Source organism: Microbulbifer sp. HZ11 (assembly GCF_000708675.1).
Taxonomy (GTDB): domain Bacteria; phylum Pseudomonadota; class Gammaproteobacteria; order Pseudomonadales; family Cellvibrionaceae; genus Microbulbifer.
Genome location: NZ_JELR01000002.1, coordinates 748,573 through 863,915, shown reverse-complemented (window position 1 = coordinate 863,915; position 115,343 = coordinate 748,573). Strand labels below are relative to the sequence as shown.

Below are 115,343 nucleotides of genomic sequence, written 5' to 3'. Positions count from 1 at the left end.
TACGCTTCCAGCCACGAGTGGGCGCGCCTGGAAGAAGATGGCACTGTTACCGTAGGCATCAGCGATCACGCCCAGGATGCACTGGGTGATGTGGTTTACGTTGAAACTCCGGAAGTGGGCCAGACGGTGTCTGCCGGTGAAGAGGCGGGTGTGGTTGAGTCGGTGAAGGCGGCAAGCGATATCTACGCGCCGATTTCCGGTGAGGTGATTGCGATCAACGAAGCACTGGAAGACGAGCCGGAAACCGTGAACTCCAGCCCGTACGACGACGGTTGGTTCTTCAAGATCAAACCGAGCGATGAGAGCGAGCTGGAAAAGCTGCTGGACGCGGACGCGTACAAGGCAGAGAACGACGACTGATCCTTGTTGTCGACTCTGATGCAAAAACGCCGGGCAATGCCCGGCGTTTTTGTTTATAGATAAGTGGTAAATGGTGGATGCGCTGCGCTTATCCACCAGAAAACAGGCTCAGGAATCCGAACTCGCCTCCGCCTTCTGCGGCTGCAGCAGCCCACCAATCCCCAGGTCCTGTAAATACCCGTGCAGGCGTTCTTCAATCTGCTCCGGACACTCCATGGTCAACACCTGTTGGAGCAAGCGGTCAATGTCTGACTTGTTCACTTCCCGCAGCGCGGCCTTGACCCGCGGCAGGTTGGTGGCGTTCATGGAGAGGACGTCGTAGCCCATGGCCACCAGTAGCAGTGCGCCGCCCGGGTCTCCCGCCAGTTCACCACAAATACCCACCTTGGTGCTGGTCTCGTGACAGGCGGTGACTACCTGCAGCAGTGCCTGCAGTACCGAGGGGTGGAAGCTGTGGTAGATACTGGCCACGCGGCTGTTGTTGCGGTCGACGGCGAGCAGGTACTGGGTGAGGTCGTTGCTGCCCACGGACATGAAGTCGACGCGCTTGGCCAGTTCGCGGGCCTGGTACACCGCGGAGGGGACTTCGATCATGATGCCCAGCGGCGGGCGTTTGATGGCGTAGCCTTCGTCGATCAGTTCGTCGTAGGCGCGGTTGACCAGTTTGCGCGCGGCTTCCACTTCGCTGACGCCGGTGATCATCGGCAGCATGATGCGCAGGTTGTCGAGCCCGAGGCTCGCTTTCATCATGGCGCGCACTTGTCCCAAAAAAATTTCGGGGTGGTCGAGGGTGACACGGATGCCGCGCCAGCCGAGGAAGGGGTTGGTTTCCTCGATGGGGAAGTAGGTAAGGGCTTTGTCGCCGCCGATATCCAGGGTGCGCATGGTCACCGGGCGCGGGGCGAAGGCCTGTAACTGTTCACGGTAAATCTCCCGCTGCTCCTCTTCCGAGGGGAAGCGGTCGCGCAGCAGGAAGGGGACTTCGGTGCGATAGAGGCCGACACCTTCGGCGCCGCGCTCCAGGGAGCGCACGACATCAGCCATCAGGCCGGTGTTGACCCACAGACGCACCCGGTGGCCGTCGGCGGTTTCCCCGGGCAGCTTGGCGAGGTGGTCGAGGTTGCGCGCCAGTTCGCGCTCTTCGGCGACAATGGCTTCATAGTGGCGGCGGAGCTCGGGGCCCGGTTGCAGGTGCAGGTCGCCGCGGTAACCGTCGACGATCATGTCGACCCCATCGACCTGCTCCCAGGGCAGTTCCTGTGCGCCCATTACCGCGGGCACACCCATGGCGCGGGCGAGGATGGCGACGTGGCTGTTGGACGAGCCCTTTACCGAGACCAGGCCGGCGAGCTTTTCCCGCGGCACGTCGGCAAGTACCGATGCGGTCAGCTCCTCGCCAATAAGGATGGTGTTGGCGGGGTAATCCCGCTGGCTCTGTTCCTGCTGGCGCAGGTGCATCAGAACCCGCGCACCCAGGTCGCGCACATCGGCGGCGCGATCGCGGAAGTAGGAGTCGGACATGGCTTCGAAACGGCGCACATGTTCCAGCATGACCTCGGCCCAGGCGCGGCTGGCGGTGAGCTTCTGGCGGATGCGCTCGCACACCTCGACGGCGATGGAGCTGTCGTCGAGCATGCTGATATAGGCGTCGAAGAGGGCGCGCTCTTCTTTGTTCAGGTCGTTCTTGAGGCGCTCGCCCACTTCGCGGATTTCGCTGCGCGCTGCGGCCAGGGCCTGCTGGAACAGGGCCAGTTCCGCATCCACATCCATCGAACAGGCGAAGGGCACTGTGGCGAGGTTGGCTGGCGGCGCGACGATATGTGCACGGCCGATGGCAATGCCCGGGGAGGCGGCGAGACCGCTGAACTTGGCTTCATTGCGCTGCTGCCCCATGGTGGCCAGGGCGCCGGTGGCTTCGGCGTGGGCGATGACTCCGGCAAGCTGGGCCGACAGGGTGACCAGAAAGGCTTCTTCACCCTCGTCGAAACGGCGGCGCTCGGCCTGCTGTACCACGAGTACACCCAGGACATTGCGGTGGTGGATGATGGGGGTGCCGAGAAACGCGGAAAACCGTTCCTCCCCAGTGGCGGGAAAGTACTGATACGCGGGGTGGGCCTCGGCGTGTTCCAGGTTGATCGGCTCTTCGCGGGTGGCCACATTGCCCACCAGGCCTTCCCCGGGGGCCATATGTACCTGGCCCACGGAGTCCTGGTTGAGGCCCTCGGTGGCCATCAATACATAATTGCCGGAGTGCTTGTCGCGCAGATATACCGAGCAGACCTTGGTCTGCATAACGTCGCGCACCCGCCGGACAATAATATCCAGCGCCGAGGGCAGGTCCCGTGCGGTGTTAACTTCCTGAACAATACTGCGCAGTGATCCGAGCAAAATGGCTTTCCTCGCCGAAATCCGTGCCGGCCCGATGCCGGCGTCGTCGCTGCTGGGCGCGTTCCCGGGCGGGCCTGGCGTTCATCGCGGCACCGCCTGTGCGGGTTACTGGTCGCGTTTCAGCCAGCGTCTCTCCAATTGTATTTGCGTGGGCGCCAGCTCTGTAAGGGCGCGCCGGTAAACCTCCCGCTTGAAGGTCACCACTTTGGTCAGAGGGTGCCAGTAACTCACCCACCGCCAGTGATCAAATTCCGGTTTGTAACCGTTATTGAAACTGATGTTGCTTTCCTCGGCATTCAGCTGTAACAGAAACCATTTCTGCTTCTGGCCGATGCACAGAGGCTCCGAGCGGCGTCGCACCAGTCGGTGCGGCAGCCGGTAGCGCAGCCAGCCGCGGGTGCTGCCGAGCAGGGTCACCTGACTTCTGGTCAGCCCTACTTCTTCGTAGAGTTCCCGGTACAACGCCTGCTCCGGGGATTCGCCGGGGTTGATGCCCCCCTGCGGGAATTGCCACGCGTCCTTTCCGCCTACCCGGCGCGCCCAGAGAGCCTGGCCGCGCTCATTCAGAACAATGATACCGACGTTGGGACGGAAGCCCTCGCTGTCGATGTTGCTGTCGTTGCCCGAAGTTGTACCAGAGGTTTCCGCCGCGGCCTTGCGTTGGGGTTTACCGCCGTTGGGGCGGTCATTGCGCGCGGAAGATCTGGCGGGTCTGCGGCGGTGCTTTCGCCCGGCGGGTGTCTGCTTGCCGTCGCCCAAAATACCGTCCTCAATTTTGCCGGTGCGCAAATCGTCGAGGGGGAGTAACCCCAGCGCACCATAATGTCCTGCATTGTTCCACAGGGACTGGTTTACGGCAATTCAGTGAGGTGGTCGATGTAACGTATTGGCCAGCAAGGTAAAATCTCACGCCCTGAAAAAGGGACAGCAACCAACGGAAGTGGTACCTCCGTCCGCACCCGGGTGTGAGCGGGTCTGAATTCGGCGCAAAAAATTTCCCGGCAGGGCAACCTGTGCGCCACCGGTGCCCTATAGTCAACTAAGGAGATTTCTGTGCAGCTGGCGATTTTTGACCTGGACAACACGCTGATTGGTGGCGATAGCGACCACGCCTGGGGTGAATTCCTGGTAGCGCGTGATTGTGTGGATGGGGAGCGGTTCCGCAGCGAGAACGACCGCTTCTATCGGGACTACCAGCAGGGTTCCCTGGATATTTTTGCGTACCTCTCGTTCGCGCTGGAGCCGCTGGCCCAGTTATCCCGTGGCCAGCTGCAGAATTTGCAGCAGGAATTCATGCGGGAAGTGATCGGGGAAATCTGGCTGCCGCACGCGGAAACCCTGATCCAGAAGCACCGTGACGCTGGCCACCACATCATGATCATTACCGCCACTAACCGCTTTGTAGTGGAGCCGATCGTTGCACGCCTGGGGGTGGATACCCTGTTGGCGACGGAGCCGGAAGAGGTTGACGGCAAGTTCACTGGCCAGGTAGCGGGCGAGCCCTGCTTCCAGGAGGGCAAGGTGGTGCGTTTGCGCCAATGGCTCGAGGCGCACCCTCAGTACGCTGAGGGCGAAAAGTGGTTCTACAGTGACTCCATTAACGATCTGGCGTTATTGCAGCAGGTCGAGTATCCCATTGCGGTGGATCCGGATAACCGTCTGCGCGCGGAGGCGCAGGCTCGCGGGTGGAAAGTGATCAGCCTGCGTGGCGATGTGGAAGATTTTGCCAGCGCGCTGGAATGGTAGGCCGGGGCCGGCTATTCCGGACGTTACTTTAAATTGCAGTGTAAACACAGGGTCTTAGGGTTTGTTTGAACAGCGAAAAAACGCAGTATCCCGCAGCATGTCTCTGGTGCTCATGCTCAGCGGTTTTCTGGTGCTGGGTAGCGGGTGTGAGCGCAAGCCCACGCCCACCAGTGAAGAGGTGGAAACGGTGCCCGTACCTGCCCAGGCAGTGAATGAGGCGGCGGCCGAAGCTTATTCTGCCGAGTACTGGCAGGCGGGTCAGGCGCAGATTATCGATGCCCAGGCCGCGGCTCAGGCCCTGGAGCGGGCGGTGGCGCAGCTTTTGATGGCTCCCACCGAGGATCATCTGGAGTCTGCCAAGCTGGCCTGGCTGGATGCGCATCGGGAGTTTTCCGCGTCGATGCCATTTATCGAGGTGGCCTTTGCGCCGACGGAGTTGCAGCAGCAGGGCAAGGATCTGTTGCTCGCCTTGAACAGCTGGCCGGTGCAGGCTGGATATCTGGATACGGTACCGGGTTACTCCACCAGCGGCATTGTCAACGATACGGCCATCGAACTGACCCTGACCAATCTGCGCAAGCAGCACCGGCTTACCGCCCACGAGGAGGCGAGTACCGGCTTTCACGCCCTGGAAATTATGCTATGGGGCCCTACCAGTGAACGCTCCGCGGAGCAGTTCAGCGAGTCTAGCGGCGGTGAAGAGCCGAAGGCTCAGGCTTCCAACCGGCGTCGGGAACTGACGCGCCTTATTACCCAGGGGATCAGCGAAGACATGGCGCAGCTGGCCAATCGCTGGCCCGTGACCGCCAATGATCTGTCGCAGTCCTACCTGGCGCGAGACCCGGTGGCGCGGCTGCAGCGAATCCGCGCGGCACATATCGATCTGCTGCGCAATCAGGTGCTGCCGCGGATTCCCGAGAGCTCCGAGAGTGATGTGGAGAGCGGGTTGGCGGCAAATTCCAAACAGGCACTGCTGGCAATGTTGCGCAATGTGCAGGTGGCATGGTTGCCCGGCGAGGGCAGTGGGCTGGCGGATTTGCTGCTGGATCGCCATCAGACTGCGGCTCTAGCGGAAACCTTCGGTCTACTGGAAGAGCGTCTGTTGAAGATGGAGGACCCCATCGAACTGGCAGCGCCGGCCGAGCTGCAACGCAGCCGGCAGCAGGTCGAAAAGCTGCTGGGACTGATCTCCGGTGACACCAAAGTGCCCGCCCGGGAAGAGGAGATGACACCGGTGAGCGTAACCATTCCAGCGGCGGAATAAACTACTCCGCGGATACAGAAAACCCAGGCATTGCCTGGGTTTTCTGGTTTATGGCCAACCTGTTTACCGGTCGGGATCGCTGCGGATTACCAGCGGCGTACCGGGCCAGTGTCCACGTGTACGAAGTTACTCTTCGGATAGTAACCCACACCACCGGCCTTCAGATTGATGGCCGCCTGGCGCAGCTTGGACAGTGATACACCCGGCATGCGGATGTCCAGTGCCATACCACGGGTGTGGTAGCTGCGGCGTGCCACACCGCGACCCGCGGCGCGGAGCTTGGCGTTGGTCTTGGGCGAGCGGTATCCGGAGATAATCTCGATCTCGCCGTTGTAGTTCAGTTTTTCCTTGAGTTTGTACACGATGTCGAACAGTTTCGGGTCCATGCGTGTTACCTCATTGGCGCGGTGGTCGCGCAGCAGTCGGTTGAACTGCTTGAGGCCGCTGCTATCGTAGTCGCCATCCGCCCAGTAGGCGGTGTTCAGGCGTTCACCGGTGTGCAGGTTACGCATTTTCAGATTGCGCGACTTGCCCACTTTTGCCATAGCGGGGCCGGCCGAAACCGCCGCCGCGGTAGCTGCAGAAACTGCTAAAAACCTGCGTCTGGAAAGTTCTTTCATACCCTGTTACCGCCTTTGGTGTCTGAGTGAGTTGTGCCCTTAGGGGGCCTCTAGTCTTCGAGTTGCTTCCGGTGCCTCTCGCGATGTCTGCACTGTATAAAAAATAATCTTTGGTTACAAACCGATCAGCTCTGATAACAAATTGATCAAAAAATAACCTGGATATTTTTTTCTAATGCTCTAGGCCGCTCGAATTTATTTTGCCTACAGGGTCCAGTTATGTTCCGAAAATGTGGTGACAGCGTTGTCATAAGTGGGAAATTATTTTTCTGTGACTCGGTGGTTTCGGGTACAGGGTTTTCCGTTGGCAGAAGAACGCCTATCCGACGCCGCGCGTCGAAAGTCAGCAGTCAGGGTGATATCGGGGCGGGAAACGGGGTTTTCACCACCCGTTCCTGACGCGGGCCGGGTGACTACCAAAAGGCCTATAGCGCGGCGGGGAGGCACATTGGCCTCCCCGCAAACGCTGACTGACTGAGAGTTTCGGGTGCTGGTGTGGTTCAGTGATCCCGGTGATAGATGTCCGGGCGAAACTGGATCTGTCCCAGGGTATCGACCCAGGCGGTGAGATAGGCGATGAACAGCCGTGGCGGCTTGTCCACCTTAATGGTGACGGATTCGTCACCGGTGGTTGCCTGGGCAACCCGGGTCCGGTCCCAGCCCTGTTGGCCGAGCAGTGCATAGGCGAGTTCTTCCGGTTGCTGCAGGCGGATGCAGCCGTGGCTGAAGGCTCTGTGGCGCAGCTCAAACAGACTCTGGGCCTGGGTGTCGTGCAGGAAGATCGCCTGTTTGTTGGGGATCACGAACTTCACCCGCCCGAGGGTATTGCCGGGGCCGGCGATCTGGCGCAGGGTGGCCTTGCCGCGGGCGGCGCTCTCCAGGCTTTTCTCATTGATGGGGGTGGTGGTATTGGTGCCGTACTTCACCACCCGGTAGCCGCGCTTGTGCATGGCCTCGGGGAAGTTGCGTGCTTTCGGCAGCAGGTCCGTGAGCAGGATACTGCGGGGCACCGTCCAGGTGGGGTTGAACACCACGGAGACCACTTTGGTGGTCAGGTCCGGGGTGCGTTTACTGCTCTTGCCCACCACCGTTTTCATCGACAGTACCACGCGCTTCTGGTCGATCAGCTGTAGCTGGTAGTCGGGCACATTCACCAGGATGTAGCGGTCGCCGGGGTTCGCTGGCAGCTTCTCCCAGCGCTCCGCATTGATTTCCAGTTTGTCGGCCAGCTCACGGGGGGAGCGTGCGAGCGCATTCATCGTGGCGGTATCCACGCGGCCTGTGGCCTCCATACCGTGACGTCGCTGGTAGGACTCCACCGCTCGCTGAAGCCCGGCGTCATAGCGATCCGACACATCACTCTCCACAATGACCGGTCCGAGCGCGCCGCGATAGTCGCCGTACTGGCTCAGAATCTTGCGCAGTTGGGCAACCCTTGGGCCCTGGTCGCCCGGTCGCAGCGGGGCACCCTCGTCGATCGGTTGCCACTGGTCAGCAAGCTGGCGGTAGCGGGCGGCCTGCTCGCGCAGGGCAGCAGCCGTCGCGGTGAAGTCTATGGCTCTCTGTGCATCGTCGTGCCCGCGATCGGCTCTCTGTTGCGGTGCGAGAGTATGATCGCCACTTGCGTCACTCTCTGCGTGATTACTTGTGTCGCTACCTGCCCCCGCAGTCGAAGGTGTGTTTTGTGCGGGTTGCTGTTCGGTACTTAATCCCTGAATGGGCAGAATGGGTGCCGACTCTTCTTCGCTCTGCGCGGCGGCATAGAGGGGCAGTAGGGCGCAAAAGCCCACTACCGCCAGGGTGTGGCGAGGTGGTGCTGCGCAGCGTCGCTGCGCACTTTTCGGTTTTGTGTGGTCGATGTATTTGTCTTTACGCATGGCTACCCCCGGGTGTCATTCGGCCGCTTGTTGGTCGCGCTGGTATATATCGGGCCGGAAATTCAGCTCTCCCTCCTCGTCGACCCAAGCGGTCCAGTACACGATGTGCACTGGAATAGGCTGGTCCAGGGCGACGGAACGGGTACGGCTACCGGTGGTGTAACGGGCCAGGCGGTCGTGGTCCCATTTTCCGGGGCGGCCTTGCTGAGCGAGAACAATGCGTGCCAGCTCATCGGGTTTTTCCAGGCGTACGCAACCGTGGCTGAAGGCGCGCTGGCTGCGTCCGAACAGATTTTTTTTCTGCGTATCGTGGAGAAAGATGGCCTGTTGATTGGGGATCACAAACTTGAATCGGCCCAGAGCATTCCCCGCTCCACCACGCTGCTGTAGTGCCACACTGCCGAGGCGCAGGGCACGCAGGTTGGCGCCACTGAAGGGCACCGATTTGCCGCGGTTATTGACCAGCCGATAGCCGCCGGCGGACAGGTTGCCTGAGCCTTTCGGCAACAACTCGCGTACAGCGATATTGCGCGGCACTGTCCAGGTTGGATTGAACACCACCCGGGTCAGGCGTGTGCTCAGTTGAGGCGTCTGGGCATCGGTTTTTCCGACCACTACGCGCATGCGATATTGCTCTTTCTCCCCGTCCACCAGCCGCAGGGTGTACTCGGGAATATTGACCAGAAGATAACGGGGGCCCAGGTCTTTGGGCATCTGTTGCCAGCGCGCCAGGTTGGCCTGCAGAGTGGTCAGGCGCTTGGCGGGTGGGGTATTGAGTGCATTGCGGGTATGGGTGTTGACGATGCCGTCGGCGCGCAGGCCGTGACGACGCTGAAAGCGCTCCACAGCCTTGCGAACCTGTTGATCGTAGAGGTCGGCCGGATTCTTGCTTGCGGGTATCTTGTCGCCTCCGTTAGCGGGCGCGCCCTGGAGGCTGGCTTTGGCCATATCATCCACCAGTGCCAGGTCTCCATACTGCATCAGCAGGCTGCGCAGCACTCTGACCCGCTCGTCGCGCATACCCGGCGCCAGGGCCTGACCTGCGGGCAGTGGTTGCCAGTCATCCCCCTGGCTTAGTACCTGGTAGCGCGCGAGCTCTTCGCGCATCAGGGCATACTGCCGCCCATAGGGGGTGTAGGGGCTATAGGATGCCAAGGTGGTTGTGGCGTCACTTTTCGCGGGTGGCTGCTTCCCCTGATCGGTTTCGATTTGCGGTGACCCCGCGGGCTGTTCCTGTGCCGTATTTTTCTCATCATTCATTGCCAGTGTGTCGAGGGAGAGTGACAGAACCATCGCCGCTCCAAGACTGACTGGAAATCCCAACTTGCTACCCATCGCTGACCCCTGTCGCTATCGGGGCAAAGCACTCAGCCCCGTAAACCACTCAATCATCCGCACGCACCAGTGTGCGCAGTGTCTTAATTGGTAATTTGTGACTGGATTGGCGCCAAATACGATTGGGGTATGCGCTTGCGGGTTGTCGGGTTGATTCGGAATATGCCCTGTCTGCGGGGGCTGGGGACCGGAAATGGGGGTGGGGTAAAGAGTGCCGGGTGGAGGACCACCCGGCGAAGCCGTGGGCAGTGAGAGAAGTTCGGGGGAGGGCGGTGCCGGTTGTGGCACCGCCCGCGGCTGGCTGTGGAGCTAGAACTGGTTGGCGGCGAGGCCGTCTTTACCGTAGATATCCGGGCGGAAGTTCATGCGTCCTTCGCCGTCGACCCAGGCTGTCCAGTAAGTCAGGTATACCTTGACGTTTTTGCTCATGCGCACCTCGGTGGTGTCGTCTCCCGTGGTGAGCTGCTCTATGCGATAGCGGCTCCAGTCACCGGGCTCGTCCCGCAGCAGTACTTCGGCCAGCTGGCGGGGCTTCTCCAGGCGCACACAGCCGTGGCTGTAGTCCCTGTCGGTGAGGCTGAACAGACTCTTGGCCCGGGTGTCGTGCAGATAGATCTCATCCGAGTTGGGGATTTCGAACTTCACCCGCCCGAGGATGTTCTGCTCGCCGCCTTTCTGGCGCATCAGGAAGCCACCGGCCGCCGCGCGCTTCAGGTTCTGGCTGTTCAGGGGCAGATACTCGCCGCTGCCGTTGACCACCCGGTAACCCAGATTTTCCATGCCGTGGGGGTTGGCGCGGGCCTTGGGCAGAATCTCGTTTACCAGAATGCTGCGAGGTACTGTCCAGGTGGGATTGAACACCACGCGGGCCACCCGGGTATTGATCTCGGGGGTCTGGTGAACCTTTTTGCCCACCACCACGTTCATGGAAAGCTTGATGCGATCGTGTTCCACATAGTTGAGGCTATATCCGGGAATATTCACCTGAATGAAGCGGTCCCCCAGGTTGGCCGGCAGTTTTTCCCGACGGCGGATATTGGTCTCGATAATATGCGCACGTGCGGATGGGGAGATGTTCATGCGCTGACGGGTTTGCTTGCCGACGATGCCATCGGGTTTTAATCCGTGGCGTCGCTGGAAGCGCACTACCGCATCGTGCAGGCGCTGGTCAAAGCGGTTGCTGTTGGCCTCACCGCCGTAGCTGTAGTAGTCACCATAGACCGTCAGCAGGTTGCGCAGATGCGCCACATTGGGGTGCTTGGCTCCCAGCGTCATGGCGGGCCCTGCGGGCAGTGGGCGCCACTGGCCGGAAGCGGCCATGTTGCGATAGCGGACCAGCTGCTCGCGCAGGGCCTGGGCATCGCTGCCGAAGGGCGTGTTCTCCTCAATGTACATGCCCTCGCCATGAGACGGAGTCAGACCTGATCCCTCCTCGGACAGGTTGCGAAAGCGCGGCATGACGCGGGGGTAGGACTGTGGATAGCTGCGGGTCGAGTAGCGCGCGCTGTGGCTGGTGCCATAGCGGGAACCGCTACTGTACACCCGGCCCTGCTGGCCTTGAGAGGAGCGCTGGGTATAGTAGCGAGAGCGGTCTACGGACTGGGAGCCGCGATTGTAGCCGCGGAAATACTGGCGACCGCTGGTGCCGCTGTAATCATTGGCTGCAAGCTGCAGGCCTTCGAAGAGCTCGGCAGTATCGCCGAAGTCATCGGAGATCCGTGCACTGGCCATCTGAAACCCGCCCTCGGTCAGGTTCACCGGGGTGATGTCTTTCTTGCGCATACGCAGGCGCGGCTGTTGTCTGGGGGCCTGGGGGCGCAGCTTATCCAGCTGGGTGTCCTGGGCGTAGGAGATAAATGCATCGGTCAGCAACACGTCGAGTACCGCTGCCATCTGCAGGCGTTGCGGAGTGTCGCGCAGTGTGCGGTCGAAGTACCCGAGGTGGTAGCGGTAGTCCACCATGCTGCTCGGATTTCCGGAGCTCGACGCGGTGAGCTGCTTGAGCAGATCGTTCGCGGTGTCGCTCAGACTGTAGTTATCGAACCACAGCAACCGGTAGTCCGTGCGGCGATAGATACGGCGCACCGCCACCGGGTTGAAGATGGGGTCCTGAGCGGGCCAGGCGTCAGGGTTGTCCTCCAGCCAGTTCACCAGGTGTGGGCGCACGGCATTCTCCGGCAGAACCGGGACCGTTTTCTGATTGGCAGTGAAAGCGTAATAGAGGGCGAACACGCACAGACTGCCGAGAAAGATCAGCGGCAGCGGTGATTTGCGTTTGCGACGCTCTGGAATGAAATATGACATGGTACCTCAGCGATACTGCAGGGCGCCGGTTTACAGTGCGGAAGCCGGGGCCCGATCGTTCATACCTTCCCAACCATCGGCGCACCTATCCACATCAATCGCCGGAAAAAAATTCCAGCGACGGCGCACCTTAGCCGAGCATCCCGCGCGACCTTCCTTTTATAAAAGCGGGCACTGAGCACGTCGCCTTGCGCGTATCTCAACATCCGCCTGCCTGTGAATTTAAGTATGGCAACAAATGCGAAATTTGCTTGGCGCTGGAATCATTTAACTCTAGGAAGTTGGCGCATCTGGCCTTTGCGCCCGGCGGGTGGTTCAGAACGCAGGGGGATGGGCGCCAGTGTGGCGTGTTGAGCAACTGACGACCGGCGCTAAGGGAGTAGCGCTCAGCCGGCGGGCAGCTGGAAATACTGCGGCGGACCGCTGACCAGTCCGTCCGTGTAGCCCTGTTCCCAGAATTGCGCGCCGCCATCAGCATCGACCGCCACCAGTGAGCTTAGCCGGGTGCCGTAGCCTGCAGAAAGTGGGCTGTCGGGCATCGCATCGTCCGCAGTGATACGCACGAATATAGGGGACAGCGCGCTTTCCAGCGCCTCGCCCACACCGGTATCGGGCAGCTGTTCCGTGGCTGCCCGTCTGTGATCGGCGAGCAGCTTCAGGGCTGGAGTGACGAAATTATCCTGTCCGAGTGAGTCGGGCAGAGTTGCGGCTAACTCGGCCAGTGCCCGGCATCCGTGGGTGACCTTGGGCCAGGGGGCATCCGGCGCTCCGTTTGAGATACCGTGCACCCCCGCTGTAATGGCGAATGGCTGATGGCGATTGCCGGCGCAGACCAGTGATGCTGCCGCCCCACCGGCGAGGAGTCGGGCATCAAACAAGAGCGCATTGAAGCCGCGATAACGCTGACCGGCCAGCCCCTTTGCGAACGCCGCGGGAGACTCCTCTCCTTCGAGAAAACGCACCGGAATCTCGCCGCGAGACAGCGCGCCCTCAGGTTCCGGTACCTGTGGCTCGCGGATATTGGTGACCGCGGCCACCCGCCCGCCCGGGGTAATCCCCAGCCAGGTGCCTCCAGCCTGAAGGTCCCGCCCCGCGGTAATCGGACTGTTCGCCCATGGGTGGGCAGGCTCCGTGGGGCGCGCGTAAAACTCATCCCGATTCGCCAGAAGCAGCAGTGGAAACTTGGGGTGTTGCCGGTAGGCAATCAACAGCAGGCACATGTCAGCTCGCAATCGTCATTTTGTCAGTGCCATAATAACGCCCAATTTTACCAACCGCGGTTTCAGTATGCTGACGTACCCCGAGATCGATCCCGTTGCGGTGGCCATTGGGCCGCTCAAGATTCACTGGTATGGCCTGATGTACCTGGCCGGATTTGCCGCCGCCTGGTGGCTGGCGATGCGGCGCGCGCAGAAGCCCTGGTCGCCGGTGATCAAGTCGGAAGTCGAGGACCTGATCCTGTTCTGTGCCATCGGCGTGGTGGTGGGCGGTCGCCTCGGGTATATGTTCTTTTATAACTTCAGTGAATTGCTGGCCCATCCGCTGAGCCTGTTCAAGGTGTGGGAAGGGGGCATGAGTTTTCATGGCGGTCTGATCGGCGTGATGCTGGCGGCCACCATCTACGCGCGCAAGATCGGCACAACTTTCCCCGCTCTGATCGACTTTGTCGCACCCCTCGTTCCCATTGGCCTCGGTCTGGGTCGTATCGGTAACTTTATCGGCCAGGAGCTGTGGGGTCGCGAGACCGACGGTCCATGGGGCATGGTATTCCCCCGCGACCCGGAGCTTCTGGTGCGTCACCCATCCCAGCTCTATCAAGCCTTCCTCGAGGGTCTGGTACTGTTTGTGGTGCTGTGGATCTACTCCAGCAAGCCGCGCCCGCGTCTAGCGGTCGGTGGCCTGTTTGTTCTTTTATACGGTATCTTCCGCTTCCTGGTGGAGTTCGTCCGCCAGCCGGATGTAGGCGTCGAAGTCATGTTTGGATGGATGACCCGTGGCCAGTTGCTGTGCCTGCCGATGATCGTCGGTGGCATCCTGCTCCTGATCTGGAGCTACCGTACCCAACCCTTGCCGGAGGGGCGCAGTCAGGGTGAAGACCCTGAGCCCGAGGCGAAACCCAAAGCCAGCAAAAGCACCGGCAAACTGAAAAAGAGCGCGGCCAAGTAACGGCCCGCGCGCCCCCGAATTCAAGACGGTTTATACCTGCGTTCAAGACTGTATATAGATGAAGCAATACCTCGATTTGATGCGCCACGTGCGCGACAACGGCACTTTGAAAAGCGACCGTACCGGTACCGGCACCCGCAGTGTGTTCGGCTACCAGATGCGTTTTGACCTTGCCGAAGGCTTCCCGCTGATTACCACCAAGAAGTGCCATCTGCGCTCCATCATCCACGAGCTGCTGTGGTTCCTGCAGGGCGACACCAATATCGCCTATCTGAAGGAAAACGGTGTACGCATCTGGGACGAATGGGCAACAGAAGAGGGTGACCTTGGGCCTGTCTACGGTTATCAATGGCGCTCCTGGCCTACCGCCGATGGCCGTCATATTGACCAGATCAAAGAGCTGGTTCACCAGCTCAAGACCCGTCCGGATTCCCGCCGTCTGATTGTCAGCGCCTGGAATCCCTCGGACCTGCCGGATGAAGGCGTGTCACCCAGTGAGAATGCGCGGGCGGGCAAAATGGCTCTGGCACCGTGCCATGCGCTGTTTCAGTTTTACGTGGCGGACGGCAAATTGTCCTGCCAGCTGTATCAGCGCAGCGCGGATATCTTTCTGGGGGTGCCCTTCAATATCGCCTCGTACAGTCTGCTGACCCTGATGCTGGCGCAGGTCTGCGGTCTCAAGCCCGGCGACTTTGTGCATACCTTTGGTGATGCGCACCTCTATTCCAATCATGCCGAGCAGGTGGAAGAGCAGTTATCCCGCGAGCCGCTGCCCTTGCCGCAAATGGTGCTCAACCCAGAGATCAAGGATCTGTTCGATTTCCGGTTTGAGGACTTCGAGCTCCGCGGTTACGAAGCGCATCCACATATTCCGGCTCCGGTGGCCGTGTGATGACGGCCACCCACACACCCGTCGCCATGATTGTGGCGATGGCCCGCAATCGCGCAATCGGTCGCGGTAATGCCTTGCCGTGGAAGATTTCCGGCGACCTCCAGTTCTTCAAGCGCACCACCCTCGGCAAGCCCGTGATCATGGGGCGCAAAACCTTCGAATCCATCGGGCGCCCACTGCCCGGGCGTGTGAATATCGTTGTCACCCGCAATCCGGACTGGCAGGCGGAGGGTGTCGAAGTGGTGCCATCTCTGGAAGCTGCGCTGGAATTGGCGGACCGCCGCGCGCAGGCGGAAAGGATGGATGAGTTGATGGTGATCGGTGGTGCCGAGATTTATCGACAGGCGCTACCGCTGGCCACCCGCCTGTACATCACTGAAGTGGATGCTGAAGTGGAAGGTGACGCCTTCTTCCCGAAATTCGCCGAAGACTGGAAAGAGGTGGCCCGGGACTGTTACCCGGCCTCGGAGCGGGATGAATACAACTACTGCTTAGTCCAGTACGACAGGTTTATTTAAAAACAATTTGACCAAAAAATGCCCTTTCGGGTAGGGTTGGTCAAATGTTGCACAGTGTAGATCGCCGCAATTGTGTGCATGAACCCCGCAGGTGTTACCTCGGTGTTACCGTGCTACACAGGCGGGGCGGCGCAGTCAATCCGCATTTGAATAATCAAATCGGCTGTTTACAATGTGCGGCTCTTAGCTGTCTTCAAACCAAAAACTACCGCGTTGTGGCAGCTAATCCATCGCGACCATGTTGTGAAATATTGAACCCACTGGGGGGTCTAATGAAAACCAAGCGATTCATGGCTGTGGCGCTGACCACTGCGCTGTCTGCCGGCGCACTGTACGGTAGCGTAGCCACTGCGGACACACTCGACACCGTACTCAAGGTTGGTGAGCAGAAAACTGCTGCTGCCACTGCATCTCAAAAGCGCATCGACAAGATCGCTCAGGAAACCTCTGACCTGCTTCAGCAGTTCAAGGTAGTGAACAAAGAGATCGACGGTCTGCGTGTATACAACCGTCAGCTCGAAAAGCAGCTGGCTAACCAGCTGTCCGTGATCAAGGATCTCGACGAGTCCATCGATCAGGTGACCGTTATCGAGCGTCAGATCCAGCCGCTGATCCTGCGTATGCTGGATGGTCTGGAACAGTTCATCGAACTGGACGCCCCCTTCAAGCTGGCCGAGCGTAAGGCCAACCTGGAAGGTGTGAAGAACAATATGGACCGTTCCGATATCACAGTAGCGGAAAAATTCCGTCAGGTGCTGGAACTGTACAACTTCGAAGCTGAATACGCCCGTAAGATCGATACCTACGGCGACACCCTGAACGTAAACGGTCAGGATCGCGAAGTAAGCGTTCTGCAAATTGGTCGTATCGCGCTGGTTGCTCAGACCACCGACTCCAAAATCTCCCTGGCCTATGACAAAGAGCAGAAAGCCTGGGTTGAGATCGACTCCGGCGAATTCCGCCGCGCCATCATGCAGGGCCTGAAAATCGCCAAGAAACAGGCTACTACCGACATCATGACTATGCCGATCCCGGCTCCGGAGGCTGCGCAATGAAATCCTCTATCGCCAAAAGCGTTCTGGCCGTAGCGGCTGCTGGTCTGATCAGCGTTTCTGCTGTTGCCCAGGACAAAGCATCTTCCCTGGACCAGCTGCTGAAGATGGTTCAGAGCTCCAAAATCTCCGAGTCCGCCGAGCACAAAAAGCGCGAAGCTGACTTCCGTCGTCAAAAAGCCAACCAGGCTTCTCTGCTGAGTCAGGCAGAAAACACCCGTACCTCTGAAGAAGCCCGTTCCGCCGCCCTGGAGAAGAAGTACGAAGAGCAGGAACTGCTGGTTCAACAGAAGCGTCAGCAGCTGGACGAGCGCCTCGGCTCTCTGAAAGAACTGTTCGGCCACCTGACCTCCACCGCTGGTGACCTGCGCGCGAACCTCCAGACCTCTCTGGTTTCCGCTCAGTACCCGGGCCGCGCCGAGTTCCTCGATCAGCTGATCGACAAAATGAACTCTGCTACCAAACTGCCGACCATCCAGGAAATCGAGCGTCTGTGGTACGAGCTGCAGCGTGAGACTGTGGAATCCGGTAAGGTTGTGAAGTTCAACACCACTGTAATTCTGCCGGACGGTGAACAGGCTGAGCAGGAAGTTGTACGTGTTGGTAACTTCAACATCGTTTCCGATGGCAAGTACCTGGAAATGAACGACAACCAGAAGCTGGCCGAGCTTATTCGTCAGCCGGATGGCAAGTACCTGAGCATGGCTGCCGATCTGCAGTCTGCTACCAGCGGCTTCTCTCCGTTTGGTGTTGACCCCACTGGCCCGAGCGGTGGTTCTTACCTGAAAGCCATGATCGCGAGCCCGAGCATCGTTGAGCGCTGGCATCAGGGTGGCATCGTGGGCTACATCATCACCGGTGTTGGTGTGGTTGCGGTTCTGCTGGCCATCTGGCGTCTGCTGGTTCTGTCTGGTGTTAACGCCAAAGTGAACTCTCAGCTGCGTTCCTCTACTCCGAACACCAACAACCCGCTGGGTCGTGTTCTGGCAGTAGCCGAAGAGAACAAGGGTGTCGACGGCGAGACTCTGGAACTGAAGATGGAAGAAGCGGTGCTGAAAGAGCGTCCGGCCATCGAATCCGGTCTGAACCTGCTGAAGATCATCGCCATGGTAGCCCCGCTGCTGGGCCTGCTGGGTACCGTTACCGGTATGATCATCACCTTCCAGGCGATCACCATCTTCGGCGCGGGCGATCCTAAAGCAATGGCTGGCGGTATCTCCTCTGCACTGGTTACCACCGTTCTGGGTCTGTGTGTGGCTATCCCGACTGTACTGCTGCACACCATCGTGAACGGCCGTGCCAAGCGCATCCTGCACATCCTGGACGAACAGAGTGCCGGTATCGTTGCAGAAAACGCTGAGCGTAAATAAGAGGAGGCGGCAACATGCACGCATTAAATGACGCATGGGCCGCCGTCAACGCCTTTATGGCGTCGGGCGGGCCAGTACTACTCCTGATCGCCGGCCTGACCTTCTTTATGTGGACGCTGATTTTCGAGCGGTTCTTTTACTTCAAAGGTGGCCTGAAGAGTGATGTTCAGGGCGCTGTGGACACCTGGGAAGCGCGCCCCGAGCGCAAATCCTGGGGTGCCCACCAGATCCGCTACGCGCTGATTTCCCGGGTATCCGAGAAAATCGACAGCAACTTGGACATGATTCAGACCTGTGTAGCCCTGGCGCCGTTGTTCGGCCTGCTGGGTACCGTTTGGGGCATGATCAACGTGTTTGAGGTTCTCGCGATCACCGGTGGTGGTGATGCCAAGCAAATGGCCAGTGGTGTATCCATGGCGACCATCCCGACAATGGCGGGCATGGTAACCGCACTGTCTGGTGTATTTGCCAACACCTACATCACCCGTACCGCTCAGCGTGAGACCCAGCTGCTGGAAGACCATCTGACGATGGATCACTAAGGCACCACAAGTGTGCGTTGCCGGCGCAATCGACAGAGAGCGGCGGTAACCGAGAAGGTTTAGCCAACACGGAAGCTTCCACTCATCACCGCGTGTGGCGGTGGGGGCTTCAGGGCCAAATCTCGCTATTAGCATTTCGCTAGAGAGAGTTGCAATGAGCAGAAAACAGAATACGGCGGAAGAAGAAGGGCAAGCGATTGACCTCACGCCCATGCTGGACGTGGTGTTCATCATGCTGATCTTCTTCATCGTCACCGCGACCTTTATCAAGGAGCCGGGTGTCGATGTTCTGAAGCCGGAAGCGACTACCGCTGATCTCAAAGCCGCCTCTATTCTGGTAGCGATTAACGACAACAACGAAATCTGGATTGCCAAAGAGCAGGTAGATGACCGCCTGGTGAAAAACACCCTGGAGCGTCTCTACGCGGAAAACCCCAAGGGGTGGTTGGTTATTCAGCCCGATAAAAAGGCGAGTATCGAGAAGGTTGCCCTGATCGCAGACGCGGCCAGGAAGATCGGTATCGAGAAAGTGTCGGTCGCTACAGAGAAGAGTTAACAGCTATGAACCCGGTAAGACTAGTAGGGGCGGGTGCGCTGGCGGTAGCCACGACTTTTGCCCTGATCTTCACCATGCATGCGCTGATCGAGGCGAACCTGGGCGCTCCTGAAGAGGAGGAGCCAATCAAGGTTGCCGACATCGTAATGCCGGAACAGAAGATCGAAACGCAATACGATACCAGCAAACCGGATAAGCCCGATGAACCCGAGCAGCCGCCACCCGATATGCCGGAGCCGGAGTTTGACCAGCCGGACGTAGACAATGCCCTGAACATGTCTGCACCGACGGCCAACGCCGACCTGAATGTGGGTGGTATTGGTGGTTTTGCTTCCGAAGGTGACTACCTGCCTATCGTGAAGGTTCAGCCTCAGTACCCGCGCCGCGCATTGCAGCGGGGTATCGAGGGCTGGGTTGTTGTGGAATACACGGTAACCAAGAACGGTTCTGTACGTGATCCGCGTGTTGTGGAAGCCTTTACCAAAGATGGCAACCCCACCACCATCTTCAACCGCGCTGCTGTGAAGTCCGCGTTGAAGTACAAGTACAAGCCGCGGGTTGTTGACGGTGAACCGATTGAAGTACCTGGTGTAAAAACCAAGATCAGCTTCAATATGGCGCAATAAGATAGGGGACGCATATGAATATGACGACCGTGACGAAAGGCCTCTCCAGGCTCGTCCTGCGCACGTCCGTAGCGCTGCCCCTGGTCCTGGCGCCGGCAGTGAGTGTAACCGTGCTGGAGGCTGTGGGTGTTTCCACTTCTTTCGCTCAGGCGGAAGCCCAGAGCGAGCAGAAGACCCGCAAAACGCCTTCCATGCGCGAGAGTGCATTCAAGCACCTGGGTAAAGCCCAGGAAGCTGCCGATGCCCAGAACTGGCCGGCGGCCTTGGCGGCCCTGCGGGAAATGGAAGCGGGTAAAGACAAGCTGAACGGTTACGAAACCGCGCAGATGTACTACTTCTACGGCTTCGTTTACTACAGCATGGAGAAGTATCCGCAGGCGATTACCTACTACAAGAAGGTACTGGATCAGGGGGAACAGAACCTGCCGGTGGCTCTGGAGGTGGGTACGCTGTTGACCGTAGCCCAATTGTACTTCGTAACCGAAGACTACAAGCAGGCGGTCAACTACCTGAACCGCTGGTTCAAGGTGGCCGACAATATCAACGCGGACTCCTACGCCCTGCGCGCCCAGGCTTACTACCAGCTGGGTGACAACAACAAGGCACTGGCCGATATCAATCAGGCCGTGTCCATGTACGAAAAAGAAGGCAAGACCCCCAAGGAAAACTGGTTGGGCCTGCAGCGTTTCCTCTACTACGAGAAAAACGACTACAAGCAGGTGGCCAATATCCTGGAGAAGCTGGTCAAGTACTATCCGAAAGGTGAGTACTACAAGCAGCTGGCGGGTATGTACGGTGAGCTGAAGCGTGAAGACGATATGCTTCACATGATGGAAGCTGCCTACATTGCCGGTGCCCTGCAAAAAGAGAAAGAGCTGTTGAACATGGCTTATCTCTTTATGGGTGCGGAAATGCCGTACAAGGGCGCCAAGGTAATCGACAAGGGCATGAGTGAGAAGAAGATTGCCCGCAACTCCAAGAATCTGGAAACCCTGGCTCAGGCCTACCAGATGGCCCAGGAGCTGCAAAAGTCGATTCCCGAACTGGAAGCTGCTGCAAGCATGTCCGACAAGGGTGATCTTTACTCTCGTCTGGCCGGTATCTACCTGGACCTGGACAAGAACAAAGAAGCTCTGGATATGGGAAGCAAGGCACTGAAGAAGGGCGATATCAAACGCCCGGATCAGCTCTACATCGTGCTGGGTATGGCCAACGCCAATCTGAAGAAGTACGACGCTTCACTCAAGAACTTCAAGAAAGCCCTGGAAGACAAACGTTCCGAGAAGTTTGCCAAACAGTGGATCACTTTCGTAGAGGGTGAGCAGGAGCGAGAGAAACAACTGGCGATGTAATGCTTATACCGATCAGATGTTTTTCCAGAAAGAGACCGCACAATGTGCGGTCTTTTTTTTGCCTGTGAATGGTATGTGGCGTAATTTTGATCGATTAATGGGAATTATTTGCAATCTCGTTGAATTCAACTAGAACTGTAAGTAGCTGATCAGCTTTTTCCATCGCACCGATTCACCCTGTGCGTCAGTGCGTTTCAAACAACACCCAAAAATAAAAAGGAGAGGTGTTATGGAACTGGCTTATCCTCCCAATTCCTTATCAGCTTCATCGATCTTAAATTCTTCACCTTCCGGTCGGCCATCGACCGCCGTGGGAAGCCTGGCGATGGCCCTGGGGGTTACCGGCCTGCTGCTATTTGGTATGTCGCAGCTGATCGCCACCGACTTTGAAGCACCACTCGTGGAGCCTCCTCCAAAAGTTGCACCGATTCATATGCCGGATGTAAAGCCTACGGTGCACCGGCAGGAGACCGTTAGTAAGCCAAAGGAGTTACCGCCCCCGGTGGCACCGACTACAGTTGAGCGCACCGTGGAGCCTGGTTCTATTCCACTGGATATTCGCCCACCGGCGTCAACCCGGACCAAAGTGAATACCGCAATCATCAGCGCGGATCCACTACCCATTTACAAGCCGGCACCCCGCTACCCACGGCGTGCGATGGCCAGGGGAATAGAGGGCTACGTAGTGGTTGAATTCACCATCAGCAAGAACGGCAGTGTGAAGAATCCGCGGGTTGTGGGTGGTTACGATACCGCCGGGGCGCCGACGGATGTGTTTGATCACTCCGCGTTAAAGGCCGTTGAGCGCTTCAAGTACCGACCAACGGTGGTGGATGGTGAACCGGTTGAAAAGCACGGTGTACGCAACCGGATCTCTTACAAGCTGGCAGAGTAACGACTTCGTCAGTGCACTCCATTAATGGATAAAAAAATAGCGGGCAGTGCCCGCTATTTTTCTTACCGCTGGGTGACCCCAGGATCAGTCGATTTCTCGCACCGCGCCTTTATCGGCACTGGTTGCAAGCAATGCGTAGGCTTTCAGTGCGCGGCTTACCTTGCGCGGCCGAACCTTCGCCGGCTTCCAGCCTTCTTCACCTTTCGCGTTCATTGCGTCGCGGCGGCGTTGCAGTTCCTCTTCCGGAATATCGATTTCGATCAGACGCTTGGGAATGTCGATACGGACCAGGTCGCCATTTTGTACCAGAGCGATATTGCCGCCGCCGGCCGCTTCCGGTGATACGTGGCCGATTGAAAGGCCTGAAGTTCCACCTGAGAAGCGGCCGTCGGTAATCAGCGCGCAGGATTTACCCAGGCCTTTGGATTTCAGGTAACTGGTGGGGTAGAGCATTTCCTGCATGCCCGGGCCGCCTTTGGGGCCCTCATAGCGCACGATGACCGCCTCACCTTCCTTCACCTTGCCTTCAAGAATATGCGCAACGGCGTCTTCCTGGCTTTCGACGATGTGAGCGGGGCCTTCAAAGTGCCACAGCTCTTCTTCCACCCCGGACGTTTTTACGACACAGCCGTTGGGAGCCAGGTTGCCAAACAGCACCGCAAGGCCGCCCTCGGAGGAATAGGCGTGCTCGACGGAGCGGATACAGCCCTGTTCGCGGTCGCCGTCCAGGTTGTTCCAGCGGCAGTCCTGGCTGAACGCGGTCTGTGTTGGAATGCCGGCTGGGCCCGCACGGAAAAACTTATGCACGTCGGGGTTGTCGGTACGACGAATATCCCACTCTTCCAGCGCTTCTTTAAAAGAGCTGCTATATACCGTCGGCAGACTCGCATCCAACAGGCCTCCGGCTTCCAGTTCGCCGAGGATGGCCATGACACCGCCGGCACGGTGCACATCTTCGATATGGTATTTCTGGGTATTGGGAGCCACTTTGCACAGCTGCGGAATTTTGCGCGACAGGCGGTCGATATCGGACAGGTCGAAGTCGATCTCGCCTTCCTGGGCCGCCGCCAGCAGGTGCAGAATGGTATTGGTGGAGCCGCCCATGGCGATATCCAGGGCCATCGCATTGCTGAACGCGGCGCGGTTGGCGATAGAGCGCGGCAATGCGGAAAGGTCGTCTTCTTCGTAGTAGCGCTTGGCCAGTGCCACGATTTCGCGGCCCGCGCGCAGGAACAGCTGCTCGCGGTCGGCGTGGGTAGCGAGCATGGTACCGTTACCGGGCAGCGACAGGCCCAGTGCCTCGGTCAGGCAGTTCATGGAGTTGGCGGTGAACATACCGGAGCAGGAGCCACAGGTGGGGCAGGCGGAGCGCTCGTACTCGGCTACCTTCTCGTCGCTGGCATCGTCGGTAGCGGCGATCACCATCGCGTCCACCAGGTCGAGCTTGTGGTCGGCAAGCTTGGTTTTGCCCGCTTCCATGGGCCCGCCGGAAACGAAGATGACCGGAATATTCAGGCGCAGGGCCGCCATCAGCATTCCGGGGGTTATCTTGTCGCAGTTGGAGATACACACCAGTGCGTCGGCACAGTGGGCGTTCACCATATATTCCACGGAGTCGGCGATGATCTCACGGCTGGGCAGGCTGTAGAGCATGCCGTCGTGGCCCATGGCGATACCGTCGTCCACGGCAATGGTATTGAACTCTTTGGCTACGCCGCCGGCTTTCTCGATTTCTCGTGCCACCAGTTGGCCCATATCCTTCAGGTGTACGTGCCCGGGCACGAACTGGGTGAAGGAGTTGGCCACGGCAATAATCGGCTTGTGGAAATCTTCATCCTTCATGCCGGTGGCGCGCCACAGGGCGCGGGCGCCGGCCATATTGCGGCCGGCGGTGGAAGTGCGAGAGCGGTACTGAGGCATAGCGGTACTTACTAAACGTGTAAACGTGGATCAGAATTTGGTGGTTTGCCCGAAGTTTGGGCGGGGCAGCAATGTACCCCGGGGACGCGACAGATTAGCAAAATGGAAGCGCTATTGCGCGGTTGCCAAAAGTAGGGGAATCCTGCGCAAGACCTGTCCGTCTCGGGCAGAGTTTCATGCAAGTCTATTGCGCTTTCAGCGGCTTGCGTAAAACGCGGGAATTTCGCTGAATGTTGTATAGAGACTTACGGCTGGTGGGCAGATCCGCGACATCCACCTGGGTAAAGCCGCGCTCAATAAACCAGTGTTCGGTCTGGGTGGTCAGTACATAGATGTCCGCCAGATCCAGCGCCCGTGCCTGGCGCTCCAGGTGATGCAGCAGCTTGGCGCCGCGGCCGCCGCCGCGAAACTCCGGATGAATGGCCACGCAGGCAATTTCTGCGGCGATAGTGTCGCCCTGATCGTCTAGGATCGGATACAGCGCCGCACAGGCCACCGGGGTGCCATCCACTTCCACCAGGGTAAAGTGGTCGATCTCCGACTCGAGCTTTTCCCGGGAGCGGCGTACCAGAATGCCCTGTTTCTCCAGTGGCCGGATCAGCCCGAGAATCCCGCCCACGTCGTTGATCCGCGCCCGCCGGATCACCTCGTAGCTATCCCGGTAGATCATGGTGCCGGCGCCCTCACGGCTGAGCAATTCCTGCAGCAGGGCGCCGTTGTCCGCGTAACTGAGCAGGTGCACTCGTTGCGTACCCGCATTACAGGCTTTGATGGCACAACTCAGTGTTTCGCTATCGAGGTGGTCGGCAACGTCTTCTGCCTGATGGATACTGAGGTCGTAAATCGTCTCGCCGTTTACTTCCAGTTGTGGCTGGTCGCGAAACAGGATCAGCTTTTCTGCCTGCAGTGCCTGAGCCGCCTCGGCGGCGAGATCCAGATAATTGAGATTGAACAGCTCGCCGGTCAGCGATGTGCCAAAGGGCGATAGCAGCACCAGCGAGTTTTCGTCCAGTGCACGGCCAATCGCCTGCACCTCCATCCGCCGCACCTGTCCGGTCCAGCGCATATCCACGCCATCGATAATGCCCACCGGACGTGCGGTGACAAAGTTACCAGACACCACCTTCAAGGCCGAGCGCGCCATGGGGGAATCCGGTAACCCTTGGGAAAATGCCGCTTCAATTTCAAAACGCAGCTTGCCCACGGCGGCCTTGATTACCTCCAGGGTTTCACGGTCGGTAATTCGGGTATTGCCCTGGAAGCGGCTTTCAATACCGGCGCTTTCCAAGGCGCGGTTTACCTGTGCACGGGCGCCGTGCACCAGCACCAGCTTTACGCCCAGGCTGATAAACAGGGTGAGGTCGTGTACCAGGTTGCGAAAGTTCTCGTGCTCAAACCCTTCCCCCGGAATCGCAACCACCAGGGTTCGCCCGCGCAGATCATTGATATAGGGCGCGGCGTTTCTGAACCAGTTGAGGGTGGTGGTTTCTGTATTCACGAGCTTTGATATTCTGCAGATTAATCGTAAGTCGGCTCAATATACCGTATTTTCTGCGGCAGCAGTGGTTAATGTTAAAGCGGGGATTTGTTCGGGCTGGATGGCGGTGCCGCTACCGGGTGCACTTTTGCGAAACACGTCGTGAACCCATCCATGGGGACTCTTCCGCGAGGTCCCTCTCGCGGAAGGTCTCGCAAAAGTGCACCCGGTATCGCCACCTTCTCTCGGACTTCTAAACGCTGTCAGAGGCAAAACTTCCCGATCATCCCTTTCAGCACGTCGATCATCGGATCGATCCGTTCAAGGCCGAGGTATTCATCCGGCTGGTGCGCCTGATCAATATCCCCGGGGCCGAGAACGATTGTCTGCATGCCGAGCTTTTGCAGGAAGGGCGCCTCGGTGGCGAAGGCCACGCTTTCGGCACTGTGCCCGGTCAGCTGTTCGGCTACCTGCACCAGCTCCGATTGCGCCGGCTCTTCGAAAGCCTCCACGCCGCCGATCAGGGATTCCATTTCCAGCTGGATCTTCTCGCCGCCTATTACGTTTTTCAGGCGCTGGTGCAGTTCCCCACGCAATTCGTCCATCGGCATGCCCGGCAATGGTCGCAGGTCAAATTGCAGTTCCGTGTGCCCGCAGATGCGGTTTGGATTATCGCCCCCGTGAATACAGCCGAGATTGAGTGTCGGCACCTGAACGGCGAACCCGGGATTGGTGTAGCGTTCCTGCCACTCTCCGCGCAGTTTCAGAATTTCTCCCATCGCGGTATGCATCGCCTCCAGCGCGCTGGCGCCATACGCGGGGTTGGAGGAGTGGCCGGCCTGGCCGGTGATGCGCAGCCGTTCCATCATCATGCCCTTGTGCATACGGATGGGCTTCAAGCCGGTGGGTTCGCCGATGATAGCGTAACGGGCCTTGGGCAAGCCGGCCTTTACCAGTGCGCGCGCCCCGGACATGGAGGTTTCCTCATCCGCGGTGGCAAGGATGATCAGTGGCTGCTGCAACGGCTTGTCGGCAAAGGCTTTCGCGGCTTCGATCGCCAGCGGAAAAAAACCTTTCATATCCGTGCTGCCGAGGCCGAAAAAACGGTTGTCGCGCTCGCTCAGTTTGAAAGGATCGGATTTCCAGCGGTTGTCGTCGTAGGGCACGGTATCGGTGTGCCCGGCAAGTACCAGCCCGCCATCGCCCCGGCCAAGGGTGGCGATCAGGTTGGCTTTATGGGGCTGGTCTTCCATGGGCATGATTTCAATCTTGAAGCCCAGGGTTTCCAACCAGGCGGCAAGCAGGTCGATAACGCCGCGATTACCCATATCCAGTTTGGGGTTGGTGGCGCTGACGCTGGGGCTGGCGACCAGCTGCTGCAGCTGTTGCTGAACTCCCGGCAGGTTGCGAGCGCTCATGGTGTACGTCCTTTTGTGGTTTTCGACTTATCTGTTCTTCAGCGATTTAATCAATTATTCGGCGCACTTTCGTCCGTGTCGTGTTCGGCGCGCCAACGGGCGGGGGACATCCCAAACTGGCTGGAAAACCAGCGAGTGAAAGAGCTTGCCACCGAGTAGCCGAGCATATCCGCAATTCTGCCAAGAGAATAGTTGGGGTTAGTCATGTAGTGCACCACCAGGTTGCGGCGCACTTCATTAATCAGGTCGGAAAAGGTTTCCCCACTTTCTTCCAGCTTGCGCTGCAGGGTGCGCACGTTTACCCCGAGGGCATGGGAGATCTGTTCTATATTGGCGCGCCCCATGGGCAGGAACAGATAAATCGCCTGGCGAACCTCGTACGAAAATGGCTGCTGTTTGGAGCCAGGCAGCGAGGCAATATAGGTTTCCGCATATTTCGCCATGGCTGGATCGGCGGATGGATTTGGACTGTCGAGATCCGCTGCCGGACAGACCATGCCGTTAAAGTCGGAGCCAAACTCGATTTTGCAATTAAAAATACGCTTGTGTACCTGCAGATCCGGCGGCGCACTGTGTGTGAAATTGACGCTGATCGGGTGCCATTGGCCGCTCAGTAGTGCGCCGCACAAACGAAACAGTACACCGATGGCGAGCTCGGTTGCCTGACGGGACGGGCGTGCGGAACTGGTTACAACTTCCTCGCGCACAATCACCACGTTACCGGCATCTTCCAGGTGCATGACCAGGGCATCGTTCATCAGATGCCGATATTTGATGGTGGTATTTAACGCATCGCGCAGAGTGCGCAGATGTGGCAGCAAAAGACTGATAGCACCGAAATCCGACAGTTGGCGAAATTCCGCCAGACGCAACCCGAACGTCGGGCACTGACTTTCTTCCGCGGAAAGTTCCAGCAGATTAACCACCGCATCTACCGGGATACGTGTATCCGCCTGCCCCAACACCGTCGGACGCAACCCGACATCGTGCATCAGACGCTGGTAGTTCAGACCCAGTTGCTGGGCCAGCTCGGCATAGTCATTCAGCGCCGCAGCGCGAATCTGACTCGTCATTTATCCATCCTCGGACGGTTTTTCTTTCATTTTAGTGTGTCATGAAAAGAAAAGTATATGTCGCTGGAAGTGAAGATGCGGAGAGGGGGAACCCATAGAGTAGATACCAGAAGTGAATATCAACCGAAAACGCGAAAGCACTACAGGAGGCCTGGGAATGGTCAAGGCTGTTCGATTTTATGAAACCGGGGGCCCCGAAGTCCTGCGTATCGAAAATGTCGACGTGGGTAAACCCGGACCCGGCGAAGTGCGTCTGCGCCACGTGGCGGTAGGTCTGAATTATGCGGATACCTATTTTCGCAATGGCACTTATCCCATCCCCATGCCCAATGGTATCGGTGTGGAAGCTGCCGGTGTGGTGATGGAAGTGGGTGCCGGTGTGACCAATGTCACCACAGGTGACCGTGTCACCTACACCGGTTTCCTCAACACCCTCGGTGCCTATTCGAGCGAGCGACTGATTCCCGCGGCGCCACTGATCAAACTGCCGGAAACCATTGCCTACGAAACCGCGGCGGCCATGACCATGCGTGGCCTGACGTCCGCCTATCTGATGCGCCGTATCCACGATTTCAAAGCAGGGGACACCATTTTGCTGCACGCCGCCGCCGGTGGTGTTGGCCTGATTGTTTCCCAATGGGCGAAGCTGCTCGGTCTGAATGTCATTGGCACAGTATCGTCGGAAGCCAAGGCAGAAGTGGCGCGGGCACATGGTTGCGATCACGTGATCAATTACAGCTGTGACGATGTGGTTACCAGCGTACGCGACCTGACCAGCGGCGTTGGCGTGGATGTGGTGTTTGACAGTGTTGGCAAGGACACCTTTATGGCGTCTCTCGATTCGCTGAAACGTCGCGGACTGATGGTTTGCGTCGGTACCGCATCGGGCACCATACCGCCTTTTGATCCACAGCTGCTGGCGATGAAAGGGTCGCTGTATATGACGCGCCCGGCACTTGCCGACTACATTGCGGACCCCGCAGAAAAAGAAGCACTGGCCGGCGAGCTGTTCGATCTGGTGGGTAGCGGCCGGTTGAAGATCGGTATCAATCAGCATTACGCACTGGAAGATGCAGTGCAGGCGCACCGGGATCTGGAAGCGCGCAAAACCACCGGCTCATCGATTTTCATTATCTGAGGTGTCGACCATGCGCATTGAACCGCTGACCTGCAGTATCGGCGCCGAACTGTCCGGGATCAATCTCGCCGACGCCGTTCACGACGATGGACTGTTCGAAACCATTCGACAGCTTCTCATCGAGCACAAGGCACTTTTTCTGCGCGACCAGAATTTTTCCCGCGCGGAGCATGTGGCGTTTGCCGAGCGATTTGGCGAGCTGGAGGATCATCCGGTTGCCGGGTCTGACCCTGAGTACCCGGGTCTGGTGCGGATTTATAAAAGTCCGGATCAGCCCGCAGACCGCTACGAAAATGCCTGGCATACCGATGCCACATGGCGCGAGGCGCCGCCGTTTGGTTGTGTGCTGCGCTGTATCGAATGTCCGCCGGTGGGCGGCGACACCATGTGGGTCAATATGGTGAAGGCCTATGAAATGCTGCCCGAGCATGTGAAAAAACAGATCGAAGGTTTGCGTGCACGCCATTCCATCGAGGCTTCTTTTGGCGCCGCCATGCCTATCGAAAAACGCCTTGCGCTGAAAGAACAGTTTCCCGATGCGGAACACCCAGTGGTACGCACACACCCGGACACCGGAGAAAAAATCCTGTTTGTGAATGCGTTCACCACGCACTTTACCAACTTCCATACCCCGGAGAATGTGCGCTTCGGTCAGGACGCGAACCCGGGTGGTGCAGACCTTCTGCGCTACCTGATTAGCCAGGCAACGATTCCCGAGTACCAGGTACGCTGGCGCTGGCAACCGCACAGCGTCGCCATCTGGGACAACCGCAGTACTCAACATTATGCCGTGATGGACTATCCGGCCTGCCACCGCAAGATGGAGCGCGCCGGCATCGTGGGCGACAAGCCTTACTAAATCACTATTCGAAAAAAAATAAATTGCGAAGGATGAGGAGTGAAGAATGCAGTTCCTAGATGATTCCCTGCACCCGCAGAACCAGGACAAAGTAGTCATTACCGTAGCGCCTTACGGACCTGAGTGGATGCCGGAAGATTTTCCGGAAGATATTCCGGTCACCATGGAGGAGCAGATTCAGAAAGCCGTCGACTGCTATGAGGCCGGCGCCACCGTATTGCACCTGCACGTACGAGAACTGGATGGCAAAGGCTCAAAGCGCTTATCCAAATTCAATGAACTGATTGCCGGTGTGCGCGAGGCGGTACCCGACATGATCATCCAGGTGGGTGGTTCCATTTCTTTTGCCCCGGAAGAAGGGCAGGAAGCCAAATGGTTGTCTGACGACACCCGCCATATGCTCGCGGAACTGACGCCGAAACCGGATCAGGTAACCGTGGCCATCAATACCGTGCAGATGAACATCACCGAGTTGATGCATGAAGAAGACGTTGCCGGTACCAGCATCTGCGACCCGGCCTATTGGGAAGCGTATCGCGAAATGACCGTGCCCGCAGGACCGGGCTGGGTGGAGGAGCACCTGAAGCGTTTACAGGCGGCCGAAATTCAGCCGCACTTCCAGCTGACCGGTATGCACTCGCTGGAAACTCTGGAGCGCCTGGTGCGGCGTGGTATTTACCGCGGTCCGCTGAACCTGACCTGGGTGGGTATTGCCGGTGGTTTCGACGGTCCCAACCCCTACAATTTTATGGAGTTTATCCGCCGCGCGCCGGACGGTGCCTGTCTCACTCTCGAATCTCTGATGAAAAATGTGTTGCCGATCAACACCATCGCCATGGCGCTGGGCCTGCATCCACGCTGTGGTATTGAAGACACCTTGATCGACCAACACGGCAATCGCATGACCTCGGTGGCGCAGATCCAGCAACTGGTGCGTCTGTCACACGAACTGGGGCGCGAAGTCGCCAACGGACAGGAAGCGCGAGAAATCTACCGCATTGGCACCTGGTATAAAGACGCCAATGAAACTCTGGCGGCCCATGGTATGGCGCCCAATCGCAAGCTCGGACAGAAAAATGTTCCGCTGCGCGGGTATTGATCCAGCAATCCCGATACGCAGCTGTTGAGCCTCGCACTGGCGGCCCTGTGCCACCAGTGACGATGCGACCGTGCACCTTCTGTACGCCGGCTTTCTGCGAGGAACCGCCATGGCCCACTATGCCGACAGCGATATCCCGGTCGTCTCCGTATCGCGCCGTTACGCCTGGATTATTTTCGCCCTTACCTTTGGCCTGCTGATTTCCGACTATATGTCGCGGCAGGTTCTCAACGCCGTATTTCCGCTGCTCAAACTCGAGTGGCAATTGAGTGACGCCCAGCTGGGTTCCCTTTCGGGTATTGTTGCCCTGATGGTCGGCCTGCTCACTATACCGCTCTCCCTTCTTGCCGACCGCTGGGGCAGAGTGAAAAGCCTGACCCTGATGGCGCTGCTGTGGAGTCTCGCCACCCTGATGTGCGCACTGTCCGACAGTTACGCGGAAATGTTTGCGGCGCGTTTTCTGGTGGGAATCGGTGAAGCTGCCTACGGCAGTGTCGGTATCGCACTGGTGATCTCTGTATTTCCACCGAGCCTGCGCGCGACTCTGGCGGGTGCCTTTATGGCCGGCGGTATGTTGGGGTCCGTGCTCGGTATGGCGCTGGGCGGGGTACTCGCGGAGCACCTCGGCTGGCGCTGGGCATTCGCCGGCATGGCCATTTTCGGCATCGTCCTTGCGCTGATCTATCCCGTCATCATTCGCGAACAACGCGTGACGCCGGCTACCTCTGTGGCTAGCGCGCAGCGCCCATCCCTGCGAGGCCTGGTCAACAACCCATCTGTGCTGTGTGCCTACATCGCCAGCGGCCTGCAACTGTTTGTCGCGGCGTCGCTGATGGCCTGGATTCCCAGCTTTATGAACCGCTATTACGATCTCGGAACCGACAAGGCCGGTATGGCCGCAGCGGTATTTGTTCTGATCAGCGGTGCCGGCATGGTGGTGTGCGGCAATCTGTGTGACCGGCTGTGCCGGAATCGCGCGGAGCGTAAAATTTCGCTCGCCATCATTTACTGCCTGTTGTGCTGCCTGTTTCTGGGCGTCGGGTTTCGCCTGGAGTCTGGGGTAGTGCAGCTGGTGCTGATCGGCCTCGGCATGTTCCTGGTAGCGGGGACCACCGGACCTGCCGGCGCCATGGTTGCAAATCTTACGCACGCCGCAATTCACGGAACCGCTTTTGCAACTCTGACGCTGGTTAACAATCTGCTTGGTCTGGCGCCGGGGCCGTTTGTTACCGGCATGTTGGCGGATGGGGTTGGACTCTCTCAGGCTCTGGCACTGGTGCCAATCATGAGCCTCGCATCGGCACTGGTTTTCTACTGCGCGAAGCGCCATTACCGGCGGGATATTGCCAGTGTGCGCGATCTATCCACACAGGGAGCGGTAGTCGCGGCATGAGTAATCTGAAAATTGAAGTTGCGTTTGATTTTATCTGCCACTGGTGTTTTATCGGCAAACGCAATCTGGAAATTGCCACGGCTTTGCTGCGTGAAAACCTGCCGGAATTGCATGTCGACGTATTCTGGGTGGGAGTGCAATTACTACCGGGGCTTCCTGTCGCTGGTGTTCCGTTCAAGGAGTTCTATCGCCAACGGTTGGGAAGCGATGAGGCGGTGCGTATTCGTCAGGAACAGGTCAGTCGCGCTGCGTTGAACGCCGGCATCTCCTTGCGCTTGCAAAATATTCCGATCATGCCGAATACGAAACTGGTTCATCGGATTTTTAATCGAGCGCAGCGGCTAGGCACTACTGCGCAGGCGGACGAGTTTCTCGAATGCCTGTTTCACGCGTACTTTATTCACGGGCGCGATATCGGCGATGCGGAAACCCTGCTCGACATTGCCGAGGCCTGTGCACTGGATAGCCGCATGCTGGCGGACGGTGCGGCTGTGGCTCCGAAGTCTTTTCACTCGGCTTCCGCGGTGGAGGGGGTGCCGAGTTATACCTTCAATCACCGAATGCGCCTGCACGGTGCGCAGCCGCCGGAACAATTATATGCCGCGCTTTGCCAGGCGCTTGACGAATTGTCTGTGTAGGGACGCGAACAGCGAGAGGTTGTCTCATGATTGCTGCTACCTGGGTTTCTGTGCGCTCGCGATCGCAGGTTCTGTTACCCGGAATGATTGCCAGTACCGTAGTGGCCGCTGCGGCGAGTTTTCTTTCCGAACATTACTCCGCGCCGGTGATGCTGTTTGCCCTGTTACTGGGAATGGCGATGAATTTCCTCGCAGCGGATGGACCCTGCAGGGAAGGTATTGAATTTACCGCGCGTACGATATTGCGTATCGGTGTCGCCCTGTTGGGTATGCGGATCACCTTTGACCAGGTCGCCTCCCTGGGGTGGGGGCCGATCATCCTGGTAATTGGCATCGTCACCGCGACCATTTGTGTTTCCGTGGTGCTCGCCCGGGCACTTGGTTTTCAGTCGCTGTTTGGCGTATTGACCGGCGGCGCCACCGCGATCTGCGGCGCTTCCGCGGCGATGGCGCTGTCCGCCGCCATGCCCGCACACCCGGCCAAGGAGCGCGCAACTCTGTTTACCGTGGTGGGGGTTTCCGCACTGTCGACCATGGCCATGATTGCCTATCCGATGGTGGTGCAGTGGTTTGGGCTGGGTGATGTGGAGGCGGGTATTTTTCTCGGCGGCACCATCCATGATGTGGCTCAGGTGGTCGGTGCCGGCTACAGTATTTCCCATGAAGCCGGTGACACCGCCACTATCGTCAAACTGATGCGCATTGCCATGTTGTTGCCGGTGATTCTGTGTGTCGTCATGATCGCCCGCGCCCGGGGTGCGCAGGATGGTGGCAAACGCCCACCGCTACTGCCGCTGTTTGCGGTGGTTTTTGTCTTGCTCGCCGCGGTCAACAGCACCGGCTGGGTACCACCGACGGTGCAGCAGTTTGGCAGCGACCTGTCGCGCTGGTGCCTGGTTATCGCGATCAGTGCGCTGGGCATGAAAACCCAGTTAAAAGAACTGGCCAAGGTCGGGTTCAAACCGATACTGCTGATGCTGATCGAAACCACGGTGCTCGCGGCGATGGTCCTGGCGGTTCTCTACTTCAGCTGACCGATCATATCTCTTTCCTGCTCTGCTTAATACCGCTGCATGCGGTGTGAGACCCTGCAAAAGTCGGTGTACTTTTGCGGGTTTTTTCTTTTTCTCGGACGTGCAAAAAACATGCAAAAAAGTTGCCGAGTGTCGTCAAATGAAAACTGCCTGTCGCCTCAAGAAAAGTCCAGATTATCGCCCTCTTTTAGAGTGACTCCGTGGCCGAGCGTTCCGGGCCACCCCACATGCTGACCGATGGCGATGTTTTATTTCGGTCAGTCACGCTTCAGTGCTGAGCATTGAAGTATTCTGAGGAGACAATAATGAAATTGATACGCACCAATCCTGATAAAGATAATTCCACTGGACTGGTACAGCCATCGCTGTTGGCCCTTGCTATTGGCCTGGCGATTCATCCGTTAAACGGGTTGGCTGAAACTGGCGATACGAGAGAATTGAAAATTGACGAAGTCACTGTCACCGCACAGAAGCGCAGCGAAAGCTTGCAGGATGTGCCCGTCGCAGTGGACGCCCTGACCGGGGATCAATTGGCCAAAGCGGGATTCCGCGATGTCGACGATGTCGCTGCACAGATTCCGTCACTGATCGTGACCAGTAACCTTTCCCCACTGAATGCCACCTTCCGCATTCGCCGTATCGGCAATGAGGGCAATATCCCCACCTTTGAACCGGATACCGCATTAATCATCGATGGTGCCTTCCGCTCCCGTTCCGGGGTGGGCCTGGGTGAACTCGTCGATGTGCAGTCGGTGGAGGTGCTTAAGGGACCCCAGAGCACGCTGTACGGAAAAAATGCCAGCGCCGGTGTCATCATCGTCAACACCGAAGCTCCGACCCCAGACTTTGCCGGTATGGCCGAATACGGTTTTGGCTCCGAGGGCTTGAGCCAGTTCAAGGGCTCCGTCAACGGCGCGATCGGTGACGGTGTCAACGGCCGTGTCAGCGTTTCCAGCACCCGCCGTGATCAGATGATCGAGAACACCCTCGGAGAAGGCGGTGACAGCCAGGACGGACAGGCGCTGCGCGTGCAGCTGAGCGCCGATCTCTCCGACCGGCTGACGTCCCGACTGATTCTGAGCCGTATGGAGCGGCACATGAACACCATGCTGGGGGATACCTGGTACAGCCCCACGGTCGTAACAGTGGCTGGCGCCATGTCCCAGTTTGGCGCCGGCAGTGCGGTGACCAATAACGATCCGTCGGATCGCATTATCGAGCAGGTCGGTACCAACGATTTCGACCAGCAGGTGACCGACGGCGTACTGCAGTTTGAGTTTTCCGGTGACGGATACCTGTTTAATGCCATTACCGGATTTGAGGATTACACGTCCAGCAACATCATGTACGGCGTGGAGCAGATGCCTTCGGATCTGCTGGTATTCAATGACATGCAGGAAGGACGCTCTTTCTCCCAGGAACTGCGCCTGATGTCGGATAACAGTGACAGCCTCGAATGGCTGCTGGGTGGCTTCTACTACAACAATGCCTTTACCCGCGGTGACAGCGATGGTGCGGAGTTTGAACTGCAGTCGGATATTGCAATGCTCGGCAATGTGGTCGGCTCGGTCCTCGGTGTACCCGAGCAATTTCGCCCGGCGCTGTTTGGCAGCGATGGCGATACCGGCGATGTTTTTGCCGAGCAGGACACCCGGAGCTATGGCATTTTCGGCACCCTCGGTTATCACTTCAATGAGAGCCTGAAACTGGACACCGGTTTGCGCTACTCAATGGATGCGAAAGACGGAAAAGTCGAGCAGCACACCACCACCGCGCTCGGGTGCGTGCTCAATAATCTTGCCTGTTCTCTCACGCCGGATGCCAGCGATTTCGAAGACAGCGACAGCTGGTCTGCGGTTACCGGCAATGTCACTTTGAGCTGGTTTGCCAATGAGGACACCATGCTGTACGGCACCTACTCCCGGGGCTTCAAGGCGGGTGGCTATAGCCTGCAGTGGGGAGACTTCAGTGAAGAAGCGCGGCCGTTCGACGAAGAGGATATTGATAACTTCGAGCTTGGCTGGAAAACCGAAACCTGGGGAAATCGCGCGCGCATCAATGGCAGCGTATTCCATACCGAGTACACCAATTTCCAGAATGCCACCTTTATCGGTCTCGCGTTTGCGGTCAACAACGCAGAGAAGGTTGTAGTTGATGGCATTGAACTGGACTCCACCTGGCTGCTCAGTGAAAACCTGACCGGGGTAGCAAACCTTGCCTATATCCAGGCCAGGTACGATACCTATACCGGTGGCCAGTGTTACTACGGACGCGCACCGGAAAATGCTCTGGGGCAGTGTGACCTGAGTGGGGAGACTCTACCGTTTGCACCGGAACTGACCGGCAACCTGGCGCTGGAGTGGGAGCAGCCCCTGGCCGGCGGGGACTTCTATTCCCGCGTGGATTATCGTTATACCGGACAAGCCAATTACAGTTCTGAGCGCGATCCCCGTCATCAGGAAGATGCCTACTGGGTGGGTAATCTGCGCGCGGGTTGGCGCAACGATACCTGGGATATTTCCACCTGGGTTCGCAACCTGCACGACGAGGTGTATTTCATCCAGAAAACCGCCTCGCCAATTGCATCAAAGCTGGATGGTGGCGCTTCCTATCAGGCGTATACCGGGACGCCGCGCATCTTCGGTTTGACTGCGCGTATGCATTTCTGAGGAATTTCCCGATATTTGGTTCAGTGGAAATTCACTGTTGGGGTGGATCAGTTATCTGTTCACGCCCCTTTTTTATAAGGTGAACAATGGAAACACAAGCGACTGTTTTGATCGTGCCCGGACTGCGGGATCACGTCGAAGAGCACTGGCAAACTCATCTGGAAAAAAGGCTACGGCGCGTGTGCAGCGTGCCACCGCTTACGGAACAAAAGCTCGATTGCAATGCTCGAATAGAAAACATTCAGAAGCAGGTTGAACGTATCCAGGGTGACATCATTCTGGTGGCGCACAGTGCCGGCTGCCTGATGGTGGCGCACTGGGCGGCGCGCTACACCCGTGAGATCAAGGGGGCGCTGTTGGTTGCACCGCCGGATTTGAATATCGACTGGCCGCCGCAATACCCGACACCGGATACCCTGCGCGAGCACGGTTGGGATCAGCCTGCGGCACAGCCGCTACCGTTTCCCAGCATTCTTGCGGCCAGTACCAATGACTACCTGGCTTCATTCGCCACGGCGGAAAAAATGGCGGCCGCCTGGGGTAGCAAACTGGTCAACCTCGGCGACGTTGGCCACCTCAATCCGGCGTCTGGCTTCGGGCCCTGGCCGATGGCGGAAGCCTTTATTGAAGAGCTGGACAACTGCCTGACTCCCTGCGCTCTGTAAACGCAAATTTTGACGAGAGGAAATTCTATGTACGGCCAGATGATGAACCTGCCGCTCACCATTACCAATATCATGCGATTTGCCGACAAGGTTTACGGTAGCAGCGAAATTGTGTCGGTGACTTCCGATAACCCATACCACCGCTATACCTACGGGGAAGCATTTGCCCGCGCACGCAAACTGGCCAATGCACTTAATCGGTTGGGCATCCAGCGCGGCGAATGTATCGGTACCCTGGCGTTAAACGATTACCGTCACCTCGAGTTGTACTACGGGATTTCCTGTTCGGGCATGGTGTGCCACACCATCAATCCACGTCTTTTCCCGGAACAGCTGGAGTACATCATCAACCACGCCGATGACCAGTATCTGTTTGTGGATGTGCTGTTTGTACCGGTACTGGAAAAGCTGGTGGAAAAGTTACCGCGGGTAAAAGGGTTTGTGGTACTGACCGATGAAGCGAATATGCCGGAACAATCTTGTCTGCCCAACCTGATCTGCTACGAGATACTGATTGCCGGAGAAAGTGACGAATTCGACTGGCCGGAGTTGGAGGAGAACACTGCAAGTTCCCTGTGTTACACCTCCGGTACCACCGGCAATCCTAAAGGCGTTCTCTACTCCCACCGCTCCACGGTTCTGCACTGCTACGGTTCAGCACTGCCGGATTCGTTCGGACTCTCCGGCCGGGATGTGGTGATGCCCATTGTGCCCATGTTCCATGTCAATGGCTGGGGGCTGGTGTACAGCGGTCCTATGGTGGGCGCCAAGCTGGTGATGCCGGGGCCCAAAATGGGAGACGGCGAAACCCTGTGCACACTGATCAATGAAGAAAAGGTGACCGCATCGGCTGGCGTACCGACGGTATGGCTGGCGCTGCTGGACTATCTGGAAAAATCCGGCCAGAAGGTGCCGAGTCTGCAGCGGCTCACCACTGGCGGTGCCGCCTGTCCGCAACCGATCTTTGACAAGTTCCGTGAACATTACGATGTGGAAGTTCAGCAAGCCTGGGGCATGACGGAAATGAGCCCACTGGGTACTTACAATACCCAGAAGCCACACATGGATCACTGGAGCGAAGAAGAGAAAACCCGGATTCGGCTCAAACAGGGGCGCCCCGTCTATGGCGTGGATATGAAAATCGTCGACGAGAATGATGCGGCCTTACCCTGGGATGGCAAGGCGTCCGGTGCGGTGAAAGTGCGCGGTTCCTGGGTGATCCAGCGCTACTTCAAGGCGGACACCGATGCCTGCGACGCAGATGGCTGGTTTGAAACCGGGGACGTGGCCACCATTGATGCCGATGGGTATATGCAGATTACCGACCGCACCAAAGACGTGATCAAGTCCGGCGGTGAGTGGATCTCTTCCATCGAGCTGGAGAACTGTGCCATGACCCATCCGCAGGTGGCGGAAGCGGCGGTGATCGGGGTGTACCACGAAAAGTGGACCGAGCGCCCGTTACTGGTGGTCGTTCCCAAAGAGGGCGAGTCACCGGACCCGGCAGAGTTGCTGGCGCACTTTACCGGTAAAGTGGCGCGCTGGTGGATTCCGGAAGCTTGCGAATTTGTCGCGGATATTCCACACACCGCAACCGGCAAGGTCAGCAAAAAGGATTTGCGGGTGCAGTTTGAAGGCTATCAATGGCCAAATGAAAAAGCACTATTGGCAGAGTAACTAAGGGGCCTGCACTCTTATCGCCGCGGAGGCAGGTCTTTCCGCTGACTTGGATTGACCTGCTCTCGAATAACGGTGGTAAACGCCCTGGCCAGGGCGGCGGTGGAAACGCCGATCATCAGGGCACCGTTAATGGCTTCCAGTGGACCGAGCAAGCGATGTTCGTTGGACATGACAACATCGCCGTAACCGAGGGTGGCGAAATTCACCGCCGAGTGATACAGCGCGGCCTCAAAATTATCGAATTCACCGAGGATCAAAAAAACGAGCGCCCAGATGCTCATCTGCGCCAGGCTACCGAGAATCAGAATGATCACCAGCCCGATAACGACTTTCTCTGCGTGCAAAAACGTTACCCGGAGCATGGATTCCCTATGGGAATAGTAGCGCAGGGCGGCGACCAGAGCGAGAGTCTGCAATACGAGGCACAGGGACGTCGTGGCGGTTCCAAGCAGCAGATCGCGCAGCATCACGTTGCCATCTGGTCAGGAATCACAAAGTAGGTAAGGGCCAGGATCAGATAAACCGTGAGTAATTGAACGCCCTTCAGCCAGTCAGATCGTCCATCGCCGGCGATCTGCCCGGTAATCAATACTGCCAGCAGCATGCTCAACACCAGCCCACCGGAAAATGCCAGGTCCATGGGGTGGGGGCCAATCACCAGACTCAGCAAAACCAGTAGCGGGGCGACAAACAGCGCAACCTGTACGCCGGAGCCGATGGCGATGGCGAGCGACAGATCCATGCGATTTTTCATTGCCACCGTAATTGCCGAGGCATGCTCGGCCGCATTGCCGAGAATCGCGACAATAAACACACCCACAAAAATATTGCTAAGGCCCAGTTCCTCGGCGGCGGGCTCCACCGCGCCCACCAGAATTTCACTCATCCAGGCGATAAATACCGTGGCAACGGTGAGTACGGCCAGCGCCTTGCCGACAGACCATGGGTTCTTATGGTCGCCAGCCTCGGACACAGCGGCTGAACCTGTAAACAGTGCGCGATGGGTAATCAGGGAATAGACGAGAAACAGCACATAGACTGCCAGCAGCACTACGGAAATGGTGATACTGATAAATCCGAGCCCCCGTGGTACCTGCTCGGCGATCGAGAAGGAATAGGCCGCGGGCAATATCAGGCCGATCGTGGCAAGGGTGAGCATGGTGGCCTGGGAGCGCGCGCCTTCGGAACTGTATTGTTGCTGGTGGTGCTTCAGCCCCCCGGCAAGCATGGACGCGCCGAGCACCAGCAGAATATTGCCGATAATCGAGCCCGCGATGGAGGCCTTGACCACATCGTGCAACCCCGCCTTGAGTGCCACCAGCGCGATGATCAGTTCCGCGGCGTTGCCAAAAGTGGCGTTCAGCAGTCCGCCCACACCTTCACCGGCGTGTTCGGCGAGATTTTCTGTGGCGTGTCCGAGCCAGCCCGCCAGTGGCAAGATCGCCAGTGCCGAGGCGATAAAGATCAGCAGGTGCTGGTCCGCTGCAAGGTGCTCCAGGGCAACGGCGACAGGAATAAAAATCAGCAGCAGATTCAACAAGACGGCAACCTCGCACAAGTCTCCTTCAAGAATAGACGCGGAGTATTTTTCTCCGCGGCAACGGGTGCTAGGCACGGATCAAGCCTGCGCTTAAATCCTTTTGCAGAGGCCTCTTGATGAGACCACCGGGGCGAGCTGCCTTCAACAAAGTAATGGCGCACGGTCAGCGGCGGCCTCGCCACCACTCGAGCAGCTGCATGGCGACCAGGGCGTACACCGCCACCAGTAAAAATAGTGACATCCGCACCATAAATGCCTGATAGACATCCTTGCCGGCGGCGCTGTCCTGCACTGCCGCACCGAGCAGTATCAACATGTTCATCAGCGCGTTGCTCCAGAAACCGGGACTGAAGCGATTGCGGAAAACCTGGTAGCAGCCCGCCGCCACAAACAGGCTCACCAGCAGGATCCAGGCGCTGAAAAACCACAGCTCCACCGCGAAGCCAAGGCACCACCACACCGCAATGGCCAGCAAGCCGCCAGCCAGTGTGGAGCCCACCAGCTCCCGGCCTGCATGCCGCAACTGCAGTTCGCTGGCTTCCCGTCCCAACAGAATGCTTTTCACCAGAAAGGGTAAATTGGTGGTGGGGTTGGTCAGGGTAAACCCGAGCGCGGGCAGAACGATCAGGGTTGCGCGCAGCGACAGCCAGTGATCATCGACGGTTGTGGTTGACTGTGCCGGGGGCGCCGGCGCCGTATCTTCCGGAAAAAAAGGATATACAAGCCACAGACTGAAAATGGCGAGGGCCAGTCCCAATACCAGTGCTTCCACCAATGCGGAGGCGAGAGCCGAGCTCGCGACATCCGCCACGGGAATGACGGTAAAACCCAGGGCCAGCAAGGTACCGGGCAGCGCCTTGCCCCCGCTGATGGCGAGGCGGTTACTGAAATAGGTGCCGGCGGCGATGATCAGCAGTGCGGTGAACGGTGCCTGCTGCAGTAACGGGCCAATCAGAATGCCCACGGTAAGTGCGGCGGCCATAAACAGCAGCAGCCCGAACGCTCCGCGGACATCCGGTGGCGGCGTTGGCGCTGCTGCCACCAGCACAGCAAATACCGGCGCGACAAACGGAATACCAATATTGAGGCCATAGCACAGCGCCAGTGCAAGTGCGGTGGTAAAGGCGAGCCGGTAGCAGCGGCGGGCCGCCAGCGGTAATCGAGAGGAGGTTGAGGATGTGCGGTTGCGGGCAATCATAGAAATGCCCGGCGCTATTCCACTGCGTGGAGTGCGCGCATTTTGGGATAGGTTTCACGCATGAACAGCGCGATCAGCAAGGCAATCACAATGGCCAGTAGCAGTGGCCGCGCGGCAAATTGTGCGAGTTCGGCGGAGGCGGGCACCAGTCCCTCGGCCTGGCCAAGACCGATGCGCATACCCGGGCGGCTGATCATGATGCCGCCAACAATAAACATGACGCCGTTGACGATGGCCGCCGAGGTGCCGATGTTCTCCGGCTCCACCACATCGGAGGCCGCGCTGAATGCCAGCATATGTGCGGAGTTGCCAAAGCCGAATGCGAAACAGAGACACATGTCTGCCGCTGCTCCCATGGGCGGAGCAAATAAAATCAGCGTGAGCGCGAACAGCTGGATCACAATACCCACGATGGTGGGCAGCTTGCGCCGTTGCAGACAATCCGACAGCCACGGAGTGATAAAACAACCGGCGGCAAGTCCCAGCCACAAAAAGGACGCGGCAAGATTGGCTGTTGCCGGCTCAAGCCCGCGCACCATCATCAGCTTCGGCCCCCACACCACACCGAGGGCGAGCATTACTCCGAAGCAGAGTGCGCCGAATGCCGATGCCACCCACACCATGGGGACAGCCCCCACCTTCCTGAGCGCGCGGATGACACTGCGTAGAAACGGCCGTACACCGCGTGCGCCGGCAATCTCGACGGGCACGGGATCCCGCAAGCGTAAAACGGCAATAATAAGCAGGGCCAAGCCAAAACCGGCGGCCATGGTAAACAGCTCCCGCCACGGCCAGGATTCCAGTGCGCGGGTGAGCAGGTTCTGATTGAACGCGGAGAAAAGGGAAGCCGAAAACTGCACCAGACCGAACATCAGGCTGAACTTGGCCCAGCCAAACCAGGTGCCGCCAATATACCCTGCGCCCACAAACCCGGTGCAGGCGCCGAGCGCGATAAACACCTGGGAGAGCAACAGCATGGAAAAACTCTGCGCACGGGCAAACAGGAAGATACCGATGGTGACCAGAATAATCGCCGGCAACAGGACCTTGCGCGCTCCCAGTCGATCCAGCAGTGGGCCGGCGAGAAACTGAAAGATGGCGAACACCCAGGTGTAGAGCGCGGCGATAAAGCCTACCTGCGCGACACTCAGTCCCACATCTTCCTGCACCCGTGCGTTGACGATGGAATAGCCGGTCTGGAAACTGAAGTAGTACACCACAAAGGCGACCCCAATCAGCCACGCCCCCCAGGCGCGCCAGCCACCGAGAGGGGGTCTCTGCCCCGCGCCGGTACCCACGTCAGCTACTCCTCAGCCATGTCCCTGCTGTGGATAAGTTTCCCGCATAAACAGCGCGATCAGCAGAGCCAGCACGCCGGCAATAATCAGCGGAATACTGGCGTACTGCGCCAGTGCCAGTGACTCCGGTTGTATGCCCTTTTCCACGCCGACGCCGATACGGAACCCCGGGCGGCTGATCAGGATGCCGCCGAGGATAAACATGATGCCATTGACGATGGCCGCGGAAGTGCCGATCTGGTGCGGCTGCACAACATCGGCGGCGGTACTGAACGCGAGCATATGGGAGGCGTTGGCAAAACCGAGAATAAAGCACAGTGTCAGGGCCAGGCCGCTGCCAAGACCGGGAATAAACAGCAGCCCGAGCAGCGCCGCCAATTGAATGGCGCAGCCCACAACCATGGTGCGCTTACGGCGTTTGATGACGTCGGACCAGTGGGGGACCACCGCGCTGCCGGCGGCCAGCCCGAGCCACAGAAGCGAAGAACCGAGCGCTGCGGAAGAGGGGCTGAGTCCATGTACCATCAGGATTTTTGGCATCCACACCACCCCCAAAGCCAGTAGCATGCCAAATGACAGCGCGCCTACCAGTGCCGCCACCCACACGTGGCCAATCTTGGCGACGCTTGCCAGGCTTTTCAGGACGCCGACAAAAAAATTGTCCCCACTGCTGTCGGCCTCATGCACCACCGGTGTCGGATTGCGGATAAAGATCAGGCCCAGTACAAACAGCACCACACCGAAAATCGCGGTGGCATTAAACAGGGTGCGCCAGGTGGTTGTCTCCAGTGCCATGCTGATCAGGTTCACCGAGAAGGCGGACGTCAGCGCGGCCATGACCTGTACCAGGCCAAACATGAAACTGAACTTGGCCATACCGAACCACTGGCCGCCGATATAGCCTGCGCCGACAAACCCCACACAGGAGCCAACCGCCACCACTATCTGGGAGAGCAGCAGCATGGTGTAGCTCTCGGCATTGGCAAACAGGAAAATGCCGAGGGCAACCAGGGCAATGGCGATGGGCAATACCTTGCGCGAACCGAGCCGGTCCAACAGCGCACCGCCAAAAAATTGCGAGATGGCGAATGCCCAGGTGTATACCGCGGCGATACCGCCCACCTGCTTGATGGTCAGCCCCACGTCTTGCTGCACACTGGGGTTTACGATGGAGTAGCCGGTCTGGAAACTGAACAGATACACCACAAACATAACGGCGAGTGTCCACACCCACCAGGCCATGGCACCGCCAAGTTTGGGCGCACCGGCCGAGGTGTTTTCAACAGGATTGGCAGACATTACTGTCCTCCTTTAGTGAGTAAATCCCTGCGGAATTAGCGGCTGGTTGCCTGCTTGTACTGTAGTTTTCCGGCGACATAAGTCGCCTGTACCGCGCGGTCATCGCCGAGGGTCATCTGGATAAACAGCGCCTCATGAATGTCTTCCGCAAACTGCATGCGGTAGTCGATGATTGGTGTGGACTTCATATCGAGTACCACCAGATCCGCCTCCATACCCGGCGCAATACTGCCCACCTTGTCCTCGATATACATGGCGCGCGCGGTTCCTCGCGTTGCCAGGTAATAGGCATGGCCAGCGGTGAGAGCCTTCTTGTTCAGTTGCGCCGCCTTGTAGGCCTCGTTGAGGGTGGCGAGGATCGAAAACGAGGTGCCGGCACCGAGATCGGTGCCCAGCCCCACCCGTACCGGACGTTTAGCGTCAGTGACCTTGAATACATCCAGATAGCCACTGCCGAGGAAGAAATTGGACGTGGGGCAGTGGGAAATGGCGCAGCCGGTGTGGTGCATACACGACAGTTCATCGTCGGTCAGGTGAATGCCGTGGCCAAACACCGCGCGCGGGCGGCACAGGCCGCTGTGATCGTACACATCCAGATAGCCTTTGCGATCCGGGAATAATTCCTTGACCCAGGCCACTTCGTCCAGGTTTTCAGACACGTGGGTCTGCATATAGCAGTCCGGGAATTCGTCCCACAGTGCGCCGGCGGAATCCAGCTGATCCGCGCTGCTTGTGGGGGCAAAGCGCGGGGTGATGGCATACATCAGACGGCCGCGGTTGTGCCACTTGTTGATCAGTGCCTTGGAGTCGTCGTAACCACTCTGGGTGGTATCCAGCAGGTAGTCCGGTGCATTGCGGTTCATCAGTACCTTGCCGGCGGCCATGCGCATGCCGAGTCGCTCGGCTTCCTCGAATAGCGCATCGACGGATTGCGGAAACACCGTGCAGTAGACGCAGCTGGTGGTGATACCGTTTTTCAGGTTTTCTTCGAGAAAAACCTTGGCGACCGAGGCGGCGAAGGCCTTGTCCGCGTATTTTTTTTCCGTGGGGAAGGTGTATTTGTTCAGCCAGTCGAGCAGCTGCTCGCCAAATGCGGCAATCATGGGGGTTTGCGGAAAGTGCACATGGCTGTCGAGGAAGCCAGCGGAAATCAGCGCGTCGGGACCGTAGTTTTCGATCTCGATACCTTCGGGCAGTTGCGACTGTATCTGGTCGGCAGGGCCGAAATGGGTAATCACGCCACCGCCGAAAGCCACGATGGCATCGGGCTCGTACACCATGGTGTCCTCGACACCGGAGGCGAAGGGGTCGCCCGTAAACGTGAGTGCGGGACCGCGGATTGCTTTATCGGGTGCAGGGATTTTGGAAGTCATTGCCAATGTCCTGTTGTCGATACCGAGTCATCGAATAAGCGTGATTGATCAGAAAAGGTGATATTTGATTAGCAGGCTGATGGCTTGCTGATTGGTATCGAACCCGGAGGAGTTCGGGATCTGGTATTTGTTCCACCAGAGGTCGAGCTCGACACCAATAAATAATTTCTTGGGTTTGTCGTAGGCGGCGCCCAGATCCATGGTGATCTGTGGGTTGAGGTGGTAGCTCCACTCTTCATCACCGAGACCCAGCACCCAGTCGAAGTAGCCGTCGATCAGGAATTTGCTGGCGCCGATCTGTAGCGGGTAGCTGGCATTCATGGAGAGCTGGGCGTCATTGATCCCGCTCTCGGTGCCCTCGGTCAGTTCGGCGCGGCCGTAGAGGTTCAGTTGCACGTAGTTGAATTTATCGAGCCGGCCAAGGAGCCCGGCTTTGTGAATGTCGAGGTCAAAGCCGACGCCGATCAGTGCCGCTTCCGACAGGTCCGGATCCTCCCCGCGCTCGTACTGGGTAGCGAGGAGGACATCCTTGATTTCAAACAGGCTGCGCTCGAACAGAGTGCAGGAAATTTCCTTGTTGAATAGCTTGCCGAAACTCAGGCGAGGACCAATTTCGCCGTAAAAGGTGGCGGTATCCGCACCCTCGGGCTCACCGTGGTAATCGACGGCATCGATAAACATGAACAGGTCGCCGATTTTGGATTCGTGGGCGTGCTCCAAGGTAAAGGCGGATTGTTCCTTCGGATCGATTTCGAATCCGGTGCCATAGGGCAGGAGCGATAGGCTGGTATCGGTCCAGAGAAAAAAACCGGAATCTTCTTTTGGCGGTGAAGCCTGTTGGGCGCTCGCGGTGGTGCAATACAGTAGTGGTGCCAGATAGAGAGCCACAAGTGATAGGGCCAAGACCCGTGCGGATGACCAGAATCGCGGGCCGGTTCCTTTAATACCGATTGTGGTGTTCGAGCGATGCATACATCGGGATGACATGAAGGACGTCCAGAAATACTGAAGGAGCTACTCTAGTAGTTAAGCATCAATTTCCTTTTGTCGAGCTGAATTGAGGCGATATTGCTTTCGCTTTGGCGAAATATCAGTAATTTCTGGGTGTGTCTGCGGAGTCTATGAATGACCAAGTCCACGATGTCGTTTCTACGTGCGGAGCTGGCGGAAACACCGACCAATGCGCAGCGGTTGTTTCTGCTTTATTACAACGGTGTCCTGGTGGACCTGGTGGTGCTCAATCTGTTTGCGGAGTTTTCCAAGAACGTCGAAATTAAATCGTTCAGCATTTCCCTGCTGGCGGCGATACTGCTGCAGCTGCTGCTGAAACTGACCATTGCCGTGGAGCACCGGGTCGCAGAGTTTTTTAAACACTACTCCAGTGGCTTTGCCCGCTTTCTTCGGTACTTTTGCGCCTGGCTGGTGTTGTTTGGTTCGAAGTTTGTGATTCTGGAAGCGATCACTCTGGTATTCGATCAGGACGTGCGCTTTCACGGAATGTGGCACGGCGTGGTTACCCTGATTGTGGTGGTCGTGGTGATGCTGGTGGCGGAAGAGCTGGTGGTGCGTTTGTTTCGCCGGCTGCGCTTGCGCGATCAGGGCGTGGAAGCGAAGAAGAAATGAAACAATAAAAATAACAGAAGCTGCGGCCCTGGTGTCGCGCTGTGTAAATTTGTCCAACAGGGCGTGATCAGTAGGCGTAGGACAGATAGCTCATGACGCGGATATAGAGCTTCCCCAGCTGGCGCAGGATAAGGTGTTCGTCGCTGTAGGCGATCACCGAGGCCTGGCCACCTATGCGCAGTTGTGCGAGTACCTCTGGCGGCGGCGCTTCATCAAAGGTTACCCGCACCGGGAATCGCTGAGCCTGGCGCAGCCAGTCGCGATTGTTCTGAATTTCCGGCAGTGCGCCGGGGGTTGGGGTTCTGCCCGCATTTACCCCCGCGCCGATATCCAGTATTCGTCCCTTCAGTACTTTGCCCGGCAGGGCGTCCAGCAGGATTTCCACCGGCGTACCTTGTTGCAGGTGCCCCAGGTTGTTCTCGGTATAGTCCGCGGCGATCCAGAAATCCTCCCGGGAAATCAGCGTCAGTACCGCATTGCCGGTGCCCGCATAGCGCCCGACCTCGGCGCGCAGGTCGGTGATGATGCCATCCTTCTGGGCGATGACCGTCGTATTGTCCAGGTCGAGCTGCGCCTCGTTGACCGCCGCGCGGGCGACGTTCAACAGCGAATTATTGTGCTCGGAATCACCACCTTTCTGCTCGATGGCCTGTTGAATGGCCGCTTCTGCCGCGACGACCTTGGCGCGCGCCTGCTCGAGATTGGCGCGGGAGATTTCCAGGCGACGGACGGAGATGGTACCGGGGTCGCTGTCGCGCAGGTGTCGCATACGCGTGTAGTCCTGCTCTGCCTCAAGGCGCGCGGCAATGGCGGCGCGCAGGTTGGCGCGGGCCTGTTGCACCACCGCGTCTCCGGCCGCCACCTGCTGCCAGGCATTGTCCAGGTTCGCGCGGGCGGTTTGCAGCGCCAGCTCATACTGGGTGGCATCGATGGCGAACAGCCTGTCGCCCTGTTTGACGCGCTGGTTGTTCTCCACCCACACCTCGGTGATCACCCCGGCTACTTTGGGGGCAACCCCGACCACATAGCCCTGCACCCGCGCCTGCGAGGTATAGGGGGTGAAGCGGTCGGCGAGGAGGTAGAGGCACAGTGTGACGAAGATCAGCGCCAGCAGGATCTTTACACCCCGCCCGACGGCCTTTGCGGGTGTTTCTGTAGCTTCGGGTTCCGGGGATACCGTATCTGCCCCTGTTGCAGCGCGGTCGCCGGACGGCGTGGGTGGAGGTGCAGCTGGAGAGACGGGCGCGGACGATTCCCCACCGGCCGATTGTGCCGCGGCGATCTCGTCCAGGGTTTGCGGCCCCGGTTGTCTGTTACTGGCCTGTTCGCGTGGGTCCATTACGGGGTTGTGCCCGCGTCAGCGTCGGGCAGCGGCTCCTCAAGCAGATCTCCCCAATTGGTGCGCTCCAGCATCTGGTAGCGGGTGTCGCTGGGGATCAGGTCATCGACGGTGGCATCGCGCCAGCCGCCGCCGAGGGATCGGTACAGTTCAATAATGGCAGCTACATGGTCACCGCGGTTGATTACCACCAGGTCCGACTGGGCAAATACCGCGGCCTGGGCGTCCAGCACCCGCTGAAAATCGGAGTAACCTTCCTGGTAGCGGCGGCTGGCAATGTCCAGGGAGCGCTGCGCGGCCACCAGGGACTCATCGAGAATGCGCTGGCGTGCATCGGTCTGGGCGATACGGCTGGCGGCGTCGTCAATTTCCCGCGCGGCCTCGAGGACCGTGGCGCGGAACAGTTCCAGCAGCTGCTGCAGGCGCGCGTCCTGTACCCGCACGTTATTTTTCAACCGGCCGTAATTGAAAATATTCCAGCTGAGCGCCGGGCCCACCGCCAGTGTGGAGACATCCGGTAGCCCACTGAGACTGGTAGCCGCCCAGCCGAGGGTGCCGAACAGGGAGATGGCCGGGTAGAGGTCGCTCATGGCCACGCCGATCTGCGCCGACTGTGCCGCGGCATCCCAGGCGGCGGCACGCACATCCGGGCGACGCAGCAGCAGGTTCACCGGAGTCTGCCGAAGGGGAATCTGTTCGATATGGGGCAGTTGATCTGTCGCGCCGGCGAGTTCCGGCAGATCTCCCGGCGCCCGCCCCAGCAGCGCACTGAGGGCATTGCGTTGCAGTGTCTGTGTCAGTCGCAGGGTGGGGATGGTGGCGAGACTGGCGAGGTACTGGGTGCGCGCCTGCTGCAGGTCCAGTTCCGACTGCTGGCCGCTGGTAAACAGCTGACGGGTAATGTCCACATTGCGTTGCTGCAGTGCGATATTGCGCTGGGCGATATCGATGCGCTGCAGGGTGGTTTTGTAGCCGTAGTACAGCCTGGCCACTTCCGCGGCCAGCAGTACCTGGCCGTCGCGCTGGTTGGCGATGGAGGCAAAAAAGGCGGCATCTGCGGATTCTATGCCGCGGCGGAAGCGTCCCCAGAAGTCCATTTCCCACTGCAGGTTAAAGGCGATGTCGCCGGTGCGGTAGTCGCGGTGGTCGTCGTCCGGCCCACCGTGCAGGTACTCGGACACATAGGCGCCACTGCCGTCGATTCGCTGTACCTGTGGATATTTCAGACCAACGGCAATGCCCAGTGCCGCACGGCTTTCGAGAATGCGCAGCCCGGCAATCTGCAGGCTCGGGTTTTCACGGCGGGCAAGGGCAATCAGGTCGTTCAGGATGGGGTCGCCCAGGCGGTGCCACCACTGGCTGATATCCGTGGCAGCGGGATCCTGATAGGTCTGGCCGTAGAGATTCGGCTGCCAGGCGGACAGCCAGGTCACGTCCGGCTCGCGGAAATTGGGCCCGAGCGGGGCACAGGCAACCAGCCCCGTCAGAATGGCGACGAGTAACAGGTGATTGCAGCGTGGCCACAGGCGGGATGGTTCACTCGGTGGCATTGCTGCGAGGGCTTTCCGCTGCGTCCATCATTCACAATTCCTTGTGCGCGGTGAATGCGAAGAAATCCGGCGCTATCCCGCGCCCCGCATCCGGCAGCAATTATAGCAGCCGCCACTCCCGCTCAATGGGGCGCCCGGCTGCGCCATTCGCTGAGTGTCACCGCGGCGACGATGATGGCACCGCCGAGCGCCAGCCGTGGCAGATCCGCATCCCGGTTCCAGATCAGCAGGTTGACCAGCAGCCCGGCGGGAATCAGGGCGTTGTTCATGGCCGCGAGGGTGCCGGGAGATACCAGGGTGGCGCCCTTGTTCCACAGGAAGTAGCCAAGGCCCGAGGCCACTGCTCCCAACCACAGTAATATGCCCCATTGCACACCGCTGCTCGGGTACTGCGGCTGGCCGAGTATCAGCCAGGCGAGGGCGGCAACGATACTGGCACCGATAAAAAACCAGCCGAAGGTCTGCCGGGGTGGCAGTGTGTTCCCGCGGCTTTGCTGAGATTGCATAAACTGCTTGTAGGCCACCTGGCCGCTGGCAAAACAGAGATTGGCACCCTGGACCACAAGAAAGCCCGTCCAGTAGTCACCGCTGAGATTATTCCAGCGGATGATGGCGGCGCCGAATACTGCGATAGCGGCGATCAGCAGGTTCAAGGGAGAAAACCTTCGTGCCATCAGGTCGTAGATCAGTGAGATGTATACCGGGGTGAAGATGGTAAACAGCAGCACTTCGGGCACGCTGAGCAGCAGGAAGGACTGGTAGTAAAACAGGTACATCAATCCCAGCTGCACGGCGCCGATGGCCATTAGGGTGAGAGCGATACGTGGTGGAGTGCGCCAGTTGAGAAATGGCAGAAATACCAGGGCCGCCAGCAGTACCCGGGTGAGTACGGAAAAGTAGCTGTCCACCTGGCCGGCGAGGTAGACGCCGATCAGGCTGAAAGAGAAAGCCCACAGGAGGGTGATGAGGATCAACAGAATCATGAATAGGTGCGGTGTCCGGTGAATGCAGTGGTGGATTACAAAGCTTTGTCGAGGCTGGCGCAATTGGTTGAGCGGTTAAAGAAGGTGCGTGCGTTCAGTTTTAATGCCAGCAATGGACCCGGGTCGCAAACCAATTGGCGTGGGCACGGGCGCGGCGAGGTGGCGGTGACGGGTTTCGGTGCGCACATTCTGTTTGCGGAGCGGGCTGAGTTTACCGATGGCGACGGCCACAAGATCGATCTGCAGAACACTTACCGCTGGACGCGCTGTGTTGATTTTGTGCGCCTTGAGCATTTGCGGCGGGAAGAGCCCGTATTGTTATTCAATCTTGTTCCGGTGACGGAGCATGGGTTTCGTCATCAGTCTCCGCATTTATGTGGTGAAGATACCTATACCGCCGACTTGATTCTGCATCCGGATGAGATTGAGTTGATTTGGCAGATTGATGGGCCGCGGAAGAATGAGCGGCTGCATTATCACTATTGGTAGTGAAGCACTAGGAGCCCGCAGATTACGAATTGCTCGAACTAGCTAGAACTACTGCGGTTTGATGTAAAGGTGGCGATGCCGGGGGCAAACTTGTGAGACGTTGATTCGGGCTAAAGCCCTCACCCTGCGGGCGCCGCCGGCGTCCAAAGCTCACGCTTTGTCCGCGAGAGGGACCTCGCGGAAGAGCCCCCAGGGATGGGTTACCGGGGGGGCGCCTAGCTCGTGTCTCGCAAAAGCTTACCCGGTAGCGCCACCGCCACCGGGCCAAAGCAGAAAGGAACCACCGTAATTTTAAAGAGAGATCTGTCCACGCAAATAAGTTACCGCCTTGCCCTGCATAATCACCCGATCACCTTTCAATTCACAATCCAGCTCACCGCCACGGGGTGAAATCTGCTTTGCCTTGAGTGCAGTCTTGTCCAGCTTCTCCGCCCAGAAAGGAGTCATGTAAGTGTGGGCTGAGCCGGTTACCGGGTCTTCATCGATGCCGATGGCCGGGGCGAAAAAGCGGCTGACGAAGTCACAGTCAAAACCATCGCCCGGCGCGGTACAGATCAGCCCCTTGTAGGGCAGGTTGGCGACGGCGCGCATATCGGGATCGAGGGCGGCAATGACCTCTGAAGACGCAAACTCCACCAGCAGCTGGTCATTGGATCCGGCGACTTCCATGGCCGACAGCGGCTCGGCGCCGAGTGCATCGGAATATTCCTTGCCGAGTCCGACTGGCTGGATGTTCTGCGCAGGGAAATCCAGGGCCAGTAGTTCGCCGTCACGGCGCACGATCAGCTCGCCGCTGCGGGTAAAGAAGTGAATCTCGTCGTCGGTAAATCCCAGCTCGGTCCACAGCAGGTGCGCGGTGACCAGGGTGGCGTGGCCGCACAGGGGGACTTCTTCGCCAGGGGTGAACCAGCGCAGTTCAAAGCCGTTGCCGGCGGGGACGGTGTAGGCGGTTTCGGCGAGGTTGTTCTCGGCGGCGATCTGTTGCAGCAGTGCGTCGTCGAGCCAGCGGGTCAGCGGTACGTAAGCGGCGGGATTGCCTTTGAAGAGTTCCGAGGTGAAGGCGTCAGCCTGATAGATGGGCAGTTGCATGGAGGGATCCTTCTCACATTGCCAGTGCAGATTAAACACAAAAAAGGGAGAGCCAAATAGCTCTCCCTTTTTATCAAGTGCGCCAGGTAATTGCTATTACCGTTCCAGTATTACCAACCAAAGACGCCCTTGAAGAAGAAGAAGAACAGAATCGCCAGGCCGGCGCCTGCGGGCAGGGTGACGATCCAGGAGGCGGCGATGGTGGTGATCATGCGCAGGTTGAGTGCGCCGATACCGCGCGCCAGGCCAACCCCCAGGACCGCGCCCACCAGGGTGTGGGTGGTGGAGATGGGCAGGCCGGTGCCGGAGGCGAGTACCACGGTGGAGGCGGCGCCCAGTTCGGCGGCGAAGCCGCGGCTCGGGGTCAGCTCGGTAATCTTGCGGCCGATGGTGGCCATCACCTTGAAGCCGTAGGTGGCGAGGCCGACCACGATACCGGCACCACCCAGCAGCAGGATCCACGGCGGCATTACCGCCTTGGCGGTGACTGCGCCCTGTTGCACGGTGTTGACCACCGCGGCCAGCGGACCCACGGCGTTGGCCACGTCGTTGGAGCCGTGGGCAAAGGCCATGGCACAGGCGGTGAAGATCATCAGGATGGCGAAGACGCGCTCTACGTTGGCAAAACGGTTGTCCTTTTCCATGGCCGGGTCACGCTTGATGCGCTTCAGCAGCACGATGCCGATACCCATCACGACCAGGCCGATCACGCCGGCGATCAGCGCGTCCTGCCAGAAGGTCAGGGTGACACCGGCGTCCTTGAAGACGTGCTTCAGGCCCTTGGTGAGGGTCACCATGGCGATCATCCAGCCCACCGCGAACATGTAAATTGGGATGTAGCGTTTGGCGTTGGTGAACGGGTCTTCGGTGTTGAGGATCAGCCGTTGCACACTGCGGAACAGCAGGAAGGATATGGTGCCGGCGAGGACCGGGGAGACCACCCAGCTGGCGACAATGCTGGCCACCTTGCCCCAGGCCACCGCATCCACCGAGATGCCCACCGCAGAGAAGCCGACAATGGCTCCTACAATAGAGTGGGTGGTGGATACCGGCCAGCCGAGAATACTGGCGATCATCAGCCAGGTACCTGCGGCCAGCAGGGCGGAGAGCATGCCGTAGACCAGCAGTTCCGGGCTATCGTTGAACAGATCCGGGGCGATGATGCCCTTGCGGATGGTGGAGGTGACTTCGCCGCCGGCTAAATAGGCGCCGGCAAACTCGAAGATCATGGCGATAATGATCGCCTGTTTGATGGTCAGTGCGCGGGAGCCAACGGACGTGCCCATGGCGTTGGCTACGTCGTTGGCGCCCACCCCCCAGGCCATAAAGAATCCAAATACACAGGCCAGTATCAGAAAGATATGGCCGTACTGAGCAATGATATCCACGATTTCTCTCCCCGTTATCGCGCCAGCAACAGCTGCAATCGGTTGCCCACGCCGTGGGCCTCATCTGCCAGGTCACCGACCCACTCGATAATGCGGTAGAGGAAAATCACGTCTACCGGTGGCAGGTCTTTTTCTAATTTGAACAGTGCGGCGCGCACTTCCACTTCCAGCTCGTCGGACTTGCGCTCGAGGTCGTCCAGCTCTTCGGTCATACGGCGGGCAATATCCACTTCGCGCCCGGCAAAGCCGGATTCCAGCAGCTCGTCCAGCTCATTGATGGCAGTCAGGGCCTGGGCGGATGTGGCGACGGCGCTTTCCACGAAGGTGGCCATCATGGCGTGCATGCTTGCGGGGATCTGCATCTGGCGGCCGATCGCCAGGCCGGCGATGTCCTGAGCGGTGTTGGCTACCTTGTCCTGCACGTGCAGCAGTTCCAGCAGGTCGGTGCGGGAGACCGGCATAAACAGGCTGTCCGGCAGGTGCAGGCGCAGGTCTTTCTTTATGTCGTCGGCGCGGTTCTCACTGGCGGAGATGCGCTGCTGTACGGTTTTGGCAGTGCTGAAGTCGCCCTTCATAAGGGCTTCAAAGAAGGGCACCAGATCCGCTGACGCCTCGTGGGCAGTCGCCATGTGCTCCTTGATCGGCTTGATCGGCGAGCGGCCGAACAGGTTGGCGATATTGGACAGGGGCATGGTCTGTTCCTTTTTCCGGTCCTGACAGTTAACGAAAAGACCGCCTGGTGACGTGAGCAGCGGCCAAATTTGGCGGCATGGTACCCCAACCTGTGCGCAGGGCACAGTGACGTGACGGTTTCGTTACCAATGGGGGCAACCGGCGCACTGTTGCGGCTCGCCATAAGAGCTACAATGCGCCTTCACAATAAAGCGTAGACGGGTGACAGGGTATGGCTGTAAGCACTGGGACAAGAGGGGCGGACCGGGTTCTCGATCTGCCCGGATTGCTGGAAGACCTGGTGGGCCAGGGGTATGTGGCGCGTATGGACGCCAATCGCCTGATCGGCACCCCGCGCACCGCCGAGCAGGCGCAGATGCACCCGCTCACCTATATCGCCAGCTGTGAGCTGCCCAATCAGAAAAAGCCCGGTAAGACGCTCGACGCGGCCACACTTACCCAGTGGCTGGCGGATACTTCTTCCCACGGCCTTTACCATATCGACCCGCTCAAGGTGAATGTGGCGGAAGTGACCGAGGTGATGAGTTTCCAGTTCGCCAAGCGCCACCAGATCCTGTGCGTGGAAGCCTCAAAGGAAATGCTGCTGGTGGCCACCGCTCAGCCCTACACCTCGGGCTGGGAGGAGCAGCTGGAACACACCAGTGGCCGCACCGTACAGCGGGTGGTGGCGGACCCCGCCGACATCAAGCGCTACGGCACCGAGTTCTATTCCCTGGCCAATTCCATTTCCGGGGCCAGTGGTCTCAAGGGCAGCTCGGGTGCGGGGAACTTCGAGCAGCTGCTGGAGCTTGGTAACCTCAAGGACCCGGAAGCCAACGACCAGCACATCGTCAATATTGTGGACTGGCTGCTGCAGCACGCCTTTGACCAGCGCGCCAGTGACATTCATATCGAGCCAAGAAGGAACATCGGCCGCATCCGCTTTCGCATCGACGGGGTACTGCACCCGATCCACGAGCTGCCGGATCAGGTCAACGCTGCGGTCACCAGCCGCCTGAAGATCCTCGGCCGCATGAACGTGGCGGAGAAGCGTAAACCCCAGGACGGTCGTATCAAGACCAAGCGCCCGGACGGCAGCGAGGTGGAGTTGCGCCTTTCCACCCTACCCACCGCCTTTGGCGAAAAACTGGTGATGCGGATCTTCGATCCGGAAGTGCTGGCGCGCTCCTATACCGACCTCGGCCTCGCCGGCGATGATCTGGCACGCTGGCAGACCATGTTATCCCGCCCCAACGGAATCGTACTGGTCACCGGCCCTACCGGCTCCGGTAAAACCACCACCCTGTACACCGCGCTCAAGCAGCTCGCCTCCAGCGAGGTCAATGTGTCTACCATCGAAGATCCCATTGAAATGGTGGAGGACAGTTTTAATCAGACTCAGGTGCACCACAGCATCGGTCTGGACTTCGCTGCCGGCATCCGCACCCTGATGCGTCAGGATCCGGACATCATCATGGTGGGCGAGATCCGCGACCTGGAAACCGCGCAGATGGCGGTGCAGGCCGCGCTTACCGGCCACTTGGTGATTTCAACGCTGCATACCAACGACGCGCCTACCGCAGTGACCCGTCTGCTGGATCTGGGACTGCCTCATTACCTGCTGAAGTCCACGGTGCTGGGGGTGATGGCCCAGCGCCTGGTGCGCACCCTCTGTCCCAGCTGCAAGCGCAAGGCGCAAGTGAGCGACGAGGATTGGCAGGCGCTGGTCAAACCCTGGAAGGCGCCCAAGCCGGAGGTGGTGTATCAGCCGGAGGGCTGTCTCGATTGCCGCAATACCGGTTACCGCGGACGTCAGGGCATTTACGAAATCCTGCCGTTTACCGAGGCCATTCAGACGCTGGTCACCCACGACTGCGACCTGCAGCAGGTCCGCCGCCAGGGGATGCGTGAAGGTATGAATAGCCTGCGCTTATCAGGGGCGCGCAAAGTGGCCGCTGGCATCACCACCGTGCAGGAAGTGCTGCGCGTAGCGCCGCCACCGGATATCGCGTTCTGATTGCGCCCTTGCAAAAATTATCAGGTGGCGCATAGTCAGGGAAGGCAACAATAAAAAAAAGGATTTAATTATGGCGATTGAATATGTATTGCTGGATGTCTTTGCGGATGCACCCTTTCAGGGCACTCAGATTCCGGTGGTAAACCTGGCGGAACAACAACTGGACGAGCAGGCCAAAAAAGCCATCGCCAGTGAGTTTCAGCAGACCGAAACCGTGTTTATCGAACCGGATGCTTCCGTCCCTGCCAGTGTCTACAACAGCCACGGCCAGCAGCGCTTTGGTGCCCACACCATTCTCGCCGCCTCCTTTATGGCGTTTGAGCTGGGGCTGAGCAAAAGCGAAGGCAGTTTTGCCTCCTTCCTGCTAAAACAGGAAAGCGGCCTGATCGAAAGCTTTATCGATGACAAGGACGGTGTGCCGGGGAATATCCAGTTTGCCCGCGAGCTTTCCCCCACGGTGGATCGCTACACCCCGGATGCAGGCCGCCTGGCTGCGGCGCTGAATACCGAGGAAAAACACATCACCTTCAGCAAGTACAAACCGCTGGTGGTGAGCGTGGATACGCCGACCCTGATCGTTCCCTTTACCCGCCCCGAACATGTGCTGGCCGCGAGCCTCAATCACGATCACTGGGGCGCGCTGTTGGGAGAGATGTACACCTCGGAGCTTTTCCTGTTTGCGCCGGGCTCGATTACCGGCGGCACCGAGTTTCACGGCCGCCTGCTGAATCCCAATCTGGCAAAAGATGTGTTTCCGCCCATTGGCAATGTGATGCCGGAATTTATCGCCTACCTGGCCGAGCAGCAGGAAACCGCTGCGGGCACTCATACCTTTTCCGTGGATCGCGGCAGTGTGGACACCCGCAAAAGCGTGCTGCATGTGGAGTTTGATAAAAAGACCGGCAAGGAAGTGCGCTGTCGCATCGGCGGCAACGTGATCAAGATGGGGGAGGGCCAGCTGTTCTTTCCTGAAGGGTAATACTTCCGAAGCCCGTGCATAAAAAAACCGCGCAATGCGCGGTTTTTTTTATTAAGCGTTGTTTTCAGCTTTCCGTGCCTTCCTCCTCCGTTGAACTCGATTCCTGTTCCGCGGTCTGCTCTTCCTCATCCCGTTCGATGAGTACCAGATCCTGGTGGCGTTTATCCATCACCCGATCGAAATCGTATTTGGCGATTTCAAAGAACTGATCGCGGTCATCGCGGCGCACATAGTATTTGTCGTCCGCACTGGCGAAGTGGTAGCGGCGTTCATCGTCACCGCTGCGCACCACAAACTCCGTTGCCTCTACCTCTGGGGCCTCGTCAACCGCTTTGGTGATACGCAGTTTCTCCAGTGCCGCAGCCAGTTCGCGGGCCTTGCCCGGGTCGACCGCCGGTGTTTCTTCCCCGTTGTCTGCGGAAAACGCCCAGCCGTCCTCACCTTTTTCCAGGGTGTAGTCCGGGCCCTGGATGCGCGTGAGGTCACCGGCGGCCAGCAGGGTTTTGTCCAGCCAGCTGTCGGCGGTTGAAGGCAGGTCGAAGCTGTTTAATGCCACCGCATAGATGGCGTCGTCGCCGGCGCGGCGCACGTGCACCTTGCGGAAGCCGGGGGAGGTGCCCACAAACAGTTCCAGTGCCGGGTCATTCCCTTCCGCGGTATAGAGCTTCACGTGTTTGCGGAATTTGTTCTCCGCCACTTCAAAGCGCTCGCGGGCGCTGTTGCTGGTGGCGATGGGCCAGTTACTTTTGAGTGCAGTGAGCTTTTCCAGCAGGGTATCCAGTTTGTCGCTGTTTACCGGAAGGTTGTGGAGTTCGGGCAGTTGCCACTGCCCGTCTTTTCGCACCAGCGCAACGCTTTGGTCGTCACCGACAATTTCCAGCCGTTGCAGTGCATCGGTTTCTGCCTGCACCAACTGAGTCTGTTGCGTTTGTGCCTGTTGCCGCGAGTTGGACTCCCAGAACAGGCCGGCGGCCAGCACCAGCTGCAGTGCTAGCACGCCGCTCAAGGCCATTTGTAGATTTTTCATGCGCTATTTCTCCTATCCTCCTCAGCCGGCCAGCAGTTGTTGGTAGCGCTGCTGGCGGGCGCGGTTGCGCAGCTGTTGGATCAGGGCGACGATGCCCAGTGCCAGCAGTGCGGCGATATAGTTCAGTGATTCCCAGAACAGCCGGCTGTCCTGCTCCATGGGGGGCAGGGTGCGGTTGAAGTGGCTGCGGGCGCGGATGCTGAGCAGACCTGCATCTTCCAGAGACCAGTCCACACTGTTGGCCGCCAGTTGCAGGGTGTTGAGGTAGTCACCGCCGGCCGCGGCGCCGCTCATGCGCACCACCTGGTCCCGCAGGAAGTCGTTGGAGGCGAACAGGATGATGCGCGCAGATTCCGGCGATCGGCTGATCTGGCTGGGCAGGTTCTCCAGCTTGCTGGCGTCACTTGCGCTGTCGTTTTCACTCTCGCCTTCCGTCGTGTTTTCCGCGGCACTTTCTTCTTGCGCCAGTGGTGACGGATTATCGGCAAAGTAGGAGTCGAAGCGTCCGGCACTGACCACACCCAACAGGTGCGAGGCGGGTTCGCCCTCGGGGGTGAAGGCGCTGATCTGACCGTCCACGTAGCGCGGCATCACGTTGGTGTTACTAGACAGCCAGGCACTGTCGGAACTGCGCAGAAGCGGGGTAATGCTGCGTGCAGCAGACTTCTCTTCATCCACCTGAATGGGGGAGGCCCAGCTCACGGTGGCTTGGGGAAGATTGCCGGTGATGGGGTTGTCGGCATTGAGGCCGTCGCCGCGTACGTCGATAAAGTAGGGGTAATCCAGCATGCGCAGTTCCTGCAGTTGGAAACCGCCCACGTTGCGGGTGACCGGTACCGGGAAGGCGCTGTTTTGCGGATCCAGTACCAGCTTGTTGTCCACCTTCAGGCCCATGTGATCGAGCCATTTTTCCAGGCCGCTGTTGACCCGGTTCAGGCTCAGGCTGCGGTTCGACAGGTTGGCGCTATAGGGCGAGGTAGCGGCGATCACGGTGCCCCCCTGCATCAGGAACTGGTCTACCGCGTAGAGAGCTTTCTCACTCAGGTTGCGTGGTGCCAGCAACATCAGGATATCCGCGTTGCCGGATACGCGGCCGTCGCTGAGGTCCTCGCGCTCCACGTTCAGCTCGGCACCGAGCAGGGTTTCCAGCTGACTGAAGCGCGCACCGCCGCCCATGCCGTGGCTGAAATCGTCCGCCGGTGTCACCAGTGCCACGGTTTTGGTAAAGCCGCTGGCGAAGCGCTTGATACCTGCTTCCAGGTTGCGCTCGAAGGTATCCGCGCTTAGATCGTCCAGAGGAATTTGTACGATCTGGTCGTCGCGGGCGAGGGTCAGATAGAAATAGAAGGGGCGGCCGATCAGGCTCGCGGCCATGGGCTGGAAGCCATAGTCTTCCGCGATCTGCTTTGCCACCGCACCGCCGTCTGCTTGGGGATCGATAAATTCCACACTCAGTCGGTCGCCGGCGTCTCCCTGTATTTTTTCCACGCTTTCGCGGATGGACTGTTTGAACTCCGCCAGCTGCTCCGGTAATTGCTCGTCGGCGGAGACGTAGGCGGTAAACGCCAGTTTGCCCTGTACCGTGTCGAACAGATTGCCCTCGCTCTGGTAGCTCTGCAGTACTTTCTTCACCGCGCGGGTCAGGTCGTACTCCGGGTTGCGCAGTTGTACGTCCACGTCGGTTTCCCGCTCCGCGTTCACCTCGATCAGGTCGCGGAAACCCAGCACTTCGTACTCGTCGCCGTACTGCACCAGTACATCGAAGTAAGAACTGACGATGGACGCCTGGTAGCGGTCTGCCACCTGGAAGGGGACGGGCGCGATACCGTATTTACGGTTGGCCTCTTCTTCCAGTTCTGGCTCCTGAGTGGGATCGATGATTTCCACCCGTACCCGACCGTTACCCGCCACTTCGTATTCCCGCAGCAGGTCGCGCATCTGCGGCACCAGCGGCGCCAGCAGTGGGTGGGTTTTGCCGCTGAAATAGCCGCGGATCAGCAGGGGCTCCTGTAGCTGATTGAGGTATTGCTCGGTGGCCGGGGAAATGGAGTACAGATTGCCTTCGGTCACATCGGTGCGCAGGGACTTGAGCTGACCCAGCCATAAATTGGCGCCCAGGGCGTTCACCACCAGCAGGGCGGTGACCGTGTGCCAGGCTTGGCGGTGTTTGCGGTCGCCGCCATTGGCCCAGCGTTCGCGCTCCAGCACCAGTGTATTCAATGCCAGGAATACCGCGCACAGGCTCAGGTAATAGTAGAGGTCCGGCAGGTCGAGTACGCCGCGGGTAATGGCATCAAAGCGCGCACCGGTGCTCAGGTTGCGCAGCCATTCGCCGACGGTGTTGCCGAAAAAGTCGGTGAGCAGCGGTGTGCCTACCAGGTAGAACAGGCCGCAGAGTGCAGAGGCGACAATCAGGCTGACGATCTGATTACTGGCGCGGGCGGAGACAAACAGGCCGATACTCAGGTAGGCCGCACCCAGCAGGAAGGTCGCCAGGTAGCCTGCCCACACCGGGCCCCAGTCGAGATCGCCAATGATGGCCACGGTCACCGGTAGCGGCAGGGTGATGGCCAGGGCGATCCCGAGCAGTGCCAGGCAGGCGACAAACTTGCCCATCACAAATTGCCACAGGGGCGCGGGCTGGGTGAGGATATGCTCGAGGGTGCCCTTGCCGCGCTCGTCGCTCCACAGGCGCATGGTGAGCGCGCTGGTGAGGAAGATCAGTAGCAGCGGCATCCACTCGAACAGCGGGCGCACGTCGGCGATGTTGCGGGCAAAAAATGCTTCGCCCCAGAAAAATACGAACAGGCTCACCGCGGCAAAGGTGGCGAGGAACAGGTAGGCCACCGGCGAGGCGAAAAACAGCGTGAGCTCTTTGCCGGCCACGCGCTGGATCAGTCGTTTACCATTGATGGGAGGTGATGATTCAGGCCGCATTTTCCAGTGCCTCCGTGTTTTTTTCCTTGTGATTTTCTTTGTTGTTTTCGTTGACCTGACGGAACAGGCTTTCCAGATCCCGCTGCTCCGGTTGCAGGCGGTACAGCTCCCCACCGGCGGCGATCAGGGTGCGTGCAATGACGGCACTGATACTGCGTATATTGGTGCCTTCGGTGAGGGGGATGCGGAAGTGCCCCGCTTTACCCATGGGCTCGATGGCTGCGATACCTTCGTCTTCGCCGAGTCGGCCGAGTATTTCGCGGGCATCGGTGGCGGAGGTTTCCAGCCAGATGCTGTTGGCGTTGCGCAGGCGCTCGAGCTTTTCGTCCACTGCGAGGCGGCCGCCGTGGATGATCAGCACCCGGTCACACAGGGCTTCCACTTCCTGCATGATGTGGGTGGAGAGGATGACGGTGGCTTCGCAGGCGATTTCTTTGATCAGCGCGCGCATCTGCCGGGTCTGGGTGGGGTCGAGGCCGTTGGTGGGCTCATCCAGAATCAGCAGGCGTGGTCGGCCTAATATGGCCTGGGCGACGCCGACCCGTTGCTTGTAGCCGCGTGAAAGGGTGTGAATACGTGCGTTGAGTTTGTCACCCAACTGGGTGGCTTTGACGGCGCGGCGGATTTCGCTGACTTTGTCGTTGCCGTCCAGGCCTTTGAGAGAGGCGGCGTAATCGAGGTAGTCGGCGACGGTCATTTCACCGTATACGGGCAGGTTTTCCGGCAGATAGCCCAGTTGCCGCTGCAGGGTTTTGGGCTTGTCGGCCATTGATATGCCATCGATGGTGACGCTGCCGCTATCTGGTTCCAGGTAGCCGGAGAGCATTTTCATGATGGTGGTTTTGCCGGCGCCGTTGTGGCCGAGCAGGCCGACAATTTCGCCTTTCCCGATCTTGAAACTGACACTGTCGACGGCTTTGAAGTCGTCGTAGTAACGGCTGAGGTGGGTGACTTCCAGCACCTTGTCCTCCTTTTGGTTTGGTTGTCAGGGGGTGGTGGTAACGCTTTGGTTTTTTAATCGACGCCTTCGCGCGAAGTGATTTGGTATCTATTCGAGAGTGATTACGGCGGTGGACGCGAGATAGGCAGGTAGATGGGGACGCATCGCATGGCACGGCGACGGGTTGCCGCGGTCAGGGGACTGTGATGATTTGTGTAATCAGTCGAAATAGTCATGCTCGTAAAACGGGGCTGCCCGCAATAAAAACAAGGTTCAGACGAAAGATCGCGCTCAGTGGATCCTGGTTAGTTGAATGTTAAGCCTGAGTTAGATAGGGCCTGCCGGGGAAAGTTCAAGGCTGATAGCCGTGCGTTAGTGAGGAATCCGGTGACTGCCGGTGTACACTTTCGTTTTGAGTGTTCTGATTCCGCGATACCGGTTATAGATGGAGTTACCCATGTCAATGATGGATTTCTGCCCGCCACAGCATCAGGCGATATTCGCCAAGCGGTGGGAGGGTTGGTGCGCCACTGCTGGGGCGGAAGTTGTGGCGGAAGTGGAAGCTCTGCTTGATGAGCACCGGAGTCCGGCGCTGGCGCGCGTTTTTGTGGGATCGGATTTCTTTGTGCAGCAGTGCAGCCGGCACCCTTGGTGGCTTGCGAGCTTTCTGCGCGAAGAGGACTGCGGGCTGGTGGCGCCGGATCTGGAGGAAATCGAAACTGAGGAGCAGTTGGAGAAGGCGCTGCGGGATCTGCGCAACCGGGTGAATACCGAGGTGATCTATCGGGATTTTGCCGGTCAGTGGGATATCCCCACCACCTGTGCGCGATTGACCCGGTTGGCGGAAGTGTGCATTCAGACGGCGGTCGACTGGCACCGGGAAAAGATGGTGGCGCGCCACGGTGAACCGCGCAGCCGCGATGGGGATATCCAGCCGATGGTGGTGTTGGGGATGGGTAAGCTGGGGGCGCGGGAGCTGAATCTTTCCTCCGATATTGATCTGATTTTTGCCTACCCGAAGCCCGGTCAATCAGATGGCGAGAAGCCATTGGAAAACCAGGCCTGGTTCCAGCGCCTGGGCCAGCGGCTGATCAAGTCCCTCGATGCGGTTACCGCTGACGGTTTTGTGTTCCGCGTGGATATGCGCCTGCGTCCCTACGGTGACAGCGGCCCGTTGGTGAGCCATTACGCGGCACTGGAAGACTATTACCAGACCCAGGGGCGGGAGTGGGAACGCTACGCCATGATCAAGGCACGCCCGGTGGCGATGAGTGGAGCGAGCGCGGCAGAGGCGGCGGAGGAGCTGATGGAATTGCTGCGGCCGTTTACCTATCGCCGCTATATCGATTTCAGTGTAATCGACGCCCTGCGGGAGATGAAAACCCTGATTCAGCGCCAGGTGCGCGCCCGCGGTCTGATCGACAATATCAAGCTGGGTCGCGGTGGTATTCGCGAAGTGGAATTTATCGCCCAGGCATTTCAACTGATTCGCGGTGGGCGCGAGCCGGATCTGCGGGTGCGTAATATTCTGAAGGTGCTGCCTTTGCTGGAGGAGGGCGGTCATTTACCGGAAGGTGCTGCGGCCGAACTGCGCGATGCCTATTTATTGCTGCGTCGGGTCGAGCATGGACTGCAGGCGGAAAAGGATCACCAGACCCAGACGCTGCCGCCAGAAATTGAGCGCCGTGAGCAGTTGGCCTTCGCGCTCGGTTACGACAGCTGGGCAACATTGGAAAATGCACTGGTGCAGGCCCGCGCGGCCATCGAGCGTGAGTTCGACGAGGTGATCGCGCCGCCGGAAGAAAGCAGCGAGATAACCGACTCTGACCAGTGGGAATTTCTCTGGGCGGGGTGTGAACGCGCCGACGATCGCGACAGCTGGCTTGAGCAGTTGCATAACGCCGGCTTCCAGCCTGCCGCCAAAGCCTTGGAAGCGCTTTCCAGTCTGCATGGTGATCGCATCGTTGCCGCGTTGCCTGCCACGGGTCGTCAGCGTCTGGATCAGACAATGCCGTTGTTGCTGGCTGCAGCTTCCGAGGTGAGTGAGCCTTTACTTGCGCTGGGGCGGGTGCTGCCTTTGTTGCGCTCGATTCTGCGTCGCAGTGCGTATCTTGTCCTGATCAACGAAAATCCGCCGGTACTGAACCAGCTGCTGCGCCTGTGCAGTGCCTCCCCGTGGATCGCCGATCTGCTCGCGCGTCATCCCATTCTGCTGGATGAAATGCTTGACCAGCGTCGTCTGCTGCAGCCCTCCACCGCAGCGGATATCGCCGACGATCTGCGCCAGCATATGCTGCGGGTGGATGAAGACGACCTAGAAGCGCAGATGGAAGCCCTGCGCCATTTCAAGCAGGGCCAGAGCCTGCGTATTGCCGCCCAGGAAGTGACCGGCGCGCTGCCACTGATGAAGGTGAGTGACTCCCTGACCTGGCTTGCGGAAGCCATACTGCAGCAGTCGCTGACCCTCGCCTGGCAGCAGGTGGTGGAAAAGCACGGCGAGCCCAAGGACGCCAGCGCAGAGGATATGCGGTTTTCCATCGTCGCCTACGGCAAGCTCGGTGGCCTGGAGCTCGGGCACGGCTCCGATCTGGATATCGTGTTTGTACACGACGCCGACAGCGCCGGCTATACCAGCGGCGAACGGTCGCTGGACGCGCAAAGTTTTTACACCCGCCTGGCGCAGCGCCTGATCCATATCCTGCAGACCCGTACGCTCAGCGGCCCATTGTACGAAGTGGATACCCGCCTGCGGCCCTCGGGGAATTCCGGCCTGCTGGTGACGTCACTTTCTGCGTTTGAAAAATACCAGCGCGAGAGCGCCTGGACCTGGGAACACCAGGCACTGGTGCGCGCGCGCCCGGTTGCTGGCAGTCAGCGCCTCGGATTGGCGTTCGAAGATCTGCGCACCAGGTTGTTGTGCGAGGTGCGGGATGAACAGAAATTGCGTAAAGAGGTGGTGGAAATGCGCAATAAGATGCGTGCACACCTCGATAAGAGCAATGATCGACAATTCGATCTCAAGCACGGCCCAGGCGGTATTGTCGATATTGAATTTATGGTTCAATATGCCGCATTGGCCTGGGCGCAAGGCGCCCCTTCGATCGTGCGGTATACCGATAATATCCGCATACTTGAAAGCCTCTCCGAGGCGGGCCTGATGCCGGCCCACCAAGCCGCGCATTTGATCGACGCCTACAAAGCCTACCGATCAGAAGGTCATCGCCTGGCATTACAACAGCTGCCGGGGGTTGTATCCGGTGACCAATTCGAAGCGGAAAGAAAGACCGTTGAAACAACTTGGCAGCAGATGTTGGGCTGAATTCCCTTTTAAGGGATTTCTGTGCCTCGCCATTCCCGCTGCCCGCTTAAACTGTTTTTCACCTGGTTCTGTGCTGTAGGAGCCAGCCTGCTGGCGAACTGATTCGATCATCCCTTTTCAGGGCTCGACCATCCTCCCCCAGGCCTGAACTCCTACAGAGTGCGTAATAGAATTTTGTAGGAGATCCCCATGTCTTTTGCCGATCGAGACGGCGTTATCTGGTTTGATGGTGAGCTGGTTCCCTGGCGCGATGCCCGGGTTCATGTGCTTACCCACACCCTTCACTATGGAATGGGTGTTTTCGAAGGTGTGCGCGCCTACGAAACCGCCGATGGCGGCACCAGCATCTTCCGTCTGAACGAACACACCCGCCGCCTGTTCCGTTCCGCCAAGATCATGAACATGCCCATGCCGTTTGACGAAGAACAGCTCAACGAAGCGCAACGTCTGGTGGTGCGAGAGAACGGCCTAAAGGAGGCCTACCTGCGCCCGATGGTGTTTTACGGATCTGAGGGCATGGGACTGCGCGCGGATTCCCTGCAGACCCATGTGATTGTTGCCGCCTGGGAGTGGCCGAGCTACATGACCCCGGAGGCCCGCGAGCTGGGGATCAAGGTCAATACCTCTTCCTATACCCGCCACCATGTAAATATTGCCATGTGTAAGGCCAAAGCCAATGGCAATTACATCAACTCTATGCTGGCCCTGCAGGAAGCCATCCGCAATGGCTGTGAAGAAGCCCTGCTGCTGGACCCGGAAGGATATGTGGCCGAGGGCAGTGGCGAGAACTTCTTCCTGGTCAGCGATGGGGTCATATACACCCCGGAACTGACCTCCTGTCTGGATGGCATTACCCGCGCGTCGGTGATACAGCTAGCAGACGAGTGTGGCTACCAGGTGAAGGAAAAGCGCATCACCCGCGACGAGGTGTATATTGCCGACGAAGCCTTCTTCACCGGCACCGCCGCAGAAGTCCTGCCGATCCGCATGCTGGATGGCCGCACCATCGGTTCGGGCCGTCGCGGTCCGGTCACCAAGCGCCTGCAACAGATGTATTTCGATGCGGTACAGGGCAGGAGTCAGGCACATATGGGTTGGCTCAGTGATGTACATGAGACCTGTGAGGCGGTAGCCGCGTCGGCCTGATTTTTAGCTCGGCGGCAACGGAAAAAGGGCGGATACCCTTCGGGGATCCGCCCTTTTTTTGTGCGTTTTCCGGCTGATTGCTGTTTCATAGAGTCGTCTTCGCTTTACCCATACAATATTGCGTATCGAAAGAGAGGTGTTTCGGGAGAGAGAAATTGGCTGTGTGGGACAGAACGTATGTTTTCTAGTCTGTTGAAAGGGCGGCTTCGCAAGCACGACCGGGTGAATAACCGCAAGTTGGAGTCCGTGCTCCGGGTGCAGCTGTTACAGCAGCAGGTGCTTGGTTGTAGTGATATGGGGGTCGGAAACGATAAAGAGCACAGCATCGTTGTGTCTCTCACCTCATTCGATCGTCGCATCCATAATGTGGTGTACGCGGTGGAAAGCGTGTTTCAGCAGTGGCTGAAACCGGATGTGGTGGTACTGTGGTTGTCTCGAGAACAGTTCCCGGAGGGACAGTTACCCGAGAGTCTGATACGTCAGCAGAAGCGCGGGCTGCAGATTTTCTATGTCGAGGACCTCGGCCCCTATACCAAGTATTTCTACGCGTTTGAAAAATATCCGGACAGCCTGATCATCACCGTCGACGACGATACCCTGTACCCTCCGGACATGATCGATCAGCTATACCGCGCATGGCTTCGCAACCCGACCTGGATCCACTGCCATCGTGCCCACCTGATGCAGCTGGATAAGCGCGGCAAGCTGAAACCCTACAGCGACTGGTATGCTGACTGGCGCTGGCAGAATTGCGACGGCGAGTCTTCACCGTTGGTATTTCCGACCGGTGTCGGTGGTGTGCTGTATTTTCCCGGCTCGTTGCACGACGACGCTTTCGCCAAGGACAAATTCCTCACGTTGTGCCCCGGTGCGGACGATGTATGGCTGAAGGCCATGAGTCTACTGCAGGGTACGCCCTGCGCGAGATTGCCCGATACCCGGGACTGGTCCGGGCGCTTTTTGACGGTGGACGGGTCTCAAGAAGTGGCGCTGCAGCAGGAGAACTGGCGCTCCAGGGGGGGCAATGACTGTAAAATCCGCGCGGTATTTGAGAGCTACGATTTGTATCGGTTTTTAAACGAAGTGCCGTAACATTGAGGCGGGGCGTTTCGGCACAAATTTTGTGCCGTACTGCTCATCTGATTCTGCTGAAAAGGCATCGCACCTCCCGCCCCCTAGGTTGTTACTTTTGAGTATTGCGCAGCTGGCTCAGTACCAACAGTACGGCAAGCGGTATCCAGTAGAAAAACCACATGTAGTTCGGTTTGGTGAGCGGTTGCTGGGCATACACCAGCATGGCCAGTACGCCGAAACCGAACCAACCAATGTATACCGCTTTCAGCCAGTCAATCTGCCGATAGTTTTTCAGGACTGTCAGGCCCACTGCTGCCAATTGCCATAGGAAGGCGCTCAGACCGAGCACCCCACAGAAGCGCGCAATATCCACCAGGTAATTATGCGGGTGTGGTAATGTCGTGTGGAGATCGAGGAATACCTTGTGGGATAGGCCATTACCGATCCATGGCGACTGTGCGAAGCCTTCCAGCGCCTTGCTCCAGAGTTCAAGACGGATAGAGTAGGCGTTACTTCTTTGCAGAAGGGGAAGCTCGCCGAACATCAGTTGGTAGCCCAGTGGCACGGCGGCGATGATTACCAGAACAAGAATCCCCTTGGCGGCTTTGCTGCCAAGGGTACAGACCGCGAACAGCAGTGCCAGGATCGCCATGACGATCGGTATTTTGGTTTGGGAAAAGAAGATATAGGTACAGCTGGCGAATAGTGCGGCCGCTGAAATCAGTCGCCATTTACGTGATGTAAGCGTAAGACCATAGCAACAAAAGAGTGCGTGAAAGCCGTAGAGCATTCCCGTCTTGTCGATGTCGCCCTCAAGAGAAATGCCGCCAATTCGGCGGAAGTCAGTAAAGCCTCCGTCTTGCCCATACATGATCAGTGAGGCGATGGCGGAAACCAGGCCAACGGGGATCAGCCATAACAGCCAACGCTCAAGGGCGGCCTCGCCCTTCTGCTCCAGTACAAAGTAGAGGCAGCAATAGAAAAGGGCCAAATAGGCAACCAGCTTAAAGTAGTATCCCGGCTCACGGAAAACATCGGCTTGTGTCTTATCCGCCCATAGTGTTGATAGAGCCAGTAGCAACGGCGGCAACATGAAAGTAGCGAACTGCCAGGACCAGAGGAATTGGAAGTTTCGCCGCCAACATAACAAGAGCAGGGTTGTGGGGAGCAGTGTTATGTAGAAGGCGGTTTGCACCCGCGCAATCTTGGGGGCGAAGTAGTATGCACAGAGGATCAGGATCAGGGCGGCGCCGGCAAATGTGACAAGTGACGACAGCCAGCGGGAATCTTCTTGTCGGAACAGCATGTTCGTCGGGTTGTTGGGGACTGAAGGGGTACTGCTTGTTCCGAACATCTGGTCACCGATTGAGGTGGAGTTTACTGGCGGAGTCTGGGGCCCGGCCATTTTATAATGGGTCGAAATTATACTGCCGTGGGGGAGGGCTTCAATACTGCCCTGGTAACCTTTTAGTAATTTTCTGGCCGACGCAACTTAACGGGAGCTGTGTATGTTGGACTTCCTCCTGGGCGGCGGTTAGGCTCCGGCTCAGATCTGTGAGGTTTGGCCGTCTGGCCGGGAGTTTTAGTTGTCCAATCCGATACTCGATATCGCCATTTGTACCTATCGGCGCCCTCGGCAACTTGAGCATGTGCTCAGTAGTCTGTCTCAAATGGCGCTGCCGGATACTCTGGAAACCCAGATCTCCATTGTTGATAACGACCCGAACGGTAGCGCCGAATCTCTGATATCCAGCCTGTGCAATAGTTTCCCGTTGAGGCTGCGGTATTACTGCGAGGCCCGGCGGGGTATTCCATGTGCTCGCAATCGCGCGATCGAGGAGGCCCATAGGCACGGAGCCCGTTATCTGGTGTTTATCGATGATGATGAGTGGGTGGAGCGGTCCTGGCTGGTGAATCTCGTTAGCTGCGCCTTCAAATTGGGTGGGAATTGTGTGGTAAGCGGCCGTGTGTGCGCTCGGGTACCGGATGGTACCTCACCCGTAATGGCTGAATTCTACGAGCGGAATTGTTATATCACAGGAACGCGGCGGCAGTACTGTGCGACAAACAATGTACTGATTCCGATAGCGGTCACTCAGGATCTGGGGTTGCGATTTGATGAGTCCCGCCCGTTTGCCGGGGGGGAGGACACCCTTTTCTTTACCGAAGTGGTGAAGAGGGGTATTGAGATCGTGTTCTGTGCGGAAGCCGTGGTGTACGAAGTGATTCCGCGGGAACGGGTGAGTGTGCGCTGGCAGTCGCGGCGCAAGTACTCGGCGGGCACCACTCAGGCTGTTCAAAAAATGGCCTGTGGTCGCGGCCGGCTGCGTATTCTCCTCTCGGGCTTTTTTCAGTTGCTGGCGGCATTTATCAAAATTCCCTTTCTCCAACTGGGTGGCCGCCGGGATGACGCCTACCGCAGTTGGTTGAAGGTTTGTCGCTCAGCAGGCATCGTGACCGGCTCCATGGGAGCCCGATCGGATTTCTACCGCACGCACAGCTGAGCACACGCTCAGCCATCTAACCGTTTATGTTGCCGTTTATTTCTGGCCTGCCCACGCAATGATACTCAATTCCCGATTCTGCGACCTGTAGCGGGTCGTACAGATTGCGGCCGTCGAAAATGACAGGGCTTATCAGGCCGGAGGTCACTGCACCCACGTCAATCGCTTTGAACTGCTGCCACTCAGTTGCAATGATCAGCGCTTCGGCATTGGCAAGAGCACTTTCCTTGGTTCCACACAGCTGCAGGTCCGGACGGGCACCGTAGATTCTCTGGCACTCTTCCATCGCCTCCGGGTCGAACGCCTGGACACGCGCACCGCGCTGCCAGAGCTCTTCCATCAGCACCCGCGCAGGGGCTTCGCGCATGTCGTCGGTATTGGGCTTGAATGCCAGCCCCCACAGGGCAAAGGTTTTCCCGGAAAGGTCGTTGCCATATCGCTGCACGATCTTGTCCAGCAGATAGTGTTTCTGGCTGTGATTGCGCTCTTCGACCGCATTCAGGACCTTGGGCTCAATGCCCAGCTGCGCGGCAGTAGTCTTCAGGGCCTGAACGTCCTTCGGGAAGCAGGAGCCCCCGTAGCCGATACCCGGGTAGATAAAGTGATAGCCGATGCGAGGGTCGGAGCCGATACCCTGGCGGACAGCTTCGATATCCGCGCCCACACGGTCAGCAATCACCGCCATTTCATTCATAAAGCTGATCTTGGTGGCGAGCATACAGTTGGCGGCATACTTGGCCAGTTCCGCACTGCGCACATCCATCACAATCACCTTGTCGTGGTTGCGATTAAATGGTGCGTATAGCTGACGCATCTTCTGTTCTGAGGCATTCTCTGAGGTGCCGATAATAATACGGTCCGGCTTCATGCAGTCCGCTACCGCAGATCCTTCCTTGAGAAACTCTGGGTTTGAGATTACATCGAACTCGAGATTGAGTGCGTTGCGCTCTTTCAGAGTGCGAGTCACCTCTTCGCGCACTTTGTCCGCAGTGCCCACCGGTACCGTGGATTTATTGATGATGTACTTCTTGCCGTCCATGTGTTCGGCAATAGTGCGGGCCACAGTAAGTACATAGCGCAGATCCGCAGAGCCGTCTTCGTCTGGTGGGGTGCCGACCGCGATAAAAATAAGATCGCCGTGCGCTACACCGTCTGCGGCGCTGGTGGAGAAACTAAGGTTGCCAGATTCGTTGTTGCGTTTGACCAGTGGCGCCAGTCCCGGTTCGAAAATGGGGATGTGGCCCTGCTTCAGGCGTTCGATCTTGTCTTCGTCAATATCAATGCAGGCCACTCGATGGCCTGCCTCTGCCAGTACGGCCGCCTGTACCAGGCCAACGTAGCCGGTACCAAAAACGGTAACATTCATTCTTCTGTCTCCAGTTTCAAGGATATCTGCTTACGCAAAGCATTAGCGGCGCAGCGGCAAAAAATACAATTTTAGCGGTGAAGCGTGTCAATGGTGCTGCTTCACGGGATTACTGCGCCCAGACGTAGTCGTGGCTGAACCGGGCTCCTGTAGCTGCCTCGACAATGTACTGAGCATACAGGGTGTTGTTTATTTCCCGATGAAAGAAATCTCTGCATCTGCCCGCCCAATGGCGACGCTTGGCGTCGTCATGGTGAAATTCGGTTAGTTGGTCGAGTAAGGTATCTTCGCCGTCAAAGTAGGCGAGGGTCTCGCTCGGCATAAAGTCATCAAACTCGGCGGCTTTGTGCGTAAGAATCAACAAGCCATTGCCGGCCATCTGAGCGATACGCGCGGAAGAGTACCACTGATAGCCTTCCTGCCGATTGAGATTCAATCCCATTTTGCTAGTGGCGAGTTTGCGTTCGTAATCTCGCCCCCAAAGGGTCGGCTGACCGAACATTCCGGGGGTATGGAAACGGAAATCGCCTGGGAGGGCCGTTTTCAATCTGGAAACCAGCTTTCCACGCTCGGTGTGACTTTCCGATTTGCTGCAAAAAAGCAAATCTGCCTGCAAGGTGGGATCAGTGCCTGCGAGGTTGCTGACATCAGCGGTTTCCTCGCTGGGATCAACGGGGTTCGGCATATGCCACAGTTTTGCCCGAATACCGCTGAATGGTGCTAGGTCCCTGATGCCTGTGGACACAAACATGGCGTCGGCGACGGCGCAGCGCGATTGGATATTGGTGGCGTTGCGGGGCACAAACAGCGGGTCGTTGTTGCACCCCGCGAGGATGATATCCGGGTGTCTGCGGCGTATCTCAAGAAAGGTCGCGTTATCGATCAGGTCACAATGGCCAAAGATGATCAGCTCGGGTTGAAATGCATCCACAGTCTGCATTAGGCGTATGTTGGTTTTTTTTCTACCGAGGTCGCGGATACCCAGTGGCGCTTCAAATTTTGCGACGTCGCGGTCACTGAATGCGAGCACATTGTATCCCGCACGGATCAGTCCGGTGTAAAGCTTCCGCGCCCAGCTGACCCGTAAGTGGCCGTACTTGCGGTACTGGTGGTGGTCGATATGAAGAATGCGCATAGGAAAAGCAAAACCAGGCAAGGCGGCAGGCCGGGCGCTGTGGCCCAGACGGGTTGTTGTGCAGCATTATACTGCTGTGAAAGCGGTGTTCAATTGGTGGAGGCGGCGTACCGCCATAGGTGATGCGGATGGGGAAAACTGTATTTTCACCTGCACCCTGGGGTAGCATTTCGGCCTGACTGCTACCTGTACACCCAATGACTGCCGCTTCCCTCGGTCTCGGCAGAGAGCTCGAATGAGGCTGACGTCTTGCTAACTATCTGGCGATTTCTCGACGGTAACCGGGCGCACGAGAAACAGAGTGCGGCACTGCTTCACGGAGTGAGTGAATTGGTGGGTTCTGACGGTGTGCAGTCATGCGATGTTAGCTGCGAGCAGTTACATCAGTGGCGGCCTGGAGCCCTACGCCGGGCGTTGGAGGTAGCGGGAGCGACGGAGCTCGGGCTGCCCAACTTCATTATTGGAGCTGGTCACCGGTGCCACTTGCCAATGATCGCAGCGCGACGGAGCTTTGGTGGCCGCAGCGTAGTGCTGATGAAGCCCAGTTTACCTGTTAGCCTGTTTGACTTTGCGGTAATCCCCGAGCACGACCGCCCACCACCTTTGCCGAACGTCCTGACTACATTGGGCGCACTGACCGGTCCACTGCCGAAGGCCCCGGCGCAACCGAATACCGGGCTTATTCTACTGGGAGGGCCAAGTCGGCACTTTGCCTGGGATTGTGTGGCGCTGGAGCGGGATATCAACCAGCTCGCGGCAAGTTCTGTGCGCTGGACCCTTGCCGATAGTCGTCGCTCGCCGGATTCCTCGCTGTTGCGGTTGGCGCAGCCTGAGTTCAATGTGGTTTCCTGGAGTGAGTGTGAGCCGGGCTGGCTGGAACAGCAGTTGGCTTCTGTGGAACAGGTGTGGGTTACGCGGGACAGCATCTCCATGGTGTTTGAAGCACTGCAGAGTGGCGCGCAAGTAGGGATACTCAACCTCCCATCGCGTCACCGCAAGAACAAGGTTTATTCGGCGGTGCAGCGCCTTGTGGACCTCGGCCTGGTGACCACCAGTCTCGACGATGCCGCAAAGTCCCCTGTTATCCGGCGAGAGCCTCTCAACCAATATCGACAGATAGCGAGCGCGTTACTCCGCCGCTGTAACCTGGATTTTTCTCAATGACAGAGCAACCTCCGCGCACCGTCTGCCACCTGTTTATGAGCAGTGAGTTTGGTGGTCTGGAGAAGCACGTGATGGAGTTGGCTGCTTGGCAGGCTGACCGTCAGGGCGTGAAAGTGTCGATTATTGCCCATCCGCGATACCAGAGACAGTGCCCCATCGGGGTACAGTTTATTCCACTGGATACCGATCGCAGCCGCCGGCACCCAGTATTGCTAGTCAGCCTGATAGGGATATGCCGGCAACGTGAATTTGATGTGCTGCACGGTCACGGGGGCAAAGCCGCCGGGGTAATGGCCATGTTGCGGCGGTGGATTCCCGGCCGCAAGGTGATCACGCGCCACAATATCACGCACCCCAAAGACCGGATAGCGGCCCAATTCCCACTGCGTATCGCTGTGAGCCGAAAAGCCATTGCCAGTTCTAGGCTCCGGTGGAGCGTGATACCCAATGGTACCCATACACCGGAAGCGGGATTGCCGCGGCCTCAGGCATGTGAACAAGGCGTGAGGGCCGTGCTCGCGGTAGCCCGCCTGGTGCCGGCAAAAGGGATAGACCTGCTGTTGCGTGCTTGGGCACGGGTGCGGCCGGAGAATACCCGCTTGTATCTGGTGGGCGACGGGCCTGATCGGCAGCAGCTGGAGTGTCTGGCGAAAGACCTACAACTCGCCGACAGCGTGCGCTTTGTGGGGTATTCCAGTGATGTCAATGCCTGGATGCAGGCTGCTGAATTTATGGTGGTGTCATCTCACAAGGAGGGCGCCCCTTATACCGTGGTCGAGGCATTGCTGAATCGATGTCCGGTTGTTTCCACGGATGTGGGCAGTAATCGGGAGTTATTGCCGCACGCTTTTATTGCCGAAAGCGTCTCCGTCGACGCGATTACCGCCTTGCTGGAAAAAGCTCTGGGTAATAGTCAAGAGTTGCAGGAAGTCTTCTCGCCAGTATTTCAGTATGCCCGGGAGCAACTGACAGTAGATGCAATGGCGCGCGCCACCTGGTCTGTATACCTGTCTTCTGAGGCGGCCTGTAAGTGAGCCGTTGCCGAGTATCACTTCATCGGAGGCTACAATTTCTCCGCGATTTTCCAGGGAATGCTTCGATCTGATAATTCCCAGTGAATGCGTTTCCACATGCGCTCAATACGTCGACTGATATACCGCTGACGAGAAACTTCAAAGTGTTCGGACAATGGCAGAGCGGCGGCACTCCCCAGGCCGTCGATCAGGTAAAGAGATAAGTTCCCAGATTTTGGAATCACTACGAAATTGTGTGGCAACAGGTTTTTGGTGAGTACGCCGGTCGCTCGCAGCCAGTCCGAAAATTGTTGCAACGCTTTTTCGATTCTCCCATCAAGGCCGTGATCCTGCAGGTAATTTTCCAGCGTGGGTGCGGGGGTCCCCTGTTGGTCCGTGAACAGTTCTGAGACAGAGCCGGGGCCAAGGGAAGTCTCATGGATTCCGTAGTAGCGGGGGAGGTGCTGCCAGACTGCGCTGTCAGGTCCCGCATGTCTTAGCGCTTTTTGTTGATACCCCGCCAGCTCGCGGGCGTTGTCATCAAAGTGGCTGTCTCGCACCAGGGATTTATACCAGGGCGCGCGAGCACGGAGTTCCGCAAGCCGGCCCGGCAGCATGACTTTGACACAGCGGTCCGGAAAGTCGGGGTGGCGGAAACAGTTGCGATTGCCTCCTTTTGCGAAAGGCTTACAGTTACTAAGGTCGATCAACGGGCAGTGTTCTCTCGTTCTTTCTGGGTGAGCAGCTTCTGGTATAGCGCGATTGTTTTTTGCGCCTGGGCGTGCAGAGTAAACTCTGGACTGAGCGTCGGTGACGGAGCCGCTGCAAGCAGCTCCCGTGTACGTGAAAGCAGTTGGTCGGGGTCGCCGTTCTGTATCAGTCCCTGTGGGTAGCAGATACGCAGCGATTCCGCCGGCCCGCCAATGCCATACCCAATCACCGGTGTTCCCATCGCCACGGCTTCGATCACCGTGCGCCCGAAGGGCTCGGGCTTTTTCGACAGGTTGTACACCAGGGTTGCGTGGCGGTACCACTCGCGTATATCGCTGCGGTGGCCGGTAAAAGTGATGCGATCGGCAATCCCGGCGCGTGCCGCCTGTGCTTGCAGCTCGTCAGCGAAATGCTGCTTGTTCTTTTCCGCTGCGCCGATAATCACGCCCTGGATATCGGCGTGATCCTTGGTCAGTCTCGCAACCATTTGGATAAAGTCCTGCTGGCCTTTCCAGCGGGTCAGGCGCCCGGGTAACAGTAGCCAGCGGCGATCGCGCAGCTGTGGAAATTCACTGAGTGTCTTCTCAAGCCAGTCGGCTGGAGGAGGAATATCCAGTGAGAATTCATCAGTGTCGACACCGCGATAGATGACCTCCGGCTCGGTTTGCAGTGCGGATGAATAGTTGTGCTTTAAATAATCGTTCACACATTCAGATATGGCGATCACCTGTTCAGCGCGCGCCATGATCGCACTGTAGCGATTGATGGAGTACAGGCCGTGGGCGGTACTCACCAGGCGCGGGCGGGTGTCCAGCGGCAACTTTTTCCAGGCCAGGTAGGTAAGCCAGGCAGGCATGCGTGAGCGCACATGCAGGATGTCGGCCTGCAGCTCGCGGAGCACCGAGCGAAGCGGCCGCACTTGCCGCAGGCTGAACAGGGATTTTTGATGAATTGGCAGGGTGATATGCCGGCTGCCCTCGCGCTCCAGCTGTTCTACCAAGCGGCCACCGCTGGATATCACGATGGACTCATGCCCCGCCTGTACCAGTGCCCGCGCGTGGTCCAGGGTACCCCGCTCGACGCCACCGGAATTGAGAGCGGGTAATAGCTGGACTACTTTCAACGTTGACTCCGTGGTCTGATAGGCGGCGCGACGGGAGTTCACAGTCCCGAGCGGGGTTGCACCAGCATGGCGCGAGATTGGGGTAGATATTGGGGTAGAATAGTGCCCTGAAAAGAATCCAATTGCACACCCCATGGCGCTGTGTCGCCGAACTTCGATATTGACCTGATGCGTTTTCTGTACACCTGGTTTTTCCGCCTCGCCCTGCCGCTGATGTTATTGCACCTATGGTGGCGCGGACGTGCGGATCCCGCCTATCGCAAGCGCTGGAGCGAGCGTTTTGGCCTGGTGCCTTCACGCCCGGGGGCGCGGCGACGCTGGCGCGAGCGCTTCGGGGTGGTACCGGATCGGGCGAGCCGGGCACCACTGATCTGGATTCACTCGGTCTCCGTGGGTGAGACCCTGGCGGCAATCCCGCTGATCGAGGAGCTGGCGGCACGTCATCATCACTGGCAATGGCTGGTGACCACCACCACGCCCACCGGATCACAGCGGGTGCACGATGCCCTCGACCCGATCCTCAATGGCCGGCTGCTGCATTACTACCTGCCATTCGATCTACCTGAGTGCCTTTCGCCATTTCTCGATGCATTGCGCCCCAATATGCTGGTCAGCATGGAGACGGAGCTCTGGCCGAACCTGCTGGCGCTGTGCGCCAAGCGGGATATGCCGGTGGCGTTGGTGAACGGTCGCCTGAGTGCGAAATCCGCGCGCGGCTACGGTCGGTTCGCCAGCCTGAGTCAGGAAATGCTCGGGCATGTTACCCGGGTGGTGGCTCAGTATCCGGCAGACGCGGAGCGCTTTATTACCCTTGGCGTGCCAGCAAAACGCGTGCTGACCGTGGGGAATATCAAGTTCGACCTGCAGATCGGCTCGGGCCTGGTGAGTGAGGCTCAGGCCCTGTCGCATCAATGGCGAGAGCCCGGGCGCCAGGATCTGCGCGGCCAGCGCCGTCCTGTGTGGCTGGCAGCGAGTACGCATGCCGGTGAAGATGAGGCGGTGCTGGACGCCTACGAAAAGCTGCGCAGCGCTTTTCCAGACCTGCTGCTGGTATTGGTGCCGCGTCACCCCACACGGTTTGACGGCGTGGCGCGACTGTGCCGGGATCGGGATCTGAATGTGGTTCGCCGCAGCGACGGCGTGAAGCCGGCGGCCTCGGACCAGGTTTTACTGGGCGATACCATGGGGGAGTTACTGCGCTTTTACGGAGCCTGTGATGTGGCATTCGTGGGGGGCAGTCTGGTGCCGGTGGGCGGCCACAATATGATTGAACCCGCTGCCTGGGGGGTGCCGGTGGTTACTGGTCCTCATCTGCATAACTTCAGTATGGTGTCTGACCTTCTGCGGGAGGTGGGTGGACTGAAAGTGGTGAAAGATGCCGAGCAGATGGCGGAAGAGGTCGGGAAATGGTTGGGGAGTCGGGATGAGCGTATTGCCGCTGGTGCGCGCGCGCGGGATGTGGCCGCTCAAAATAGCGGTGCCTTGGAGCGCACCATTGAAGTAGTGGAATTGCTGATGCGGCGAAGAGGAGGCTGAACCAGCTCTTCCCCGGGGCGCTGCGCAAAAAAAGCCGGGTGCGATCGCATCCGGCTTTTTTTGCGCGAGCTGTGTACGTAACCGAGGTGTCTCAGTGCTTGTCCGTGGCCTGCCGCACGCTGCTGCGGATCTGGGTGTTCAGCTTACTGCCGGTATAGCGCCCCTTGCTGATATGGCGAATCCGGTAGACACCGGGGATGGCCAGCGGGGTGCCCTGGGTGCCCAGCAGCCAGCGGAAAGCTCGGTCTTCGTGGGCCTTACACCAGCGTTCAGCGGGCTTCTGGTAATAGCGCAGGCAGTCACAGTAACCACCGGCGCGGGCCATATCACCGTGGGCAATCTGAAGCGGGCCGGTGGCGCGGTCGCGGGTCTGCTCGATAAAGCGGGAGTCATCGATGTCGGCGAGACTCAGATTGTCAGGGTCAAAGTTCAGCATCGGGTCGTCGTCCGCCAGCAGCGAGGTAATACGCTCGCGTTCTGGGAAAACCAGTGCGTCCTTGCGGCCCTGGAGCAGCTCAGCCAGCTGGTCGATGCAGTTTTCCCGGAACATCAGGTCGCAATCGGTAAACCAGATCCAGTCGGCTTTGGTGGCAAGGGCAGCCTGATTGCGGCCGATGGCGCGGCGGTACAGGGATTCCTTGGGGAGTTCACACCAGTTCCAGGTCACGCCGGGCACCTGCTGCCTGCGGAAAAAATCCAGCACGGCTGCGGTGCGGGTATCTTCGCGGTTGTAGTACACGGTCATGGTGACGGTGGCCCTGGTCGGTGGGAACAGGACCAGTGAGCTCAGCTGGTAAATCAGGAAGTGCGAGTATTGCCAGCAGTGGCTGACAATCTCGATATCCAGTACACCGGTACGCGCGGCGCGTTCACTCTCTGTTGGCAGGGGTTTCTGAAACAGTGAAGGCGGTACCAGGCCGCTGGCTGCGAGGCGCAGGAAGCGGCTGACGATGGGGTCGGACCAGTGCTTGTTGGTTGTCGGTGCACTCATTGAATTTGCTTCTGTTGACAGTGTGTTGGTGTGCGCTGGGAGCTACTGAGGTAGGTAGCCGGACTCGATAAGCTGGCGAATACCTTGAGGCGTTTCGACGATGCCCTCTTTGGCCACGCGCAAGCGAAGTGCCTTGTTACGCGCGACGATTTTCGGGTCTGCGTAGCCGCGGGGGTGATCCAGGTGAATACAGATCGCATCGAAACGTACGTGGCGAGGTCTGACACCAGCATTTTCCAGGCGCACACCAAATTCGCGATCGAGGCCACCCCAGGCCATGCGCTCGTCAAACCCGTTGACCTTGAGGCAGTCCTCTTTCCATGCCGAAGCGTTGGAGCCCTTCAGGTTGCAGGCAGTGGGGGTGAGGCGGTTGAGCAGCGGTGCCCAGCGCGGTGTGGCGCGCAGCTTGAGGGTTTTGCGCCGGGTGTTCAGGCCGTTTTTGCACAGCCATTTGAAATCGAAGCAGCGCCCGGACAGGATATCGTCGCGGTTGATGGTTTCGCTGGTGCTCATGGGCAGCTTGAAGTAACTACCGGAAAGAAAATACCCGCGCTCGGCGCGACGCTTGTGCACGGCGAGAAAGTCGGCCCGCGGAATACAGTCGCCATCGGTAAACACCAGGTAATCACCGCGCGCGCTGAGAATGGCCTTGTTGAGAATACGGCATTTGCGAAAGCCGTCGTCTTTCTGCCAGATATGACGAATATCCAGGCCCGTCTCCTGGCGCAGGCGCTCGATAAGCTGCCCCGTCTCCGGGCCGGAGCCATCGTCGGCCACAATCACCTCCAGTGGCTGCTCAGTCTGACAACTGTAGCCCCACAGTACTTTCTCTAACCATTCCGGCGAGTTGTAGGTGGTCATGATGACGGACAGGTTCATGACGGATTGATTCATTATTTCTCCGCGGAGGATACCGGTAATTCTGCGCGCGAATTGTACAGGTTTTTGCGGCTCACAGGTGGTACCCGTAACGCTTGGCAGCGGAGGCCAGATTGCTGCGGGTTTCCTCAGGCAGCAGGTTTAGGGTGATATCGTCACGCTTCTGTCCGCGGGTGTTCACATTGGTCGGTAGCTGGGAAAACACCTGCTCGACGGTATCCGGGTCATGGGGGAACTGGATCCAGGTAAGCATTTCATTCAGTTTGGCCAGATCGAAGTCCTCGATCCGGTAGCGCAGGTAGGACTTTCCTCGCGCTCGCTCTTCAACCAGTGCATTCCAGTCGATCCAGAATCTGGCCAGCCAGTCAGCCTGCTCCGGGAGGGGCAGTGCGGCAAAGCGCGCTTTATTCATGCGCGGGAAATGGGGCAGGTGGCGGCTGCGAAAGCGTCCGTGGACCCAACCTTTTTTCTGTCGCGAGCGGATAAACTCCAGGGGGTGGCGTAGCTGGTGCAGCACATGTGTATCGTCGGGCATCAAGGGCAGCCAGGGGGCGGCTTCCCAGGCAGCTTCACCGATAGTGGGTGACGACCAGCGCAGTTCGCGAGCGCCCAGGCGGGCCATCAGCTCAGTGCCGCGCCCCGGTCGGCTGCCGGTAAAAAACACTTCGTGATTGCATGGGCAGCCCAGTTCACTGAGCAGCCTGGCGATGTAGGTGGTTCCGGATCGGCCGCAGCCGGTAATGACAAAACGCTTGGTCATAGGGATCTCAAATAGCGGTGAAACGGCCAGATCCTTGGCTGTACGACGAAAAGCCTTCTCGGTAAAGCTCTCATCCGGTGAGTCTAGTCAGTTTAGGACCGCCGTTGCAGTAACCTGGTTCAAGGTTTGATAGGCTTTCCTTCTTAACTTTTTATGACGGCTTGTTGCAGACAAGCGCTGAATTGACGCCTCTCTGTAAGACAGAGATGGGAATATGGGCAGTTATATGCATATCTTTGTGTTTTCGTTCAATCGTGGTCGGTATCTGGAAAACTGCGTCAGTTCCATCGAGACCTGCGCACCCCAATGTCGGCTCACGATCATTGATGATGGGAGCGATGATCCGGAGACCCGCGAGGTGCTGGCGGCAGTGGCGAAGCGACACCGGGTGATCGATCGGACCGCGGAGTCCGGACACAAGCTGGGAGGGCTGTATGCCAATATGCAGGCCGCGTTTGAGATGGCATCCGATGACGAGTTGATGTGCTTTCTGCAGGACGATACCCAGATGGTGCGGCCGTTGTCCGAAGCCGATATTCAGGGGTTAAAAGAAAGCTTTGATGCTCAACCGGATCTCGGATTTATCTCCCCCGCGTTTGTGCGCGGTATTTCGCTGAAGAAATCCGCGGATCGGGATTTTCGCTTTGATGCAGAGCGCAACTTCTGGTTCTGGTATCCCCGCAAACGTTCTACGGGAACCTGGTTTTCCGCCCTGTTGATAGCCGACGTCGCCCGCCTGCGCAGTGTTGGCTGGGAATTTGAAGTGGGCGAGTCGGTGAATAATCGTCGCGCGGCGAAGATTTTTTGCCGCATGGCGAGAATGCGCGCGCCCTTCGCCATGTGGCTACCCAATGGTGGCGCTTATCGGGGCAAGCAGAAATCCCTCGCGCTGCGCTTTGGTGAGTGGGTGCGCAGCTGTGGGTTTTATCCGTTGCGCATGATGTCGGGAGAAGAGGTTGCAGTTCTGCAGGAGTCACAGCCACCGCGCCTGCCGGTTGCGGAGGAGTTTCTCTCTGCGGAGCGCCGGCTGAAAACCCCCTGGGCCTATGACCCCATGCAGGGTGCCGGCTGGCTGAAACTGCTGGACCGGCTGGAACGAAAGGTGCGAACACCGAGAAAACCCTGAGATCTACAGAAAAATATTCCCATTAAGTGGCCTATGGGGGATGGCAGTACTGTGGCGCGGCGGTCGCTACGGGTAGAATGTGTAAAAATTTCTAAAGCTCAGCCGCTACCCAGTGGCTGGGAACCTGGTGGTCCAGGCCCGAATCACCGGTCCGGGGCGTTTTTGGGGGCATTCTGTGGGGTATCAACAATTCACGCGCAAGCGCGTCTCGATCATTTTTGACGATGCGCTTGTCGGTGCCGACTGTGAAAAACTGTTTCGGCCCGATTGGCTGGCGCAGGCGAGCGGTGGCCGCCAGGTACAGCGCGGAACGGCGATCATGTTCGAATACAACGGCCTGGAGCTGGTATTCAAGCAGTATCACCGGGGAGGCCTGGCCGGACGGGTCGTCAAGAAAACCTATCTGCACAGTCCTCTCGCGGATACGCGGATGTGGCGGGAATTCAATATGCTGCGGGAAATGCGTGCACTGGGCTTGCCGGTACCGCGCCCGGTGGCGGCGCGCTGCGTGAGCCTGCCGCCGCTCGCCTATCGCGGTGCGTTGATAACCGAGCGGGTAGCGGATTCGCGGACGCTGGCCGAGGCTTTGTGTCAGGGGCCGCTAGATGAGGGGCTCTGGGAGGCGCTGGGCGGGCTGATTGCGCGCTTCCACCGGCACAACGTGTACCACGCTGACCTCAATGTACACAATATATTACTGACGGGTGCGGACTGGTATCTGATCGATTTCGACAAGGGGGCGATCCGCAGCCCGCTGTCCCGTCAGGATGCGGACGGTAACGTGTCGCGCCTGCGCCGCTCCCTGGACAAGGAAATGGGGCGTCTGCCAGGCTTCCAGTTCACGGAAGACAACTGGCGCAGGTTGCTGAGCGCCTATCGCGCGCAAATGGCGGCCTAGGATTCATTCGAATCATACCGAATAGTAGTTTCGGTACCACTCCACAAATTTCCCCACGCCCTCACGCACACTGGTATTCGGGCGGTAGTTCACCGCCTGCTGCAGCTTGCTGGTGTCCGCGTGGGTATCCAGAATATCGCCCGCCTGCATGGGTAGCATCTCGCGAATCGCCTTTTTCCCCAGTGCTTCTTCCAGCGCGTCGATATAGTCGACCAGCTGTGCGGGGTTGCCATTGCCGATGTTGAATACCCGGAAGGGCGCATTACTGGTGGATGGCACCGGTGCATCGCTGGACCAGTGCTGATCCGCCGTGGCGACCTGGTCGCTGGATTTGATCACACCCTCGACGATGTCGTCGATATAGGTGAAATCCCGCGTGTGATGGCCGTGGTTGAACACAGGGATGGGGCTGTCTTCGAGGATCAGGCGGGTGAACTTGAATAGAGCCATATCCGGGCGCCCCCAGGGGCCGTATACGGTAAAGAAGCGCAGCCCGGTGGTCGGTATCTGAAACAGGTGACTGTAGCTGTGGGCCATCAGCTCATTGGCGCGCTTGGTGGCGGCGTAAAACTGCAGTGGGTGGTCAACACCGTGGTCTTCACTGAATGGCATCTGGGTATTGCCGCCATAGACACTGCTGGTGCTGGCGTACGTGAGGTGTGGTGTGCTGGCGTAGCGGCACACCTCCAGCAGGTTGGAAAACCCCACCAGGTTGCTCTCTACATAGGATTCCGGGTGCTCGATCGAGTGACGCACGCCGGCCTGGGCGGCCAGGTGGATAACCCGGTCGAACTGGTGTTCGGCGAAGATCCTGTCCAGTGCTGCGCGATCGGCAATATTGGCCCGATCAAACTGGTAGGCGACGCCGTGCTGCTGTGCGGCGTGTTCCAGCTCGCGCAAGCGGGCTTCCTTGAGGCTGGTCTCGTAGTAGTCGTTGACGTTGTCGATGCCCACTACGGCATCGCCGCGGGCCATCAGCGCGCGGGCGACGTGGAAACCGATAAAGCCGGCATTGCCGGTGATCAGGTGCTTCATGGATAGTTGGATCGCAAATAAATCTTGGGTAGCGGCAATTGTAGCCAGTGGCCGCGCCAGTTTTCTCCAGACGGAAAAAAGGCCGGGACTATAGCAGTACCGGCCTTCAATTTCTGCGCTTCGCGCAAAAGTCGCGAAGCGCGTCAGGTTTCCCCCTCAATAGGGGAGCGGTTACTTGCTGAAGCTCGCTGCGCCGCTATCGAGGATATGGGCACGGGAAACCGGAGTGGCCGGATTCAAGCGCGTGTCCAGCTGCTGCAGGTCTTCCGGTGCCAGCAGGCCCGCCACCAGTTTCAGGTTCAGGGTGTTGAGGATGTAGTCGTAGAGCGCGTTGGCGTAGTCGGTCCGGGCCAGCGCGAGGGTGCGCTGAGCCAGCAGTACGTCCACGATATTGCGCGTACCTACCTCGTAACCCGCCTGAGTGGCGTCCAGCGCGCTTTTGGCGGAAATCACAGCCTGTTCGCGGGCCTCTACCCGGCTGGTATCGGTAGTGACCGCGCGGTGCAGGGTACGGGTGCTCTGAATGGTATTGCGCTCGGTCAGGTTGCGGATATCTTCCGCCTGGAAGGCCAGGTTGCGCGCCTCGCGACGGCTGGCGCTGAGGCCACCACCGGTATACAGCGGCATGTTGAAGGTGATCGCCGCATACTTGGTCTGGCTGTCTGTGGAAATGGGCAGGCGCTCGTCCAGCTCTCCCGGGACCGAGGTGGTGGAGGAACCGTCCTGGTGATAATCCTGATAATTCAGGGTGCCGGTCAGTGTGGGCAGATGCTCGGCCGCCGCCGCGCGAGCACCGTAGCGGGCGGCATCGGCGGCGAGGCGGGCCGCTTTCAGGCTGTAGTTGTTGACCAGGGCAAACTCTACCCAGGCGGCACGATCGGCGGGCTCCGGTGGGGCAACGGTAAAGTTGGGCTGCAGCGGGGCAACCACATCGTGATTGCGGCCGGTCAGCACCGAGAGAGCGTCAAAGTTGCTCAACAGGTCGTCCTGAGCGGTCAGGCGGCGGGCAACGGCACTGTCGTACGCAGAGCGGGAGTCGTAGACGTCGGTAATCGCGGTCAGGCCCACTTCAAAGCGCTGTTGCGTCTGCTCCAGCTGTTTGGCCAGGGCTTTCTCTTCTGCCAGTGCGGCCTCCAGTACATCGTGGGCGCGCAACACGTCAAAATAGGCGCTCGCGACACGCAGCATCATGTCCTGCTGGTTGGCGCTGAACTCCGCGGTAGATTGCTCGCTGGCGGTTTTGCCCTGCTTGTAGCCGAACCAAGCCGGCAAATCGAACAGCGCCTGGCTGAGGGTCGCCGAGTAAATGCGCTCGTCGGTATCGGTATCGCTGCGGTTGGGAACTACAACAACCTGATTTTCGGTAAAGGTGTAGTTGAATCGCGTGGCGTCAGTTTTGGTTCTGCTGGCTTCCGCGGAGGCGTTCACCTGAGGCAGCAGCGCCGAACGGCCGAGATTTTTGGCTTCGAGACCCGCGCGGTAGGCTGCGCGGTCCGCGGCCAGTTGTGGATCGTTATCCAGTGCCTGCAGGTACACCTCCCACAGAGTGTCCGCTTGCGCCTGAATGGCGCCAAGCCCGGTACCCAACCCCAAAACGGTCGCGGCGAGCAGAGATTTCATCGGGCGTCCCAGCTTGCGTGCGATGCGCCCTTTTGCACTTCTTGTCATTTCGTTTGATTTCCTGTGACAGCTGCGGTCTTCAAGTTTCCGGTGGCGTCTGTGGTATGCGAACCCCAACGCCCACTGCTTTCCTGTAAACCCCGCATTGCATTTCACTGCGCACTGTTCGTTATTTATGCGCGTGAAATGGTTCTGGAGCCAGTCTGTCGAGTGCTCTGAAGGCAATGCTGGCTTGGCCCCTTCTCGTTAGCATTTATTGCTGGCATCCGTTTACAAGACGGAGATCGGGCCCGCGGTCGCGAGAGTGTACCGTCCGCCCGCAGGAGCGTCGAGGCGACGGTTGGGGCAAATTGGTATATCTTCGTTAAACGGACGCGAATGCGCGTCCAGTGACAAATATTTGCCCGCCCATCGGCTTTCCGCCGTTCCCGCCCATCAGACGCGCCACTGGCGCCGAATGGATGCACGCAGGTGCGCGGCCGCGTGGAAGATGAAATTCCGGGGCTGGCAGGTGGGATTCACACCGGAAAAAGCGGATACACGGAGCGCGCAGACGATTTATGGGGCAGGGTTTGGATCAGACTTGCCGGCATACGCAAAACCCGGATACCGGGCCTGTTGCCTGGCAGCGGGCCTGCCACCAGTGCGACCTGCTGCTGACGCGCGCCCATGCCCCGGTGGGGCAGAGTCTGCTGTGCCCGCGCTGTGGCGCCTCCCTGCATCGCAATATGGACCGCAGTGTGGCGCAAACCGCGGCACTGAGCCTGTGTGGGTTGCTACTGTTCATCCCCACCGCAACCCTGCCGCTACTGGAGTTCTCGCTGTTTTCTTTTGGTGCCGAAAACACCCTGATGAACGGTGTGCAGGCACTTTTTGCCGCCGGCTATATCTGGCTGGCTTCCATCGTACTGTTCTGCAGTGTGCTGGCGCCGCTGGGGAAATTCCTGTTGCTGGGGTTTATCTGCTGGGGTAGCGGTTGGGCCAGCATGGCCGGGCCGGTCGCGCGCGCCCTGCGCTGGTATCACCACCTGCAGGAGTGGGGCATGCTGGATGTGTATATGCTCGGCATTCTGGTGGCACTGGTGAAAATGTCGGATCTGGGCAAGATGACTGTGGAGCCCGGTCTTTATTGCTTTGTTGCCATGATGGTGGTGGCCAGTGCCACTTCCGTGTCGTTTGACGCGGAAACCATCTGGGCAAGGCTGGCGCGTCGCCGCGCACAAAGTGACGCTGCGGAGCGCAACCAAGAAGAGGATACCGTGTGAACCGTCCGGCGCGCGCATTGTCTCACGGGTTCTGGACCTGCCTCGGTTGCCGCCAGCTGGTGCGGGTGTCGCCGCAGACGCAAAGCTGCCTGTGTCCGCGCTGCGGTGCGCGTATGCACGGGCGGATCGAATCCAGTCTGATGCTGACCTGGGCGCTGACAATTACCGGCGCGCTGCTGCTGATTCCGGCGAATATATTGCCGGTGATGACGGTCATCTATCTGGGGGCCGGTGAGCCAAGTACGATTATCGGCGGCGCCCTGGAGCTGTACCAGAATGGACTCTGGGGCATCGCGTTGATCGTGTTTGTGGCGAGTATCGCGGTGCCGGTGATGAAGCTGGTTGGGCTGGTGATTCTGTGCCTCATCGTACAGTGGCGCCTGAATGTGGCACCGCGTCAGGCCATGCGGGTCTACCGGGTGGTCAATGCTATCGGCCGCTGGTCTCTGCTGGACCTGTTTATGATCTCTATTCTTGTGGCGCTCGTGGATATGGGAGCCATTGCCGAAGTGGAGGCGGGCGCCGGCAGCACTGCCTTCGCTACCGTGGTGGTGGTGACCATGTTTGCGGTGCGCGCATTTGATCCGCGCCTGGTGTGGGACGTATACGAAGCCAGGCTGCAGGCGAGTACAGCGGTAAAGAATAAAACGCACAGGGAGACCGAATGAGCGAACCGCCATTGGATTACGACGCCCCGCCCGAAGGGGTGGCGCGCCGCAGTCGCGGGATTTCGCTGGTGTGGCTGCTGCCACTGATTGCCGCAGCCATCGCGGCCTGGCTGCTGTATGAAGATTTTACCCAGGGGGATATCAAGGCCACCATCCTGTTTTCCACCGGCGATGGCCTGGTAAAAGGCAAGACCGCGGTGAAGTACTCCGGGGTGGAAATCGGTGTGGTGGAGGACTTCCGTCTGGCGCCCAATGCCAAGGAGCTGGACGGGCAGGACGGCGTCGTCGCGGAGGTGCGCTTCAACCACAGCGCCGCCTATCTATTGACCCGCGGCAGTAAATTCTGGCTGGTGAAACCGGAAGTGTCGCTCACGGGCGTCCGCGGTCTGGAAGCACTGGTCTCTGGCAATTACATCGCCATCGAGCCCGGCAGTGGCCCGTCGCAGAAACACTTTGTGGCGGTAACGGAGGCCCCACCCAACGTACGGGGTGACGGCCTGCGTATCACCCTCAAGTCTCCGCGTCTGGCGTCGCTCAACCGCGGCTCGCCGGTGTATTACCGACAGCTGGAAGTGGGGCAGGTGGAGAGCTATCGCCTGACTGAAGATGCCAGTGAGGTGGAGATCAGCCTGTTTATCCGTCGCCCCTACGCCCATCTTGTACACCGCGGTAGCCGCTTCTGGAACACCTCCGGAGTGTCTATCCAGGGCGGGATCAGCGGAGTGAATGTCGAGCTGGAATCCTTGGCGTCACTGATCGCCGGGGGGGTCAGTTTCTACACACCCGAGTCTCAGCGCCATTCGCCCCAGGCGGAAGACGGCAACGCGTTCAAACTGTACAAAAATTTTGCCGAGGCCGACGCAGGTATTCCCATTACGCTGGATTTTGATCGCGGGGTCAGCCTGGCAGAGGGCTCCACTGAGGTGATCTACCAGGGTATCAAGGTGGGGGAGGTCAGCAGCGTCAAGGCCAATCGCAGCATCAATGGTATGTCGGTGAAGGTACTGATGGATCCCATCACCGACGACCTGCTCAGTGAAAATACCCGCTTCTGGCTGGCACCACCCACCCTGGATTTCACCTCTGGGGTAAACGACCTGCTGAAAGGCAATCGCATCGAGGTTGATCTGCGCAAAGGCAAGCGCTCGGTGCGCACCTTTGAGGCCGCGTCGAAACCGCCCCAGCGCGATCCGCGAGTGCCCGGGCTACACCTCACATTGACCGCGCGCAGTACCGGCTCTCTGCAGCGGGGGGCGTCGGTGTATTACCGCCAGATTGAAGTGGGGCGGGTACAGGGGATGGCGCTGTTACCCGATGGCTCCGGGGTAGAGGTGTACGTGGTGATCGATCCCCCCTACGCACATCTGGTCAATAGCGATAGCCGCTTCTGGAACGTCAGTGGCGTGCGCGCCAGCGCCAGTCTCGAGGGTATCGAGGTGGAAACCGACGCTTTGTTGTCCGTGGTGCGCGGTGGTATTGCCTTCGGTAGCGGACCCCATCACAGCAAGAACGCGGAAAGTGCGCGCACCGGTGACAGTTTCCGGTTGTATAGCAGCCGTGAAGAGGCGCAGGAAGAGGGGATCAATATCTATATCGACCTCAAGGGTGATGAGGGGTTGAAGGTGGGATCGGCACTGCGCTACCGGGGTATTCAGGTGGGTGAGATCACCCGTATGCGCCTCACCCTGGAAATGGACGGTGTGCGCGCCCGCGCCCGCCTGTACCGACGGGCGGAACGCTTCGCGCGCACGGGAACCCGGATGTGGGTAGTGGGGCCGAAGCTGGGCCTGGATGGCGTGGGCAATCTGGAAACACTGGTTACCGGACCCTATCTCGAGTTGGAGCCGGGCAGCGGCAACGACCCGCAGACCGAGTTTGTAGCCATGGCCGCCAAGCCGGAACCGGACCTTGCGGATACCATGATGATGCCCGGTCTGGCGTTGATTCTGGATGCACCGCGACGGGGTTCACTGAAACGCGGCAGCCCGGTGTATTACCGTCAGGTGCAGGTTGGGCGCGTGACCGGATACCAGCTTGGGGAACTGGCGGACCGGGTTTACATCTATGTTTATATTGAGCCCCAGTTTCGCACCCTGGTGCGGGAGCACACGCGCTTCTGGAATGCCAGCGGTGTGGACGTCAACTTTGGCCTGATGACTGGCCTCGATGTCCACACCGAATCAACGCAGGCACTGCTGGCCGGCGGCATTGCCTTCGCCACCCCGAACAACCCGGAAATGGGGCTTGAAGTAGAGTCCGGCAGCCATTATCCACTGTACGGGAAGCCGGAAGACGAGTGGTTGCTGTGGAGCCCGAAAATCGAGTTATATCCGGCTCTGGAAGACAGTTTCAAATAACACGAAGGAGTTTCGTTTGCGGAGCTCAGCGAATCGCCGCACCTTCGTCGCACCAAGGACCTAAGGAAGCTTTTATGGGAATTATGCACAAACCTGTTACCGCGCCTGTTGTCGCTATGATGCTCGCGCTGGGCGTCGCCCTCGGGCTCGCCGGCTGTGGGACACCGACAAAAATCGAGCGTATCCAGTCTCCCGGTGCTCCGGTCGCATTTCAAACCTATGCCTGGGGTACGGAAGCCCTGAGTGCGGATACCGGCGCACCGGCACAGCTGGTGGAGCTGGACACCGAGTTGCGTCAGGTGGTGGGTGGCCTGCTGCAGTCCCGCGGGTATCGCCAGGTGGCCAGCACCGACAGTGCGCAGATGGTGGTGGATTATCAGATCGCGGTGGTGGAAGAGGAGTTTGCCAGCGACGACAACAACGAAAGCTGGGATTCCCAGTTCGACAGCAACGCCCAGCGGGGTGTGGTTGAATTGCCGGATCGCAGCGGCGCGCCTAAAGTCACCCTCTCTGTGGGGATCGGCCCGCAAAATGCCATGCCCATCTGGGGCGGCAGTGCTACCAAATTGATTGCGCGCCCGGAAGACAAGCAAGAGCGCCAGCGGATTCTGAACAGTGCCGTGGGTGAGCTGCTGAAAGACCTGCCGCCGGCCTCATGATCGGAGGGAGTGATTAGGGATAGAATCCCTCTCACAAATAGGCCCACCATATTGTTCAGATATTTTACGCACAACAAATAACAGTTTCGGCAGGGACGCCGCGACTCTCAACGCACTACCGGGAGAAGTCATGGCTTCACTGCAACGACGTACACCGCTTGCCGCCGTTACTCTGGGGCTGCTCGCCGCCCTGCTGCTGGCCGGCTGCGCAGCCCCTAATCCGGTGGCGGTCGATTACGACCCCACCTACAAATTTGCCAACCTGCGCAGTTACTACCTGCTCGACACCCTCGCCAATGGGCCTGTCTCACCGTTTGAAAGCAAACGTGCGAGCCAGGCGGTGGATGACATTCTCAAAGGCAGCTACCAACCCGCCGCCAGCCGCGAACAAGCGGACTTTCTGGTGCGGGTACAGCTGTTCAGCGCCGATAAAGTCGCGGTCTACGAAGACCCGTTTTCCATTTACGGTGGCTACCGCTATTTCGGGTTCGGCTGGCGTGCGCCGTTGCGAGTGCGTGAATATCGTGAGTCGTCGCTGATAGTGGATGTTCTCTCGCCGGACGAGGCGCCCCTGTGGCGTGGGTCTATGCCCTCTGTAGCCGGTCGTTACGATGCGCCGGAGCAGCAGCTGTTTCAGCTGCGTCAGGAGGCCAGCCAGATTCTCGCCCGCTTCCCGCCTTACAATGATGTCGGCTTCGACTGAGCCCGGCGAGTTGGCCACACAGGAACGCGCGAATGAGTGAAAAAACGGATCTGCGCCCCCAGTTTACCCGCGGCGCGGTGGATATTATCCAGCGCCAGACCGTGTATGACGGTTTCTTCAAAATGCACAAACTGCGCCTGCGTCACCGCCTCTACCGCGGTGGTTGGGGGGAGGAAATGGAGCGGGAGCTGTTTGTGCGCGGCAACGCCGTGGGGGTGCTTCTGTACGACCCGCAGCACCAGCTGGTTGCATTGACCGAGCAGTTCCGCATCGGTGCCCTGGAGCGAGACCCGAGCCCCTGGTGTCTGGAAGTCGTCGCCGGGATGGTGGAAGACGGGGAATCCCTCGAGGAGGTCGCCCGTCGAGAGCTGCAGGAAGAGGCGGGCATACAGGTGCAGGACCTTCACTATATCCGCAGCTACCTGCCGAGCCCCGGCGGCTCCAGCGAGCGCATGCACCTTTTTTGTGCCTGTACCGACCTGCGGGGTACAGAGGGGGTATTTGGCCTGGCGGACGAGCATGAAGATATCTGTCTCAGAGTTTTCCCCCTGGATAGCGTGATCGCCGCTATGGAGAGCGGTGACGCAGCCATCGACAATGCCGCCAGCATCATCAGTCTGCAGTGGTTGCAGCTCAACCGGACGCAGCTGGACCAGGCTGCGGAGGCGCACCCCAATCTCTGATTGGATGGATCAGCCTATCTTGACCTTATCATTCCCCTGATAGTTACACTTTAATGGCAATCACCGCTGGATACTGCCAAGGTAGTGAACGGTTACTAGCGGTGTGTGCCTCCCAGCCCCTTGCTTCCAGGCTGCCAGTATCGGGCGATGACGCAGCTGCTGATTTGGTCGGTTTTTGTTCGTAAATTGGCAAGATGCGTCGAAATTTCACCGCGCCGCAGATATTTTGAGAGATCAGTCACGGCGTGAACTCAACAGGAGTGTCGATAATGGCGGTACCGGCAGACACAGGCCGAAACAAAACGGCATCGCCAGCGCGAGAGAGCTCTCGTGGCCCGGCGGCGGCTGGTAAGGACCGCTTTCGTGTGGACTTACCCACCTATCACGCCGATTGCGATGCGAACTACCTTCGCCTGTGCAAGTTGATGCCGGAGCTCGCAGATAATCAGAGCTGGCGCTACCAGATCCCTAACGGGACCCTGGAAGTCGCCGTGCTGGATCGTAGCAGGTACACCACCGAGGTGTGTCTTCAGGCCTCGGCCAGCGAATCCAGCGACAAGGACAAACACTGGCTGACCCCGCCGCCGATCACCGTACGCCTCTATCACGATGCACGGATGGCGGAAGTTGTCGCGGTGAACGGACAGGGCCCGGTAGGTGGTGATGGACTGAATTTCCGCTATCCCAATCCGGCCATGCACAATGAAGACGAGCGCCAACAGGTCAACCGCTATCTGAGTGAGTGGTTGGCCCACTGCCTGGCCAATGGTCGCGCCGAAGTTACTCTCCCCTTCGGAACTCAACCGCCGACCTGAATAGACCTGAGTAGTCGCCGGGCATCGTACAGGCGTACATGGATGTACCGGCAAGGTGAGAATGTGAGTAACAATCCAGCACAAGCAGCACATCGGCTGATCCAGTTTACCGACCCCCATATTGGCGGCCGGCCGGATTATCAGTTGCTGGGTCTCGACACCGGCCACACTCTGGATGAGGTGCTCGCCGCCCTGGAAAAAAACCCGGTGACGCCCGAGTTGATGGTAGTGACCGGCGACGTCTCAGCGAATGCCTCCGAAGCCTCTTACCGCCGCTTCCTGCACAAAATGCAGCGGGTACAGTCCCCCTGGTTCTGGCTGCCTGGCAATCACGATAACCCCCAGCGGATGGATCAACTGGCAGCAAAACGCCGCCCGGAAGTGGTCAATGTGGGCAACTGGCGGTTGTTGTTACTGGATACCAGTGTGCCCGGCCAGATCTGTGGTGGTTTTGATGAGGCCGAGCTCGCGCGCATTGCGCAGTTGCTTGAAAACTACGCCGATCATCCACTCATGCTAATGATGCATCACCAGCCGGTAGCCGTCGGCAGCCACTGGATTGACGGCCATATGCTGAAGGCGGGGCGCGACACGTTTATCGAGCTGGTGCAGAAAGCAGACAATGTGCGCGCCATCACCTGGGGGCACGTACACCAGCAGTTCGACAGCCACCTGGGCAATATCGGCCTGCACGCCACGCCATCCACTTCGGTACAGTTCACCCCCGGCAGCGGCCCATTCGCCGTAGACAGCGAAATGCCCGGTTACCGCTGGTTCGACCTACACGACGACGGTCACTACGAGACGGGCGTAGAGCGGGTCGTCATCGCCGAATACAGTGTCGATCTGGCATCTTCCGGATACTGATTCCACACGGCACCTTAAACGCAGATCAAAAATCCATTTGCATTTCTTAACCTGACTTACGTGACTTGTCGGCCGCCAATCTATTCTAAGATGGCACCTGAATTCGCGGTTTAGTGGTACCGGGTTCCTGCAGACCGCAGGCTGGCAGTTTGCCGGCGCCGGCTGCAACAACATTCGTGTTCATCAGGAAGTGAGGTCACCATGCAGAAAATCCCTAAAAACGTCCTGCCCCTGCTATTGCTTGCCACTACGTTTATCGCTGGCTGCGCCCAGCAGCTGGTGGCGACGCCTGAGGACCAGGCCGATGGCCTGATTCCCCGTGAAACCGGCCTGGACAGCGTCAGTGCCGCATATGCGTTCGATATGAGTGGTGCCAAGGTATATCTGGAACCGGTGGGTGTGGAGTACAGCAAGCGCTTCCCCACGGCCAGCTCACCACTGCGGGCCAAGGATTACGAGTTCCGCGATAAAGACCTGGTGAAGCTGCAGGAAGTGATGGGGGAAACCCTCAGTGAGCGCTTCCTTGCTCCGCGCCAGAGTCAGCTGGTAACGGACAAGGCGGAAGCCGACTACGTGATGCAGCTCGATCTGAGCCGCTTCGCCCTCGGCGCGCCGCTGGATCCGCAACCCTGGCTGTGGCGGGTCTACACCGACCAGAGTGCCTACGGCACCCTTTCCGGTGAGCTGACCGACCTCGAGGGCAACCCGCTAATGCGCTTCAGCGATCGCCGGGATATCGGAGAAAACTTCGGCAGCCTCGGCCCGGGTGGCCGCTTCGAGCGGTTTACCAGCGTCACCTTCTGGCGCGATATGAAAATTGATCTGCGCCGCGCATTCGCCAGCCTCGACGAGTCACTTCAGTAAGCGGACATAGAGAACATCCGCAATGCCGCCGGTACTTCTGCCGGCGGCATCGTTATAATCCCCAGCATGTCGCAACATGCCAACCCTCAACATCGCCCCCTGGCGCCTCAGGAGCGCCCACTGCTGGTCTACCTGCATGGTTTCCTGTCATCCCCGCAGTCCTTCAAGTGCCAGCAGCTCAAGGCGTGGTTACAACAGGCGCGCCCGGATATCGTGTTCTACGCACCACTGATCTCGCCCTATCCGGCAGAAGCCGCCATGGCACTGGGCAAGGCGCTGGCCGATTTCAAAAATACCCATCATGGCCCCATCGGCCTGGTGGGCAGCTCCATGGGCGGCTTCTGGAGTACCTGGCTGTCGGAGCAACACCGGCTTCCGGCGGTGCTGGTCAATCCCGCGGTCACCCCGTCACGGTTTATGCCGAATTATCTGGGGCAGGAGCTGAAGCCCTATAGTGGCGAGGACAATACCTATCGCCTGCGCCCCCAGGATGTGGATAACATGCGGCAGCTGGAATCCACCATTCCCGCGACGCTCAGTGGTCGCTACTGGCTACTGGCACAGCGCGGTGATGAAACTCTGGACTATCGCGAGGCGGAAGCCTTCTATCGCGGTCAGCAGCAAACCATCGAAGATGGTGGTGACCACAGCTTTCAGGAATTTGCCCGCCATATGCCCGCGCTGGTAGATTTCCTGTTTTCCAGTCAATAAATAACAACACCCAAGCAATAGGCGCCGGCCACGGCGAGCAGAACTCTATGGCTAATTATTCCGCAGAAGATATCGAGGTATTGACGGGCCTGGACCCGGTGAAAAAACGCCCGGGGATGTACACCGAAACCACGCGCCCCAATCACCTCGCCCAGGAAGTGATCGACAACAGCGTCGACGAAGCCCTCGCCGGGCACGCCAAGAAAATCGAAGTGGTGCTGCATAAAGACCACTCCATCTCCGTCAGTGATGACGGCCGTGGCATGCCAGTGGATATCCACCCGGAGCAGGGGCGCCCCGGAGTGGAAGTGATCCTCTCTACGCTCCATGCTGGCGGTAAGTTCTCCAACAACAACTACCAGTTTTCCGGTGGCCTGCACGGGGTCGGTGTTTCCGTAGTGAATGCCCTGTCCAAAGTACTGGAAGTGACCATCCAGCGGGATGGCAAGGTGCACCGCATCGGTTTCCAGGATGGTGAAAAAGCCTCCGACCTGGAAGTCGTCGGCGAATGTGGCAAACGCACTACTGGCACCAGCGTGCGCTTCCTGCCGGATCCCAAATATTTCGACTCGCATAAATTTTCCGTACCGCGCCTGCGCCACCTGCTGCGTGCCAAGGCGGTGCTCTGCCCCGGCCTCAACGTCACCTTTATCAATGAGCAGGATGGCGAGTCTGACCAGTGGTACTACGAAGATGGCCTCAAGGACTACCTCGCAGCCGCCAATCAGGGCTGGGAAGTGCTGCCCGCCGAGCCGTTTATCGGCAACTTCGCCGCGCAGACCGAAGCCGCAGACTGGGCCGTGCAATGGTTGCCGGAAGGCGGTGAGGTTACCGCCGAGTCCTACGTCAACCTGATCCCCACCGCCCAGGGCGGCACCCATGTGAATGGACTGCGCGCGGGACTGCTGGACGCTATGCGCGAGTACTGCGAGATCCGCAACCTGCTTCCGCGGGGCGTTAAACTCGGCCCGGAAGACATCTGGGGACAGTGCTCCTACGTGCTCTCCGCCAAACTCGCCGACCCGCAATTTTCCGGCCAGACCAAGGAGCGTCTCAGTTCCCGTGAAGCCACCGCCTTTATTTCCGGTGTGGCCAAAGATGCGTTCGGCCTTTGGCTCAATCAGCATACGGAAGACGGCGACAAACTTGCCGAGCTCTGCATCAGCAATGCACAAAAGCGCCTGCGCTCGGCCAAAAAAGTCGCGCGTAAAAAGGTCACCCAAGGCCCCGCATTACCCGGCAAACTTGCCGACTGCTCCAGTGCCGATGCCAGCCGCTCCGAACTCTTTCTGGTGGAAGGGGACTCCGCTGGTGGTTCCGCCAAGCAGGCGCGCGACCGCGAATTCCAGGCCATCATGCCCCTGCGCGGAAAGATTCTGAACACCTGGGAAGTAGATTCCAGCGAAATCCTCGCCAGCCAGGAAGTGCACGATATCGCCGTCGCCCTCGGCGTGGATCCCGGCAGCGGCAATCTGGAGGGGCTGCGCTACAACAAAATCTGTATTCTCGCCGACGCCGATTCTGACGGCCTGCACATTGCAACGCTCCTGTGTGCACTCTTCCTGCGCCACTTCCGCCCATTGATTACCGCCGGCCACGTGTACGTAGCCATGCCGCCGCTGTTCCGCATCGATATTGGCAAAGAGGTTTACTACGCACTGGATGACGCCGAGCGCCAGGGAATTCTTGACCGTATCAGTGCCGAGAAAAAGAAAGGCAAAATTCAGGTAACACGATTTAAAGGTCTGGGTGAAATGAACCCCTTGCAGCTGCGCGAAACCACCATGGATCCTAACACGCGGCGGCTGGTACAGCTGTATATAGACGCGGGTGACAACAGCAATCAGCTACTGGATATGCTCCTCGCCAAGAAGCGCGCGAGCGACCGCAAGCAGTGGCTGGAAAGCAAAGGCAACCTTGCCGAAGTCAGCTGATCATAAAGCCCCGCAATGCGGGGCTTTATTGTTCATACGGTGCGCAAAACTGCCTTAAAGCCGATTCGCATGGCGAGGGTCGAGTCGAATGAGGCGCCTTGGTAGTAGTCTGGGGCAGTGCATTTATGCCTAGATATAGACATGTGCGAGAAGAGGTGAAATGCCTATATATAGCCATTATGGGTATATATAGACATCTCATGCCCAGATGTAGACATTATGTCTATATCTGGGGCTATTGAATAAAACTGTTAGTAGCCAATTCGCGTCATAGCGTATTTTCAAGGAAGAAGAAAATGAATTTGGTATATTGCGGCTATTACGATGAAGAGGCAGAGCAAAATATTCCTGCGAAACCAACGATGGAAGAAGCCATTTGTCTCTATAAGAGCTTCCAGTGGGAAAACAAAGAAGAGGAATCTTCTCAGAAGTTACTCATCTTTCAAACTGGCGAATTCAATGAGTCGTCCTTGTCTATTTCAAAATTTGATGAAGGAGCGTGGTGTATATCAGCTTCTACATCGAGGCGTAGACGTTTCTTTGGTCCATTTTTCAAAATTAATACGTTTAGAGTTTTTATAGATAAAAACGTAGCTGAAGTTGAGAGAATATTGCGTTTGTTTTATGAGAGCTCTACGTCCGAGTTCGCGGAGTTTTTAAAAAGCAACGTGGAGTAAGCTACTAACAATCGCAGGCAGTTTGCTCCGGCCCTTCGGGCCTCCGCGGGACGGCTTACCTTGTGCACTTTTTGCGCGGGTCGCTTCGCTCCCATTTTCGCGCAAAATGCGCACAAGGTAAGCCGCCCCTGCTGCGGGCGTTAACGTGTAGAGCCAAAAAATTGTTCATTGGCCTACTGAGAAAAGTCGAGATTAAAAATTTTGGAATGGCGGATTGTGGTTGAATCCACACTCGCATAGAAGGAATGTTGGTTCGTCAGGCTTGGCACGGGCTTCCCAAGTTGTGGAGAGCCGCTGAGCCTGCTTAAAACAGCGGGCTGCAAGTTTTGCGCTCAGTTCGGATGGCGTTTTTAAATCCAGGTTTTTCGTAAAATGCTGAGAGATCTGTGGTTACTTTCACACTTGCAAAAGGGGGCGGGCGGTAAGTCTCATGTAAAAAATGTAATCCGTAGGGCCCCAAAAGGCATCGCACGTTAACAAAGCACTGCAGCCGACAGCTTACTTTGTGCACCTTTTGCGCGGTCGCTGTCGCTCCCATTTTCGCGCAAAATGCGCCCAAAGTAAGCTGCGGCTGAGCGCGGCGTTAGCATTCCAAAGAGAAACGAAGAATGAATTTCCCAGAAAATTTCCCAGCTCCAGATGAATACTTACTAGAATTGGGGAGAATAACTGCTCTTTGGGGGGCTTTGGAGTCAAGTGTAAATAATGCAATAAATTATCTTTCTGGCATAAACAGGGAAGATCACTGGAGGGTTTCTGTATTAACGGCTCATTCCAACTTCAAACAAAGAGTGGACATCATTAAAACTTTGTGTAATGAGCTTCAGGAGATGTTCCCTAATCTAAAAATGTATCAGGAAACTGCCAAGCTTATTGAGCAGGCTCAGAAACAAAGAAATCATTACTTGCATAATGGTCTTTTCTACAATGATTCTATCAATAAGGTTCAAACAACTAAGATAGAGGCAAGAGGTGTTTTAAAAACACAAGTAAGAAATGTATCTCTATCCGAGCTAAAAGAAGTCTCCGCAAAAATACATGTTGCACTATTATCACTGCATCAGTTAATAACACAGAAAAAGTATGACCCAGTTTGGGAGCGCGAAAAATGCTAACAAGGCGCTGCAGGCCGACGGCTAACTTTGAGCACTTTATGCGCGGTCGCTACGCTCCCATTATCGCGCATAAAGCGCCCAAAGTTAGCCGCGGCTGAGCGCGGCGTTAACGTGTAGAGGCAAGAACATAGTTCATTGGTCTACTGTGAAAAGCCGAGATTTAAAGTTTTAAAATTCGGATTGTGGTTGAATCCACGCTCGCATAGAAGGGATGTTGTTTCGTCAGGCTTGGCGCGGGCTTTCCAAGTTGTGGAGAGTCGCTGAGCCTACTTAAAACAGTGGGCTGCAAGTTTTGGGCTCAATTCGGATGGCGTTTTAAAGACCAGGATTTTCGTAAGATTCTGAGAGATCTGTGGTTACTTTTACCCTTGCTAAAGGGGTGCGGGCGGCAAGTCTCAAGTGAAAAGTTTAATCCGTAGTGCCTCAAAGGGCATCGCACGTTAACAAGGCACTGCAGCCGACAGCTTACTTTGTGCACCTTTTGCGCGGTCGCTGTCGCTCCCATTTTCGCGCAAAATGCGCACAAAGCAAGCTGCGGCTGAGCGCGGCGTTATGGCTTACACCTATCCCTTATCGATAAAAATAATCTGGCATGAATTTACTACAAAAAAGAAAGAAGACTAGCGAGCGTTGGAACTGCTTTTCTAAGGCGGACGTTCTTGGTTCATTTGACTTTATGACCCTAACTATATCGCTGGATTCACTCAATATTAATGATTTCAATCACCTAGGGGAATTGCTGTCGAGAGGTGATTACAAAGATGGGATATTAAATCGAAATCTTGAATATGATCTATATGAAGCTCTCAAAAAAATATACGGTCTTTCTTTTCATGAATACACCCACTTTGTTGATTCCACATCGACTGCTTGGGGGGCGAGTTTTTTACTTTGCTTAAATGAGGCATACCTGACTAATCACGACATATTTGGGGCAGAAGAAAGCGAGTATCATAAAGCTAAATATTTTTTTGATTTAGCTAAGTCTTTCAAACTTCCAGACTATTATACCGCAAAGACCCCGGGCGTAGATCCTTCTACTCCTTGGTCGTATCTGGTTACTTCAGGCAAAAGGTTCAAGAACAACGGAGAGCTCTCCGATGTTCCCATAACTTTTATCTCATTTGGGAACTCTAGTCAGGAGAGAATTGTAAGATCCCCTCTCTCGATGATTGCAGTTTTAGAGGTTTCAGCTATGGCGCAGGAAATTCTCTACAAGAGCTTTCTAGTGAATGCACTTCCAGAAGATACCCGCATAGTAGAAATTTCCCAGCTACAGAAAGAGTCTTTAAAATTCATATACAATCATGAGCTTACTGAGTACTCAGCATGCGCACACCTGGTAGCCAATATTCACGGATTTACTGATGTTATTATGGCTTATACAGTTTGCGAAAGAATCGCGACAGTTGTTCTTAATTTCACTGACAAGTGCTTTGACGATATTTCATTTTCTGATCTTGCCAGAAAGACACTTCATATTGACACGAACAAGCCACTAGAGGCAGTTTGTAAAAACTCAATAAAAAGCAGAGATAGAGGGTACGTCTTTTATTTGATCTGTCTTCTTATGCCAAAGAGTAAATACGAAAATGATGAAGAGATACGCAAAGGCATCTCAGCTTCATTGGAAGCTATGGGGATTAACTATCATGAAGTTATAATGGCTGCGAGACGCGAAGTTGAAGTTGCCTCACAAACTTTGTCAAACTCACCAATCAAATGCATAGCAGAGCTGTCTGGATCGCTCTTGAAAAACTTCGATAAAAAGTTAGCGGCCAAACAGGGGATGTATGACTTTTCATCTTTTGATCTACCTCCTGTTCTGCTTGGCGATTGTGAGATCGTTGCTGCAAGTCCAGGAGTCGATAATGCTTTAAAGAAATATGATATAGAAGAAGCATACAACGAGCTGGTGGAAGGTCAGCTATGGGTCGAGCGATTTTCAGAAGCCTGTGTTTAAATGCCATAACAATTCGCTCAAACACCGTTCCGGCCTTCGGCCTCCACTGGACGCCCAAAGCTCCGCTCGTTTGTGCATTTGCTTCGCAAATCTTCGCACAAACCAGCTCCACTTTGTGCGCCGTTTAGCTATGCGTTAGGCGGCTAGAGAGCTAGGTCCTGGTGAGAGTAAACGCTTTAGGTATCGTTTTTATATTGGCTGGAGTATTTCTGCTATATGAATCAGCCCCCAAAATTTTCTACTTGGGAATTTGGGGTGTAGAAGAAAAAGCCAAAATATTGAGCGTTTCCAAGTTCAGTGAAAGAAAGTGCAATCCTAGAGATCTTCTTTGTGATCTTCATGTAATCGATAGATATAGATCATTATATGAGCATGAATTGAGCGTTGATGGCAAAACTATGTATCTTGTCCATAAAGATGATCTTTCGGAAAAAGAAGTAGTTAAGGTTGTGTATTCACCTCAAAATCATGAATACATTCACTTAGTTGGTTCACCATATCGAAATATGTATGTAATGTTTGCTGGTGGCCTTGTATCATTTTTAGCAGGATTTCTCCTGCTCAGGGGGTTGCTGCGAGAGCGGCGCGCCTAACAAAGCGCAGCAAAGGGACGGCTTACTTTATGCACGTCTTGCGCTGGTCGCTGCGCTCCCATTTTTGCGCAAAACGCGCATAAAGTAAGCCGCCCCTGTGCGCGGCGTTAGTGTTTGGGTTCAAAGTGTCGCCGCCTCGAAAGTTAAAAGTATTCGGAAAGCATTCGGCGGCTCCGTGCTCCGTAGAGCTGAGTTCGCAAGCAGGGATTTTACGAGACGCTTTTAATGGCCTTCAGTGGCTTCCATTCTAAAAGTTGGTGAATGGCGGCGAGGCTAGTAAAGTGGTTAATTCCTTTTGGGCAATTTAGCCACTCAAGGATAAGCGTGGTGCGTACCTCCCAAACGTGCCGCTCAAAGTGAGTTGGTTACATCACAAGCGCGTTGCAAATTGTCGGTAAGTTACGTTTGGTGGCATCAACGTTCATCAACACTAACAAGGCCAGGCAGTTCGCTCCGGGCCTTCGGCCCTCCGCGGGACAGCTTACCTTGTGCACGTTTTGCGCAGGTCGCTGCGCTCCCAATTTTGCGCAAAACGCGCACAAGGTAAGCTGCCCCTGCTGGCGGCGTTATGCATCCTCAGGAAATTCGAGATTATGGTAGAAGTAAAAATTTCGGAAGATATCGTGAGCCATGTTGAAGGTCTCATTTCTTCTGGAGAAGAGGTTGTTCAAGTAATTAAATTTCGTCTTCTTGAAGGTGAAGAAGAGCAGTATGATGACGAGTTGATAGATTCGATAGTCCAAGAATTTTCTGAAAGTCTCAAGAGACTAGCGTCTGCACTCGATGAAAAATATGGTGAGCACAAATTCTCATCAAGTTTAGATGGTCTAGATGACGAAATCGAAGATGAATTCTATGTTCCGTGTTCTTATGTTTCCGCTGTTTGGGAGCGTGAAGACTATATCTTGTATTTAGCCGTATCCCAAGAAGATAGAGAGTATCCAATTGCCCTTGTGGTAGGGATCGAGCACTAAAAGTGCATAACAATCAGCGGCAGAGCGACAGCCAACGCTACGCACCTTTTGTGTTACTCGCTGGCGCTCAAACATTAACACAAAATGTGCTCCGCGCTGGCTGCGCCTGCGCTGGGCGTTAAGTAGCAAGGAGAGTTCGTGCAAAGCTCAGATCTTTTTAAGCACATCACGGTTGATGATATTGAGGCTAGAGAACTATTCTTAAATGACTTCAAGGTCGAGATTGAAGAGCTTTCAGAAATATTTTCAAAGGCGTTTTCTCTGTTAGAAAAATCACCTTGCTATAACGATGAATCTTATCGTGCTTCTTCAGTCTCAGGTTATATTTTCGTAGCTATTGAATCAGCTGTAACTGCGACTCAATTGTTATCTCTCGGGCATATAGCTCCCGCAGGTAATTCGATGCGAATTTCATATGAATCTTTGTGTTACTCCGCTTTACTTAAAAAAGAAATTAAATTACGTGTTGCCAATGGAAAGCATGAGTTCAACTTCTTTGAAGACTACAAAAAGAAGAGCAGTCACACTAGAGCTGACAAAGTAATTGAAATAGTTGTCAAAAATAAAGAGTTACTGGGGTTGAATCAAAACGGGGTCGAATTTCTAGTGCGCGCTAAAAATTTTTATAATGGCTATAGTCACGCCACCCATATGTTGCTTCATTCAAAAATTAAACCCTCGACTCGACAGCTTTATGTTGCTGGAGGTTACGATATAGAACGTAAGGAAATATTTAGTCGACAACTTGATTTTATCAAACGGTATAGTAAGAACTTTGGTGGCTGGATTCACGCAGTTGCATATAATGCTACTTAACAATCGCAGGCAGTTTGCTCCGGCCCTTCGGGCCTCCGCGGGACGCCCAACGCTATGCACATTTTGTGCGGGTCGCTGCGCTCCCAGTATCGCACAAAATGTGCATAGCGTTGGTCGCCTCTGCTGCGGGCGTTAACTCTTGAGAAGGATCGGATGGAAAAACAAAGAATAATCGAAAACTTGAATGTGTTCAGGGATAGACTTACTGGCGAAGTCCTACAGGCTTACGATACTCGTGGTCGAAATTTTGGCAGAGAAAGATTTGATGCTTGGCGTCGTAAGTTTGCTCAATTTTTAGATGATCACCTTCCAGGTGAAAGCTCCACTTTGAACTCAAAACTTATTCATAATGTATTTGTAGTTAGACGTGGAGAAAGTGATGCGGAAACATTTTGGCGGCAAGATGGAGAGACGATGTTATCGTACATAGACTCTCTTATTATCGACGTTAAAAATGATGAATATGACTTTCGTGAAAAAAATGAAGATGAAGATGTTTCTATAACAGTTAGCCAGAGTGAGAAACCAAAGAATAAGGTTTTCATAGTGCATGGTCATGATGGAGAGGCAAAAGAGCGAACGGCGAGATTTGTAGAAAAACTTGGTTTTGAAGCGATCATACTCCATGAGCAAGCAAGCCGAAGTATGACTATCATCGAAAAAATAGAAAATTATTCAAATGATGTAAGCTTCGGGATTGTTCTATATACCGCTGATGATATGGGTAATGTGAAAGATGAAGCTGAAAAAGGTGAGCTAAGATCCCGCGCGAGACAGAACGTGGTATTCGAGCATGGGTTTCTAATTGGAAAGCTCGGTCGTGAAAATGTGACGCCCTTAGTCGAAGGCGCAATAGAGCTGCCTAACGATATAAGCGGTATCGTTTATATAAGTGATAAAGATTGGCAGCTAGACATAGCCAAAGAAATGAAAGCGGCTGGCTATGAAATCGACTTTAACAGGCTAATTTGAAGTGAGTTAACAAAGCGCAGCAATGGGACGCCTTACCTTGCGCACTTTATGTGCATTCGCTTCGCTCAATTTTGCATATAAAGTGCGCAAGGTAAGCCGCCCCTGTGCGCGGCGTTCAGGCTGTAGAAAAACTCTAAAAACCTAGTAGATTTTGATAAAATCTGCGGGCCCGGTTCCGAGATCCCGTCATGCCCAACTTCAAGCCCTATAATTACAGCCAGGACACAATGGTTGTAATCAATTTCGAAGATCAATTGCAGCCGAATACCTTCGAGTACACGCTGCATCACCTGATCGATAACCGTATCAATCTTTCCGCTTTCTACGACAAGTACAAGAATGAAGGTGGTGGGCGGTCTGCATACGATCCGGCTATTCTCTTGAAGATTATCCTGTTCGCTTACTCCAAAGGCATCACGTCTAGCCGGGAGATCCAATGGCAGTGTGAGCATAATATACTGTTCAAAGCTCTGTCCTGTGACAGCGTGCCGCACTTCACCAGCATTGCCAGCTTTGTCAGTAGTTATCCCGATGCCATACAGTCTGTCTTTGAGCAGGTGCTGATGGTTTGCGACCAGGAAGGTCTTTTGGGTAATGAACTCTTTGCCATTGATGGCTGCAAGATGTCGTCGAATGCCAGCAAGTCACACTCTGGAACTTTTAAAGAGCTCGAGCAAAAGCAGGCGAAGATCCGCAAGAAGATCCGTCATTGTCTCTCAGAGCATAAGAAGCTGGATGGAAGGAAGCCCGCCGAACGGGAGCGAAAGCAGCGTCTCGAGCAGGCGCAGAAGACCTTGGAGAAGCACTTTGAAAAGATCGACAACTTCCTAAAGACGCAAGCCCCAAGGATGGGGCAGGGCAAGAAACCGAAAGAAGTAAAAAGTAACATCACCGACAACGAGTCGGCCAAGATGAAGACTAGTAAAGGCACCATCCAGGGCTATAACGGAATTGCGGCGGTCGACAAGAAACATCAGATTGTCGTGGAGGCGCAAGCCTTCGGGGAAGGGCAGGAAGCGCATACCTTAAAGCCGATTCTTGACGGCATTAACACGCGTTATCGGAACGCAGGTATCGCCGAGGATATTCTTTCGGACCAGGTCATTGTTACCGCAGATACCGGATTCTCAAGTGAATCTAATAACGAGATGCTGAGAAGTGAAGGTGTCAATGCCTTCATTCCCGACAACCAGTTCCGTTCCCGCGACAAGGCGTTTGCCAAGCAAAAAGAAAAACACGGTAAGCGTCACCAAGATACGGTAAAGGGCGTTAAGCAGGTTCTGCCCGCTAGCGAGTTCAGACTCAATAAAAGAAGTAAGACCTGTATCTGCCCCGCCGGCAATGAAATGTTGCTCTACCGAGATGAGCGCGTCAGCGAGGGGAAGCAAAAACTTCACTTTGAAGGGCGACTCACAGACTGTCGACACTGCCCGCTAAAAAGCCAATGTATGCGCAATCCCGAATCGGCGGATACCCGGGATGGCCACGGACGACAAGTCTCTTTTACTTGGACGAATGGTAAAACAGCAACGGACTGGATGAAAAGACGGGTCGATAGCGTGGAAGGCAAGACAATTTACAGTCATCGCATGTCGGTGGTCGAGCCAGTCTTCGGTAATATTGGCACAAACAAGCGACTGAGTCGCTTCTCGTTGCGTGGAAAACACAAGGTGCAGGGACAGTGGCAGATGTTCTGCTTGGTGCATAATATCGAAAAGTTGATGCGATACGGCGCAGTACATTAATTCCTAGGGGCTTCTGCATTAATTTTGGGGCGATATGGTGAAAATACGCGCATGCGTGAGTAAGTGAAATTAGTGTGGTTAAATGGCGGTCAGTATGTAAACGAGAAAAGAGCCTTGAGGCGACGACTGCTGGGAGTTGTTTTTCTACAGGCTCGTTAACCTATGAGCCAATCCAGCATATTTAAGGAGAAAAAATGCAACCGTCACACAAGGAAACGTTAGAACGGTATGACGTGTTTCGAGCGCAGGCAAGAGACATTGCAAAAGAGAGCTTGCCCTCAAATTTGAGGGGAGTTCTTAATATCGAGGGTATTGACCATAAGGCGTTGAACGCTTTTCAAGCTTGGAAAGATGTGGACAAGAGGAAAGTATCTTGGGACTGGGCGTTCTCTCGAAGCTACAAAGTTTTCTATCCAAAGTCATTTGATATGTCGGTATGGCTAGGGAATACCCTTTGCTCTATGTCTCTCGGGCGCCCTACATTTAGAGGCACTGAAATGCGATTGGATTTCATAGAGCGAGCCCCGAAAAATTGTCCGTATGCTGGTGAAATGTTCAATATATCTTTGCTGGCTTATGAAATTTATGGTGATCTGATTGGCGCCAAAAAGATCCGGATCATGGAGCCAATGAATGAAAAACTCATCAAATACTACATGTCGCACGGCGGTTTCAAGTTGGTGGGACCAAAGAAAGGTAATCCACATTACCTGGTGAGAGATTTATGAACGATAAAGAAAGATACGAGCAGGCTAAGAGAAAAGCCGAAGAGAGAGCAAAAGAGCTATTCAAACCTCTTCCTGAAGATGTCAAGGAAGAGCTTGAGAAAGATAGCACCCTTGGTTCCCCAGAAAACCTCATTGATCGTAGTGACGAGCAAGAATAGGTTAACAATCAGCGGCAGAGCGACAGCCAACGCTACGCACCTTTTGTGTTACTCGCTGCGCTCAAACATTAACACAAAATGCGCTCCGCGCTGGCTGCGCCTGCGCTGGGCGTTAAGCGATAAAGCCCATTAATAGTGTTGAAGAAGGTATGATCAAAGAAGAACTCAAAGAAATATTCCTAAACGCCCATGCGGGGCCTTTCTTGTTCGTCGGGTCAGGTTTTTCAAGGCGTTATCTCGGGTTGGAAGACTGGAATGGGTTACTATCCAAATTTTGCAACGGTCTTAGGCCATATGAATATTATCTTTCTAAGGCAAACGGAAATTTGCCTGCCGTAGCCAAGCTAATGAGTGAAGACTTCAACGAGTACTGGTGGTCAAGTGATGCATACGAGGGAAGTAGAAATAAAAATCAGGGCAAGGTTAAAGACATAACCTCTGCACTTAGAATAGAAATATGTGAATACTTAAAATCTGTGTCGGTTGGCAAGTACAAAGAGTCTGATTATTCAGATGAGTTGGATTTAATAAGTCAACTCAATGTTGACGGAATAATTACTACGAATTGGGACCAACTACTGGAGGAGCTTTTTCCCGATTATAAAGTCTATATTGGCCAAAAAGAATTACTTTTTTCCAATCCGCAATCCATTGGCGAAATATATAAAATACACGGTTGCAGTAGCAGGTCAAAAAGCTTGGTGTTGACCGATGAAGACTATTCGGAGTTTAATGAACGGAACGCATATTTAGCAGCAAAGTTGATAACTATATTTGTCGAACATCCCGTTCTATTTATCGGCTATTCCGTATCTGATGAAAATATTGCATCTCTTCTGCTGTCGGTTTCGAAATGCATCGGTGAAAGCGCGGGGGAGCAACTAAAGAACAACCTAATTTTTGTACAAAGATTAAGGGATAACGAAAAAGAAGGAGTTTCAGAGACGTTCTTAACAGTTGACGGAATAAGAATCCCTATTATCGTAGTTAAATCGAACTCCTTTGTATCCGTATATGAGGCCATTCACGAAACAAAACGTAAAATACCAGCTAGAGTTCTACGTTATTGCAAGGAGCAGCTATACGAAATCGTTAAGACACAAAGCCCCGAAGAAAAAATATGCGTAGTAGATATCGATCAAGTGGAGAATAAAGATGATATTGAATTTGTAGTTGGCGTGGGCGTAGTTAAAGAAAGGGAAGAGCAAGAGCAGCAGGCGGTAGCAAAGTATGGATATCAGGCAATTCAGGCGATAGACCTGTTTTCTGATTTACTTAGAAATGACGGAGGTTTTGACGCGACCAAAATAGTTGAGTCTACAATACCTAGCGTCGGTAAAGGCTCTTCTTATATTCCAGTATATAAGTATCTAAGCGAAATCGGTATTGACTCTCAAGCGAAGTATGATGAGTCGGGTTTGGACCTTTCCAAATGGCTGAATAGAAAAGAGGACGCATTTCATACGAAAACGCATGCAAGGTCCTTCGTAAAGAATCATAAGGAAAGCACCACGACTGAAATTATAGAGAGTTGTACTCCTGAGAATGCCGCAATTTTCTTGAGTTTCTTGAAACCTGAAAGGTTTGATGCCAATGCGGTTCGAGACTTTTTGATAGAAAACATAGATAAATTTGATTATAAAGTATGCTCAGCCTCCAGTTACTTTAGAAAACTTTCATGTTACTACGACCGAATTGTCTACGGCTGGTAGCGCGCTTAACAAGCGACTGTGATGTCAAGCTGCCAACTTGAGGTCGCTTTCTCCCCAGTAAGTTCCGTCTCTCACCATGGCATTTAGTATTACGATCATCTTCCGCATGCAGGCCGTGAGGGCGACTTTTTTATGTTTGCCCTGGTTCACGAGCCGTTTATAAAACTCTCGGATCATCGGATTGTGAATCGTCGATGAAAGGGTCGCCATATAGAGAATCGTTCGAACAGATGCTCTGCCACCTCTTATTCGACGCTTCCCCCTGAGTGATCCGCTGTCTCTATTAAATGGTGCTACGCCGACGAGTGCTGCGATCTCCTTGGGGCTCAGGTTACCCAGCTCCGGCAGTTCCGCTATTAGCGTAGTAGCCAGTAATTTGCCTACCCCAGGAACCGCGGTATCTGTCAACGTAGTTGTCGCGTTTAAGGTATCAGCTCTTTAACAATTTACCGCCTTGTCCGGGTTCAGCATTACTGACTCCGGCAAGCTGAGGTTTCTGGTTTCTCCTGACCAGCGTCGAGGGTTCTTGGCCTTCGCAGCCTCAAGCACAACTTTGCGCTGAATCAGTATCTCGTGAGCCTCTCCATTATGGCGTTGCTCAGGTGTTACGTAGTTCAAGCCACTGTGGCGATGCTCGGTGTTGTACCATCGCACAAACGCCAGCACCCAGTTCCGAGCTTCATTGATCGTTTTGAAGCCACTTGCCGGGAAGCCCGGTCGGAACTTCAGCGTCTTGAACAATGACTCAGAGTAGGCATTGTCGTTGCTCACTCGGGGGCGGCTGTTCGAGGGGGTTATACCAAGGTCATACAGTTTCTCCAGGAATGTCGCCGCCTTCATGGGGCTACCATTATCGGAGTGCAGTACAAGCGGCTTGCTCTTCGCCGTCAGGCGCTCACGCCAGCAGGCTTTCTCGATAAACTCACAAGCCAACTCTCCGGTCTCACGCTCATACACCTCATGGCCGACAATTTTCCGGCTGTAAACATCCATAACCAAGTAAAGGTAATACCAGGTTCCGCATGCTGGTCCTGGTAGCCACGAGATATCCCACGACCACAGACAGTTTGGTTCTGATGCTTTGTGTGTGGTCGCTGCTCGCTTCCGCTCCGGCGCCTTCTGGCGGCCTCTACGGTGGACTTGATTGTATTCATGTAAAACCCGGTAGAGCGTTGATTCAGAGGCGAGATAATGGCCCTGATCCAGCTGGTCAGCAACAATAAATGCTGGAGGGCAGCTTCGGTATTCAGGTTGATTACACAGGGCTATTACGGCTTGACGCTCCTTAGCCGTCAGTTTGTTCGATGGCTCCGGCCTCGGCACCACGGGCCTCTGATCTTCCCTGACAACCTCGTCAGTGACCCAGCGTTGATAGGTGCGTACGCTCAAGTTCAGCAAGGCACAGGCCTTGGCCAGCCGGGCTCCGCTGCGATTGGCTTCGGCAATCAGAGCAACGATCTGCTGGCGATCTGGGAGGCTGGTCATTCGTCCTCGTCTTTGTGGCCCCAGATCGCCTCGGCTTTTTTTGACAGTGTGAGGAGCGCAGCGGTTTCAGCGAGCGCCTTCTCCTTACGTCGCAGCTCTGCCTCAAGCTTTTTGATACGCTTTTTCTCGGCCTTACTGGCCTTTTGGTTGCGTTTAGACTGCTCGTCAGATACAGCATTGGCTGACATGCAGGCCGTTTTCCAGGCCTCAATCTGCTCGGGGTAAAGGCCTTTCTTGCGGCAGTATTCACTGAGCTCCGCCTCAGTCATTGGGGCAGTTTCAAGGACGACTTTGAATTTTTCTTCGCTACTCCAATTATCGGGAGTAGCAGAGTTGGAAGGCAAAACAGCACCTCGTTGTCTGGCGGCTTTACGCCAATTGTACAGGGTAGCGGTACTGATGCCTTCCTGGCTCGCCAGTTCGGCAACGGTCATGCTGTGAGGCGGCGCCATCTTCTTGAGGATGGCCTCTTTACGTTCAGGTGAATAGTGGGGCATGGTTGTCCTCTGAAAAGTTCAGGCGACAACTACCCTGACACATAGGGGAGGGTAAAAGTCACCATGAAGTACTCCACCGGCAACAGCTTGCGGCGCTGCCGTGCCAGCCACTGGGTGACCTCGTGATTCTGGCACCGGGGGCAACTCCGATGTCCACAGGAGCGCGGGTTCAACAGAGAGTGATTGCAATCGTTACATTGCCATAGTATCTCGCCAGCAGCGCTGGTACGGCAGCGTAGGATCGCCGCTATCGCCCGTCGCTGTTCCGGTAGCAGGCGCCCAGCATACTTTTGTAAGAGCGCCTCTTGATAGCGCTCAATCAGGTCGGCCAGATGCATTACGGCCTCCATAGATCGACATGCAGGGTGTTAACCAGCGCATTGATGGTGGCGGCAGTGTCCTGTTGGCTGAGCTCGGTAAGATGGATATAGCGGGCGGTGGTAGTGGGGCTAGCGTGCCCCAGCAGTGCTTGAATCTGGCGCAGACTCAGGCCGCGTTCCAGCAGGTGGGTAGTAAAGCTGTGACGCAGGGAATGTACCGAGGCTTTTTTTTATCCCGCATTGGTGCAGCAACGCCTTCATTGCTGTTTGGGCGCTGCTCCGGCCCATGGGTGTTCTGGCCAGCTGGATTTGTTCCATATCGCCCGATGCGTTGGGGAACAGCAGGCGCGGATGGCGGTGCCGACACCACAGCGCCTGCAGAGCGCGATAGGTAAGGTCTGGCAGCGGCACTCGGCGATCCTTGTGGCCCTTGCCGCGACGGATATGCACCTGTTTGCGGCCAGCGTCAATATCACCTACCTCTAGGGACAGCGTCTCACTCAAACGCAGCCCCATCGAATAGGTGGCGAGAATAAAGACCCGGTAGCGCAGCTTGCGCGCGGTGCTGATCAGTTGCTCGACCTCCTGAGGCGTGAGAATATCGGGCAGAGATTGGATTTTGGGTGCCCTGACGATATCCAGCCACTGCCAGTCCTGCTTGAGAATGTGTTTCCAGAAGAACTGCAGGCCATTGCGATCTACTTTGACCGTGCTCCATGAGTGGGAGTCCACCAGATCAGAAAAGTACTGCTCCAGTTGATCGGTCGAGAGGTTGTCGGGACAGGCGTCAAAGTGTGAAGAGAGGCGCTTCAGAAGAGGCTGGAAACGGTAATTTCTGAAGCCAAGCGATGACTCTAGGCAAAGCTGAAATTTAACAAGTCGCGTCGCTACGTTTTAATTTTTGCGAAAAACACGGGAAAGGTAATCCGCTCCTTCCGTGGGCGTTAGCCGTTAGCTTAAACTGAAATCTTACGGAGTTAGAAAATGGTAAGAAAAGTAATAATTTTATTTTCAATCACTATATCAATAATTAGTTGTAACCTTTATGCATCTAGTATCAACCTGGAGTACAAGAAGGAAGGATTTGTAGGCAAGTTTTACCCCCAGGAATCAAACGAGGAAAAGATTGGGGTGTTGGTTCTAGGAGGTGCAGAAGGGGGGATACCCTTTGAGTTGGCAAGCTCTATAGCGGAAGCGGGGTATCCCGCATTGGCGCTAGCGTATTTTAATGCGGAAGGTTTGCCCGAAGAGTTAGAGCAAATACCATTAGAGTATTTTTCTCCAGCTAAGTCATGGTTGAAAAGTCAGCAAGGTATAAGTTCAGACAAATTGATTGTCGTCGGCTGGTCCAAGGGTGCGGAGTTGGCGCTCATGCTTGCATCCAGGGATGAGCAGATATCACATGTAATAGCTATCGCACCAAGCTCTGTAGTTTGGGCGGGGATACTGAAAGATTGGACCAAAGTGCCTGCGTCAAGTTGGACCGAAAATGGGCAAGATTTAGTTTATGTGCCTTTTAGACCTTCGGGAGAAGTGAAAGGTTTGCATGATTTGTATTCTCAATCACTTCAAAATCGACATGACAGCGGTAAAGCAGACATTCCCGTCGAAGATATTCATGCGCAAGTCATACTCATGTCAGGTGGGGAAGATGAGATTTGGCCCGCATCTCAAATGGCAGCGGCTGTTTGCAACAAAATAAATGCAAAAACGCCAGGTAAATGTGAACATCTGAATTACAAAAATTCCAGTCATTTGCTGGGTGAAGAGTTTCTTCAGAAAAATACGGATATGAATAAGACGTTTGTTAGTAAACTGAAAGCGGCTAACCAGGCGCAGCGGTAGGACGACTAGCCCAGGAGTAGTCGTTAGACGGAAAGGAACGGAAATGTCGATGACTGGAATAGCGCTCGGTTCTTGTAATTGCGAATCGGCCAAGCTCTTTGGCTCGACAAGGGCTCGTCAGTAGTTGATGGAGCCCAATGTGCCATGTGGACCTTGATGTTATTTCAGATGCGTTTGCAGAAATTGGATCATATCGTCCAGAGTGTCCGGTGCATCATCATCAAAACAGTTGCCTAGATATTCGTTGCAGCCATTATCGAGAAAAGCATGATTTTTGTCTGCGTACTCTTTGAATAGTACTGCTTGCCCCGCCGTTTCCAGATGATCTGCAAACTTCTTAACGGCTGCTGGCGGTGTCGTTGTATCCATACTGCCGACGTGAGCAAATGTTGCGGGTAGCTTTCGGTCCTGTACATCAGGTATCAGATGAATTGGCGATACGGCCTGGTAGAGCTCGGGATGTGTGGCGACGCTAATATCGTTACCGAAAATGCTACGCGCTTTGGCGCCGCCCATTTGCCAAAAGCCGTTACCCGGAGACTCCAGACCTTCGCGGACTCGCTTTTCAAGATCAAACACACCGTAGCTCAGTACCGCCGCTTTTATCGGGCTCTGCTCCCGGTTTGCGATCTGTTCCGGTGTTTTTCCGGCGGGGATATAGGTAGGCCGGAATGAGAGGTTACCCGGGCCGAAAGGTCTACTGCTCAGATTAGTCGCAGCGAGCACGACCATGGCGCTCAAGTGGCCACCGGCGCTATCGCCGGTAACGGCAATACGGCCCGGATCACCGCCATACTTGGAAATATGCTCTTCTACCCACAGAAATCCGCCGAGCGCGTCCTCAATAATTTCGCCCATGGTTGTGGTGTTCTGGTTATCACCGAGCAGTCGGTAGTTCATGTTGGCGACCACAAACTCGCCATTTCGTGCGAGGTATCTGGCAGTGGATTCCATGATGCTGTTGTCGTTAATCAGCCAGCCGCCGCCGTGATAGATGATCACAACCGGATACCGTTGGCGGCCGGTGTTAGGTACATAAATGTCGGTGGTGAGGGTCTTGGCGCCGGCCTTTGCCCACGGGATATCCCGGTATTCGAGCTGGGGGCTCGTTATCTGCTCCGGCGTTGATTCGGCCGAAGCCGAGGTTGTGTAGCCTGCGAGTAGGAATAGCAGAGTGACGAGGGCAGAGCGAAGGGCGCTAGGTGAGCTTTTGAGGAGCATGGGTGGCCTCACATGTTGTGGTGAGGCCACTCTACGGGGCATTTCGAGTGAATGCCAGACGGGCTGTCGTTTAGCCGGCTTCGGCAGTACAGGTGCGCTCTTCGGCGCTTGCGGAGGTCGCTGAAGCCCTGGCGAGCCGGCGGCCGTATGCGGCAAGCAGGAACCCGATCGGGAACATGATGACGCCGTAGATGGCCGAGGGTACCGACATCTCATTGGATTGCAGCAGGGTGAGTGTCACCATCAATCCGAGTGTGCCGTTTTTGATACCCAGCTCGGTGGCGACCGCAAGGCGTTCGCGGCTTCCCAGGCCGGCAGCGCGGGTGCAGAGCAGGCCAATAGCGATACCCAGAATATTCAGGGCGACGGTAGCGGGGCCGGCCTGGATCAGCAGGTCGATAACGCGGTCGCGCATGCCGTAAATGATCCCGGCGATCAGCAACGCCAGCACCAGTCCACCAAATACACTCACCAGACCCTCAGCCCGCGCTGCCAGTTTCGGGCGCAGGGCTTTCAATCCCATGCCGATGGCGACCGGCAGCAGAACGATGGCGGAGAGCATCAACACGGTTTTGCCGAAGGGCAGGGTGATCTCCTGCTGGGTACCTGAGAACGCCTGCAGTGCGTAGTTGGCGAACAGGGGCAGGCTCATGATGGTGATCAGGCTGGCAGATACGGTGAGGACAATGGATAGAGCGACATTGCCCTTGGCCAGCAAGGTAAACAGGTTGGAGGTGGTACCCCCTGGGCAGGCGGCAATAATCACCAGCCCCACCGCCATGGCCGGCGGCAGCTGTAGCGCCCATGCCAGTGCAAAGGCGACCAGCGGCATGACGACAATCTGGGTGATGGTGCCGATGATCAGTCCGGCGGGCTTGACCGTGACCTGGTGAAAGTCCCGGGCGGAGAGGGTCATACCAATGCCGACC

At 57.0% G+C, this 115,343-nt stretch carries 101 protein-coding genes and 1 pseudogene (2 of these 102 only partly in view); 58 read left to right on the top strand and 44 right to left on the bottom strand.

What is annotated here, in order from left to right:
• Window positions 1-360, top strand: the 3' portion of a protein-coding gene (gcvH, locus tag AU11_RS11350; protein ID WP_043319474.1) for a glycine cleavage system protein GcvH. 27 nt of this gene lie to the left of the window's left edge; 360 of the gene's 387 nt are visible here — the last part of the coding sequence; its start codon lies off the left edge, out of view; it ends in the stop codon at window positions 358-360.
• Window positions 361-468: 108 nt separating this feature from the next.
• Here gcvH and ptsP read toward each other — a convergent pair whose 3' ends face one another.
• Window positions 469-2,748 carry a phosphoenolpyruvate--protein phosphotransferase gene (gene ptsP, locus AU11_RS11345; protein ID WP_043319471.1) on the bottom strand — a complete coding sequence of 760 codons (2,280 nt, stop codon included), beginning with the start codon at window positions 2,746-2,748 and terminating at the stop codon, window positions 469-471.
• A 105-nt stretch (window positions 2,749-2,853) separates the two neighbouring features.
• A complete protein-coding gene (rppH, locus tag AU11_RS11340) occupies window positions 2,854-3,357 on the bottom strand; it encodes an RNA pyrophosphohydrolase (protein WP_043320442.1) in 504 nt (167 codons plus the stop codon).
• Between the two features lie 444 nt (window positions 3,358-3,801).
• On the opposite strand from rppH, the gene AU11_RS11335 reads away from it, so the two are divergent.
• On the top strand, window positions 3,802-4,494 hold the full coding sequence (locus tag AU11_RS11335; protein ID WP_043319467.1) for an HAD family phosphatase: 693 nt from the start codon (window positions 3,802-3,804) through the stop codon (window positions 4,492-4,494).
• Window positions 4,495-4,591: 97 nt separating this feature from the next.
• Complete coding sequence (locus AU11_RS11330; protein WP_043320441.1) at window positions 4,592-5,758, top strand: imelysin family protein; 1,167 nt, start codon at window positions 4,592-4,594, stop codon at window positions 5,756-5,758.
• Window positions 5,759-5,844: 86 nt separating this feature from the next.
• Here the strand turns inward: AU11_RS11330 and AU11_RS11325 are convergent, their stop codons facing one another.
• The 5 genes from AU11_RS11325 to AU11_RS11305 all read right to left on the bottom strand — a co-directional run bounded on the left by AU11_RS11325 (window position 5,845) and on the right by AU11_RS11305 (window position 13,114).
• The gene (locus AU11_RS11325) at window positions 5,845-6,378 is read right to left on the bottom strand and encodes a DUF882 domain-containing protein (protein ID WP_043319465.1); all 534 of its coding nucleotides are present in this window, start codon (window positions 6,376-6,378) and stop codon (window positions 5,845-5,847) included.
• Window positions 6,379-6,878: 500 nt separating this feature from the next.
• Entirely contained in the window at window positions 6,879-8,255 is a 1,377-nt protein-coding gene (locus AU11_RS11320; RefSeq protein WP_081848073.1) for a murein L,D-transpeptidase, read from the bottom strand.
• Window positions 8,256-8,270: 15 nt separating this feature from the next.
• Window positions 8,271-9,590, bottom strand: coding sequence for a murein L,D-transpeptidase (locus AU11_RS11315; protein ID WP_043319463.1), 1,320 nt, complete (start codon window positions 9,588-9,590; stop codon window positions 8,271-8,273).
• Window positions 9,591-9,899: 309 nt separating this feature from the next.
• Window positions 9,900-11,894 carry a L,D-transpeptidase family protein gene (locus tag AU11_RS11310; protein ID WP_043319461.1) on the bottom strand — a complete coding sequence of 665 codons (1,995 nt, stop codon included), beginning with the start codon at window positions 11,892-11,894 and terminating at the stop codon, window positions 9,900-9,902.
• Window positions 11,895-12,280: 386 nt separating this feature from the next.
• The gene (locus AU11_RS11305) at window positions 12,281-13,114 is read right to left on the bottom strand and encodes an NRDE family protein (protein ID WP_043319459.1); all 834 of its coding nucleotides are present in this window, start codon (window positions 13,112-13,114) and stop codon (window positions 12,281-12,283) included.
• 67 nt (window positions 13,115-13,181) lie between these two features.
• On the opposite strand from AU11_RS11305, the gene lgt reads away from it, so the two are divergent.
• The 10 genes from lgt to AU11_RS11255 all read left to right on the top strand — a co-directional run bounded on the left by lgt (window position 13,182) and on the right by AU11_RS11255 (window position 21,863).
• Window positions 13,182-14,060 carry a prolipoprotein diacylglyceryl transferase gene (gene lgt, locus AU11_RS11300; RefSeq protein WP_043320439.1) on the top strand — a complete coding sequence of 293 codons (879 nt, stop codon included), beginning with the start codon at window positions 13,182-13,184 and terminating at the stop codon, window positions 14,058-14,060.
• A gap of 58 nt (window positions 14,061-14,118) precedes the next feature.
• On the top strand, window positions 14,119-14,952 hold the full coding sequence (locus tag AU11_RS11295; protein ID WP_043319457.1) for a thymidylate synthase: 834 nt from the start codon (window positions 14,119-14,121) through the stop codon (window positions 14,950-14,952).
• On the top strand, window positions 14,952-15,470 hold the full coding sequence (locus AU11_RS11290; RefSeq protein WP_043319455.1) for a dihydrofolate reductase: 519 nt from the start codon (window positions 14,952-14,954) through the stop codon (window positions 15,468-15,470). Before AU11_RS11295 ends, AU11_RS11290 begins: the two co-directional genes overlap by 1 nt.
• A 272-nt stretch (window positions 15,471-15,742) precedes the next feature.
• Complete coding sequence (locus AU11_RS11285; RefSeq protein ID WP_043319453.1) at window positions 15,743-16,525, top strand: DUF3450 domain-containing protein; 783 nt, start codon at window positions 15,743-15,745, stop codon at window positions 16,523-16,525.
• The gene (locus AU11_RS11280) at window positions 16,522-17,892 is read left to right on the top strand and encodes a MotA/TolQ/ExbB proton channel family protein (protein WP_043319452.1); all 1,371 of its coding nucleotides are present in this window, start codon (window positions 16,522-16,524) and stop codon (window positions 17,890-17,892) included. The genes AU11_RS11285 and AU11_RS11280 overlap by 4 nt, the downstream gene beginning before the upstream one ends.
• A gap of 14 nt (window positions 17,893-17,906) precedes the next feature.
• Complete coding sequence (locus AU11_RS11275) at window positions 17,907-18,434, top strand: MotA/TolQ/ExbB proton channel family protein (protein WP_043319451.1); 528 nt, start codon at window positions 17,907-17,909, stop codon at window positions 18,432-18,434.
• A gap of 154 nt (window positions 18,435-18,588) precedes the next feature.
• On the top strand, window positions 18,589-18,990 hold the full coding sequence (locus tag AU11_RS11270; RefSeq protein WP_043319449.1) for a biopolymer transporter ExbD: 402 nt from the start codon (window positions 18,589-18,591) through the stop codon (window positions 18,988-18,990).
• Window positions 18,991-18,995: 5 nt separating this feature from the next.
• Entirely contained in the window at window positions 18,996-19,616 is a 621-nt protein-coding gene (locus tag AU11_RS11265; RefSeq protein ID WP_043319447.1) for an energy transducer TonB, read from the top strand.
• A 14-nt stretch (window positions 19,617-19,630) separates the two neighbouring features.
• Window positions 19,631-20,968 carry a lipopolysaccharide assembly protein LapB gene (locus AU11_RS11260; RefSeq protein WP_043319445.1) on the top strand — a complete coding sequence of 446 codons (1,338 nt, stop codon included), beginning with the start codon at window positions 19,631-19,633 and terminating at the stop codon, window positions 20,966-20,968.
• Window positions 20,969-21,293: 325 nt separating this feature from the next.
• The gene (locus tag AU11_RS11255) at window positions 21,294-21,863 is read left to right on the top strand and encodes an energy transducer TonB (protein ID WP_051687200.1); all 570 of its coding nucleotides are present in this window, start codon (window positions 21,294-21,296) and stop codon (window positions 21,861-21,863) included.
• 84 nt (window positions 21,864-21,947) lie between these two features.
• Here the strand turns inward: AU11_RS11255 and ilvD are convergent, their stop codons facing one another.
• The 4 genes from ilvD to AU11_RS11235 all read right to left on the bottom strand — a co-directional run bounded on the left by ilvD (window position 21,948) and on the right by AU11_RS11235 (window position 27,751).
• A complete protein-coding gene (ilvD, locus tag AU11_RS11250; RefSeq protein WP_043319443.1) occupies window positions 21,948-23,783 on the bottom strand; it encodes a dihydroxy-acid dehydratase in 1,836 nt (611 codons plus the stop codon).
• A gap of 184 nt (window positions 23,784-23,967) precedes the next feature.
• Window positions 23,968-25,281 carry an amino-acid N-acetyltransferase gene (gene argA, locus AU11_RS11245; protein WP_043319441.1) on the bottom strand — a complete coding sequence of 438 codons (1,314 nt, stop codon included), beginning with the start codon at window positions 25,279-25,281 and terminating at the stop codon, window positions 23,968-23,970.
• A gap of 242 nt (window positions 25,282-25,523) precedes the next feature.
• Window positions 25,524-26,678, bottom strand: coding sequence for an acetylornithine deacetylase (argE, locus tag AU11_RS11240; protein WP_043319440.1), 1,155 nt, complete (start codon window positions 26,676-26,678; stop codon window positions 25,524-25,526).
• Window positions 26,679-26,728: 50 nt separating this feature from the next.
• Window positions 26,729-27,751 carry an AraC family transcriptional regulator gene (locus tag AU11_RS11235; protein ID WP_043319438.1) on the bottom strand — a complete coding sequence of 341 codons (1,023 nt, stop codon included), beginning with the start codon at window positions 27,749-27,751 and terminating at the stop codon, window positions 26,729-26,731.
• Between the two features lie 157 nt (window positions 27,752-27,908).
• Here AU11_RS11235 and AU11_RS11230 point away from each other — a divergent pair, with 157 nt between their 5' ends.
• From AU11_RS11230 to AU11_RS11190, 9 genes are all read left to right on the top strand, one after another.
• Window positions 27,909-28,889 carry a quinone oxidoreductase gene (locus AU11_RS11230; protein ID WP_043319435.1) on the top strand — a complete coding sequence of 327 codons (981 nt, stop codon included), beginning with the start codon at window positions 27,909-27,911 and terminating at the stop codon, window positions 28,887-28,889.
• A 10-nt stretch (window positions 28,890-28,899) separates the two neighbouring features.
• The gene (locus AU11_RS11225) at window positions 28,900-29,748 is read left to right on the top strand and encodes a TauD/TfdA family dioxygenase (RefSeq protein WP_043319434.1); all 849 of its coding nucleotides are present in this window, start codon (window positions 28,900-28,902) and stop codon (window positions 29,746-29,748) included.
• 46 nt (window positions 29,749-29,794) lie between these two features.
• Window positions 29,795-30,847: a 3-keto-5-aminohexanoate cleavage protein gene (locus AU11_RS11220; protein WP_043319432.1), complete on the top strand. Its 1,053-nt coding sequence runs from the start codon at window positions 29,795-29,797 to the stop codon at window positions 30,845-30,847.
• Window positions 30,848-30,956: 109 nt separating this feature from the next.
• Window positions 30,957-32,240 (top strand): MFS transporter, encoded by a 1,284-nt coding sequence (locus AU11_RS11215; protein WP_043319430.1) that lies wholly within the window; start codon window positions 30,957-30,959, stop codon window positions 32,238-32,240.
• Complete coding sequence (locus AU11_RS11210) at window positions 32,237-32,878, top strand: DsbA family protein (protein ID WP_043319427.1); 642 nt, start codon at window positions 32,237-32,239, stop codon at window positions 32,876-32,878. The genes AU11_RS11215 and AU11_RS11210 overlap by 4 nt, the downstream gene beginning before the upstream one ends.
• 26 nt (window positions 32,879-32,904) lie before the next feature.
• Window positions 32,905-33,912: a YeiH family protein gene (locus tag AU11_RS11205; RefSeq protein WP_043319425.1), complete on the top strand. Its 1,008-nt coding sequence runs from the start codon at window positions 32,905-32,907 to the stop codon at window positions 33,910-33,912.
• Window positions 33,913-34,217: 305 nt separating this feature from the next.
• The gene (locus AU11_RS11200) at window positions 34,218-36,581 is read left to right on the top strand and encodes a TonB-dependent receptor (RefSeq protein WP_043319423.1); all 2,364 of its coding nucleotides are present in this window, start codon (window positions 34,218-34,220) and stop codon (window positions 36,579-36,581) included.
• Between the two features lie 86 nt (window positions 36,582-36,667).
• Complete coding sequence (locus tag AU11_RS11195; RefSeq protein ID WP_043319421.1) at window positions 36,668-37,246, top strand: alpha/beta hydrolase; 579 nt, start codon at window positions 36,668-36,670, stop codon at window positions 37,244-37,246.
• A gap of 27 nt (window positions 37,247-37,273) precedes the next feature.
• Entirely contained in the window at window positions 37,274-38,923 is a 1,650-nt protein-coding gene (locus tag AU11_RS11190) for a long-chain-fatty-acid--CoA ligase (protein WP_043319419.1), read from the top strand.
• Window positions 38,924-38,940: 17 nt separating this feature from the next.
• Here AU11_RS11190 and AU11_RS11185 read toward each other — a convergent pair whose 3' ends face one another.
• From AU11_RS11185 to AU11_RS11155, 7 genes are all read right to left on the bottom strand, one after another.
• On the bottom strand, window positions 38,941-39,393 hold the full coding sequence (locus tag AU11_RS11185; RefSeq protein ID WP_043319418.1) for a potassium channel family protein: 453 nt from the start codon (window positions 39,391-39,393) through the stop codon (window positions 38,941-38,943).
• A complete protein-coding gene (gene cax / locus AU11_RS11180) occupies window positions 39,393-40,466 on the bottom strand; it encodes a calcium/proton exchanger (protein WP_051687199.1) in 1,074 nt (357 codons plus the stop codon). Before cax ends, AU11_RS11185 begins: the two co-directional genes overlap by 1 nt.
• 163 nt (window positions 40,467-40,629) lie before the next feature.
• Window positions 40,630-41,664 (bottom strand): DUF2955 domain-containing protein, encoded by a 1,035-nt coding sequence (locus tag AU11_RS11175; protein WP_051687198.1) that lies wholly within the window; start codon window positions 41,662-41,664, stop codon window positions 40,630-40,632.
• A 14-nt stretch (window positions 41,665-41,678) separates the two neighbouring features.
• Window positions 41,679-42,962, bottom strand: a complete 1,284-nt coding sequence (locus AU11_RS11170; RefSeq protein ID WP_043319416.1) for a nitrate/nitrite transporter — start codon at window positions 42,960-42,962, stop codon at window positions 41,679-41,681.
• Between the two features lie 12 nt (window positions 42,963-42,974).
• Window positions 42,975-44,261 (bottom strand): MFS transporter, encoded by a 1,287-nt coding sequence (locus tag AU11_RS11165; RefSeq protein ID WP_051687197.1) that lies wholly within the window; start codon window positions 44,259-44,261, stop codon window positions 42,975-42,977.
• A 35-nt stretch (window positions 44,262-44,296) separates the two neighbouring features.
• Entirely contained in the window at window positions 44,297-45,634 is a 1,338-nt protein-coding gene (gene guaD / locus AU11_RS11160) for a guanine deaminase (RefSeq protein ID WP_043319415.1), read from the bottom strand.
• A 48-nt stretch (window positions 45,635-45,682) separates the two neighbouring features.
• Complete coding sequence (locus AU11_RS11155) at window positions 45,683-46,537, bottom strand: outer membrane protein OmpK (RefSeq protein ID WP_051687196.1); 855 nt, start codon at window positions 46,535-46,537, stop codon at window positions 45,683-45,685.
• Window positions 46,538-46,759: 222 nt separating this feature from the next.
• Between AU11_RS11155 and AU11_RS11150 the strand changes: the two genes are divergently transcribed.
• Window positions 46,760-47,257 carry a hypothetical protein gene (locus AU11_RS11150; protein ID WP_043319414.1) on the top strand — a complete coding sequence of 166 codons (498 nt, stop codon included), beginning with the start codon at window positions 46,760-46,762 and terminating at the stop codon, window positions 47,255-47,257.
• A 67-nt stretch (window positions 47,258-47,324) separates the two neighbouring features.
• On the opposite strand, the gene AU11_RS11145 is transcribed toward AU11_RS11150, so the two are convergent.
• The 3 genes from AU11_RS11145 to AU11_RS11135 all read right to left on the bottom strand — a co-directional run bounded on the left by AU11_RS11145 (window position 47,325) and on the right by AU11_RS11135 (window position 51,129).
• Entirely contained in the window at window positions 47,325-48,596 is a 1,272-nt protein-coding gene (locus AU11_RS11145) for an HlyD family secretion protein (protein WP_081848070.1), read from the bottom strand.
• Entirely contained in the window at window positions 48,596-50,146 is a 1,551-nt protein-coding gene (locus AU11_RS11140; RefSeq protein WP_043319412.1) for an efflux transporter outer membrane subunit, read from the bottom strand. Before AU11_RS11140 ends, AU11_RS11145 begins: the two co-directional genes overlap by 1 nt.
• Window positions 50,147-50,268: 122 nt before the next feature.
• Window positions 50,269-51,129 (bottom strand): carboxylate/amino acid/amine transporter, encoded by an 861-nt coding sequence (locus AU11_RS11135; protein WP_043319411.1) that lies wholly within the window; start codon window positions 51,127-51,129, stop codon window positions 50,269-50,271.
• 27 nt (window positions 51,130-51,156) lie between these two features.
• Here AU11_RS11135 and AU11_RS11130 point away from each other — a divergent pair, with 27 nt between their 5' ends.
• The gene (locus AU11_RS11130; RefSeq protein ID WP_043320433.1) at window positions 51,157-51,618 is read left to right on the top strand and encodes a DUF6314 family protein; all 462 of its coding nucleotides are present in this window, start codon (window positions 51,157-51,159) and stop codon (window positions 51,616-51,618) included.
• 291 nt (window positions 51,619-51,909) lie between these two features.
• Here AU11_RS11130 and AU11_RS11125 read toward each other — a convergent pair whose 3' ends face one another.
• The 3 genes from AU11_RS11125 to AU11_RS11115 all read right to left on the bottom strand — a co-directional run bounded on the left by AU11_RS11125 (window position 51,910) and on the right by AU11_RS11115 (window position 54,787).
• Window positions 51,910-52,707, bottom strand: coding sequence for a PhzF family phenazine biosynthesis protein (locus tag AU11_RS11125; protein ID WP_043319408.1), 798 nt, complete (start codon window positions 52,705-52,707; stop codon window positions 51,910-51,912).
• Between the two features lie 110 nt (window positions 52,708-52,817).
• Window positions 52,818-54,095: an inorganic phosphate transporter gene (locus AU11_RS11120; RefSeq protein ID WP_043319407.1), complete on the bottom strand. Its 1,278-nt coding sequence runs from the start codon at window positions 54,093-54,095 to the stop codon at window positions 52,818-52,820.
• A gap of 14 nt (window positions 54,096-54,109) precedes the next feature.
• Window positions 54,110-54,787, bottom strand: a complete 678-nt coding sequence (locus tag AU11_RS11115; RefSeq protein WP_043319405.1) for a TIGR00153 family protein — start codon at window positions 54,785-54,787, stop codon at window positions 54,110-54,112.
• Window positions 54,788-54,999: 212 nt separating this feature from the next.
• On the opposite strand from AU11_RS11115, the gene AU11_RS11110 reads away from it, so the two are divergent.
• Together AU11_RS11110 and AU11_RS11105 are read left to right on the top strand one after the other, a co-directional pair.
• A complete protein-coding gene (locus AU11_RS11110) occupies window positions 55,000-56,784 on the top strand; it encodes a GspE/PulE family protein (protein ID WP_043319403.1) in 1,785 nt (594 codons plus the stop codon).
• A gap of 70 nt (window positions 56,785-56,854) precedes the next feature.
• Window positions 56,855-57,763, top strand: coding sequence for a PhzF family phenazine biosynthesis protein (locus AU11_RS11105; protein WP_197023825.1), 909 nt, complete (start codon window positions 56,855-56,857; stop codon window positions 57,761-57,763).
• 64 nt (window positions 57,764-57,827) lie between these two features.
• Here the strand turns inward: AU11_RS11105 and AU11_RS11100 are convergent, their stop codons facing one another.
• From AU11_RS11100 to AU11_RS11090, 3 genes are read right to left on the bottom strand one after another with little or no spacing between them, the layout of a single operon-like run.
• On the bottom strand, window positions 57,828-58,790 hold the full coding sequence (locus AU11_RS11100; protein ID WP_043319399.1) for a DUF4340 domain-containing protein: 963 nt from the start codon (window positions 58,788-58,790) through the stop codon (window positions 57,828-57,830).
• A gap of 21 nt (window positions 58,791-58,811) precedes the next feature.
• Complete coding sequence (locus tag AU11_RS11095) at window positions 58,812-61,727, bottom strand: Gldg family protein (RefSeq protein WP_051687194.1); 2,916 nt, start codon at window positions 61,725-61,727, stop codon at window positions 58,812-58,814.
• Window positions 61,717-62,688: an ABC transporter ATP-binding protein gene (locus AU11_RS11090; protein ID WP_043319396.1), complete on the bottom strand. Its 972-nt coding sequence runs from the start codon at window positions 62,686-62,688 to the stop codon at window positions 61,717-61,719. Before AU11_RS11090 ends, AU11_RS11095 begins: the two co-directional genes overlap by 11 nt.
• 436 nt (window positions 62,689-63,124) lie before the next feature.
• On the opposite strand from AU11_RS11090, the gene glnE reads away from it, so the two are divergent.
• The 3 genes from glnE to AU11_RS11075 all read left to right on the top strand — a co-directional run bounded on the left by glnE (window position 63,125) and on the right by AU11_RS11075 (window position 68,224).
• Window positions 63,125-65,986: a bifunctional [glutamate--ammonia ligase]-adenylyl-L-tyrosine phosphorylase/[glutamate--ammonia-ligase] adenylyltransferase gene (gene glnE / locus AU11_RS11085; RefSeq protein WP_051687193.1), complete on the top strand. Its 2,862-nt coding sequence runs from the start codon at window positions 63,125-63,127 to the stop codon at window positions 65,984-65,986.
• A gap of 189 nt (window positions 65,987-66,175) precedes the next feature.
• Window positions 66,176-67,132 carry a branched-chain amino acid transaminase gene (locus AU11_RS11080; RefSeq protein WP_043319395.1) on the top strand — a complete coding sequence of 319 codons (957 nt, stop codon included), beginning with the start codon at window positions 66,176-66,178 and terminating at the stop codon, window positions 67,130-67,132.
• Between the two features lie 177 nt (window positions 67,133-67,309).
• Window positions 67,310-68,224 (top strand): hypothetical protein, encoded by a 915-nt coding sequence (locus tag AU11_RS11075; RefSeq protein ID WP_043319394.1) that lies wholly within the window; start codon window positions 67,310-67,312, stop codon window positions 68,222-68,224.
• Between the two features lie 91 nt (window positions 68,225-68,315).
• Here the strand turns inward: AU11_RS11075 and AU11_RS11070 are convergent, their stop codons facing one another.
• Window positions 68,316-69,560, bottom strand: a complete 1,245-nt coding sequence (locus AU11_RS11070) for an O-antigen ligase (protein ID WP_197023824.1) — start codon at window positions 69,558-69,560, stop codon at window positions 68,316-68,318.
• A gap of 232 nt (window positions 69,561-69,792) precedes the next feature.
• Here AU11_RS11070 and AU11_RS11065 point away from each other — a divergent pair, with 232 nt between their 5' ends.
• A complete protein-coding gene (locus AU11_RS11065) occupies window positions 69,793-70,710 on the top strand; it encodes a glycosyltransferase family 2 protein (RefSeq protein ID WP_051687192.1) in 918 nt (305 codons plus the stop codon).
• Between the two features lie 16 nt (window positions 70,711-70,726).
• Here AU11_RS11065 and AU11_RS11060 read toward each other — a convergent pair whose 3' ends face one another.
• Window positions 70,727-72,076: a UDP-glucose/GDP-mannose dehydrogenase family protein gene (locus tag AU11_RS11060; protein ID WP_043319392.1), complete on the bottom strand. Its 1,350-nt coding sequence runs from the start codon at window positions 72,074-72,076 to the stop codon at window positions 70,727-70,729.
• Between the two features lie 109 nt (window positions 72,077-72,185).
• Window positions 72,186-73,211, bottom strand: a complete 1,026-nt coding sequence (locus AU11_RS11055; protein ID WP_043319391.1) for a glycosyltransferase — start codon at window positions 73,209-73,211, stop codon at window positions 72,186-72,188.
• Window positions 73,212-73,532: 321 nt separating this feature from the next.
• Between AU11_RS11055 and AU11_RS11050 the strand changes: the two genes are divergently transcribed.
• Together AU11_RS11050 and AU11_RS11045 are read left to right on the top strand one after the other, a co-directional pair.
• Window positions 73,533-74,375, top strand: coding sequence for an ELM1/GtrOC1 family putative glycosyltransferase (locus AU11_RS11050; RefSeq protein ID WP_369797831.1), 843 nt, complete (start codon window positions 73,533-73,535; stop codon window positions 74,373-74,375).
• Complete coding sequence (locus AU11_RS11045; protein WP_043319384.1) at window positions 74,372-75,409, top strand: glycosyltransferase; 1,038 nt, start codon at window positions 74,372-74,374, stop codon at window positions 75,407-75,409. The genes AU11_RS11050 and AU11_RS11045 overlap by 4 nt, the downstream gene beginning before the upstream one ends.
• 29 nt (window positions 75,410-75,438) lie before the next feature.
• Here the strand turns inward: AU11_RS11045 and AU11_RS11040 are convergent, their stop codons facing one another.
• The gene (locus AU11_RS11040; RefSeq protein WP_043319382.1) at window positions 75,439-76,098 is read right to left on the bottom strand and encodes a YrbL family protein; all 660 of its coding nucleotides are present in this window, start codon (window positions 76,096-76,098) and stop codon (window positions 75,439-75,441) included.
• Entirely contained in the window at window positions 76,095-77,222 is a 1,128-nt protein-coding gene (locus AU11_RS11035) for a glycosyltransferase family 4 protein (RefSeq protein ID WP_043319380.1), read from the bottom strand. The genes AU11_RS11040 and AU11_RS11035 overlap by 4 nt, the downstream gene beginning before the upstream one ends.
• Window positions 77,223-77,363: 141 nt before the next feature.
• On the opposite strand from AU11_RS11035, the gene waaA reads away from it, so the two are divergent.
• Entirely contained in the window at window positions 77,364-78,758 is a 1,395-nt protein-coding gene (gene waaA, locus AU11_RS11030) for a lipid IV(A) 3-deoxy-D-manno-octulosonic acid transferase (protein WP_231491858.1), read from the top strand.
• 91 nt (window positions 78,759-78,849) lie between these two features.
• On the opposite strand, the gene AU11_RS11025 is transcribed toward waaA, so the two are convergent.
• Genes AU11_RS11025 through AU11_RS11015 form a run of 3 tightly spaced genes read right to left on the bottom strand, consistent with a single transcriptional unit; the run spans window position 78,850 to window position 81,388 of the window.
• Entirely contained in the window at window positions 78,850-79,749 is a 900-nt protein-coding gene (locus AU11_RS11025) for a glycosyltransferase family A protein (protein WP_043319376.1), read from the bottom strand.
• A 42-nt stretch (window positions 79,750-79,791) separates the two neighbouring features.
• On the bottom strand, window positions 79,792-80,643 hold the full coding sequence (locus AU11_RS11020) for a glycosyltransferase family 2 protein (RefSeq protein ID WP_231491856.1): 852 nt from the start codon (window positions 80,641-80,643) through the stop codon (window positions 79,792-79,794).
• Window positions 80,644-80,701: 58 nt separating this feature from the next.
• Window positions 80,702-81,388 carry a sulfotransferase family protein gene (locus AU11_RS11015; protein WP_043319374.1) on the bottom strand — a complete coding sequence of 229 codons (687 nt, stop codon included), beginning with the start codon at window positions 81,386-81,388 and terminating at the stop codon, window positions 80,702-80,704.
• A 214-nt stretch (window positions 81,389-81,602) separates the two neighbouring features.
• Here AU11_RS11015 and AU11_RS11010 point away from each other — a divergent pair, with 214 nt between their 5' ends.
• Window positions 81,603-82,514 carry a glycosyltransferase gene (locus tag AU11_RS11010; protein WP_051687191.1) on the top strand — a complete coding sequence of 304 codons (912 nt, stop codon included), beginning with the start codon at window positions 81,603-81,605 and terminating at the stop codon, window positions 82,512-82,514.
• Window positions 82,515-82,689: 175 nt separating this feature from the next.
• Window positions 82,690-83,412, top strand: coding sequence for a 3-deoxy-D-manno-octulosonic acid kinase (locus AU11_RS11005; protein ID WP_043320426.1), 723 nt, complete (start codon window positions 82,690-82,692; stop codon window positions 83,410-83,412).
• 12 nt (window positions 83,413-83,424) lie between these two features.
• Here AU11_RS11005 and AU11_RS11000 read toward each other — a convergent pair whose 3' ends face one another.
• Both AU11_RS11000 and AU11_RS10995 read right to left on the bottom strand, forming a co-directional pair.
• The gene (locus tag AU11_RS11000; RefSeq protein WP_043319372.1) at window positions 83,425-84,447 is read right to left on the bottom strand and encodes an NAD-dependent epimerase; all 1,023 of its coding nucleotides are present in this window, start codon (window positions 84,445-84,447) and stop codon (window positions 83,425-83,427) included.
• Window positions 84,448-84,618: 171 nt separating this feature from the next.
• Window positions 84,619-86,115, bottom strand: coding sequence for a TolC family outer membrane protein (locus AU11_RS10995; RefSeq protein WP_043319370.1), 1,497 nt, complete (start codon window positions 86,113-86,115; stop codon window positions 84,619-84,621).
• A gap of 512 nt (window positions 86,116-86,627) precedes the next feature.
• On the opposite strand from AU11_RS10995, the gene AU11_RS10990 reads away from it, so the two are divergent.
• The 22 genes from AU11_RS10990 (at window position 86,628) to AU11_RS10895 (ending at window position 109,046) form a co-directional block, all read left to right on the top strand.
• The gene (locus tag AU11_RS10990) at window positions 86,628-87,332 is read left to right on the top strand and encodes a paraquat-inducible protein A (protein ID WP_231491854.1); all 705 of its coding nucleotides are present in this window, start codon (window positions 86,628-86,630) and stop codon (window positions 87,330-87,332) included.
• A complete protein-coding gene (locus AU11_RS10985) occupies window positions 87,329-88,000 on the top strand; it encodes a paraquat-inducible protein A (protein WP_051687189.1) in 672 nt (223 codons plus the stop codon). Before AU11_RS10990 ends, AU11_RS10985 begins: the two co-directional genes overlap by 4 nt.
• The gene (locus AU11_RS10980; protein ID WP_051687188.1) at window positions 87,997-90,357 is read left to right on the top strand and encodes a PqiB family protein; all 2,361 of its coding nucleotides are present in this window, start codon (window positions 87,997-87,999) and stop codon (window positions 90,355-90,357) included. Before AU11_RS10985 ends, AU11_RS10980 begins: the two co-directional genes overlap by 4 nt.
• A 74-nt stretch (window positions 90,358-90,431) precedes the next feature.
• Window positions 90,432-91,016: a DUF4136 domain-containing protein gene (locus AU11_RS10975; protein WP_043319368.1), complete on the top strand. Its 585-nt coding sequence runs from the start codon at window positions 90,432-90,434 to the stop codon at window positions 91,014-91,016.
• Window positions 91,017-91,146: 130 nt separating this feature from the next.
• Complete coding sequence (locus AU11_RS10970) at window positions 91,147-91,719, top strand: DUF4136 domain-containing protein (RefSeq protein WP_043319367.1); 573 nt, start codon at window positions 91,147-91,149, stop codon at window positions 91,717-91,719.
• Window positions 91,720-91,751: 32 nt separating this feature from the next.
• A complete protein-coding gene (locus AU11_RS10965; protein WP_043319365.1) occupies window positions 91,752-92,402 on the top strand; it encodes an NUDIX domain-containing protein in 651 nt (216 codons plus the stop codon).
• 269 nt (window positions 92,403-92,671) lie between these two features.
• Window positions 92,672-93,217, top strand: a complete 546-nt coding sequence (locus tag AU11_RS10960) for a DUF1249 domain-containing protein (protein ID WP_051687187.1) — start codon at window positions 92,672-92,674, stop codon at window positions 93,215-93,217.
• A 63-nt stretch (window positions 93,218-93,280) separates the two neighbouring features.
• Window positions 93,281-94,084, top strand: coding sequence for a metallophosphoesterase (locus tag AU11_RS10955; RefSeq protein WP_043320421.1), 804 nt, complete (start codon window positions 93,281-93,283; stop codon window positions 94,082-94,084).
• A 201-nt stretch (window positions 94,085-94,285) separates the two neighbouring features.
• Complete coding sequence (locus AU11_RS10950; protein ID WP_043319363.1) at window positions 94,286-94,948, top strand: hypothetical protein; 663 nt, start codon at window positions 94,286-94,288, stop codon at window positions 94,946-94,948.
• A 66-nt stretch (window positions 94,949-95,014) separates the two neighbouring features.
• Complete coding sequence (locus tag AU11_RS10945; protein ID WP_051687186.1) at window positions 95,015-95,659, top strand: YqiA/YcfP family alpha/beta fold hydrolase; 645 nt, start codon at window positions 95,015-95,017, stop codon at window positions 95,657-95,659.
• A gap of 47 nt (window positions 95,660-95,706) precedes the next feature.
• Window positions 95,707-97,593, top strand: coding sequence for a DNA topoisomerase IV subunit B (parE, locus tag AU11_RS10940; protein ID WP_043319361.1), 1,887 nt, complete (start codon window positions 95,707-95,709; stop codon window positions 97,591-97,593).
• Window positions 97,594-97,889: 296 nt separating this feature from the next.
• Window positions 97,890-98,270, top strand: a complete 381-nt coding sequence (locus AU11_RS10935) for a hypothetical protein (RefSeq protein ID WP_043319359.1) — start codon at window positions 97,890-97,892, stop codon at window positions 98,268-98,270.
• Between the two features lie 608 nt (window positions 98,271-98,878).
• The gene (locus AU11_RS10930; protein WP_043319357.1) at window positions 98,879-99,385 is read left to right on the top strand and encodes a hypothetical protein; all 507 of its coding nucleotides are present in this window, start codon (window positions 98,879-98,881) and stop codon (window positions 99,383-99,385) included.
• Between the two features lie 592 nt (window positions 99,386-99,977).
• Complete coding sequence (locus tag AU11_RS10925; RefSeq protein ID WP_043319355.1) at window positions 99,978-101,348, top strand: hypothetical protein; 1,371 nt, start codon at window positions 99,978-99,980, stop codon at window positions 101,346-101,348.
• 161 nt (window positions 101,349-101,509) lie between these two features.
• Window positions 101,510-101,941, top strand: coding sequence for a hypothetical protein (locus tag AU11_RS18325; RefSeq protein WP_156035288.1), 432 nt, complete (start codon window positions 101,510-101,512; stop codon window positions 101,939-101,941).
• 593 nt (window positions 101,942-102,534) lie between these two features.
• Window positions 102,535-102,915: a hypothetical protein gene (locus AU11_RS10920; protein ID WP_043319353.1), complete on the top strand. Its 381-nt coding sequence runs from the start codon at window positions 102,535-102,537 to the stop codon at window positions 102,913-102,915.
• Between the two features lie 138 nt (window positions 102,916-103,053).
• The gene (locus tag AU11_RS10915) at window positions 103,054-103,731 is read left to right on the top strand and encodes a hypothetical protein (RefSeq protein WP_043319351.1); all 678 of its coding nucleotides are present in this window, start codon (window positions 103,054-103,056) and stop codon (window positions 103,729-103,731) included.
• A gap of 153 nt (window positions 103,732-103,884) precedes the next feature.
• Complete coding sequence (locus AU11_RS10910; RefSeq protein ID WP_043319349.1) at window positions 103,885-104,703, top strand: TIR domain-containing protein; 819 nt, start codon at window positions 103,885-103,887, stop codon at window positions 104,701-104,703.
• Window positions 104,704-104,891: 188 nt separating this feature from the next.
• Window positions 104,892-106,448 (top strand): IS1182 family transposase, encoded by a 1,557-nt coding sequence (locus tag AU11_RS10905; protein WP_043315428.1) that lies wholly within the window; start codon window positions 104,892-104,894, stop codon window positions 106,446-106,448.
• A gap of 194 nt (window positions 106,449-106,642) precedes the next feature.
• Window positions 106,643-107,176: a hypothetical protein gene (locus AU11_RS17775; RefSeq protein ID WP_051687185.1), complete on the top strand. Its 534-nt coding sequence runs from the start codon at window positions 106,643-106,645 to the stop codon at window positions 107,174-107,176.
• Window positions 107,173-107,334: a hypothetical protein gene (locus tag AU11_RS18320; protein WP_156035287.1), complete on the top strand. Its 162-nt coding sequence runs from the start codon at window positions 107,173-107,175 to the stop codon at window positions 107,332-107,334. Before AU11_RS17775 ends, AU11_RS18320 begins: the two co-directional genes overlap by 4 nt.
• Window positions 107,335-107,483: 149 nt before the next feature.
• Entirely contained in the window at window positions 107,484-109,046 is a 1,563-nt protein-coding gene (locus AU11_RS10895; RefSeq protein WP_043319347.1) for an SIR2 family protein, read from the top strand.
• Between the two features lie 24 nt (window positions 109,047-109,070).
• Here AU11_RS10895 and AU11_RS10890 read toward each other — a convergent pair.
• The 5 genes and pseudogenes from AU11_RS10890 to AU11_RS10870 all read right to left on the bottom strand — a co-directional run.
• Window positions 109,071-109,442, bottom strand: a pseudogene (locus AU11_RS10890) (IS110 family transposase); the annotation flags it as partial.
• A gap of 42 nt (window positions 109,443-109,484) precedes the next feature.
• Window positions 109,485-111,028 (bottom strand): IS3 family transposase gene (locus tag AU11_RS10885; protein WP_156035283.1). Its coding sequence is split into 2 segments (ribosomal slippage): window positions 109,485-110,557 and window positions 110,557-111,028, totalling 1,545 coding nucleotides; the frame shifts between segments, so codons are not numbered across the junction.
• A gap of 29 nt (window positions 111,029-111,057) precedes the next feature.
• On the bottom strand, window positions 111,058-111,366 hold the full coding sequence (locus AU11_RS10875; protein ID WP_043319344.1) for a transposase zinc-binding domain-containing protein: 309 nt from the start codon (window positions 111,364-111,366) through the stop codon (window positions 111,058-111,060).
• A complete protein-coding gene (locus AU11_RS18680) occupies window positions 111,366-111,512 on the bottom strand; it encodes a hypothetical protein (RefSeq protein WP_255343229.1) in 147 nt (48 codons plus the stop codon). Before AU11_RS18680 ends, AU11_RS10875 begins: the two co-directional genes overlap by 1 nt.
• Complete coding sequence (locus AU11_RS10870) at window positions 111,478-112,161, bottom strand: tyrosine-type recombinase/integrase (RefSeq protein ID WP_081848067.1); 684 nt, start codon at window positions 112,159-112,161, stop codon at window positions 111,478-111,480. Before AU11_RS10870 ends, AU11_RS18680 begins: the two co-directional genes overlap by 35 nt.
• A gap of 171 nt (window positions 112,162-112,332) precedes the next feature.
• Between AU11_RS10870 and AU11_RS10865 the strand changes: the two genes are divergently transcribed.
• Window positions 112,333-113,193: an acyl-CoA thioester hydrolase/BAAT C-terminal domain-containing protein gene (locus AU11_RS10865; protein WP_043319342.1), complete on the top strand. Its 861-nt coding sequence runs from the start codon at window positions 112,333-112,335 to the stop codon at window positions 113,191-113,193.
• A gap of 159 nt (window positions 113,194-113,352) precedes the next feature.
• Here the strand turns inward: AU11_RS10865 and AU11_RS10860 are convergent, their stop codons facing one another.
• Both AU11_RS10860 and AU11_RS10855 read right to left on the bottom strand, forming a co-directional pair.
• Complete coding sequence (locus tag AU11_RS10860; protein ID WP_051687182.1) at window positions 113,353-114,414, bottom strand: alpha/beta hydrolase; 1,062 nt, start codon at window positions 114,412-114,414, stop codon at window positions 113,353-113,355.
• Window positions 114,415-114,484: 70 nt separating this feature from the next.
• Window positions 114,485-115,343, bottom strand: partial view of a bile acid:sodium symporter family protein gene (locus AU11_RS10855; protein WP_043319340.1) — the 3' portion only. The gene runs 56 nt beyond the window's last position; the window shows 859 of its 915 coding nt (coding positions 57-915); the start codon falls outside the window, past its right edge; the stop codon is at window positions 114,485-114,487.

What these genes read in the sequence shown, in the direction of transcription:
- ilvD (WP_043319443.1), bottom strand. Translation starts at nt 23,783, where the DNA reads ATGCCTCAGTACCGCTCTCGCACTTCCACCGCCGGCCGCAATATGGCC.
- guaD (WP_043319415.1), bottom strand. Translation starts at nt 45,634, where the DNA reads ATGACTTCCAAAATCCCTGCACCCGATAAAGCAATCCGCGGTCCCGCA.
- AU11_RS11150 (WP_043319414.1), top strand. Translation starts at nt 46,760, where the DNA reads ATGACCAAGTCCACGATGTCGTTTCTACGTGCGGAGCTGGCGGAAACA.
- AU11_RS11060 (WP_043319392.1), bottom strand. Translation starts at nt 72,076, where the DNA reads ATGAATGTTACCGTTTTTGGTACCGGCTACGTTGGCCTGGTACAGGCG.
- AU11_RS11070 (WP_197023824.1), bottom strand. Translation starts at nt 69,560, where the DNA reads ATGTTCGGAACAAGCAGTACCCCTTCAGTCCCCAACAACCCGACGAAC.
- AU11_RS11115 (WP_043319405.1), bottom strand. Translation starts at nt 54,787, where the DNA reads ATGCCCCTGTCCAATATCGCCAACCTGTTCGGCCGCTCGCCGATCAAG.
- AU11_RS11210 (WP_043319427.1), top strand. Translation starts at nt 32,237, where the DNA reads ATGAGTAATCTGAAAATTGAAGTTGCGTTTGATTTTATCTGCCACTGG.
- AU11_RS11255 (WP_051687200.1), top strand. Translation starts at nt 21,294, where the DNA reads ATGGCCCTGGGGGTTACCGGCCTGCTGCTATTTGGTATGTCGCAGCTG.
- AU11_RS17775 (WP_051687185.1), top strand. Translation starts at nt 106,643, where the DNA reads ATGCAACCGTCACACAAGGAAACGTTAGAACGGTATGACGTGTTTCGA.
- AU11_RS10995 (WP_043319370.1), bottom strand. Translation starts at nt 86,115, where the DNA reads ATGACAAGAAGTGCAAAAGGGCGCATCGCACGCAAGCTGGGACGCCCG.
- AU11_RS10895 (WP_043319347.1), top strand. Translation starts at nt 107,484, where the DNA reads ATGATCAAAGAAGAACTCAAAGAAATATTCCTAAACGCCCATGCGGGG.
- AU11_RS10960 (WP_051687187.1), top strand. Translation starts at nt 92,672, where the DNA reads ATGGCGGTACCGGCAGACACAGGCCGAAACAAAACGGCATCGCCAGCG.
- AU11_RS11290 (WP_043319455.1), top strand. Translation starts at nt 14,952, where the DNA reads ATGACGGCCACCCACACACCCGTCGCCATGATTGTGGCGATGGCCCGC.
- lgt (WP_043320439.1), top strand. Translation starts at nt 13,182, where the DNA reads ATGCTGACGTACCCCGAGATCGATCCCGTTGCGGTGGCCATTGGGCCG.
- AU11_RS10945 (WP_051687186.1), top strand. Translation starts at nt 95,015, where the DNA reads ATGTCGCAACATGCCAACCCTCAACATCGCCCCCTGGCGCCTCAGGAG.
- AU11_RS11225 (WP_043319434.1), top strand. Translation starts at nt 28,900, where the DNA reads ATGCGCATTGAACCGCTGACCTGCAGTATCGGCGCCGAACTGTCCGGG.
- AU11_RS11015 (WP_043319374.1), bottom strand. Translation starts at nt 81,388, where the DNA reads ATGACCAAGCGTTTTGTCATTACCGGCTGCGGCCGATCCGGAACCACC.
- AU11_RS11260 (WP_043319445.1), top strand. Translation starts at nt 19,631, where the DNA reads ATGAATATGACGACCGTGACGAAAGGCCTCTCCAGGCTCGTCCTGCGC.
- AU11_RS10930 (WP_043319357.1), top strand. Translation starts at nt 98,879, where the DNA reads ATGAATTTCCCAGAAAATTTCCCAGCTCCAGATGAATACTTACTAGAA.
- AU11_RS11095 (WP_051687194.1), bottom strand. Translation starts at nt 61,727, where the DNA reads ATGCGGCCTGAATCATCACCTCCCATCAATGGTAAACGACTGATCCAG.
- AU11_RS11165 (WP_051687197.1), bottom strand. Translation starts at nt 44,261, where the DNA reads ATGTCTGCCAATCCTGTTGAAAACACCTCGGCCGGTGCGCCCAAACTT.
- AU11_RS11185 (WP_043319418.1), bottom strand. Translation starts at nt 39,393, where the DNA reads ATGCTGCGCGATCTGCTGCTTGGAACCGCCACGACGTCCCTGTGCCTC.
- AU11_RS10980 (WP_051687188.1), top strand. Translation starts at nt 87,997, where the DNA reads ATGAGCGAACCGCCATTGGATTACGACGCCCCGCCCGAAGGGGTGGCG.
- AU11_RS11230 (WP_043319435.1), top strand. Translation starts at nt 27,909, where the DNA reads ATGGTCAAGGCTGTTCGATTTTATGAAACCGGGGGCCCCGAAGTCCTG.
- AU11_RS10910 (WP_043319349.1), top strand. Translation starts at nt 103,885, where the DNA reads ATGGAAAAACAAAGAATAATCGAAAACTTGAATGTGTTCAGGGATAGA.
- AU11_RS11000 (WP_043319372.1), bottom strand. Translation starts at nt 84,447, where the DNA reads ATGAAGCACCTGATCACCGGCAATGCCGGCTTTATCGGTTTCCACGTC.
- AU11_RS11220 (WP_043319432.1), top strand. Translation starts at nt 29,795, where the DNA reads ATGCAGTTCCTAGATGATTCCCTGCACCCGCAGAACCAGGACAAAGTA.
- AU11_RS10950 (WP_043319363.1), top strand. Translation starts at nt 94,286, where the DNA reads ATGCAGAAAATCCCTAAAAACGTCCTGCCCCTGCTATTGCTTGCCACT.
- AU11_RS11105 (WP_197023825.1), top strand. Translation starts at nt 56,855, where the DNA reads ATGGCGATTGAATATGTATTGCTGGATGTCTTTGCGGATGCACCCTTT.
- AU11_RS11320 (WP_081848073.1), bottom strand. Translation starts at nt 8,255, where the DNA reads ATGCGTAAAGACAAATACATCGACCACACAAAACCGAAAAGTGCGCAG.
- AU11_RS11200 (WP_043319423.1), top strand. Translation starts at nt 34,218, where the DNA reads ATGAAATTGATACGCACCAATCCTGATAAAGATAATTCCACTGGACTG.
- AU11_RS10990 (WP_231491854.1), top strand. Translation starts at nt 86,628, where the DNA reads ATGGGGCAGGGTTTGGATCAGACTTGCCGGCATACGCAAAACCCGGAT.
- AU11_RS10965 (WP_043319365.1), top strand. Translation starts at nt 91,752, where the DNA reads ATGAGTGAAAAAACGGATCTGCGCCCCCAGTTTACCCGCGGCGCGGTG.
- AU11_RS11295 (WP_043319457.1), top strand. Translation starts at nt 14,119, where the DNA reads ATGAAGCAATACCTCGATTTGATGCGCCACGTGCGCGACAACGGCACT.
- AU11_RS10865 (WP_043319342.1), top strand. Translation starts at nt 112,333, where the DNA reads ATGGTAAGAAAAGTAATAATTTTATTTTCAATCACTATATCAATAATT.
- parE (WP_043319361.1), top strand. Translation starts at nt 95,707, where the DNA reads ATGGCTAATTATTCCGCAGAAGATATCGAGGTATTGACGGGCCTGGAC.
- AU11_RS11265 (WP_043319447.1), top strand. Translation starts at nt 18,996, where the DNA reads ATGAACCCGGTAAGACTAGTAGGGGCGGGTGCGCTGGCGGTAGCCACG.
- AU11_RS11140 (WP_043319412.1), bottom strand. Translation starts at nt 50,146, where the DNA reads ATGCCACCGAGTGAACCATCCCGCCTGTGGCCACGCTGCAATCACCTG.
- AU11_RS11330 (WP_043320441.1), top strand. Translation starts at nt 4,592, where the DNA reads ATGTCTCTGGTGCTCATGCTCAGCGGTTTTCTGGTGCTGGGTAGCGGG.
- AU11_RS10970 (WP_043319367.1), top strand. Translation starts at nt 91,147, where the DNA reads ATGGCTTCACTGCAACGACGTACACCGCTTGCCGCCGTTACTCTGGGG.
- AU11_RS11125 (WP_043319408.1), bottom strand. Translation starts at nt 52,707, where the DNA reads ATGCAACTGCCCATCTATCAGGCTGACGCCTTCACCTCGGAACTCTTC.
- AU11_RS11075 (WP_043319394.1), top strand. Translation starts at nt 67,310, where the DNA reads ATGTTTTCTAGTCTGTTGAAAGGGCGGCTTCGCAAGCACGACCGGGTG.
- AU11_RS11285 (WP_043319453.1), top strand. Translation starts at nt 15,743, where the DNA reads ATGAAAACCAAGCGATTCATGGCTGTGGCGCTGACCACTGCGCTGTCT.
- AU11_RS11305 (WP_043319459.1), bottom strand. Translation starts at nt 13,114, where the DNA reads ATGTGCCTGCTGTTGATTGCCTACCGGCAACACCCCAAGTTTCCACTG.
- AU11_RS10925 (WP_043319355.1), top strand. Translation starts at nt 99,978, where the DNA reads ATGAATTTACTACAAAAAAGAAAGAAGACTAGCGAGCGTTGGAACTGC.
- AU11_RS10920 (WP_043319353.1), top strand. Translation starts at nt 102,535, where the DNA reads ATGGTAGAAGTAAAAATTTCGGAAGATATCGTGAGCCATGTTGAAGGT.
- AU11_RS11135 (WP_043319411.1), bottom strand. Translation starts at nt 51,129, where the DNA reads ATGATTCTGTTGATCCTCATCACCCTCCTGTGGGCTTTCTCTTTCAGC.
- AU11_RS11010 (WP_051687191.1), top strand. Translation starts at nt 81,603, where the DNA reads ATGGGCAGTTATATGCATATCTTTGTGTTTTCGTTCAATCGTGGTCGG.
- AU11_RS11190 (WP_043319419.1), top strand. Translation starts at nt 37,274, where the DNA reads ATGTACGGCCAGATGATGAACCTGCCGCTCACCATTACCAATATCATG.
- AU11_RS11310 (WP_043319461.1), bottom strand. Translation starts at nt 11,894, where the DNA reads ATGTCATATTTCATTCCAGAGCGTCGCAAACGCAAATCACCGCTGCCG.
- AU11_RS10860 (WP_051687182.1), bottom strand. Translation starts at nt 114,414, where the DNA reads ATGCTCCTCAAAAGCTCACCTAGCGCCCTTCGCTCTGCCCTCGTCACT.
- AU11_RS10875 (WP_043319344.1), bottom strand. Translation starts at nt 111,366, where the DNA reads ATGCATCTGGCCGACCTGATTGAGCGCTATCAAGAGGCGCTCTTACAA.
- AU11_RS11110 (WP_043319403.1), top strand. Translation starts at nt 55,000, where the DNA reads ATGGCTGTAAGCACTGGGACAAGAGGGGCGGACCGGGTTCTCGATCTG.
- AU11_RS11275 (WP_043319451.1), top strand. Translation starts at nt 17,907, where the DNA reads ATGCACGCATTAAATGACGCATGGGCCGCCGTCAACGCCTTTATGGCG.
- AU11_RS11195 (WP_043319421.1), top strand. Translation starts at nt 36,668, where the DNA reads ATGGAAACACAAGCGACTGTTTTGATCGTGCCCGGACTGCGGGATCAC.
- AU11_RS11280 (WP_043319452.1), top strand. Translation starts at nt 16,522, where the DNA reads ATGAAATCCTCTATCGCCAAAAGCGTTCTGGCCGTAGCGGCTGCTGGT.
- AU11_RS11055 (WP_043319391.1), bottom strand. Translation starts at nt 73,211, where the DNA reads ATGCGCATTCTTCATATCGACCACCACCAGTACCGCAAGTACGGCCAC.
- AU11_RS11100 (WP_043319399.1), bottom strand. Translation starts at nt 58,790, where the DNA reads ATGAAAAATCTACAAATGGCCTTGAGCGGCGTGCTAGCACTGCAGCTG.
- glnE (WP_051687193.1), top strand. Translation starts at nt 63,125, where the DNA reads ATGTCAATGATGGATTTCTGCCCGCCACAGCATCAGGCGATATTCGCC.
- AU11_RS11145 (WP_081848070.1), bottom strand. Translation starts at nt 48,596, where the DNA reads ATGGACCCACGCGAACAGGCCAGTAACAGACAACCGGGGCCGCAAACC.
- AU11_RS11325 (WP_043319465.1), bottom strand. Translation starts at nt 6,378, where the DNA reads ATGAAAGAACTTTCCAGACGCAGGTTTTTAGCAGTTTCTGCAGCTACC.
- AU11_RS10975 (WP_043319368.1), top strand. Translation starts at nt 90,432, where the DNA reads ATGGGAATTATGCACAAACCTGTTACCGCGCCTGTTGTCGCTATGATG.
- AU11_RS11215 (WP_043319430.1), top strand. Translation starts at nt 30,957, where the DNA reads ATGGCCCACTATGCCGACAGCGATATCCCGGTCGTCTCCGTATCGCGC.
- AU11_RS11315 (WP_043319463.1), bottom strand. Translation starts at nt 9,590, where the DNA reads ATGGGTAGCAAGTTGGGATTTCCAGTCAGTCTTGGAGCGGCGATGGTT.
- argE (WP_043319440.1), bottom strand. Translation starts at nt 26,678, where the DNA reads ATGAGCGCTCGCAACCTGCCGGGAGTTCAGCAACAGCTGCAGCAGCTG.
- AU11_RS11205 (WP_043319425.1), top strand. Translation starts at nt 32,905, where the DNA reads ATGATTGCTGCTACCTGGGTTTCTGTGCGCTCGCGATCGCAGGTTCTG.
- AU11_RS11270 (WP_043319449.1), top strand. Translation starts at nt 18,589, where the DNA reads ATGAGCAGAAAACAGAATACGGCGGAAGAAGAAGGGCAAGCGATTGAC.
- AU11_RS18320 (WP_156035287.1), top strand. Translation starts at nt 107,173, where the DNA reads ATGAACGATAAAGAAAGATACGAGCAGGCTAAGAGAAAAGCCGAAGAG.
- AU11_RS11045 (WP_043319384.1), top strand. Translation starts at nt 74,372, where the DNA reads ATGACAGAGCAACCTCCGCGCACCGTCTGCCACCTGTTTATGAGCAGT.
- AU11_RS10935 (WP_043319359.1), top strand. Translation starts at nt 97,890, where the DNA reads ATGAATTTGGTATATTGCGGCTATTACGATGAAGAGGCAGAGCAAAAT.
- AU11_RS11020 (WP_231491856.1), bottom strand. Translation starts at nt 80,643, where the DNA reads ATGAATCAATCCGTCATGAACCTGTCCGTCATCATGACCACCTACAAC.
- AU11_RS11080 (WP_043319395.1), top strand. Translation starts at nt 66,176, where the DNA reads ATGTCTTTTGCCGATCGAGACGGCGTTATCTGGTTTGATGGTGAGCTG.
- AU11_RS11175 (WP_051687198.1), bottom strand. Translation starts at nt 41,664, where the DNA reads ATGATTGCCCGCAACCGCACATCCTCAACCTCCTCTCGATTACCGCTG.
- AU11_RS10905 (WP_043315428.1), top strand. Translation starts at nt 104,892, where the DNA reads ATGCCCAACTTCAAGCCCTATAATTACAGCCAGGACACAATGGTTGTA.
- AU11_RS11025 (WP_043319376.1), bottom strand. Translation starts at nt 79,749, where the DNA reads ATGAGTGCACCGACAACCAACAAGCACTGGTCCGACCCCATCGTCAGC.
- AU11_RS11235 (WP_043319438.1), bottom strand. Translation starts at nt 27,751, where the DNA reads ATGACGAGTCAGATTCGCGCTGCGGCGCTGAATGACTATGCCGAGCTG.